This is a genomic window from Nesterenkonia sp. PF2B19 (assembly GCF_001758425.2).
Lineage (GTDB): Bacteria > Actinomycetota > Actinomycetes > Actinomycetales > Micrococcaceae > Nesterenkonia > Nesterenkonia aethiopica.
This window is the reverse complement of record NZ_MDSS02000010.1, coordinates 1-90,264: the sequence shown is the minus strand read 5'-3', so window position 1 is coordinate 90,264 and position 90,264 is coordinate 1. Positions and strand designations below refer to the sequence as shown.

Here is a 90,264-nt window from a genome sequence, read left to right as displayed (position 1 = left end):
CGCCGCCGCGCAGAAGGACTGGGCCGCCCGACCCCGCGGGAGCGGGCCGCCGTGCTGCGCCGGGCCGGACGGCTCTTCGAGGAGCACGCCGAGGAGATCCGCTCCTGGATCGTCTCCGAGACCGGCGCCATCCCGCCCAAGGGCGGGCTGGAGGCCAAGATCGCCGCTGACGAGTGCCACGAGGCGGCCGCGCTGCCCACCCACCCGCACGGTGAGGTGCTGGCCACCGACGAAGATCGCTGGTCCCAGGCGCGGCGCCGGCCCGCCCGAGTGGTCTCCGTGATCGCCCCGTTCAACTTCCCGCTGATCCTCTCCATCCGCTCCGTGGCGCCGGCGTTGGCGCTGGGCAATGCCGTGCTGCTCAAGCCCGACCCGCGCACCTCCGTCTCCGGGGGTGTGGTGTTGGCCCGCATCTTCGAGGAGGCCGGCCTGCCCGAGGGGCTGCTGCATCTGCTGCCCGGCGGCCGAGAGACCGGCGCCGCCGTCGTCGAGGCCCCGGAGGTGCGCGTGGTGGCCTTCACCGGTTCCACGGAGGCCGGCCGCAGCATCGGGGAGACCTGCGCCCGGCTGCTGAAGCGGCCGCATCTGGAACTCGGCGGCAACAACGCGATGATCGTGCTCCCCGAGGCTGACCTGGACCGGGCGGTCTCCGCGGCGGCCTTCGGCTCCTTCATGCACCAGGGACAGATCTGCATGACCACGGGGCGGCACCTCGTCCACGAGGACATCCATGACGACTACCTGGAGCGACTCGCCGCGAAGGCCGACGGCCTGCCGGTGGGTGACCCGGCCCGGGAGCAGGTGGCCCTGGGGCCGATCATCGATGAGAACCAGCTCAAGCGGGTGGACTCCATCGTCCAGGAGACCGTGCTCCACGGCGGCCGCGTGGTGGCCGGCGGCACCCATGACGGACCGTTCTACCGGCCTACGGTGCTCACCGACCTGACCGAAGAGAGCCCCGCCTGGGCGCAGGAGATCTTCGGGCCGGTGGCCCCGGTGATGCGGTTCCGCACCGAGGAGGAGGCCATCGCCCTGGCCAATGGCAGCGCCTACGGGCTCTCCGCCTCCATCCTGGGCGACGTCGGCGCGGCCATGCGGATCGCCGACCAGCTCGCCTCTGGGAAGATCCACATCAATGAGCAGACCGTCTCCGATGAGGCCTATGCCCCCTTCGGCGGCGTCGGCGACTCCGGCAACGGGAGCCGGGTAGGAGGCGCGGCCGCCAATATCGAGTCCTTCACCGAGCTGCAGTGGCTGACCCTGCGTCCGGAGATCGCCCAGTACCCGTTCTGACGCCGTCTCTCCGTCCCGACGCCGTTGGTCCCGACGCCGGCCAGGCCGCCGTCGTCGTCGGCTCCGGCGTACTCTGAGCAGGGGCAAGGAGACGTCAGGAGGCGCGGGTGAGCAGAGGCGAGCCGTCACAGGTGGGCGCATCGGGCCGCGAGGGTCCCGGGATCGGGCTGCTGGCCGCGCTGCTCGGTGCGGTCGGGATCGGCCCGGTGCTGCTCTACGGGCTCAGCGCCACCAGTGAGCTGGTGATCGCCGACCTCGGCATCACCGAAGCCCAGTTCGGACTCTTCGCCACCGTCTGCTTCGCCTGCGCCGCCGTGGGCAACGCGTCTCTGGCCCGACTCTCGGACCGGCTCTCCGACCGTGTCCTGATGAGCCTGATCTTCGTGCTCGCCGCGCTCGCCCTCGGCCTGGCCGCCGTGCCAGGAGGCTACGTCCTAGTGCTCGTGGCCGCCGGGGTCTCCGGGCTGGCCCAGTCCTTCCCCAACGGGGTCACCAACAGGATCCTGCTGCAGCGCGTGCCCGCCCGCCGGCGCATCGGCTGGGCCGGAATCAAGCAGTCCGGGGTGCAGGCCAGCCAGCTCACCGCCAGCCTCGCCTTCCCCGCCCTGGCGGTGTGGATCGGCTGGCGCGGCGCGTCCCTGCTCTCTGTACTGCTGGCCCTGGGCCTGATGGCGCTGACCTTCCGCGCCTGCGAGCCGCACCGCCGCTGAGCGGCCCCCGATCCTGGTCGCTCCAGGCCGACCTCGGCCTCCCCGGGTGCGACGCCGGAGGCCCCCGGCGCGTCACCGGCCACAGGCCGGGGACCGGAAGGGGCGCCGTCGAGATCGCGCCTGCCGAGTGCGGTGTGGGCGCTGACGCTCTTCGGCTTCCTCAACGGGCTGGGCGTCCAGGCCACCAACGTGTACCTGCCGCTGTTCGCGGTGCGGGAGCTGGAGTTCAGTCTGCTCGCTGGCGGCATGACCGCCGCGGCCGCCGGCGCGATCGGGGTGGCCGCCGCGTGGGATGGGGCCGGGTGATGTCGCCGCGGCGCTTCTGCACCGAGGCTGCTGCTCGCCCTGGCGCTGATGGCGCTCGCCGGGGCCGGGACGTTCCTGCTGGCTGGGGCGACCGGCTGGGCGGCGCTGCTGTGGCTGGCCGTGGCGCTGCACGGGGCCTCGGCGCTGGGGGTCTCCGTGGTGATCATGGGGGCGCTGCTGCGCCGCATCCCCGCGGAGAAGATGGCCTCGGCCACCGGCATCGCCACTGCAGGGATGTTCGCCGGATTCACCCTGGGCCCGCTCGTGATGGGGCTGCTGATCGGCGCCACGGAGGATTTCAAGCCGGGTGGCTGGCCGCGGCCGGGACCTATGCCGGCTGCGCAGTGCTCGCCGCCGCGCTGGTGGCCCGGGGCAGGTGACGTCCTGCTGCGTTGCCTCCGCAGCAATTGTCGCTAAACGTCGCTTCAGTGCCTGGATTCCGACCACCGCTCCGGAGCCAAGGGGTGGGGCGCCAAGGGTTCGAGTGCCGACGTGGCAGACTCGTGGTGGCGCAGCCGACGGGTGAGGCCGTCGCAGGAGCGGCATCGACGCGGTGCTGAGACAGGGAGGAGCGCATGGCAGAGTCCACGGATCGCGGATGGTTGGAGTCCAAGCTGCTCGCCGACGGCGAGGAGCCGGACCCCCGGTTCACCCTCGCCAATGAGCGCACCTTCTTGGCCTGGATCCGCACCGCCCTGGCCTTCCTGGCCGGCGGCATCGCCCTGGAGGCGTTCGCCGCCGACGTCTTCGCCGACCCCTACCGGACCATCATCTCCGTGCTCACCATCGGGGTCGGGCTGCTCATCAGCCTCGGCGCGGCGGCCCGCTGGCTGCATGTGGAGCGCAGCCTGCGCCGTCGTCGACCGCTGCCCATGCCGCTGATCATCCCGGTGCTCAGCTTCGCCTCCGGGGTGGCGATGGCGGTGGTGATCCTGCTGGTGGTCATCAGCTGATGCCGTCCACCCCGGCCGCGCTGCACGGCGACCCCGGGCTCCAGCCGGAGCGCACAGTGCTCTCCTGGGGCCGCACCATGCTGCTGTTCGCCCTCATCGGAGCGGTGTTCCTGCGCTGGATGCCGCACTACGGGCTGTGGACCCTGCTGCTGACACTGGTCTGCGCTGGTGTCGCGGCCGGCATCTACCTCACCCAGCGGGTCCGCTACCGGCGCCAGGCCCGCGGGGTCCAGCAGGAGAAGGTGGAGGCCGACGTCGTGGCGGTCCTCTGCACCACCGGTGCCGTCGTCGCCCTGGGCGTGTTGGGTCTGTTCGCGGTGCTGTGGGCCTGAACGCCCCCTGAACGTCCGGCGTCGAGTCTGGTGGCAGGCTGGATGGGGCCTGGCTTGCGTGTTGTGTCCCGTGTGCTACGTTGCCCGCTCATCCACGATCAGGAGGTGCTTGTCATGTCCAAGAAGCTGTTGACAAGCTGTGCCCTGGCCGGCGTGCTCCTCGGAGTCGCGGCCTGCGGCGATGCCCCCGAGGAGGGGGCCGACGCGGACACCACCGCCGAGGCGGAGCAGGGTGCCGAAGAGCAGGGTGCCGAGCAGGGCGCTGAAGAGCAGGGTGCCGAGGGTGAGGCCGGTGCTGAGGGCGAGATGCCCGAGCCGGACACCTCGGACATCCCCGACGTGGTCGCCGAGGTCAACGGGGAGGAGATCTCCGGGGAGGACTTCGCGGCCTTCTACGAGAGCCAGTTCCAGCAGGCCGTCATGCAGTCCCAGATGAGCGGCGAGGAGCCGGACGAGGACGCCATCAAGGAGCAGTCCCTGGAGTCCATGATCGGCAACGAGCTGCTCATCCAGGACGCGGAAGACTCCGGCTACGAGGCCAGCGAGGACGACGTCGAGGCGCTGTTGGAGGACACCGCGGAGCAGTCCGGCATGGAGTCGGTGGACGACCTCATCGCCGCCTACGAGGAGCAGGGCATGGACGAGGAGCAGCTCCGCGAGGACGCCCAGAACCAGGTGCTCATCGACCAGGTGATCGAGGACATCGACGTCGAGGAGCCCTCCGAGGAGGAGCTTCGGGACTACTACGACCAGTCCGTGGGTCAGCAGGCCCCGCCCGAGGAGGGCGCTGAGGAGGGTGCCGAGGGCGAGGCCCCCGAGACCCCGGAGTTCGAGGACGTCAAGGACGAGCTCGAGGACCAGCTGACCAGCCAGAAGCAGGGTGAGGCCGCCCAGGCCCACGTGGACGAGCTCCGCGAGGACGCCGACGTGGAGACTCACCTCTGAGTCGCTGACTCACCCCGCGTCACAGACTCACCCACATCGCCGACCCGCCTCGGGTGCGGCTGACACACATCGATCGGTCGATCCGGCGAGATCACCGGGCCTGTGAGGCTCAGATCCCGTCGGATCGACCGATCGGTGCGTCGTGGCGCGCCATGCGCCTGCGCCGGTCAGCCGGCTGGAAGGGCGAACTGCGCGACGACGGCTGCCGCCAGATACGCAGATCCCAGGGTGAGGAACCCGATGAGCACGACCTTCCAGCTCATCTTCTTCAGCCCATCGATGTCGCGGCCGAGGCTCAGCCCGAGCAGTGCGATCTGCGGAAGGCCGACCAGCAGCACGTTGAGGTCCTGGGTCATGGCCACGAGGAACTCGGAGCCGGGGAAGAACGGCGCCGAGGCCAGGGTCGCCATGCCGAGCACCCAGATGCTCGCCGGCACCCCTCGGGTGTAGCGGGCCAGCAGGAAGGCCAGCACGGAGAGCCCGGTGACCATGGTGATGCCGATGATGCCCGTCAGGTTCAGCTCGCCAGTGCCCTGCCAGTTGATCAGCAGCCCGGCGACGCCGGTGAAGATGAAGGCGGCCACCCAGGCGGCGATGGTCGTCGGCGGCGGCGGGTCCTGCGGCTTCTTCGCCCGCGCCGGGCTCTCCTCCGGGGCGGGGACAGGCTCGGCGGCGATGCTGCGCGCGTCGGCCTCCTGCTTGCCGAGGACCTTCACCCAGACCCGGTAGAACCAGCGGGCGAAGGGCAGCACCACGTAGACGCCCATGTAGAAGCCCACGATGTTGGTGACCAGGTTGGAGATCGCGGCCAGGGCCATGATCTCGCCAGCCATCTCCGGGTAGAGCACGGTCAGCGAGCCGACGCCGCCGAGCATCATGGAGGCCGAGCCGAGACCGCAGGCCAGGGCGAGGGCGCGGGGGTCGAAGATCTCCAGGCCGCCGGTGATGCCGGCGATCAGCGAGATGAAGGCCGCACCGAAGACGGTGCCGAGCAGCCAGACGCCGAACACGCCCTGGTACTCGGGTGCCCGGACGCCCCACTTGTCGATGGCGTAGGCGAGGTAGGACTCGCGGTTGGCCGACCAGGTCGCGCCGATGGCCACGCGTCCCATGCCCATGGCCACGGCCACCGGGATGCCGATGATGACGGTGCCGAAGGCGTTGCCCAGCTCCTGCAGGGCGATGGCGGGTCCGATGTCCACCAGGTCCGGCAGGGACGGGCCGATGCCGGTGCCCAGCAGGGCGAGGAAGACGACGATGCCGACCCGGATCAGCAGTTCGCTGACGGCTCGCGTGGGCCCGGTGACGGGGCGCCAGGGCTGGAGTCCGACGACGGCGCCGATCAGCACTGCCCACAGCAGCGGGAACAGCACGATGGCGGCGAGGCCGATGGTGAGCTCATAGGTGCCGATGAGGACGGCGGCCGCGGAGACGCCGACGCCGAGTCCCATGGCCCACATCCAGGAGCGGCGCGAGTGCCTCTGGTGCGGAGGGTCGACGGCGGCGGCCTCCGATGCCGCCTCGGTGTGGTGTCCGGTGGTCTGCATTCAAGCCTCCCGCGTGAATTGGTATACCAAAACCATAGGGAGCGGTGTGACGTCCGTCAATAGCTGCTGTGAGGCGTTTCACAGAGTGAGAAGGTTCTGTCGCTCAACAGCAGGCGCGGCGTCGCGACGCGGACGAGCCGGCCCGGGAGCAGGGGGAGACTCCCGGGCCGACCCGTACGGCGGCGCCGGTCCACGGCGCCGATCAGGGGAGCAGCGCCCTCTCAGGCGCGGCGTTCAGCGGATCGGGAAGCTCGGCGGCTGCAGCTCCTCCAGGCTCCGTCCGGCATGGTCGCTGACCGTGTGGGAGGCGATGTACTCGTCCAGGAACTCCTGGGCGCGCGGGAGGTAGTCGCCGTCGTCGACGGTGAGGATCTCCCGGTCCTCGACGATGGTCCGTCCTGCCACCACCACGCGGGTGATGTCCCGGCCGTCGCCGTTCATCACCAGAGTGCGCACCGGGTCCGCATGAGGGCCCACATGGGTGCCGGTCAGGTCCATCACGAAGTAGTCCGCCTGCGCGCCCGGCGCAAGCCGCCCGAGGTCCTCCCTGCCCAGGGCGCGGGCGGGGTCCAGGGTGGCCGAGCGGAACAGGTCATGCGGCTGGGCCGCCGGGCCCCGGCCGGTCAGCGTCTTGGTCATGGCCATCGCCAGATCCAGGGCGCGGACCATGTTCGGCGGGGCGGAATCGGTGCCGATCACCACCCGCACCCCGCGCTGCCGGTAGGACTCGTAGCTGTCCATCGCGGAGCCGTAGTGCCCGCTGGGGATCGGGCAGAAGATCACCGAGGTCCCGGACTCGGCCAGCAGCGCCAGGTCATCGATGCTGTCCCCGCCCGCCCCATGCTCGGGGCGGCACAGGTCCTCGGGCATGTGCAGGTGTCCCGGGAGGGTCCAGGCATGCGGAATGAACGTGCGCTCGCCCAGGAAGCCGATCTCCGCCAGATGCGGCAGCGAGCGGCGCGAGGTGCGGGCGATCATCTCCCGGTTCTCCTGGATCCCCTGGGCGGCGTGCAGACGGATCGGCACGTCCAGGTCGTCGGCCGCCTGCCGGGTGTGCCGCAGCGTCTGCTCGGTCTGCGTCTCGATGCGTGCCGGCAGCAGCGCCCCGCGGATGAGTCCGCCCGCGGCGCCGTCGTAGTCCTGGATGAACCGCACGGCGTCGTCCAGTCCGTCCAGGCCCTTCTGCTCGTCGCGGTGCAGCAGCATCTGCGTGCCGTCGGTGTAGGGCACATGGGTCCGGTAGCTGGGCCCCAAGTAGGCCCGGATGCCCAGCGCCTCCACCGCCTCGGCGGTGTCGGCCATGTCCTGGTAGTCCTCGCACCATTCCTTGTAGGTCTCGGCGGCGATCGGCATCATCGTGGTGATGCCGTTGCGGATCAGCTGGCTGATCGCGAATTCGCGCCGGAACTTCTCCTGGGACCGCGTGAAGCGCGGACCGTGATCGTGCAGATACTCCTCGGACCAGGCCAGGCCCAGCAGCCGGGAGGCGTCGGGCCAGCAGTCGAACAGGGCGTGGTCGATGTCGGCCAGTGCGTTGAGGTCGATGAAGCCGGGGGAGATGACGGCGTGGCCGGCGTCGATCTCCCGGTCGGGGGCGCCCGGCCAGTCACGGCCCACGAAGAGGATCTCGGCGTCGTCGTGGACGAGCTCGCCGTCGGGGATCAGGCAGTGGTCGCCGTCGGCGTAGCCGATGACGAACCGGGCGCGGATGCGGGTGATCATCAGCGGACACCTCCGATCAGCTCGCCGTCGGAGGCCACCAGCCGGCCGGCGGAATAGACATCACGTGCGGCAGGGCTGTCCATGACCGCCGCGGTGACCGTGTCGGCCTGCAGCAGGATGAAGTGCGCGGGAGCGCCGACGGCGAGGCCGAACTCGGCGTCGTCGAGAAGGCTCACGCCCTCGGGCCGGGCTCCGGCCATGACCATCGCCCCGCCGCGGGAGGCGATGTCCACGCAGGCCTCGACGTCGGCGTCGCGGCGGAACCCGTTGGTGAAGGCCAGCTGCCAGGTCCGGCGCAGCAGGTCGCCGTCGCCGTAGGGACTCCAGTGGTCACGCTGCCCGTCCTCGCCCAGGCCGAGCGCGACCCCGTGCTCACACAGCAGGCTCTGAGGCAGGGAGCCGATGGAGGGGGCCACCGTGGTCAGCGAGACGCCTGCCTCGGCGAGCTGCTCCACCACGCGGGCCACCTCCTTGTCCGGATTGGTGTGCAGGGCGAAGGCGTGGGAGACCGTCACCTTGCCCTGCAGGCCCAGTTCCCGGGTGCGGTGGGCGATCTCCTCCATCGAGAAGATGCCGGCGGTGCCGGACTCGTGCAGGTGGATGTCGGCGCCCGCACCGTGCTTCTCGCACAGCCCGAACACCACGTTGAGGTGGGAGACCGGGTCGCGGTCATAGAGGACGGGGTCCAGGCCGCCCACCAAGTCCGCGCCCTCGGCCAGCGCCTGGTCGAGCAGGTCGACGACGCCGGCCTCCCGCTGGATGCCGGCCTGGGGGAAGGCCACGATCTGGTGGTCGATGATGTCGGTGTACCGGGAGAGCCCCTCCTGCACGCCGTGGAACCGCTCCAGGCCGCAGTCGGAGTCCACCTGGGCGTGGGAGCGGATCCGCACTCCGCCGGAGGCGATGATCTGCGCCAGCGCGTAGGAGGCCTGGTCGGCCACGCTGCGCTCGCCGTCGCGCCATTTGCGACGGTCGTTCATGATGTAGCCGTGCAGCGTGCCGTCTGCGGTGTGGGGCAGGAAGGTCTGCCCGAGGCGGTTCGAGTCCAGGTGGGAGTGGACGTCGCCCAGGGCTGGAAGCAGGACGCGGCCGCCGCCGTCGACGATCTCCGCGCCGTCGGGGGCGGGAGTGGTCCCGGCCGGGATGATCTCCGCGATGCGGCCGTCCTGGACCGTGAGGTCGACGGCAGGTTCGTCGGGGGTGCGAGGGAAGAGTCTGACGTCGGTGAATCGGGTGGTCATCCGCTGTCTCCTGGATGGTCGGTGATGTCGGGCGTCGACGGCGTCGGTGGAGCTGACAGGGTCAGTCTCGGGCGACCTGCCGAGGGAGTGGGAGAAATCACGTCCACGTATTATGGTATACCAAACAGGAGTGGCACGATATTGAGGTGACAGGATCAGGAGGCGGGCATGAGAACTGACGCGCAACCCGGACGGGGCGCGACGGCCCTGGCCGTCCTGGCCCTGGCGCTGCTGGCCGTGTGCCTGCGTCCCGCCGCGACGTCGCTGGGCCCCGTGCTGGCCGAGGTCGAAGCTGCCTTCGCGCTGCAGGGGTGGCAGTCCGGACTGCTCACCGCGCTGCCCGGAGCCGCCTTCGTGGTCTTCGGGGCGATCTCCTTCCTGCTGCTGCGTCGGCTGGGTCTGTTCTGGTCCCTGGCCATCTGTGCGGCGGCCATCGGCACCGGGCTGGGCTTGCGGGTGCTGGTGGACAGCTGGTGGGGCTTCGCGGCGTTCACCACGCTCTCACTCGCCGGCATGGCGATGGGCAACGTGGTGCTGCCCGTCTTCGCCAAAGCGCGTTTCCCCGAACGCCAGGCCGTCTCGGTGACCGTCTTCATGGTGGGACTGGGGCTCGGCGCCTCCGTCCCAGCCTGCTCACCGCACCCCTGGCCGAGCACGTCGGCGGGTGGCGCTTGGGTCTGGGGGTGTGGGCCGGACTGCCGCTGGTCGCCCTCATCGCCTGGGCCGCCCTGCGGCGCCTGGGCGGCGTCCCGGCCGCCTCCACCCAGAACCGCGGCGCCTCCGGGGCGGTCGGCCGCATCACCGCGTCGTCCGGGGCCTGGATCCTGCTGCTCTACTTCGGGCTGCAGTCCCTCCACGCCTATACGCACTTCGGCTGGCTGGCCCGGATCTACCGCGACGCCGGCCTGGACCCTGTCGCCGCCGGCGCCATGGTCGCGATCATCGTCGCCGGAGGCATCCCGGGCGGCTTCATCGCCCCCCAGATCGTGGTGCGCCGCTGGCATGTGCGCAGCGTGCTCATCGGCTACGGCCTGATCTCCGCCGTCGGCTACACCGGTCTGCTGGTCGCCCCCACCACCACCCCATGGCTGTGGGCGATCTGCCTGGCCATCGGCGGGTTCTCCTTCCCCTCGGCGCTGGCGCTGATCACCGCCCGCACCCGGGATCCGGAGTTCACCGCGCGGGCCTCCGGCTTCATCCAGTCCGGCGGCTACGTCTTCGCCGCCCTCGGCCCTCTGGCCATCGGCGTGGTCCTGGAGCGCACCGGCACCTGGACCGTGCCGCTGGTGGGGCTCATCGTGCTGGCCCTGGCGATGGCCGTCGTCGCCTGGTGGGCCTCCTCGCCCGAGTCTCTGGATGATGAGGTGGCGCCCGACGGGCCGCCGCCGGGCGAGTCGCAGGAGGCGGCCGATGCGGAGACGGGCAGCGCGGAGACGAGCATTCCCGAGGCGGGCCCAGCAGACGCGGAGTGGAACAATGAGACCTATGGCCGAGCCAGAGAACAGAGAGTCCGAGACGACGCGCGTGGCCACCCGGCTGCGCGAGCAGATCATCGACGTGAGCGCCTGCCCGGCAGCAGGCTCGTCGAGCGTGAGCTGGCCGCCGAGCTCGGCGTGAGCCGGGTGCCCGTCCGCGAGGGTCTGCGCCTGCTGGCCGCCGAGGGTCTCATCACGCCCCGGCCCCGGACCTGGGCCATCGTGCGTGAGTTCACGGAACGTGATGTGCGCGAGCTCGAGGAGGTGCGCACCTCCCTGGACACGCTGGCCTTCACCTCGGCCGCCCGGCGCCACGACGATGCGGGACTGGCGCGCCTCGAGCGTGTCCTGGTCAACGGGGAGGCCGCGGCCCAGGCCGGCGACGCCGTCACCGCCCACCGTGCCGCAGCCGCCTTCCACTCCACCGTGGTGGAACTGGCTGACAACACCCACCTCCAAGAGCTGTGGGGCACCATCCAGAGCCGGGTCCGCTGGATGCTCAGCCAGCATGATGACCTGCTGGTGGTCACCCAGGAGCACCGCGGCCTGTTCGAGGCGCTCGCCTCCCGGAACGAGGAGCTGCTGGAGCGGCTGGTGGTCGAGCACGCCCAGACCAGCCGGGATCAGCACCGCGAACGTCAGGCCCGCCGCAGCTGAGCGGGGCGGCCTGTCTAGCGGTGAACTTGACGGGGACCGAGCTGCTAGACATAACGATCCATAGGGTCATTCATAATCAACTTATCGTTTTGTGATGTCCCATCCACTGTCATTATGAAGTGCACCACACTTCTGCACCGATGACCCGTGGAGGACAAGATGAGGACCCGCAGCGCACTCTTCGCCCCCTGGGCGGTTCTGACCATGCTGGTCGTGACGGCCTGCGGGCCGCAGGGCGGAGACGGCTCTGACTTCCCCTCCCAGAACGTGGAGCTTCTCGTCGGCTTCGCGGCGGGGGGCCACAACGACGCCACTGCTCGCAAGTTCGCCGAGGGGCTTGAGGCCGAGCTCGATGCGAACGTGCTGGTGGTCAACCGGGAAGGCGGAGGCGGCGCCATCGCCGCGACGGAGGCTGCGAATGCTGGCGCCGACGGTCACACGCTGCTCTTCGCCCCGACCGGTGCCTTCACGTCGGTGCTGCTTCAGCAGGACGTCTCCTACGGCATCGAGGACTTCCGATCCGTGGAAGCCGTCGCTGAGAACGCGTTCGTGATCGTGGTCCCCGATGACTCGCCGATCGAGAGTTTCGAGGACCTTGAAGACGTCGACGACCGGATGACGTACTCGGCCTTCGGTGAGGGCCACCAGACTCACCTGATCGGAGAGGGCATCGTCCAGGGTTACGGCCTGGACGCGGAGGTGGCGACCTTCCCAGGCGGCGCCCCTGCCTTGCCCGCGCTCGTCAATGGTGATGTCGACTGGGGCGTCCAGGACATCACCAGCGCCCTGCCACGAGTCCGGTCCGGGGAGCTTCGCATCCTGGCCATCAGCACCGACTACCTCCCCGACGCTCTCGATGAGGAGGTCCCGACACTCGGCGAGTTGGGGTTCGAAGAGCTTCAGACGGCCGGTTCCCAGGCCCTCGTGGTGCCGGCCGATACGCCCCAGGAGGTCTACGACGTGCTGGCCGCGGCGTCGACCGCTGTCGTCGAATCCGACGAGTTCGTGGAGTTCGTGGAGCAGTCCGGCGGTGCGGTCCCAGATGTGGAGGGAGAAGCCTGGTTCAGCGAGTACATGCCGACTGAGCTGGAACGGTTCCGGTCGCTGTTCGAGGATCTGGGCCTTGAGGTTCCGTGAGTCCGATGGCGATGCGGAACTCTCAGCCCGCACGGGAGCAGGAGCCCCTGCGCGAGCACCTCGATGACTTTGAGGGGACTCCTCAGCTGGATGAACCCGGACCCGTCGACTGGTGGTCGCCGGTGGTTCTGGCTGCCCTGGCCGCCGTCGTCATCATCCCCGCGGTCCAACTGGGCCTTGGCTCCATCGCCAGGCCGGGTCCGGGCCTCTGGCCCTTCCTCAACGCGATGCTGGTGGTGGCGGCCATTCCGCTGCTGCTGGCCACCCGGCACCGGTTCCATCCGCCGAATCGGTCTGAGCTGACCCGGGTCGCCCTCGTGGCCGGCCCGCTCCTGCTCTTCGTCCCCGCCTATGACTGGCTGGGCCTGATCGGGGCGGGGGCACCCGTGATGTTGATCGTGGCGCGCTTCGTGGCACGCATGAGGTGGCGGACGTCGATCCTGATCGCTGTGATCGCACCCGCCGCCGTCTACGCGCTCTTCGCCCTGGCCCTCGGGGTCAACCTCCGTCCGTTCTGATCCACCTGAGAGAAGCGACTTTTCCCATGACCGACATCCTCGCGGGGCTGGGGCACGGATTCAGCGTGGCGTTCCAGCCCGAGAATCTGCTCTTCGTCCTCATCGGCGTCACGGTGGGCACACTGATCGGCCTGATCCCGGGGCTCGGGCCGGTGGCGACCATCGCACTGCTGCTCCCTCTGACCTTCTCGCTCGACCCCGCCGGTGCCGTGATGATGCTCGCCGGGATCTACTACGGATCCATGTACGGGGGTCGGATCCCCGCTATCCTGCTGCGTCTGCCGGGTGACGCCTCTGCGGTGGTGACCACGTTCGACGGATATCCGCTGGCTCAGCAAGGCCGTGCCGGACCTGCGCTGGGGATCACGGCGATCGGTTCGTTCCTCGGGGGCACGGTGGCCATCATCGGGTTGTCCTTCCTTGCTCCGACGTTGGCCGGGGTGGCCAAGTCGGTCGGAAGCCCGGACATGTTTGTCCTGGCCGCGATGGGGTTGCTCATGATCGTGTTCCTCGGCTCGGGGTCGAAGGTCAAGGCGATCGTCTCGGCCGCGCTGGGGGTGATCGTCGCCACTGTCGGGTTGGATCCCACCACGGCTGATCCACGGCTGACCTATGGCAGTTTCGAGCTGACGGCCGGTGTCAGCATCGTCGCCGTAGCAGTGGGGCTGTTCGGGATCGGCGAGATCCTGTACAACGCACAGCAGGGCTTCTACGGCGGTCTGGCCCGATCGGCGATCGGTAGGGTCCTCCCAACGCGCGCGGACTGGCTGATGACCCGGATGGCGATCCTGCGGTCCTCGATCATCGGATTCTTCATCGGCATCATCCCAGGAGGAGGGGGCACGATCTCCGCGGTGGTGGCCTATGGGGCCGAGCGGCGGTTCTCCCGCCATCCGGAGAAGTTCGGCAAAGGTGCCATGGACGGCCTGGCTGCCACGGAGACCGCCGACAACTCCTCCTCGAACTCCTCCTTCCTCCCGCTGTTGACCCTGGGCGTGCCGCCGAATCCGGTGCTCGCCCTGATCTTCGGTGCGTTGCTGCTGCACAACATCACGCCAGGACCACAGCTCATCGATGAGTACCCGGACGTCTTCTGGGGCGTCATCGCCTCCATGTACGTCGGCAACATCCTGCTGCTGATCCTCAACCTGCCGCTGATCGGCCTCTTTGTGAGACTCCTGCGCATCCCGGGCGGAATCATGGCTCCGATCATCCTGATGGTCGCCGTGGCCGGCGTGTACTCGGTCCGGAACTCGATGTTTGACGTGCTGCTTGCGGTGATCTTCGGCATCGTCGGTTACGTGCTGCGCACTTTCAACTTCGGGCTGGGACCCTTCGTCCTGGGGTTCATCCTGGGACCGCTGCTGGAGGAGCATTTCCGGCGTTCAATGGTGCTCTCGGACGGATCGTTCATGATCTTCCTGACCCGCCCGATCCCCCTGGTGCTGATGTCGCTGCTTCTCGCGGTGATCATCTGGACCGTGGCGGACTCCCGCCGGAAGAACATGCGCCCCACCATCGACCAGTTTCGGGAGGCCGAGCGTGCGGAGGGTGTGGTTGCCGAGTCCGACTCAGGAGCCCGCCCGGGGTCAGAGGGCGAGCCAGTTGAAGAGGGTGACACGCCGCGTCATCCGGGAACCGATCCTCGACACGACGCCTGACGTCAGACCATCTGGTCCTGAAGGTGCCGCAGCGCCTCTCGCACGCGGGCAGGCAGCTCTTCGGAGGGAGCGGTGAGCGCGATGATGGGATTCGCTGGGATGTCGTCGAGGATCGGCACGTAGGACACCTTCAGGCCGTCATAGGTGATGTCCGTCTGAGGAGTCACATTCACGAACGCCCAGCCGAGTCCGTGCCCCACGAGAGACCGGACCGTCTCGAAGTTCGACGACGACCACTGGACGCGGGGCTGCAGCCCAAGGTCCATGATGATCTGGGTGACGCGTTCGACGCTCGGCGGAATGTCCACCATGATCATGGGCTCCTGGATGAGTTCGCGAAGCTGAATGCCGGGACGATCGGCGAGCGGGTGCTCCGCAGGGAGCATCACGTGATGCTGATTCGTGCCGATCCGCGTCTCGTCGAGATCCTCTGCTGACTGGCGTGCATAGGCGAACCCCAAGTCGGCCTGTCCGCTCCGCAGCATCTGATGGATCTCGGGAACGGTGGCCTCCGCGATGGTCACGTCCACCGCGGGATGCTCCGCAGCGAAATGTGACACGAGTCGAGGAAGCACGTGCGGTGACACAGTCATTGAACTGACGACGCGCAGCGTGCCGCGAATCTCGGAATGGTCGTTGCTGACAGCCTCTGATGCATCAGAGATGGCTGTGGCGGCCCGCCGGGCATGGGGCAGCAGGGCCTGGCCGGCAGGTGTGGGTTGGGCGCGACGTGCCGGAGCTCGGTTCAGCAGCTCTGCGTCCAGGCCCTTCTCCAGCTGCCGGATCGCCACAGAGATGGCCGCCTGGCTGATGTGCAGCTGCCGGGCTGCGGCGCTGATCGAGCCGTGGTCAACCACGGCGAGGAAGTACTCCAGTTGACGAAGGGTGATCTCCGGCATCGTGTCTCCTCGAGGCGTGGCGAGTTGAGCATGAACTTAATCTGCGTCGAAGTCTGCCATGACTTAAATTCGCTTTCCACTATGGGGCAGCCCGAGCAGACTGGATCCACGAGACGGGCGTGAGCAGGCGCCAAGCGGACAGTGAGGAGCGGAGACCCGTGAGCGGACTGACGAAGCAGAGTGGACACCACGTGATCACACTGGGCACGGCCGGCGGGCCGCGGTTCTGGCGGGACTCTTCGCGCACCGGCATTGCCACGGCCATCGTGGTCGACGACGGCTTCTATCTGGTGGACTGCGGCCACGGTGTCGGCCGCCAGATCGAGAGGGCAGGGCTCGAGATGAGCAGACTCAAGGGCATCTTCCTCACACACCTGCACTCGGATCACACGGTGGACCTCAACACACTGGCCCTGTTCGGGCTCTTTGAGCTCCAGGACAGGATCGGCCGACCTGTGCCGATCATAGGTCCCGGTGACCGGGGCGCCCTGCCGCCGGTGTCTCCACTGGCCGCCGTCGCGCCCAGTCCGGTGGCTCCGTACAGTCCCACCCCAGGGACTGCGGAGATGTTCATGCGGCTGATGGAGGCCGCTGCGACAGACCTCAACGACCGGGTCATCGATGCCCTCAGGCCGTCGCCGCTCGACATCTTTGCTGCGCAGGACATCGAGATCCCCAGCTCCTTGGAGTTCCACCCCAATGAGAATCCGGTGCCGGCGACGAACGGCTTCGAGATCTTCCGGGACGAGTCAGTGGTCGTCACGGCCACCCTTGTACAGCATCCGCCTGTCGCCCCGGCCTTCGCATTCCGCTTCGACACGGCCCAGGGCTCGGTGTGCGTCTCGGGGGACACGACGTACACACCGAATATGGTTCGACTGAGCCGGGACGCCGGACTGGTACTGCACGAGGCCATCGATTTCGACTTCATGGAGTCGATGTACCGGGGCAAGGACGACGAGATGTCGCGTGCATCCTTGGCGCATCACTACAAGTCCCACACCTCGGTGGCCGATGCCGTTCGCGTGGCCCGTGAGGCGGGGGCGCGGCGTCTGGCGCTGCATCACCTCGTCCCCGGCTCCGGTGCCATTGCCTGGGAGCGGGTGGCGGCTGAAGGGTACTCGGGAGAGTTCCTCGTGCCAGATGACCTGGCGGTCATCCCCTTCCAGGTCTGACGGCTGCTCTGCCCGCTGCGTCGGAGGAGACTCCCGCGTGGCAGGCTTGTGGTTGCGGACTTGGTGAGGGTTCGAGCGACGACCGAGGAGGAAAGCCGCGATGTCGATGACCACAGTGGTCCTCGTCCTGGAGCTGGTGGGCACTTTCGCCTTCGCAGTCTCCGGGGCGCTGCTGGCTGTGCGCAAGGGCTTCGATCTGGTGGGTTCGCTGCTGCTGGCGAGCCTCGCCGGACTTGGCGGCGGCGTGATCCGGGATCTGGTGCTGAACATCGGGGTCCCCAATGCCTTCGCGGCCCCGCAATACCTGGTGCCGGTGGTGCTCGCGGTCCTGGCGGTGTTCATCCGACTCATCCATGAGGACCGACTGCGGCGCACGCTGCTGGTCTTCGACGCCCTCGGGCTGTCCCTGTTCTGCGTCATGGGGGCGACGATCGCCCATGAGGCGGGGCTGAACCCGGTGGCGGTCGTTCTGCTGGGCGTCACCACCGCCGTCGGCGGAGGGGCGCTGCGCGACGTCGTCGCCAATGAGGTGCCGCAGATCTTCAACCCCCAGGGCGTCTACGCCGCCCCCGCGTTCCTGGGTGCGGGGGCGACTGGCGCTGCTGCTGGAGACCGGCCTGTTCCACGCGATCAGCGCCGTCGCCGTCGCGCTGCTGGTGTTCGGACTGCGCCTGCTGGCGCTGCGGCACCGGTGGAGGGTGCCGCTGGCGGTGCTGCGGCGGCGCCGTCGGTGAGGAGTCAGTCGGCGACTCCGCAGCAGTGCGCTGGTCATCTGCTGTCCGGAAGTGCCAGCTCCTCGACGAGGTCGGTGCGGAGGGCCTCCACCACCTGGTCGAAGAGCAGCCGACCTTTCGCCGCATCGGATCCGCTGGGGGAGGAGAGGCATCCGCTGGCCGGGGTCCGCGCTTCCACCACTGGCAGACGGTCGAAGCGCGGGAGCTGCGCCGCCGGATGGTCCGGAGCGAGGTCCAGGCGCACCTTCGAAGGGTCGATGTGGAGCATCAGTGAGGTCTCGAGGACACCGCCGTGCTCGACGTCCCAGCCCGGGAACCCGTCGGGGTAGACAGTCTCCAGCGTGGTGGCTGAGACATAGTCCCAGTACGAGAGCAGCAGCGCCGCCTGGTCCTCGCGGCGGCCTGCGCCCAGGTCCCGGAGCGCGAGGTCGACCCCCTCGTAGAGGAACTGGTAGTTCTCATAGTGTCCATTGACCAGGACGACGTGGGCCACCCCTTGCTGCAGAAAGGACCTGGCGAGGTCCCGGGTCATGGCGATCAGCGACGTGGCGTCAAGGCTGGTGGTGCCGGGCAGATGGTCCCCGCCGCCGGAGCGCTGCTGAGACTTATACCCGTAGGTGAGCGCGGGAGCGACACGCATGGCGGTCCCTTCGGCGACCCCGGCGGCGATCCTGTCCGCCAGCAGCGCGTCGGTCCCCAAGGGGAGGTGCGGGCCATGCTGCTCCAGAGCTCCGACGGGGATCAGCACCGTCGAGCCGGGCTGCGTCGCCCAGCGTCTCCAGCTGACGGCGTCCATCATCGCCAGGTGGACCTCAGCCGGCTCTGCCTGGGCGGCTCGGTGGTCAGATGTCATGGTCGGTCTCCTTGCGCCGGCTGGACGACGGGTGACGATTCCGTGGTTCCTCCGGGGTCGTCATGGTCGAGATGGTCGTCCTCCGCGCGATGCCGCGGGTCGTTGATCTCCTTCTCCATCCTGCGGACCGCCGCCGTGCGGCACCTGAGACGGCGGATGAGGTTGACGATCATCACCAGAATGACGAAGGAGAACGGGAAGGCGCCGATGATCGTGCCCGTCTGGACGGTGTCGACGACCTGGGTCCCGCCCAGGGTGAGGAGGACCACGGCCACGGTGCCGATGCTCGCGACCAGCACCACCCGGAACCAGGGTCCGGCCTTCTTCGGGGCGGAGACGAACTCTGCCAGGGCGTAGCTGCCGGCGTCGAGGCTCGTCACGTAGTAGGTGGCCACGAGGATCGTGGCGATGACGAGCAGCCCAGTGCCGAGCACCGGGATCATGTCGAGGGTGAGGAAGAGCCCGGCGGCAGAGTCCTCGGCGACGGCCTCCGAGATCGACCGGTCAGTGGTGTCGTCGTAGTGCAGACCGGCTGATCCGATGATTCCGACCCATATCATCACGATCAGGGACGGAACGAGGGTCACGCCCAGGACGAATTCGCGGATGGTGCGTCCGCGGGAGATGCGGGCGATGAAGCCCGCCACGAACGGCGAGAAGGCGATGACCCAACACCAGATGAAGACGGTCCACCAGCCGTTCCAGGTGTCCTGCCAAGAGTCCAGCGCCGCGCCGCCTTCGCCCGCTTCGGTCCAGAACGACATCGGGACGAAGTGGGTGATGAAGGAGCCGAACGTCTGGGTGAGGTTGGACAGGGTGTAGACGGTGGGCCCGAAGACGAAGACGATGACCATCAGCATGATGCTCAGGACCGAATTGGTCTCGCTGATGCGCCGCATGCCCTTGTTGACACCGAGCAGCACGGAGATCGCAGTGAGCCCGGCCAGGGTCAGAATGACCCCCATCCAGATGCCCGGGCCGCTCTCCACTCCCGTGAAGGACTGCAGGCCGGCCGAGAACTGCATCGAGGCGAATCCGAAGGAGGTCGCCAGGCCCAGCACCGTGGCGATGATGGCGAGCAGCTCCACGACCACGCCCGCGGGACGACGGGCTCGGTGCGGAAGGATGTCGACCGTGGCTTCGCGGAATGTCAGGGTCTTGCCGAGATTGTGGTGGGAGTAGGCGAGGCAGACCGCTACGACGCAGTACATGGCCCATGCTGTGACTCCCCAGTGGAAGTAGGTCCACACCACGCCTCCTTCGCTCGGCGAGGAGCCTGAGATGAGAGGTGCGTCCACGCGGAGCATGAGAGGCTGAGCGATCCCCCAGAAGATCAGGCCGATCCCCTGACCGCAGCCGAACAGCATCGAGTACCAGGCGAATCGACTGTGTTCAGGGCGTGCCTGGGGGCCGCCGAGACGGATGCGTCCGTGTCTGCTGATCGCCAGCCAGGCGCAGACGCCGACGGCGATCAGTGAGTACAGCACGAAGTGCCAGGTGAACCCGGAGGTGACGAAGGTGCGCATCCGGTCGATGAGCTCGGCGGTGCGCTCGGGGTGTCGGATCGTCAGCACGACGACGGCGGCGATCATCAGCGGCGGGAGCGTCATGATGATCATCCGATCTGTTCGGGGGATGATCTGTCCGCGGAAGCGGGGCAGAACCCTCGGTGAGGAGGCGGGGTCAGCAGGGGGCGGTGACGGGATCCGTTCTTCGTCGGACGCAGGTGACGGGTCGGACCGATCGGGGCGCATCTGAGCGGTCGTGCGGGGCGGGGGTGTGGCTGCTGGTTCTGGTGACATGCGTCCTCCGAGAGACGTCTTCAGCGACAGAGTGTGGTCGATGGAGCCAGTGGGTGTGACCCGGCGTGGCCGACGGCGAGGCAGGGCCTCATCGAGGTGTTGCGTCAGTCACAACTGAGTTGCATGAATTATGTGGGGATCTGTCCTCGCGGTCAAGGGGCCCTCTCTGTCATGGGGCGACTCAGGGGTCCGGTCACAGCGCGGTGCGCACCGTGGCTTCGAACGCGGCGACGTGGGTGCGCGCGAGGCGTTCGGCGCCGGGGGAGTCCCCGCCGAGGATGGCGGCCAGCAGGGCCTCGTGCTCGGTGATGTGTGTGGTGATGCTGGGGAGTCGGTGCAGCACCAGGCACCAGATCCGGGTGGCCAGATTGTCCAGGCGGACGAGCGTCTCCTCCAGATGGGGGTTCTCGGCGGCGCGATAGATGGTGCGGTGGATCTCCAGATCCTGGGTGATGAGCTCCCGACGGCTCGACGTCGTCTCGATCAGCCGGATGGACTCGAGTGCGCGTTCGATCTGGCTCCGTGCGGAGCCGCCTCGTCGCTCGGCGGCTTTGGCGGCCGCATGCGGTTCCAGCAGCATCCTGATCTCGGAGATCGTTGCGAGTTCGGTGACGTCGGCCGGCGTCGCGAAGGTCCCGCGGCGCGGGTAGGTCACGACCAGATGGTCCGTCTCGAGGCGCTTGAGGGCCTCGCGCAGCGGGGTGCGGCCTATCCCCAGCTCCTCCGTCAGTGCGTTCTCGCTGATCGGCGCGCCCGCAGGGATGTCGAGCAGGATGAGGCGGTCGCGAAGCTCGCGGTAGGCGCGCTCGCCCAGCGGCAGCGGCCCAGCGGCCGGGGAGGGATCGGGACGCATGGCTGTCTCGCTATCTGCGCGGGAGGGGTTGACCGGATATGACGTACCTCATATTGTAAGGCGTCAACTGATATATCAGTTGTCGACAAACAAGGCACGAGGAGGGGACATGACCGTCACGCCCATCACAGACTCCGGGGTCTCCCGGGTGCAGACCGGATCACTCGGTCACATCGATCCCGAAGTCGCCGGACATATCGACGCCGAGCTGACCCGGCAGCGCGACGGGCTGGAGATGATCGCTTCGGAGAACCACACGGCGCTCGCGGTGATGCAGGCCCAGGGGTCCGTGCTGACCAACAAATACGCCGAGGGCTACCCCGGCCGTCGCTACTACGGCGGGTGCGAGCATGTCGACGCGATCGAGACGCTGGCGATCGACCGAGCTCGTGCGCTCTTCGGCGCAGCCCATGCCAACGTGCAGCCGCACTCCGGTGCCCAGGCCAATGCTGCGGCGATGCATGCGCTGCTCAGTCCCGGGGACACGATTCTGGGGCTCGACCTCGCCCATGGGGGACACCTCACCCACGGGATGAAGCTGAACTTCTCCGGCCGCCTCTATGAGGTCGCCGCCTACGGCGTCGACCCGGAGTCCTCCATGATCGACATGGACCACGTGGCGGAGCAGGCTCGCCGACACCGTCCGCGCCTGATCATCGCGGGTTGGTCGGCCTATCCGCGGCAGCTCGACTTCGCTGCGTTCCGTCGCATCGCGGACGACGTCGGAGCTCGCCTGATGGTCGACATGGCGCATTTCGCCGGCCTCGTCGCCGCCGGCCTCCACCCCAATCCGGTGCCTTATGCCGACGTCGTCACCAGCACCACCCACAAGACGCTGGCGGGTCCGCGCGGCGGGCTGATCCTCACCGACGACGACGCGATCGCCAAGTCGGTCCGCAGCGCAGTCTTCCCCGGCCAGCAGGGCGGACCCCTCGAGCACGTCATCGCCGGAAAGGCCGTGGCCTTCGGGCTGGCCGGTCAGGAGGACTTCCGCGAGCGTCAGACGCGCACAGTCGCCGGAGCCAGATGCTCGCGGACAGGCTCTCCCAGGAGGACGTGAAGGAGGCGGGCGTCCGCGTGCTCAGCGGTGGGACCGACGTCCACCTGGTCATGGTGGATCTGCGCGACTCCCGGATCGACGGGCAGCAGGCCGAGGACCTGCTGAGCCAGGTGGGCATCACGGTGAACCGCAACGCCGTGCCGGACGATCCGCGTCCTCCGATGGTCACCTCCGGGCTGCGCATCGGGACCCCCGCTCTGGCGAGCCGCGGCTTCGGCGACGACGCCTTCGCCGAGGTCGCCGACGTCATCGCCCGTGCGCTGATCGCCGGATGCGCGGATCAGGGCGCCGAACCCGCAGAGGTGGCGACGCTGCGCGACCGGGTGGAGGCCCTGGCGGCGGAGCACCCCCTGTACCCGACACTGACACCGATGGGAGCCTGATCATGACTGAGGCGCTTCCGGAGCACCCGGACTTCCTCTGGCGGAACCCCGAGCCGAGGGACAGCTACGACGTGGTGATCGTCGGTGGAGGCGGCCATGGACTGGCCACTGCCTACTATCTGGCGACCCGGCACGGGATCACGGACATCGCCGTGCTCGAGAAGGGCTGGCTCGGCGGCGGGAACATGGCCAGGAACACCACGATCATCCGCTCCAACTATCTGTGGGATGAGTCTGCCGCGATCTACGAGCAGTCCCTGAAGCTGTGGGAGCAGCTTCCCGAGGAGCTCGACTATGACTTTCTCTTCTCGCAGCGCGGAGTGCTCAATCTGACGCACACGCTCCAGGACGTCCGGGAGGCGCGGCGCAGGGTCAATGCGAATGCGCTGAACGGGGTGGATGCCGAATTCCTGAGCCCGGCGGAGGTCAAGGAGGTGTGCCCGATCATCAACGTCGAGGACGACATCCGTTACCCCGTCATGGGCGCCACCTACCAGCCCCGGGCCGCATCGCCAAGCACGACCACGTGGCCTGGGCGCTGGCTCGCCGGTGTGACGAGCTCGGAGTGGATCTCATCCAGAACTGTGAGGTCACCGGTTTCCAGCTCGACCGAGGTCGCGTCACCGGGGTGCAGACATCACGCGGACGGATCGCCGCGGGCAAGGTCGGGCTGGCGGCGGCGGGCCACTCCTCGGTGCTGGCCGAACTGGCCGGCTTCCGTCTGCCCATCCAGTCCCACCCGCTGCAGGCGCTGGTCTCGGAACTGTTCGAGCCGGTGCACCCGACTGTGGTGATGTCCAACCACGTCCATGTCTACGTCTCCCAGGCCCATAAGGGGGAGCTCGTCCTCGGCGCCGGGGTCGACTCCTACAACGGCTACGGGCAGCGCGGAGCGTTCCACGTCATCGAAGAGCAGATGGCCGCCGCCGTCGAGCTGTTCCCGATGTTCGCCCGCGCCCACGTGCTGCGCACCTGGGGCGGCATCGTGGACACCACCTTCGACGCCTCGCCGATCATCTCCGACACCCCGGTCGATGAGCTGTACGTCAACTGCGGATGGGGGACCGGTGGGTTCAAGGGCACCCCCGCCTCCGGGCTCACGTTCGCCCACACGATCGCCACAGGGAAGGCCCACCCGCTCAATGAACCCTTCGCGCTCGACCGCTTCGAGACCGGCCAGCTCATCGACGAACACGGCGCAGCCGCCGTCGCCCACTAGGAGACCCTCTTGCTGCTGATCACCTGCCCCCACTGCGGGCCCCGAAACGAGACCGAGTTCCACTACGGCGGCCAGGCGCACGTCGCCTATCCCCGGGATCCGCACGCCCTGGACGACCGCCAGTGGGCCGAGTACCTGTTCTACCGCGACAACCCGAAGGGTGAGTTCGCCGAGCGTTGGAACCACGCCGTCGGGTGCCGGCGATGGTTCAACGCGCTGCGCGACACCGTGACGTACCGCATCCACGAGACCTGGCCCATGGGGGAGCGGGCCACGGCGGACGCCGCCCACGAGGAAGGAGGAGACCGATGACCACTGGACGACTCACCACAGACCGTGCACCGGGCCACGGCATCGACCGAGACGTGACTCTGCGCCTGCAGGTGGACGGGCATCCGCTCACCGCCTGTGCGGGGGACACGGTGGCCAGCGCCCTCGTCGGCGCGGGGCGCCTGGTGTCGGGACGATCCATCTATCGGAGTCGGCCCCGCGGCATCATGAGCGCAGGAGTGGAGGAGCCGAACGCTCTGCTCGCCGTCAGCTCCCGGAATGCGGGCCACGCTGATGAGTCTATGATTCCGGCCACGACGGTCTCGGCCGTGGACGAGCTCGAGGCCAGGTTCCTGCAGGGTCTGGGTCGACTGGACCCGAGGCCCGACGGCGCCACCTATGACCACAAGCACGTCCATGTCGACGTCTTGGTGGTGGGAGCCGGCCCAGGCGGTCTGGCCGCCGCCCGGCAGGCCGCCGTCGGCGGTGCGCGCACCATGCTGATCGACGAGCAGCCACAGCCGGGCGGGTCCCTGCTGTCCAGCCGCGACGAGAGCATCGCCGGCCGTGATGCGAGGCGCTGGGCCGATGACGTCGCCGAAGAGCTGGAGGCCCGCCAGGACGTCACCTACCTGCGCAGGGCCACCGCATTCGGCAGCTATGACTCCAACTACGTCATCGCCGTCGAGCGCCGCACCGACCATCTCCCCCCGGCATCGCGCCCGGGGGTCTCTCGGGAGCGGGTCTGGCACATCCGCGCCGGCCGCGTCGTGCTGGCCACCGGTACGCATGAGCGCCCCCTGGTCTTCGCAGACAACGACCGTCCGGGCGTCATGCTGGCTGGAGCCGTCAGAAGCTACCTCAACCGCTACGCGGCCTTGGCCGGCTCGCAGGTGGTCGTGGCCACGACCAATGACAGCGCCTATGCCCTCGTGCAGGATCTCCACGCCGCTGGTGCGCCGCCCGTGGCCGTGGTCGACTCCCGGCCGGAGCCCTCACCAGCCGCCGCAGAGGTGCTGCGGGCCACAGGCGTGCGGGGTCTTTTCGGCCAGGCCGTCATCGGGACGGCGGGCGAGGGGGCCGACGGCCGGATCAGCGCCGTCTCCGCAGCTCCGCTGGATGCGCAGGGGAACCTCGCAGGCGAGCCTGAGACCATCCCGGTGGACCTGCTGGCGGTCTCGGGCGGACACTCCCCGGTGGTCCACCTGCACAGCCAGCGGCAGGGCCGACTGCGGTGGGACGAGGAGCTGGCCGCCTTCCTCCCGGACGCTCCCGTGCCCGGGCAGCAGGTCGTCGGCTCGCTCGCCGGCACCGCCGGCCTGCAGGCCGTGCTCGAGGAAGGCGCCCGGGCCGGGCATCAGTGTGCCGTCGAGATGGGGTATGCCGCCGAGCTCGAGATCCCCCGGGCAGACGCTCGTCCCGGCGCGGACTGCACAGGCGGACCCGTATGTCCGTTGTGGCTCGTCCCGCGCGCAGACGGGGAGCCTGCCGAGTGGGACACCCACTTCGTCGACCTTCAGCGTGACCAGACCGTCGCCGATGTGCTGCGGGCGGTCGGCGCCGGACTGCGCGCGGTCGAACACGTCAAGCGCTACACCTCGATCTCCACGGCCAACGACCAGGGCAAGACCAGCGCCGTCAACGCCATCGGGGTCATCGCCGCTGTGCTGAATGACGAAGTCCCCGAGGTCGGGACCACGACCTTCCGCGCCCCCTACTCGCCGGTCTCCTTCGCGGCCTTGGCGGGCCGGCGTCGCGGAGACCTCTACGATCCGGCGCGCGTGACCGCGATCCACCCCTGGCACCTCGCCCACGGAGCACTCTTCGAGGACGTGGGCCAGTGGAAGCGTCCGTGGTACTTCCCCCGGCCCGGTGAGGACATGGACACCGCCGTCCTGCGGGAGTGTGCCGCTGTGCGCGATTCTGTGGGATTCATGGACGTCACCACGCTGGGCAAGATCGAGATCCGCGGTGTCGACGCGGGGGAGTTCCTCAACCGCATCTACACCAATGGGTTCGCCAAACTTCCGGTCGGCAAAGGACGCTACGGACTCATGTGCGGCGCTGATGGAATGATCTTCGACGACGGCGTCACACTCCGCATCGCCGAGGATCGGTACCTGATGACCACCACGACCGGCGGTGCCGCCGGGGTGCTGGACTGGTTGGAGGAGTGGCATCAGACGGAGTGGCCGGAGCTGGACGTGTCATTGACCTCGGTGACCGAGCAGTGGAGCACGATCGCCGTGGTCGGCCCTCGGTCCCGTGACGTCATCGCCAAGCTGGCGCCCGAGCTCGACGTCTCCCGCGAGGGCTTCCCCTTCATGGCGTTCCGCGAGACGGAGCTGGTCGATGGTACCCCCGCGCGGATCTGTCGGGTCTCGTTCTCCGGCGAGCTGGCCTTCGAGGTCAATGTGGACGCCTTCTACGGGCTCAACGTCTGGGAGATGGTCGCCGAGGCCGGGGCGGAGTTCGACATCACGCCGTACGGGACAGAGACGATGCACGTGCTGCGTGCGGAGAAGGGCCTGATCATCGTCGGACAGGACACCGACGGCACCGTCACCCCGGATGATGCGGGAATGGGTTGGGCGGTCTCCAAGGTCAAGGACTTCGTGGGCAAACGGTCACTCTCGCGGCCTGACACAGCCCGTTCCGACCGTCGGCAGCTCGTGGGGGTGCTGCCTGTCGACGGCGCCACCCGCCTCGAGGAAGGCGCACAGCTCGTCGCCCGCGGAACGTCGATCACGCCTGATCAGGGTCCTGTGCCGATGATCGGTCACGTGACCTCCTCCTACCTCTCGGCCGCTCTGGGCCGTCCCTTCGGGCTGGCCCTGGTGGATGACGGCAGGAATCTCATCGGCGAGATCGCGCAGGTCCCGGTGCGGGACCGCGTGGTCGACGTCGAGATCACCTCACATGTCCTCTACGACCCCGAAGGGAGCCGGCGCGATGGGTGACCACACCGTGACGATGACAGCAGAGACGGCGCGGACCGGTCCGCATCAGGGAGGTCCGCAGGGCCCGCGGCGACGTTCACCGGTGGCCCACCTCGAGGAGGCCATGCACGATGCCGGAGTCTCGGGCCGGCGGGAGGTGCGGCTCCGCGAGATCGCCTTCCCGGTGCAACTGGGGGTGCGGGTGAGGCCCGGCACGCCGTCCGCACAGGCGGTCGAGCAGCGTGTCGGGCTGACGCTCCCTCAGCATCACCGGGGCACCAGCGGCGATCTGAACGGCCTGCACGCGGTCTGGCTCGGCCCGGATGAGTTCCTCGTCATCGACGTCTCCCGGGAGCAGCTCCCCGGCGAAGCTGAGGAGCTGGCCGGCTGCCTGGAGGGACTGCCGGGCCAGCTGCTCGACCTCTCCGCCAACCGTGCGGTGCTCGAACTGGCCGGCGTCGAGGCACGTGCGGTCCTGGAGAAGGGCTGCGCGGTGGATCTCCATCCGAGGGCGTTCCCGGTCGGGAGCGGGGTCTCCACGCTGCTCGGGACCGTCCCGGTGGTCCTGGTGCGCAGCGCGGAGACCACGTGGCGGATCCTGCCGCGGGCCTCCTTCGCGGACTACACCGTCCGGTGGCTGATCGACGCATGGCGGAGTTCGCCCAGCCGGAGCTCCCGGGGGCACCGGGATTCCTCTGACGTTGGGATGACGCGCATCGGACCCTCTGCTGTGTGCGAGGGTCCGGTGTGCGTCCCTGGCGGACGCGCTCGACGGACGCGGGCGGAGGATCGAAGAACCGACGGACCTCAACAGGGGGTCTCATGGCCGACGTCAGTGCAGGTCGGCCTCCACCATCACTTCAGGAGGATGTCATGGCAGTCATGATCGGGCCTGACCGTGGATCGGCAGACCAGTCGCAGGACCATGTGCTCAGCATGGACTGTCCGGACAGACCGGGCCTGGTCCATGCTGTGAGCGGGGTGCTGCTGCGGCATGGGGGCGACATCGTGGAGCTCAGGCAGTTCGACGACCAGCACACCGGCCGATTCTTCCTCCGCGTCCAGGTCAGGCTGAGCGGACCTGGGGGCGCCGAGGTCGGCGGCGCGGGGATGCGCGAGGAGCTCGCCGAGCTGGCCGACGAGCTGGACGCCCGGTGGGAGCTCTTCCGCCACGGGGAGCCGCGGCGCGTGCTGATCATGGTGTCCCGATTCAGCCACTGCCTCAACGACCTGCTCAACCGGTCGCGGGCGGGTGAGCTGCCGATCGAGATCGCCGCCGTGGTGTCGAACCACGAGGATCATCGACAGCTCGTGGAGTGGCATGGGATCCCGTACTTCCACGTGCCGGTCACCCCCGAGACGAAGCAGGCCGCCGAGCAGGAGCTGCTGGACCTGGTAGGCCGGTTCGACGTGGAGCTGGTCGTCTTGGCGCGGTACATGCAGATCCTCTCGGATGATCTCACGAGGACGCTCTCGGGGAAGGCGATCAACATCCATCACTCTTTCCTGCCCTCCTTCAAAGGCGCCCGACCGTATCACCAGGCCTTCGACCGGGGAGTGAAGACCGTGGGCGCGACCGCCCACTATGTCAACGAGGAGCTGGACGAAGGTCCGATCATCGCCCAGCAGGTGGTCGATGTCGATCACACCTATATGCCGCAGGATCTGGTCGCCGCCGGACGAGACACCGAGTCGAAGGCGTTGTCCAACGCCGTCCGGTGGCACTGTGAGGGGCGGGTCTTCCTCAACGGGATGCGCACGGTCGTCCTGCGGTGAGGGCGCAGGACGATCGTGCGCCGCGACGCATCGCGGTCACCGGGCCCTCAGAGAGTGGTGGTGGGCCCAGGCGGCCGACCGCTGCTGTCCCGCAGCCTCCCCGGGCCCTGATCCACGTGCTGTCGCCGAAGGTCATCGACGAGCTGCTCTGCGCAGACGCTGACACGCCCATGAGGCGCAGATCGTCGACGACGGGTGAGAACTGAACACTCCCGTCTCTGCTCCGAGTCCGGCCCGATCCGGCTCTGGAGCTCCGGTTTCCCGGTCACACCACGCTGTCCCAGCACGCCTGTGCCGTCCGGGCAGACGTGACTCCCGCACAGCGCCGTCAGAACGAGGCTCACGCCCGTCGTGCGCGCCTCCCTGCCGTTCAGCGCAGCTCCTCCTGCGCCGTCTCCCGGGAGAGCAGGACCGCCACGAAGGCGATCGACGCTGCAGCCATCAGCATCCAGCCAGGGGCCAGCGCGGATCCGGTCACGGAGATCAGCAGCGTGGCCACGAATGCGGCGGTGCCGCCGAAGAAGGCGTTGGCCGAGTTGAACGAGACTGCGAAGCCGGTGTAGCGGATCCGTGTGGGGAACTGTTCGGAGAGGAAGCTCGGCAGGACGCCGTCGTTCAGTGCGAGCGTTCCGCCCATGATGACGAGGACCAGCACGCCGAGGAGGAATCCGTGCTTCAGCAGCATGAAGGCCGGTACGGCCAGTACGAACATGGCCACGGACGCCGAGAGCAGCACTTTGCGCCGGCCTACTCGGTCTGAGAGCGATCCGGTGATGAGGATGAACCCGATATAGGTGACAAGTGAGGTCGCCGTCATAGTGTTGGCCTGGGTCACTGAGAGGTCAAGCTGGGACTCCAGATAGTTGGGCATGTAGCTGAGCAGGATGTAGAAGGCGACCGCATTGAGCAGCGCGGCACCCAGGGCACGCAGCAGCAGGCGCCAGTGCTGGACGAAGAGGTCGCGCCAGGGCGCCGTGATGACGTCATCCTGCTGCTGGAGCGCCGTGAACTGCGGGGTGTCCTCCAGCCGGGTGCGGATGTAATGGCCGATCAGTCCCAGGGGTGCGGCCAGGAGGAACGGGATGCGCCACGCCCACTCATTCACCGCGTCCGATCCGAGAGCCGCGGTGAGCCCGGTGACGAAGAGCAGGCCGAAGAGCAGGCCGGCCGACGTCGAGGCCGGCACGACGGCCGCGTATCTGCCTCGCTGGCCCTTGGGTGCGTACTCGACGAGGAAGGCCGAGGCGCCGGCGTATTCCCCGGCAGCAGAGAACCCTTGCACCACACGGACCAGCAGGAGCATCAGCGGTGCGAGGATTCCGGCTGTCGGGTAGGTGGGGAGAAGTCCGATGCAGAAGGTTGCGACCGACATGACCAGGATCGACCAGGACAGGGCCGTCTTGCGGCCCCAACGGTCCCCGAGCCACCCCCAGAAGAACCCGCCGAGGGGTCGGACCAGGAACGAGACGGCGAAGACGGCCCACGCGCCCAGCAGCTGAGTCGTCGGATCGCTCTCCGGAAAGAACGCGATGGCGATGCTTCCGGCGAGGTAGCCGTAGACGGCGTAGTCGAACCATTCGACGAAGTTGCCGATGAAGGTGGCGGCGACCACTTTGCGTCGAGTGAGCGGGTCGACGGGAGTCAGTCCCGCCGTGTTCGGTGTTGGGGTGGTCTGGTGGGTGTCGGTTCGGTCGAGAGCCGGTGGCTGGGTGTGCCGGATAGGGGAGTCGGGCTGAGGGGACATGCGATACCTCCGCTCAAAGGTTGCGATGAACGCAACTCGGTTGCGTTAAGAGTATGAGCGGTGTCACATGTCGTCAACGGTTCGGCACAGTTCAGTGGGGGGGGGCGCGTGCGGGCATGCCGCGCCGAACCGGGGCGCGGATCGCAGCAGGAGGTGTGCCGAAGGGGTGTCGCGGTCAGGAGGGCTGGGGTGCGGCGCCCAGGCGCCGACTGACCCGGTCGGCAGAGTGGCGACACAGCTGCACCAGCTCCGGGATGCGCGTCTCTGGGACGCGGAAGGCGGGGGCTGCGATCATCATGGCGGCGACGACCTCCCCGCGGTGGTCCCGCACGGGGGCGGCGACTCCGGCCTCATCGGCGGACGTCTGGGCGTGGTTGACCGCGAAGCCCTGGCGGCGGACCTGGGCGAGCAGGTCGAGGTGCTGCTCCGTGGACAGGGACGGCGGGATCGTCACCCTCCCGGTGTCCAGGAGGCGCTGGGCCTCTCCCGGAGGGCGATGGGCGAGGAGCACCTGCACGCTGGCGCTCAGGCCGGTCGAGTATCGGCTGCCCAGCTCGGAGGTGTGTTTGACCTGAAGCCGGCTCGCCACCTGCTCAACCGTCACAGAGGATTCGCCGTCCCAGATGGTCAGCGCCGCGGTCTCGGCGGTCTCCGCAGCGAGATCCTGGAGCTCGTCGAGGGAGACGCGACGCACGTCCAGATTGGCCAGCAGCGGTCCGGCGACGGCGATCAGGCCCAGGCCGAGCTGGTAGCGGCGGGAGGGTTCGTCGCGCTCCACGATGCGCTCATCCTCGAGCGTGGCCAGGATGCGCGAGACGGTCGACTTGTGGAGGCCGACCTGGGAGGAGATCCCGGTGACGCTCTGCTGCGGCTCGTCGACGGTGAAGCAGCGGAGCACCTCGATGACGTTGACGATCACCGAGGGCTCACGGCCCGGCTGTCGCCTGGTCTCGCGGTCTGCCATGTCGGGGGCTCCTGTTCTCCAGCCCGTGGCCACGGTGGGGCCGACGCTCCGGCGTCGACCCCACCGTGCGATGAGGAGCCTCAGGCGAGGATGATGTTGTGCTCCGGTCCGAAGCCGAATCCGGTGATGTTCTCAGCTCCGTCCTCCTGGACGACGAGGATATCGTGTTCGCGGTATCCTCCCGCGCCGGGCTCGCCCTCGGGGATCGTGATCATGGGCTCCATGGAGACCACCATGCCTGGTTCGAGGACGGTGTCGATGTCCTCGCGCAGCTCCAGGCCGGCCTCGCGGCCGTAGTAGTGGGAGAGCACCCCGAACGAGTGGCCGTATCCGAAGGTGCGCCGGGGGAGGAGTCCGTGGCTCACGTAGATCTCGTTGAGCTCTGCCGCAATGTCCTTGCAGACCGCCCCGGGCCTGATCAGCTCGAGGCCGCGCCGATGCACCTCGACGTTGACGTTCCACAGGTGCAGGCTCGTCTCGTCCGGCTCGCCGAGGAACAGTGTGCGCTCCAGAGCGGTGTAGTAGCCCGAGGTCATGGGGAAGCAGTTCAGCGACAGGATGTCGCCGTGCTGCAGCCGGCGGGTGGTCGCCCAGTTGTGGGCGCCGTCGGTGTTGATGCCGGACTGGAACCAGACCCAGGTGTCCCGCACTTCGCGGTGGGGGAAGGTTCTGGCGATCTCGTGGGTCATCGCCTCGGTGCCGATGAGGGCGACCTCATATTCCATGATGCCCTCGCGGATGGCGGCCTTGATCGCCTCACCTCCGAGATCCGCAATGCGGGCGCCATGTCGGATGACCTCGATCTCCTCGTCCGACTTGATCATCCTCTGGCGCATGGCGGCCTGCGAGACGTCGAGGAGCTCGGCATCCGGGAAGGCGTCCTGGATGCTGCGTCGTGTCATCACCGGCAGGGAGTCGTCCTCGACGCCGATTCGTGAGGCGGGGACGCCGGCGCGGGCCACGGCCTGCTGCAGGCCGTAGTAGAAGTTGTCACGTTTCCAGTCGGTGTAGACGATGTTGTCGGCGTGGCTGGTCCGCCACGGCATGCCGGCATCGATGTTGGCGGTGACGGTGACTGAATCGTCCTGCGTGACGACCAGTGCGTAGTTGCGGCCGAAGGTGGTGTAGAGGAAGTCGGAGTAGTACTTGATGCCGTGGTAGCTGGTCAGGATCGCGGCGTCGAGGCCCTGTTCGCTCATGATGCGCCGAAGGCCCGACAGGCGGCGCTCGAACTCTTCGGCGGAGAACGTCAGCGGCTGCTTCTCGCCGTTGTGCAGCGTCTTCAGGCGCTCCAGGTCGGAGACAGTGTCAGTGGTGGTCGTCATCGGTGTGCCTCGCCGTCGTCGGGCGCCCATATGTGGAGAGCGCGGTGTCTGAATCGCTGAGTTGCATTCAACACAACTCAGTTGCGCCAATTATGGAGAGTGACGCTCGCCACGTCAAGGAGGCTGCTGAGGCGTGTGTGGCCTGGGGCGACTCGCGAGTCATGGGGGATTCTGGCTCCGCTGCAGCTCACCAGTAGTCCGCCGGCTTGGTGAGCAGCTGTCCGGCACGACCCTGCTCGTCGAGGGCCCAGCCGACGCGCTTGGGGATGTGGGTCAGCACGACGCTCTCTGCCAGCTGCAGGCTCGGCAGGGCTTCCTCGATCTGCTGTTCGATCTCGGTGATCTCCGCGGCTGATCGAAGCCACATCATGAACAGGAAGTTCGTCGTGCCTGTCGTGGAGGTGCACAGCCGCGGGGCTCCCATCTGGGCAAGCAGCGCAGCGGCTCGGGGGTGCAGCGTCGTCGGGAGGCGCGCGAACCATTGGCAGACGAGAGGGTAGCCCAGCAGTCCCTGGGCGACGTCGCAGCGCAGGGAGACTCGCCCGCTGGCCAGCACCTGGTGCAGGCGACGGCGTGCGGTGGTGGGTGCGAGGCCGGTCCGTGCGGCGACGGTCCGGGACGAGGCTCTCCCGTCCTCGGCGAGGATCCGGACGATCGGCCCGAAGGAGCGCAGGGAGCGGGGGGTCTGCGGATGGGCGGGTCGTGCCCTCAGCTGACGGATCTGGTCAGGGGAAAGGGCCCCGAGGTCCCAGTCGTCCGCACCCCTGTGCAGTGCGGTGCAGTGGAACGTCTGCCAGCGGAGCAGGCCTGGTATGGCGTCGAAGAGGGGGAATACCCGTTCTCGCAGGTCGCCGGGGTGGGGGACGATCACGGTGAGCAGCAGGTCCCGTCCGCTGGGGGACTCCTCCACCGAGTAGACCTCGGGGAGTGCGCACAGGGCTGCGGTGACGGACCTTCGGGAGGCCGGATCGCAGATGACGCTGTGGAGGGTCAGGGTCATCTCGTCCGGGGTGCCTCGTGGGTGTGCCGTGACCCAGGCGGCGCCGGACCGGCGGAGGTTCTCGAACCGTGCGGCGAGCGTCGAGGGATGGCGGGCGAGCACGGTCCCGAGATGTGTCCAGGAGGCGCGGGGGGAGACCTGGAGTGCATGGATCAATCGCAGGTCTTCCTCAGCAAGAACGGTCATATGTCCATCATCCGACGGGATCTTTGGATTTTTCTCGGAAATCTGGTGAAAGTGTCGGGCGTCACAGTCAAGGTGGAGTCGTCCGCGGAACACCCCTCGACGACGGAGGCATCTCGTCCATGACATCACCCGCCGCCTCGCCTGAGACGTCGACCGATGTGCTGGCTGTGGCGAACATGCCGCTGCTGTGGGTCAGCGCCCTCGGCGTCTTCCTGGTCATCATCGTCCAGACCGCCATCTATATGAAGGCCGCCCGGCGTGCCGGACCCGGAGTCGGCATGGATCGGCACGACCTACGGGTCTCCTTCCGGTCAGGAGCGGTCGCGGCACTGGGCCCCTCCGTAGCCGTGGTGATCGTCGCCCTCTCGCTGCTCGCGCTCTTCGGCACCCCTGGTGTCCTGGTCAGGATCGGTCTCATCGGCTCGGTGGCCTATGAGACCGGCGCAGCGTCGATCGCCGCCGGTGCCGCCGGGGCTGAGCTGGGCGGCCCCGGCTACACGCAGACGGCGTTCGCCGTCGCCTTCTTCGCCATGAGCGCCGGCGGCGCCATGTGGATGCTCGCCACCCTGCTGCTCACTCCGGTCCTGCAGCGCAGTGAGAAGCGGATCGCACGGTTGAACCCGCTGGTGCTGACCGTGGTGCCGGGAGCGGCGCTGGTCGCAGCGTTCCTCTCCCTGGGGATCGCGGAGGTCCGCATCAGCGCGGCGCATACGACCGCGTTGGTCGTCGGGGGCGCCTCCATGGGGCTCGCCGCCTATGCGGCGTCGCGTCTCTCGCTGCCCTGGATCCGGGAGTGGGGGCTGGGCCTCTCCATCCTGTCGGGCCTCGCGGCGGCATATGTCGCAGACCAGGCCGGCCTCGGACTGGGCATCAGCTGACACGGAAGGACACCCATGAGCACCTCCACCCTAGGGAATCCCCCGCGCTCGATGGCGCAGTTCACAGCGACGACGACACGTGCTGGCCGCCTCACCATGATCATCGGGCTGATGGTCTCTCTCTCCGGGCCGCTCTACCTGGTCCTCTTCGCGGACCTGGGCGTCACCGCCTCAGCCCTGCTGACGGCCTTCGCGGCCGTGGCCGGCACGTTCTTCATCATCTGGCTCGTCGAGCCGGTGACCTAATACCCGATCCTGGGCCCTGCCGCCATGTATCAGGCCTTCATGATCGGCAACATCTCCAACAAGCTCCTCCCCTCAGCTGTGGTCGCCCAGCAGAACGTGGGTGCTCAGCCTGGGACCGACCGGGGCAGCCTGGCGGCATCCATGGCGATATGCGGGGCCGCGGTGGTGCACATCGTCTCGCTGGTGATCTTCGTGGGACTGATGGGCACCTGGCTGCTGTCCATCACCCCGGAGACGGTGCTCGAGGTGGTGCGCACCTACGTCGTGCCGGCCGTCTTCGGCGCCGTCGCCGTACAGGCGATCATCACAGTGCGACGACTGCGCCCTGTGGTCATCGCCTTCGCGGTCGCGGTCCTCGTGCAGCTGGGGCTGGTGCCGCTGATGCCCGGCCTGGCATTCGTCGCCACCGGAATCTGTGTGCTCACCACGATCCTGCTGACCTGGTTCCTGCGACCGCGCGTAGCGGAGGGCCGCGCTGAGACCGCAGCGAGCGGGCAGCCCCAGGGGAAGTGACCAGTGACCGACCGGAGAGGAACCACGATGCATGCACCCGTCACGACGACGCACCCGGACGAATCCACCTCGACGACGAGCCCAGGGGGCGACTGAGACAGGACTACCGGCACCTGCACCGCCACCCCGAGCTCTCGATGCAGGAGCATCACACCGCCGAGTACCTCACCCGCGCACTGGAGGCTGCCGGTCTCGAGACCTTCCGCTGCGGCGGGACCGGGGTCGTCGGGGTGCTGCGCAACGGGGAGGGCCCCACGGTGGCCTTCCGTGCGGACACCGACGGGCTCCCGATCGAGGAGGAGACCGGGCTGCCCTACGCGAGCGGCGCGCGGGGCACGCTGCCGGACGGGACCGAGGTGCCGGTCATGCACGGGTGCGGCCATGACGTCCACACCGCGTGCCTGCTGGGGGCCGTCCGCCACCTGGTCGCCCAGCAGGACGGATGGTCAGGCACCCTGCTCGTCCTCTTCCAGCCGGGCGAGGAGACCGCCGCCGGCGCGCGGGCCATGGTCGAGGACGGCCTCTGGGAGCGGGCGCCCCGGCCCGATGTCATCCTGGGGCAGCATGTCATGCCGATTCCGGCCGGAGAGATCCGGCACATCACGGGGAACGCCATGGCGCTCGCGGACTCGTGGCGAGTGACCCTCCGCGGGCGCCAGTCCCACGGTTCACAGCCTCAGGATGCGATCGACCCCGTGGTCCTGGGTGCCCACATCGTCACGCGACTCCAGACGGTGGTCTCCCGCGAGCTCGACGCCCGGCGCTCCGCAGTGGTGACGGTGGGGACCTTCCACGCGGGGCTCAAGGAGAACATCATCCCGGAGCAGGCGGAGATCACGCTGAACATCCGCAGTCTGGACGAGCAGACCCGCCGGCGCGTCCTCACCGCGGTGCGGCGCGTCATCCTGGCCGAGGCGGAGGCGTCCGCCGCCCCGGCGCCGGTCATCGAAGAGCTCTACACATTCCCGCTGCTCACCAACGACCCCGACTGGACGGCTTCGATCGTCGAGGCCCTGGGCGCCGAGCTCGGCCCGGACCAGGTGATGGAGAGCGAGCCGCTCATGGGCTCGGAGGACTTCGGCACGCTGCCGGCCTCCGCCGGCGTCCCCGGCGTGTACTGGTACTTCGGAGGACATGATGCGCAGACCCTGGCAGGGGAGCACGTGCCGATGAACCATTCGCCGCACTTCGCCCCGGAGGAGGAGACCACCTTGGAGACGGGCGTGCGGGCCGCGGTGGCGGCGCTGTGCCGAGCCTTCAGAGCGGGGTGAGCTCGGGCGCCCTTCAGCGGAAGGCGGCCTCCCCGGTGAGGCGCTGACCGATTCCAGGTCGTTCGCGTGCCGCAACGGGGAGTGCTCGGCAGTGGCGAGCGCGGCCGCCCACCGATGGTGGCAACTTCTGGCAAGAGATTGCCCGGGGGGTCTGCGCGGGCCAAGCATAGTGCCCATGCCGACTGAGATTGCTGATCACGCGGATCGTCTGTTGCCGGCCGACCCGAGGGTGCGTGAGATCGCCAGAGACCTCCACGCCGAGGTGGAGGCCCTGCCGATCGTCTCCCCGCATGGACACGTGGACGCCGCCATGCTGGCCGACGACACTCCCTTTCCGGACCCCACAGCGCTGCTGATCAGCCCCGATCACTACGTCACCCGACTGATCCACGCCAACGGCGTGCCGCTGGAGCAGCTGCGGGTCGGCGGGAGCGCCGAGGTCTCCCCGCGGGAGGCGTGGCGCATCTTCTGCGCGCACTGGGCGGATTTCGACGGCACCGCATCCGGGTACTGGCTGCGGCAGGAGTTCACCGGGGTCTTCGGCATCGACGATTCGACCATCACCGAGGACCGTGCCGACGAGCTCTATGACGCGATCTCCGAGCGCATCGCAGCACCGGACTTTCGGCCGCGGGCGCTGTTCGACCAGTTCGGCATCGAAGTCCTGGCCACCACCGACGATCCGCTGGACGATCTGGAGGCCCACCGTCGGCTGGCTGAGGATCCCACCTTCACCGGTCGGGTCCTGCCGACGTTCCGTCCTGACCGATACCTGAAGTTCGGTCCCGAGTTCCGTCAGGTCGTCGAAGCCCTGGTGGAGACGGTCGGAGGCGGAGTCTCCGGATACGCCGGGTATCTGCGCGCCCTCCAGGCCCGTCGCGGGTACTTCATCGACCACGGGGCGGTCTCCGCCGACCACGGGGCCCACACCCCACGCACTCTGCGGATGGACAAGTCCGAGGCCGAGGCTCTGTTTGAGAAGGGCATGACCGGCACGGCCACGCTGGAGGAGGCCCGCGCCTTCGAAGCGCACATGATGTATCAGATGGCGCAGATGTCGGCCGAGGACGGACTGGTCATGACGGTCCATCCTGGTGTGCACCGCAACACCCACACACCGACTCTTGAACGCTTCGGCCCGGACACCGGACATGACATCCCCTTCGCCGTGGACTACTCGAGCGGACTGCGTCCGGTGCTTGAGGACTTCGGCACCGTGGAGGGTTTCCATCTCATTCCCTTCACCATCGATGAGTCGGTCTACTCTCGCGAGATCGCCCCTCTGGCGGGCTTCTACCCCTCGGTGTTCGTCGGTGCCCCGTGGTGGTTCCTTGACGCACCGGACGCGATGCTGCGCTTCCGTGCCGCGGTCACCGAGACCACCGGGTTCACCCGCTCCTCGGGCTTCATCGATGACACCCGTGCCTTCTGCTCGATCCCGGCTCGTCATGACGCCTCACGCAGGGTGGAGGCCTCATTCCTGGCCAGACTGGTGGCAGAGCACCGCATCACCGAAGCTCGTGCTCATCAGGCGATCGTCGAGCTGGTCGACACCTCACCCAGGAGGGCCTTCAAGCTGTGAACGACGCATCGAATACGACAGGGGACACTCTCTCTCTCCTGAACCGCACCGATCACCAGACGGCACCAGCTCCGCGCGTGCGCATCGTGCACATCGGTCTCGGCGCCTTTCACCGGGCCCATCAGGCCTGGTACACGGCACTGGCGGATCCGCGGGGGGAGTGGGGCATCGCCGCCTTCACCGGACGCACCCGGACGGCGGCAGACCACCTCACCGCCCAGGACGGCCTGTACACATTGGTCACCCGCGGCCCGCTGGGCGATGAGTTCGACGTGGTGACCTCCATCGCCGAAGCTCATGACGGGGCGGACGTGGAGGCCCTGAGCGGTCTGATCTCTCGGGCCGAGACTGCGCTGATCACGCTGACCATCACCGAGGCCGGATATCACCTCACCCCTGGGCCGGAGGGCCTCCAGCTCGACACTGCCGATGAGGTCGTCGCTGCGGACGTCGCGGCGCTGCGCACCCACCGGACCGGAGGCGCCTTCACCCTCGGAGACGCCGGTCTGACCGGAGACGGCGTCCGCAGCGCGCGCCCGCGCATCGTGGTGGGGCTGGCGGCGCGTCGCGCCGCCGGCTCAGGTCCGCTGGCCGTGGTCTCCTGCGACAACCTGCCCGGCAACGGGGCAGCGGCACGGGCGGCCGTCCTGGGGACGGCGCGGCTGGTCGACGAGGACCTCGCCGCATGGATCGCAGAGCAGATCTCGTTCGTCGACTCCTCCATCGACCGCATCACGCCGCGGACCGCTGAGGAGGATCGCGCCGCCGTCGCGGCCGCCACGGGTCGGACGGACCAGACTCCAGTGGTCACCGAGCCCTTCACCTCCTGGGTGCTCAGCGGCCGGTTCCCCGCCGGTCGACCGTGCTGGGAAGATGCCGGGGCCGTGTTCGTCGAGGACGTGGAACCCTTCGAGCGCCGCAAACTGTGGATGCTCAACGGTGCTCACTCGCTAATGGCCTACGCGGGACAGCTGCGTGGTCACTCCACCGTCTCCGAGGCTCTGGGCGACTCTGCCGTCTCCGACTGGGTCGAGGAGCTCTGGGACGCCGCCGGAGCCCATCTCCAGGACCCTGCGCTGGGCATCCCCGAGTACCGGGCCGCGTTGCGCGCCCGGTTCGAGAACCCCAGGATCGCACACCATCTGGCTCAGATCGGAGCCGACGGATCGCTCAAGCTGGCAGCCCGAGCGGTGCCGATCCTCCAGGCCGAACGGAGGGCCGGACGTCCCGGCACCGCTGCGCTGCGAGCCATCGCGGCCTGGATGGACCAGATCTGCGCACAGTTTGAGACAGGCCGGGAGCTCCACGACTCGGCTGCTGAGCGCCTCCGCGCCGTCATCGCTGAGGCCGACGACGCTGAGGCCGTCGACGACGCGCAGACTTCTGCCCTGCTCGCCGTCATCGACCCTGTGCTGGCTGAGGAGACCGAGGTCGTCACCGCGGTCCAGGGACTGCGCGGCACCTTCACCGACTGAAGTCACCCCCGGCGGAGCGCAGCTCCGCCCCACTGAGAGGACATCGTATGAAGATCACGAAGGCCGAAGTCTTCGTCACCAGTCCGTCCCGCAACTTCGTCACGCTCCGTGTGGAGACCGACGAAGGTCTGGTCGGGATCGGCGACGCCACGCTGAACGGCCGAGAGCTCGCAGTGGCCGCGTATCTGCGCGAGCACGTGACCCAGCTCCTGATCGGCCGGGACCCGCACCGGATCGAGGACACCTGGCAGTTCCTGTACCGGTCCTCCTACTGGCGCCGTGGACCGGTCACGATGGCGGCGATCGCGGCTGTCGACATGGCCCTGTGGGACATCAAGGGGAAGGCGGCCGGCATGCCCGTCTACCAGCTGCTCGGCGGCGCCTCACGGACAGGGCTGCGCGCCTACGGCCATGCCTCAGGGACCGACATCCCCGAGCTGTTCGACTCGGTCCGGGAGCACCTGGAGCTGGGCTATCGGTCCATCCGCATCCAGACCGCAGTGCCGGGGCTCAAGGCCGTCTACGGCGTGGCCGCCCAGGTGCAGAGCTCCGGGGAGCGTTACGACTACGAACCCGCCGGACGCGGCGCCTTCCCGCAGGAGGAGGACTGGGACACCCGGGCCTACCTGCGCCACCTGCCCACAGTGTTCGAAGCTGTCCGCAACGAGTTCGGCCCTGAGCTTCCGCTGCTCCATGACGGACACCACCGGATGACCCCCATCCAGGCGGCCAAGCTCGGCAAGGCATTGGAGCCCTACGATCTGTTCTGGCTGGAGGACTGCACTCCTGCGGAGAACCAGGACGCCCTGCGCCTGGTCCGTCAGCACACCACCACCCCGCTGGCCATCGGTGAGATCTTCAACACCGTCTGGGACTTCCAGGCACTGATCAGCGAGCAGCTCATCGACTACGTGCGGGCCGCCTCCACGCACTTCGGCGGCATCTCGCCGTTGAAGAAGGTGATGGACTACGCGGCGCAGTATCAGATCAAGTCCGGCTTCCACGGGCCCACCGACATCTCACCCATCGGATTCGCCGCCCAGCTGCACGTCGGGCTCGCCATCCACAACTACGGGCTGCAGGAGTACATGCCGCACTCCCCGGCGACCAACGAGGTCTTCGAGCAGTCCATGACCTTCACCGACGGCTATCTGCACCCGGGGCAGGCCCCGGGGCTCGGCGTCGAGTTCAACGTCGAGGCTGCGGAGAAGCACCCATACCAGCAGGCGTACCTGCCGTACAACCGTCTGGCTGACGGGACGGTCCACGACTGGTGAGCGCGAGCATCCCGCAGACTCCCGCGCGGCCGCCTCAGGGAGACTCCTCGCGCGTCTCCAGCGGTGGGCCGCACCGTGTGGTGGTCATGGGGGTCTCTGGCTGCGGCAAGACCACGGTGGGGGAGCTGCTCGCCGCGCAGCTCGACGGCAGGTTCCTCGACGGCGACGTCCTGCATCCCGAATCCAACATCGCGAAGATGCGTTCGGGGGTTCCCCTGGAGGACGCAGACCGCGAACCCTGGCTTCGACAGATCGGAGAGCTGCTGGCCGACGCCGCCGACGACGGCGGAGCCTGGTGATCGGCTGTTCGGCGTTGAAGCACAGCTACCGGGAGATCATCCGTGAGGCGTCGCCGGAGGTGACGTTCCTGCACCTGCATGGGAGCCGGGAGCTGCTCGCCCAGCGTCTGGAGGCGAGGCCTGGACACTTCATGCCGGCGAGCCTGCTGGACTCCCAGCTCGCCACGCTGGAGATGCTCCAGCCCGACGAATCAGGACGGATGGTCGACATCTCGACTCCGGTGGCCGCTGTGGTGGACCAGGCCCGGAGCTGGCTGACGGGCTCTGCCGCCTGAATCGTCCCTCAGGCCGACGGCGGGCGGCCCGATGCCGGCCCGCTGGAGGAGCGCTCTACGAGTTTCGTGGGCAGCAGAACGGGTTCCTCCGAGGAGATCGCCCCGTTGATGATCGCGATCAGGTTCTTCACCGCCATCTCTCCCTGGTGCTGCAAGGGGGACGCCACTGACGTCAGGGCCGGGGTGGTGAGCAGCCCGATGCGGCTGTTGTCGAAACCGATGACGCTGACATCGGTCGGCACGTCCAGACCTGTCGCCTGCAGGCGGCGGATGAAACCCACCGCCATGATGTCGTTGTAGCAGATCACGCCTGTGGTGGGAGCCTCCGCCCATGCTCTCGCGGCCTGTTCGCCTCCGGCCACAGTGGGGACGCCGGGCCCGATGCGGCGAGTGCGGATGTCCAGGTCGATCCCGGCCTCCTGGGCTCCCCGCCAGCGCATGCCGTCCGTCCATGACGCTTCAGGGCCGGCCACGTAGGCCAACGAGTCGTGCCCGTGGGCGCCGAGGTGCTCAGCGGCCCTGCGCGTCCCGCGCGCGCTGTCAGTGAGCACGCTGGGCAGGCCCCGCACCTGGCGGTTCAAGGTGATCAGCGGGCGCTGCTTGGCGATTGCGTGTATCCCGGCATCCGAGAGCCGTGGGCTGGTCAGCACCAGACCGTCGACAGCGGGCAGGAACTGCTCGGCGGCGCGGCGCTCTCTCTCGTCCGACTCCTGGGCGTCGAACAGGATCACGGTGTATCCCGCCTCCTCGGCAGCCGCCTCGGCGCCGCGGATGACGTCGTGGAACACCGGATTGGCGATGTCTGCGACCACAATGGCCAGCAAACGTGTCGGCAGGGCGGTCAGCCCGGGGGAGGGCGGGCGTCTGCCGTAGCCCAGCGCTTCGGCGGCGCGACGAACCTTGTCCGCCGTCTGGGTGCTCACGCGACCGGGCCGAGCCAGCGCCCGGGAGACCGTCGAGGGGGCGACCCCTGCACGTTCGGCGACGTCATAGATGGTCGGAGGCCTCACCCGCTTCGCATCATCCGCCATGTGCGTGAGAGTACTCAGAGCACCGGACGGCGGCAACTCAAGGAAGACCCTCAAGGTGCCGCCGTCGAGCTCGTGGCGAGTCGCCGCGGGATCTACCTGCCCTCTTCGTAGGTGAGGCCGTGGCCGAACTCGAACAGGGCGCCGTCCTCGGTGTCGGCATATCCAGGGGCGTCGCTGTTCTGATCGATGACCGCCTGACGGGTGGAGGGCAGGGCGAAAGGCAGCCTGCCCTGCGGCGCATGCTCACCGGAGAGCACATCCATCAGGGCCGTGTCGCTCATGCCGAACCCGGCGACGATCGCACCGGCATCGAGCAGGCCGCTGTCCTCGTCCAGGACGTAGGGCTGGCGGAAGTAGACGTGCAGAACGACCTTGCTGGGGTCGTCCACCTCGTCCATGACCTCCTGGATCGTCTCCAGGGACGGGACGACCTCCCAGGACTCGGCCTCTTCCATCCCGGTGAAGTCCAGGATGGAGGACTCCCACGGATATGAGCCTCCGAAGATCAGGCCGTCATCGGTGCAGTCTTCGGCGCGATAGGCCACGCACGCGTCCGCGGCTCCGTAGGGGCTCCACCCGTCGAGGCCCTCCAGGCCGTCGATGGTGATCGGGTTGGTGTGTTCCAGATCGAGGCCGAACTCCTCATCGTCGCTGACATACTCGTCAGAGACATTGCGTGCCGTTATGGAGATCAGCACGTGGTCGCTCCCTTCGGCGCTGGGGCGTTCCTGGTCCTCGTCGACGTTGCCGTCGACGACGTCGAAGCCGTACTCGGCGACCGTCTCCTCGGTGAAGTCACCCAGGATGTAGACCTCCGAATCGGTCTCCAGGGGCAGGGTGGGCTCGCCGTCGACGTCCTCGTTCTGCAGCAGAGTCAGCGACTGCCGCTGCAGGTCCAGGCCGAGCTCCCGGTTCTCCTGGGCGCCGATGGTGGCTGTGGCAGCCTCGGGGTCAGCGTAGGGGTTCTCGAAGAGCCCCATCTGGAACATCGGTGTCAGCAGCCGCTCTGCCGCCTCGTCCACCCGCTCCTCGGTGACGAGGCCGTCATCGACGAGATCAAGGATGACGTCGACCTCGTTGAACCCGGAGAGGGTGTCCGTCCCGGCGTTGATCGAGGCCGCGACCCGCTCAGGCACGGAGGCCTCCTCCAGTCCCCAGGCCCGGTCGTTGATGATGCCGGTGTCGGAGTTGACGTACCCGCCGAAGTCGAGGTTCTCGCGCAGCAGCCCGTCGATGATCTCATCGGAGAAGGCGAAGCCGGTCTCGTCGTACTGCTGTTCGTCATGGGTCACATCCATCGGGATGCCGTAGTACGGCATGATGGAGGAGACTCCTGCATCGATGGCGGCCTCGAAGGGCAGCAGGTGCTCCCCGAAGGCGTCGGTGGGGTAGACCTGTGATTTCCCGAAGGCGTAATGCGGGTCCAGCCCCAGCTCCTGAGGCCCGCCGCCCGGGAAGTGCTTCAGCGTCAGTGCCACTGCTGTGTCGGGGGACAGGGAGACGCCGTCCTGGTCGACAGGGCCCTGCAGGGTGCCGACCAGGGTCTCCATGATGTCTGCGGCCAGCGCCGCATCCTCCGTGAACGTCTCATGAGTCCGGTACCAGCGCGGCTCGGTGGCGAGGTCGGCCATGTAGCCGTACATTCCACGCAGTCCGATGGATTCCCACTCCTGACCCATGACCTGCGCGAAGTCCTCCACCACACTCATGTCGCCGGTGGTCGGCGCTTCCCCAGTGGCCTCCGCCTCAGCTCCGAGTGCCGCCGCGGCGATGCCCGCCTCCTTGGGGAACGCGCTGAAGGCTCCCGCCGATTCGTTGATCCCGGCACGGGCGTCCGGGTCGATGTGGTTGCGCGCATTGGACTTGAACAGCGCCGGGATGCCCAATCGGGTGGCTTCGCTCAGCTCCTGCACGGCGTTCGTGAACTCCGCCGCCTCCGCCGGGGTCACGCTGGTGCTCGCCCGGAAGCCGCCGTCGGGATCCCCGCATTCGGCGTCGTCCTCATGGGTGACCTCGTTGCGGAAGACGAATCGGTGCATGTGCTCGGTGTCGATGTAGTCCTCGGCATGCTCCGGCACCGCGCCGCGCTCCTCGTCCAGGCACTCTGCATTGAGCGTGTCGATGAGCATCAGGCCGGCCTTCTCCTCCAGGGTCATCCGGCCCACCAGATCCGTGACGCGCTCCGAGGTGGGCAGGCGCCAGTCCTCATAGGGATCCAGTTCACCGTTGTCGTTCAGGTCGCGGAAGCTCTCTCCGTCGACCTCGATGATCTCGGCGACCCGGGAGTCGAGCTCCGGCGGCTCTTCGGATGCGCTCTCTGTGGGAGTGGCGCAGGACGTGGCGACCAGGGTCAGGCCGAGCGGGACAGGGAGAAGACCACGACGCAGGGTGCGTCGCCGTGGCGGGTGAGACGTCGTCATTGAGTGATCCTCCATTCGGTGTGGAGTGATCAGGATCACGGCGTGCGACGCCGACCGGCAACAAGTTGCCATGAGTTGCCGCTCCCCAGGCTGCAGTGCGGAGCGAGGGGTTCAGCGCCGGGGCCAGGGATGTGTCCTGGGCCACGTAGTCTGGCAACTCGTGGCAACAACTTCCCTGCCTTTCTGCGGTCTGACGACAATGCAGGTCTGAGGCTGTTCCTGTTCTGAGCGGCCGGATCACCCCACGGCGGCGACGAGGACGTCGTGGACGCACCGATGAAGGATGGACTGATTTCGATGAACAGCACCAGAACCCCGATCATCATCTCCAGCGTGGCCACAGTGACCCTGCTGCTGAGCGCCTGCGGCGGTGAGGCGGCAGATGGTGCCGACGCCGGCCAGACGCTGCGGCTGGCGCTGAACCAGTCTGAGGATCACCCGTCGTACATCGCGCTGGAGAACTTCAACGACCATCTCGCAGAGAACACGGAGGGGTGGGAGATCGACGTCTACCCCAATGAGACGCTCGGCGCGCAGGCCGAGGCTCTGCAGCTGGTCAGCGATGGAAGCGTGGACATGGCCATCGTCTCCGGCGCCCAGCTGGAGAACCTCAACGACGACTTCATGGTGTTCAACCTGCCGCGGGTCTTCGACGACGTCGACCATCAGATGGACGTCATCCACGACCCGGAGATCACCGGCGACCTCTATGCCTCGCTCGAGGACTCCCACAGCTTCACCGTGCTCGGAGGCTTCACTCAGGGGGCCCGAAGCGTCTACACCACGGACGGGCCGATCGAGACTCCGGAGGACCTCAGCGGACAGAACCTGCGCATCCAGGAGTCCCCGATCAACATCGCCATGGCTGAGGCGCTGGGCGGGTCCGCGACGCCGATGGCCTATGGAGAGCTGTACACCGGGCTGCAGTCCGGTGTGGTGGACGCTGCCGAGAACAACGAAGTCTCCTACTACACGCAAGGACACTACGAGGTGGCGCCCTACTGGTCCTACACGAACCACTTGGTGGGTCTGGACTACCTGATCATCAACTCCGACGTCCTGGACTCGATGAGCGAGGAGGACCGTGCGACCTTCGACGAGGGCTGGGCCGCCGCCCACCAGGAGCACACCGAGCTCTGGGCCGAGGCCACCGAGGAGGCCATCGCAGGAGCCGAGGCTGGCGGCGCCGAGTTCTCAGAGGTCGATGACGAGGCCTTCGACGACGAGCTCACGGCGATGGTCGAGGAGTTCATCACCACCGACTCCCAGCAGGAGCTCCATGACGCCGCACGGGATGCGGCTGAGTGATCCTGCTGTGCTGCCCGTGCCGGTGATGGTCGGAGGTGTGACGTGGACATTCTGAAGAAGTCCTTGGACAGAGGCCTCTACTGGATCACCGTGGTGCTCTTCGCGCTGCTGGTCCTGGTGGTGGTGTGGCAGGTCTTCAGCCGGCAGGTCGCCGGGAGTCCGGCCACCTGGACTGAAGAGGGGGCTCGGCTGACGTTCGTGTGGTTGGGGCTCTTCGCCTCGGCGTTCGTCTTCGGGGAGCGTGGCCACATCGCCGTGGAGTTCCTGGCGCGGAAGCTCCCCAGCGGAGCCGAGCGACTGCTCTCCGTGCTGGTCCAGGTGGTGGTGCTCACCTTCTCTCTCGTCGTGCTGATCTGGGGAGGATGGCGGGCGTCGCAGAACGCCTGGAACCAGGAGCTGAGTGCGTTGCCGTTCACCGTGGGGCAGATGTATCTGGCGCTCCCGGTGACCGGGGTGCTGATCACCTTCTACGCGCTGTACTACATCCAGGCGCTGGTGCGTGAGGCTGAACCTCCGTATCCCGACACCAGCGACGAGGACGACCCGCAGGTCCAGGTGACGAAGTACACCGACCGCAGCACGATCCTGCCCAGTACGGATGACCCACGGAAGGGGAAGTGATGGAGCCTGCGACGCTGACCGGACTCATCCTGCTGGTCGGGATCATCATCGGCATGGCCTTCTCCGTGCCGATCGCGGTGGTCATCGGCGCCGTCTCGTTCCTCGCCGCCATCCCGCTGCTCGGGCTGCAGGAGGCCGCGCTGATCAGCGCTCAGCAGATGTTCACCGGGATCAACTCCTTCCCGCTGTTGGCCATCCCCCTGTTCGTGCTGGCCGGGGTGCTCATGAACAACGGCGGGATCGCCGGGCGACTGGTCGATGCTGCCAAGGTGGTCACCGGTCGGATGCCGGCCTCCATGGCGCAGACCAATGTCGTGGCCAACGGCCTCTTCGGCTCCGTCTCCGGCGCGGCGGTCGCCTCGGCGGCGGCGGTCGGGACGGTGATGAACCCGAGGATGACCCAGGAGGGCTACGACCGCCGCTTCAGCGCCTCAGTGAACATCGCCTCGGCCCCGGCAGGGATGCTGCTGCCGCCGTCGAACACGTTCATCGTCTATGCGCTGGTCTCCGGGACCTCCATCGCAGCACTCTTCATGGCCGGCGTGGTCCCGGGAATCCTCTGGGTGCTGGCCTGCATGGTGGTGGTGCTCGTCTACGCCCTGCGCCAGCCCGGGCGACTGCGCACCCCGGAGCGGGTGAGCTTCGTGCAGGCACTGAGGGTGCTGTGGAGGGCATTCCCCTCGCTGCTGATGATCGTGATCGTGGTCGGCGGCATCATCGCCGGATACTTCACCGCCACGGAGTCCGCGGCGATCGCTGTGGTCTACTGCTTGGTGCTCTCCGCCTTCTACCGAACCATCCGAGTGCAGGATCTGCCGCAGATCCTCGTCGACGCAGGCCGCACGACGGCCATCGTGATGCTGCTGGTGGGCGTCTCCACAGTGCTGTCCTTCGTGCTGTCCTTCGCGAGGATCCCCCCGTTGATCTCGGACCTGGTCCTCGGTCTGACCGAGAGCGAGATCGTGGTGCTGCTGCTGATGATGGCGGTGCTCATCGCGATCGGGACATTCATGGATCCCACTCCGGCGATCCTGATCTTCGTGCCGATCTTCCTGCCCATCGCCCTAGAGTTCGGCATCGACCCGGTGCACTTCGGAACTATGGTCGTGATGAACCTGTCGCTCGGTGTGATCACGCCCCCGATCGGCAACGTGCTATTCGTCGGGGCGCGGGTGGCGCGGCTCCGCATCGAGCCGGTGATCGGGAAGCTCTGGCCGTTCCTCCTGGCGATCCTGGTGGCGCTGCTGCTGGTGGTGTTCGTCCCTGAGCTCTCACTGACGGTGCCGCGGCTGAGCGGTCTCATGGACTGACGCGCCTCGGACGGCGGACGGTGTCGCTGGTCTCCCCGGGCAGAATCTCACGTCGCGCGCCGGGGTGCTTGAGGCCGAGGCGGATGCTGCCGGCAGCGCTGGTGCTGCTGCCGGTGTGGAGACTCCAGCGGTCTAGGATCTGCTGCCCGAGTGCCTCAGGGGCCCCGGCCGAGAGGCGCTGGTGGACGGTCAGGACCTCACTCTACGGACCCCCAACGGCCTGGCCGGGCATCTGCAGCAGGAGGGGTGCGGGGTGTTCCTCATGGACTGCCGGGGTCATGGGCGCGATCTCGGGAGCCCCACGGATGAGGGGCGTCTCAACGAGGCATCGCGGAGCCTGGGGGCACGCGAGGAGCAGGGCTTCCCGCCCGGGCGGCCCTGCTCCTCAGGGGCGAGTCTCCCGTGACGGATGCCGTGGCTGAGCCCTCCATCGCGGAGGCCGTCAACCTCAGATGATCAGCGGAAGGCGGCCTCCCCCGTGAGACGCTGACCGATGATCAGCGTGTGGACCTCGTCGGTGCCTCATAGGTGCGGACCGACTCCAGGTTGTTGGCGTGCCGCAGCGGGGAGTGCTCGGCGGTGATGCCGTTGCCGCCCAGGATGGTGCGGGCCTCTCGGCAGATCTCGATGGCGGTCCGGCAGTTGTTCAGCTTGCCCACGGAGATCATGTGGTTCTCCAGGGTGCCGGCGTCCTTCGCCCGGCCCAGCTGCAGGGCCAGCAGCTGGCCCTTGGTGAGTTCCAGGGCCATGTCGGTGAGCTTCTTCTGGGTCAGCTGGTAGCCGGAGAGCGGGCGGCCGAACTGCTGGCGCTCCGCCGCGTAGTCCAGGGCGGCTTCCAAGGCGTCTCGGGCCGCGCCCATGGCACCCCAAGCGATGCCGTAGCGGGCCTCCGAGAGGCAGGAGAAGGGGCCACGCAGGCCCGGGTGCTTCGGCAGGATCGCATCGGCTGGCAGCCGGACGCCGTCCAGGACGATGTCGCACTGCAGGGAGGCGCGCATGGAGAGCTTCCGTTCGATGGCCTCGGCCCGGAACCCGAGGGTGTCGGTCGGCACGATGAAGCCGCGCACCACCTCGCCCGCGTCGTCGGGGCGGGTACGGTGCTCGCCATCGACGGCGGCCTCGGACTCCCCGGCCGCGACCTTGGCCCAGATGATCGCCACATCCGCGATCGTGGCCAGGCCGATCCAGCGCTTCGCCCCGTCGAGCACCCATTCGTCACCCTCACGGCGGGCCCGGGTGGACATGCCGCCCGGGTCTGAGCCGGCGGTCGGCTCGGTCAGTCCGAAGCATCCGATGGTGTCCCCGGCGGCCATGCCGGGCAGCCACTGCTGCTTCTGCGCCTCGGAGCCGTGCTTGTGGATGGCCGACATCGCCAGCGAGCCCTGCACCGAGACCACCGTGCGGATCCCCGAGTCCCCGGCCTCCAGCTCCTGCATGGCCAGCCCGTACTCAGTGGCGCTGCGGCCCGCGCAGCCGTAGCCGCTCAGGTGCATGCCGAACAGCCCCAGCTCCGCCATCTCCCCGAACAGCTCCGTGGGCAGGACCGCCTCGTCGTACCACCGGGCGATGTGCGGACGGATCCTCCGGTCCACGAACTCCGCAACCCGGTCCCGGGTGGCGATCTCCTCGGCGGAGAGCTGGGCCTCGATGCCCATCAGGTCGGTGCGGTGGAGGGCGGGGGTGGTGGTCATCAAGACTCCTTCGTCATGAGGTGAGTGATCGGGGGTGCGTGGATCTGGGCGGCGGGTCACGCGGGGTCGACGACCCGCTCCGCCAGCATGCTCCGGGCTGCAGGTCGAATGATCTTCCCTGCGGCCGTCCGTGGCAGCGAGTCGACCAGGTGTGTCTGTCGGGGGCGTTTGTACGGAGCGAGCTCCTGACGCGCATGCTGATCGATGCCCTCCAGCAGCCGGGCCCGTTCGGGCGCGGTCATCTCCGCCGTCGGGCGACATGGCACCACCAGCGCGGCAATCTCCTGTCCGAGCCTCTCATGGGGTTGCCCCAGGACCACGGCCTCCACAACGTCCGGATGGGACGTCAGCACGTGTTCCACCTCGGCCGGATAGACGTTGAGGCCCCCGCGGATGATCATGTTCGACCGCCGATCGACCAGGTGGACGTAGCCTTCTGGGTCGATCCAGGCGAGATCCCCGGTGCGGAGCCAGTCGCCGTCGAATGCCGCGGAGGTGGCGTCGGGATCTCCGGCGTATCCGGCGAAGACCGTGGGACCGCAGATCTGGAGCTCACCCACATGCTCCGGTCCAGGAGGGAGCGGAGTTCCGTCATCGGACACGACACGCATCTGCGTGCCCCAGGACGGTGTGCCGACTGAACCGGGGCGTCGTCGTGCTCTGCTCGAGTTCACGCATACCGACGACGTCGTCTCGGAGGACCCATAGCCCTCCAGCAGGGTCGCACTGGGAATCAAGTTCTCGAAGTCCTCCAGCACGCCGGGAGGCAGTGCCGAGCCGCCGGAAGTGACGTGACGCAGGCTGGAGAGATCACGTTCTCCGACGCCTTGTCGGATCATGTCCAGGAACATGGTGGGCACCCCGGAGAAGCGGGTTACCCGGTGCTCCTCGATGAGATCCAGGGCCTCGGCCGCCTCGAAGCGGGGCTGGAGCACCAGCGTCATCCCCCAGGTCATGGCGGCGTTCATCAGTCCGGACATGCCGAAGACGTGGTGGAGGGGCAGGGAGGCCAGGACCACGTCGTCGGCCGTGGGTTGGGAACGAGAGAGCAGGGCGGTGCAGCTCATCCAGAGGTTCCAGTGGGTCAGCTGCGCGGCCTTCGCGGCTCCGGTGGTCCCGGAGGTGAAGATGACGGCGGCGACGTCCTCAGGTGATCGTGCCGTCAATGACTCGGCGCCGTCGTCAGCGCTGTGCTCGACGAGGCCCGAGAGACTCAGCACGGTGAGGTCATCGCTGCCCTCTGGCCGGCTGCCGTCCAGGGTGACGAGCGCCCGGGCGCCGCACGTACCCAGTGCGTGTCGCACCTCCCGGGCTGACGAGTACGGGGCCATCGGAGCGACGGTGAGACCGGCTCTCAGTACGGCGTAGTAGGAGACGACGAACTCGGGCGACGTCGGCAGGCTCAGTGCGACGGTGTCGCCCGGCATGAGCCCGGCATTCCGGAGACCTCCTGCGGCGCGACTGATGTGGTCCTCCAGCTCGGCGAACGTCCACGACTCTTCGGCGGAGACCACTGCCAGCCGATGGGGACGCGTCTGGGCGGTGTGTGAGACGGCCATCGCCAGATTGAACATGAGGACTCCTTACTCCGCGTCACGGGTGAGAGTTGTGGCCTTCGCATCCGCGTGACGAGCAACACGTAACCAGGGTCGGCCCCGTTTGGCAACGCGGTGACCAGGCTCCGGGCGAGGGTGCGACGCCCGTGAGGTCCCCGCGCACCACGTGGTGGCCCGGACTCTCCTGATCTGGTGCGGGACTCGGCAGGCGTTGCGTCTGTCGCTCGTGATTCATGCGAAAAGAGGAATAAAGCCCCCGTGGAGTGTTGCGGATCACACTCTGCGGGTATGAATGGAGGTACTGCTCCGACCGCGAGGCGACGTCCTCGTTCCGTCCGCAGACGATTCTCAGGTACGCCGGCCCGACAGGCTCGATGCGGCCTGAGGAGTCGGCCGGACGTCTCGCATCGCGCTCCCCACCTGGAGGTCACATGTCCCCGAGGTTGACTCGTCGCACGTTCCTGGCAGCCGCGTCCGGGACCGGGCTGGCCGCGCTGGCCGGCCTCACCGGATGCAGCCCGGCCCCTGCCCAGGCCTCCGGCCTGCCCCGGCAGCTGGTCTGGTCCACCTACGGCGTCGGCACCGGGACGTACAACGATCTCGCCGCCGTCGCCAACACTCTCACGGGGCGCATGGGGGTCCAGGTCCGCCTCATGACCTCAGATACGGGGATCGGGCGACTGGCCCCCATGATCAACGGAACGGCCCACTACGCCCGCGCCGGAGACGAGTACTACTACGGCTTCGAAGGCGACGACGAGTTCGCCTCCGAGCAGTGGGGACCGCAGCCCATCCGGCAGGTCTGGGCTCCTCCCGGCAACTACGGCGTCCTGGTGCTGGCGGACAGCGGAATCGAGACCGTCGCCGACCTCGAAGGCAAGCGGTACCCGCGCCTGGTGGCCAGCACCTCGATGAATCGCAAGCTCGAGGCGATCCTCAACTACGGTGGCCTCACCGGCGAGGACGTGGTCCCGGTGGACCTGACCTACGGAGAGCAGATCGACGCACTGCGCACCGGCCACCTCGACGCGCTCTATCAGAACGTGGTCGGCTCGAACATCGAGGAGCTGGCCTCTCAGCATGAGGTCCGTTGGCTCGACCTCGGCGGCGATGACCCGACTCGCTATGAGACCTGGGAGGAGCTGGCACCCATGGTCCGGCCCGGTGAGTTCACCGGTGCCGGGATGGACGACGGCGAGACCGCCGTCAACATGGAGTACTCCATCCCGCTGACCACTGTGGCCGAACGGCCCGCGGACGAGGTCTCCGAGTTGGTGCTCGGGATCGACGAGCACTTCGAGCATTTCCGGGATGCCACACCGGACGCGCAGAACTTCGGGCCCGACAAGGTCCTTCTGGAGCCGATGGTGGTCCCCTTCCACTCCGGGTCCGTCGAGTACTTCCGCTCCATCGGACGGTGGACGGAAGGGCACGAGGCCCGTCAGCAGGCCCTGCTGGATCGTGAGGGACTCCTGGCCGAGGCCTGGCCGGGATTCTGGGAGCGCCATGGCGACGACGACGGCGTCGCCCGCCGCTGGAAGGACTGGAAGCGGGAGAATCTGCCGAGCCTGCCCTCCATCGATTCCACCGACGACGGAGCTGACGCATGACCTCCATCAGTCCTGAGCGCCGCAGCGCAGCGACGACCCGGCGGGAGCAACCTGAGGCCCCCGGGATGCCCGCGATGTCCGAGGGGGAGGAGTCCACGGAGACGCGCCGCGTCCTCGACGCCGTCCGGAGGAACCCTCGTCTGACCCTCCCGTGGACCGTGGTCGTCACCGGGCTCACCCTGGCCGGGATCCTGCTGACCATGAATCAGGTGTTCTTCTGGAACATCGGAGGCCTGGCCGTGCTGACCAACGCCTTCCTCTATCTGCTGATCGCCTGCTTCATCCCGATCGTGTTCATCATGTGGCCGGCCCGCGGTGCACGGTCCGCCCCGACCGCGGGCGAGGACGCCGCCCCGGGCGTCCCCTGGTACGACGTGCTGGTGCTGGCGGTCTTCCTCGCGTGCTGCCTGTGGTTCGCCTACCACGGCGTGGACATCCAGGAGTATGGCTGGGAGTTCGTCGCGCCGACCACTGCCACGGTGCTCAGCTTCGTCCTGTGGGGCATCGTCTTGGAGGCCCTTCGACGGGCCGCGGGATGGATCGTGGCGGTGCTGGCCCTGGCCTTCTCGCTGTATCCGATGGTCGCCGACGTCATACCGATGGGTCTGCTGCAGGGGATCTCCTACGACCTTCCGACGATCGCGCAGATCCACGTGATGGGGGCGGAGAGCATTCTGGGCCTGCCGCTGCAGACGGCAGGGTCCATCCTGGTCGGTTTCCTGCTCTTCGGCGTCGTCCTCCAGCACACCGGCGGCGCAGGGTTCTTCCATGGCCTGTCCATGGCGTTGTTCGGCCGATACCGCGGGGGCTCGGCGAAGGTCACGGTGGCGAGCTCTGCCGCCATGGGCATGATGAGCGGCTCGGCCGTCTCCAACGTGCTCACCACCGGCCCCATGACCATCCCTGCCATGAAACGCAGCGGTTTCAGCGCCCGCATGGCCGGAGGGATCGAGGCCACGGCCTCATCGGGCGGCTCCATCACGCCGCCGATCATGGGCACGGCCGCCTTCCTCATGGTCTCCTTCGTCGGGGTTCCCTACACCGAGGTCCTCATCGCGGCCACCATCCCCGCGGTGCTCTACTTCCTGGGCATCTTCCTGCAGATCGACGGCTATGCCGCGCAGCAGGGTCTTACCGGCACGCCGCGGGAACGGCTTCCTCGGCTGGGCGCCTCGCTGCTGGCGGGATGGCCCTACCTGGGGGCGCTCGCCCTGCTGACCGTCCTGCTGTTCACCTCAGGGTCAGAGTCCCAGGTCCCGTTCTGGGTCGTGGGCGTGCTCCTGGCCATCGCTGTGGTCACCCCGGGGCTGCGCTTCGGTCCGCAGGAATGGCTCGCGATGGTGCTCGACGTCGGCCGGACCCTCGGGCAGATCATCGCGATCATCGCCGGGGTGGGGCTGTTCCTGGGTGGACTCTCCGCCACCGGAGTGGCGCTGTCGCTGTCCCGCGACCTCGTCGCCGTCGTCGGGGACAACCTGCTGCTGATCCTCATCGCCAGCGCCCTGGTGTGCTTCATCCTCGGCATGGGGCTGACGATCTCCGCGGCCTACGTCTTCCTCGCCATCGTCATGGTCCCCGCCGTCACCGCGCTGGGAGTGGATCCGATCGCGGCGCACCTGTTCGTCATCTACTGGGCCTCGGTCTCCTACATCACTCCGCCGGTCGGACTGGCCGCGTTCGCCGCCGCAGGGATCGCCCGATCCAGCCCGATGGCGACCTGCATCTCCGCGATGAAGCTCGGTGCCGTGAAGTACGTCGTGCCCTTCGGGTTCGTGCTCAATCCGGCTCTCGTGGCCCAGGCAGGGTTCGGCGATGTCGCGCTGGCGCTGCTGGCCGGCCTCGTGGCGGTCTACGCCCTTGCCTGCGCGATCGGGGGCTGGCTGGTCGGCGTCGAAGCGCATGTGAGCGTGCCGCTGCGGGTGCTGCTCGGAGCCGGCGGGTTCCTTCTCTTCCTCAGCGGGAGCATCTGGGCGTTGGTCGGCCTGGCCGTCGTCGCGGGAGTGGTGGGCGTGGCCTGGGCGGGACGCGGCCGTCAGGAGGACGACACACCCCAGGATGCGGCCGCCGAGGCCGCCGCGGAAGGAGCACGATGACACTGCAACCGACCACCGAGACCGACCCGACACGTGAAGGGGCACAATCGACGATGACCACATATGCACACGAATCCACCCGCAGGGTCGGGAGCCTGATCCTGGACGTCGACGACGGCATCGGGACGATCACTGTGGACCGTCCGGAGGTCCGCAACGCCCTGGACAGCCGTGTCCTGCAGCAGCTGGCCGATGCGGTGGAGGAGCTCCGGTGGGACGACGCCGTGCGGGTCATCGTGTTCACCGGGGCAGGGGAGAAGGCCTTCGTCGCCGGTGCCGACATCAACGAGCTCGCCCGGCGCACGCCTGAGGACGGGCTGCGTGCCACCATGCAGCGGTTCTACACCGCCGTAGAGGCCGTGGAGAAGCCCACGATCGCCGCCGTCAACGGCTATGCCTTCGGGGGCGGGCTCGAGCTGGCGCTGGCCTGCGACATCCGGATCGCCTCCACGGCCGCTCGTTTCGCCCTGCCGGAGACGGGGTTGGGCATCATCCCCGCCGCCGGCGGCACCCAGCGTCTTGCCCGGCTGATCGGTGCCGGGCGGGCCACCGAGATGATCCTGACCGGGCGCCGTCTCGACGCCGATGAGGCGCTGCAGGCGGGGCTGGTTACTGCCGTCGTGGAACCGGACGGCCTGCTCGAGGAGGCGCGACGGACCGCAGCCCAGATCATGGCCCGGGGGCCGCTCGCCGTCCAGCTCGCCACCACGATCATCCGTCACGGTCTGAACGCCGACGCCGCGACCGGCATGCTCCTTGAACGACTGGCCCAGTCGGTGCTCTACAGCACCGGAGAGCGAGCAGAGGGCACCGGCGCCTTTCTGGAGAAGCGGACGCCCGACTACAGCGCGCACCAGGTGGTGCAGCCGTCCCGACCCACTGACTCCGGAAGCCCCGCCGCATCCGATCGCGCCCCTGAAGGAGGCCAGGAATGAGCACTCACGCCCACGAGCCCTCGACGCCTCAGGGGGAGTCAGCGATCTCCACGGCCACCGTGGTGGGCGCTGGCACCATGGGCTCACAGATCGCGGCCGTGTCCGCGCTCGCCGGCTTCCGCACCCACCTGGTGGACATCAGCCAGGAGCAGCTCGACTCCGCGGGCGACCAGCTGCGCTCCCGACTGGACAGGGATGTGGAGAAGGGAAGGCAGACTCCGGAGGACGTGGCCGCAGCCTGGGGTCGCCTGAGCATGACCACCGACCGTGACGCGGTCGCGGCCGCCAGCGACATCGTCATCGAAGCCGCTGTGGAGGAGCTCGGTGTGAAACGCAGGATCTTCAGCGAGCTGGACGCCGTCTGCGGTCCTGACACCATCTTGGCCACCAACTCGTCCAACATCGTGTCGTCCCGCCTGGCGGACGCGGTGCGGCATCCGGAGCGGGTGTGCAACCTGCACTTCTTCAATCCGGCCCTGGTCATGGAGTGCGTGGAGCTGGTGCCGCACCCCGGCACCTCGGAAGCCACGCTCGAACGCGCGGCGGACTTCACCCGCGCCCTCGGCAAGACCCTGGTCACGCTGCGGAAGGAGATCCCCGGGTTCGTGGCCAATCGGCTGCTCCACGCCATCCGCCAGGAGGCGCTGAGCCTCCTGGACCAGGGCGTGGCCGACTTCCAGGACATCGACGCCGCCGCTCGGACGGCCCTGCGCCACCCCATGGGGCCCTTCGAGCTGATGGATCTGGTGGGAATCGACGTCGTGCACATGATCCGGAACGCCGAGTATGAGCAGACCGGCGACCCCGCGAGCCTGCCACACCCGGCCATCACGGAGCTGGTGGAGGCCGGACGGTACGGCAGGAAGAGCGGACAGGCTGGTACACCTACGAGTGACGGTCCGTCGTCGGGAGACGCCCCCGCGCCTCAGGTGTGTCCGTCCTGCCCCTCCTGCCCGTCCCGTGGGTCGGGGAACATGGTCTGGGCGATGTCGATGACCGCGTGCAGCGCCGGATTGTCGTCGGCCCGCCGCCAGATCATCCTCACCTCCAACGGGCGGTCCTCCGAGGTGATCGAGGAGAACACGACGCCGTCTGACGAGACGTTGTCCCGCACGGAGTCCAGACTGAGGCCGCATCCCATCTGGGCGCCGACGAGGACCACCTGCGTCCATGAGTCGGGTGCGGTCTGCACGACTCGGGGGACGAACCCGGCCGCCATCGCCAGCGAGTTCAGGCGGTTCTGCAGCGCGGCGCCGACACCACCGGGAAGGGTGATCCAGGGCTCCTCGGCGAGGTCCCGCATGTCGACCGTGGCCCGCGAGGCCAGCGGGTGGGCCGCCGGCAGGACCACCATCACCTCCTCCAGGGCGATGACTGCCGAGTCGACCTCGGCCGGCAGGAAGTCCCAGCGCCCGATGACCAGGTCCAGGGAGCCGTCCAGCACGCGCTCGAGACCCAGATGGGAGAACTGCGAGCTGTAGAGCTCCAGCATGAGCCCGGGGCGTGCCGCACGGACCTGGCGGGCGAGCTCGCCGACCTTGCGATTGATCGAGGCCCCCGCGAACCCGACGCGGACCCGGCCCGTCTCCCCGGTGAGAGCGTTGCGCACGGCCTGTTCCGCCTCCTCTGACGCTTCGACGAGCCTCCGGGCGGGTTCGAGTAGGGCGCGGCCGGCGGCGGTGAGGGCGACGTGACGGGTGCTGCGTTCGAAGAGGTCCGCTCCCAGGGAACGCTCGAGCTGCTTGATGAGGCGGCTCAGCGGGGGCTGGGCCATGCGCAGCCGGGAGGCCGCCCGTCCGAAGTGCAGCTCCTCGGCCACCGTGAGGAAGGCCTGAGCCTGGTGGACCTCCATGCGCCTCCATTGTTCGTGCTGCCCGTCCGATTATTGCCGCGCAGGTATCAGAGTTCAGAGGAATTTGTCTTGGACAAAGCCTAATCTGCGTGGTTGTGTGGTGCAAAGCACAGCGTTCACAGGAATCGGGGGAAGTGATGACACTGTCAGCCGAAGACGTCGCCGCCGGGGAGTACGGATCTCAGGACCAGGACCCGGCGTGCTGGCCGACGTCGCAGGCCACGCCCACGGGTCCACTGGCCGGCGTCGTCATCGCCGACTTCTCCCGGGTGCTGGCCGGGCCGTACTGCACCATGCTCCTGGCGGACATGGGGGCGACCGTGATCAAAGTGGAAGGCCCCGGCGGAGACGACACCCGCCAGTGGATCCCCCCGCACCGTGACGGTGTGAGCACCTACTACCTCGCGGTCAACCGCAACAAGCACTCCGTGATGCTGGATCTGAAGGATCCTGAGGATCTGCGCACCGCTCACGAGCTGCTCGATGCGGCCGACGTCTTCGTGGAGAACTTCAAGCCCGGAGGCCTCGCGAAGTTCGGCCTCGACGTCGAGTCGGTGGCGCGGCGTTGGCCCGAGATCGTCCATGTGAGCATCACCGGCTTCGGCACCAAGGGCGGGGCCACGATGCCCGGCTACGACCTGCTCGCTCAGGGCGTCTCCGGGTTCATGTCCGTGACCGGGGAGGCCGACGGTTCGCCGCAGCGTGCAGGAGTGGCGATGTTCGACGTCATCACCGGCCTCCACGCGGCAGTCGGCATCCTCGGCGCCCTGCGGGAGCGGGAGGCCTCCGGCAAAGGTCAGCATCTGGCCCTGGACCTGCTCTCCTCAGCGCTGTCCGGCCTGGTGAACCAGACCACCGGCTACGTCGCCTGCGGAAACGTGCCCCGGAGACTCGGCAACGACCACCCCAGCCTCTATCCGTACGGACCTTTCCCTGCGAAGGATCGAGACCTCATCATCTGCGTGGGCAACGACCGGCAGTTCACCCGACTGGTCACCCGCCTCGGGCTGCCGGAACTTGCTGACGACCCCCGCTTCTCCTCCATGGAGGCCCGGAACGGGCATCGGGACGAGCTCCGCCCTCTGCTCCTCGACGCGCTCGCCGGAGCCACGGCTCAGGAATGGTTCGACGCCCTGCAGGCTGAAGGCGTGCCATGCTCGCCCATCCTCGGGATCGACGAAGGGGTGGAGTTCGCCGCCTCTCTGGGCCTGGAGCCCGTGGCCGAGAGCGGCGACGGTGAGACGAGCGTGCCGACCGTCAGGCATCCTGTCACCTACAGCCGGACGCCCGCCAGCTATCCCAAGCAGCCCCCGGCCCTGGGGGAGGACCAGGACGCCGTGCTGACCTGGCTCGCCGAGCGGCGAGAGAAGAGCGGAGACTCCTCCGGCGGCGGCGCCTCGGCTGAGGGCGTGCGGTGACAGGCGTCGCACCGTTCACCTGCGCCATGCCGCTGCGATGGTCGGATCAGGACCTCAACGCGCATGTGAACAACGCCAAGGTCATCACGCTGTTCGAAGAGGCGCGCATCCAGGCCTCCTCCCAGTGGTTCCGGGGCATTCCGGAGAGGCCGCGCCTGGTGCGCTCCCTTTCCGTCGACTATGTCCACCCGCTGCACTACGGGGAAGAGACGACGGCGCGCGTGTGGATATCCCGGATCGGCACGACGTCGTTCAGCGTCCACCACGAGCTGCACCAGAAGGGGCGGGCCTGCGTCACCGGCCGTTCCGTGATGGTCTGCGTAGATCCAGAGGTCGGACGCCCGGAGCCCCTGAGCCCGGACCTCCGGGCCGCGCTCGAGGCGGCGCTGATCCCCGAGGACACTGCCGAAAGAGCAGGGCAGCTCTGATCCGGCCCGTCCTCGCTCTTCCCCGAGTCGACCGGTTCCGACCACTCCCTGCTGTCCATCCCGTACGTTCTGAGAAGGAGATGCCTTCGATGGCTGAGACCCTGAGTGCCGCTCCGGCGGCAGACACCTCTGTAGGCCAGGAGCCGACAGTTCTGGACTTCTTCGAGCTCGACGCGGATCTCAGCCAGGACGAGCGGGACCTGCGTGACCGGGTCCGGGAGTTCGGACTGCGAGAGATCGCCCCGGTGATCGATGACCACTGGGAGCGGGCAGAGTTCCCCACCTCTGTGCTGCCCGGATTGGCGGAGCTCGGCATCGTGGGCGGCTTCATCCCGGGGCACGGATGTCCGGGGCTCTCCCGGCGAGCTGCGGGGATCGTGGCGCGGGAGATGGGGCGCATCGACGGGTCCGTGAACACCTTCTTCGGGGTGCACTCGTCGCTGTGCATGGGCAGCATCTACATGCTGGGCAATGACGAACAGCACCACCGGTGGCTGCCCGCCATGGCTCGATTGGAGAAGACCGGGGCCTTCGCTCTGACCGAGCCGGCCCACGGCTCGGACTCAGTCTCGCTGGAGACGCGGGCGCGCCGAGAAGGTGACACCTGGGTGCTCGATGGGCACAAACGCTGGATCGGCAACGGACATGCCGCCGACGTCGTCGTGGTCTATGCCCGGGATGAGGCTGACGGCCAGGTCAAGGCGTTCGTGGTGGAGAGGCAGGACGACGGCGCCTGGCCTGCGGGTTATCGGCCTGAGGTCATCACCGGGAAGATCGGCAAGCGTGCCATCAACCAGGCGGACATCGTGATCGAGGCCCTCAGGGTCCCCTCGGAGAACCGTCTGGAGCACTGCGAGAGCTTCGCGGGTGTCAACCGAGTGCTGGCCGCGACGCGCGGCGGGGCGTCCTGGGAGGCGCTGGGCCACGGGATGGCCGCCTTTGACATCGCCGTCCGCTACTCCCTGGAGCGGGAGCAGTTCGGCGGGCCCATCGGCGGATACCAGCTGGTCCAGGAGAAGCTGGCCACGATGCTCTCCGACCTGGTCTCCATGCAGCTGATGTGCCTGCGAATGGCCGACCTCGCGGAGGCGGGGAGGCTGACCGGCCCTCGGGCCTCACTGGTGAAGATGACCACGTCGCGGAAGGCGCTGGAGATGTGCCGCACCGCACGGGACATCCTCGCCGGGAACGGCCTTCTGCTGGAGAACGAGATCGCGCGTCATCTCACCGACATGGAAGTGGTCTCCACGTATGAGGGGACCGACTCCATGCAGGCGCTCATCGTCGGTCGAGAGATCACGGGTCTCTCCGCCTTCACCCGTTCGCGTCGCTGATCGCAGTCGGCTCAGGGCTCCAAGCGCTTGACCAGCAGCTCCTCAGTCTCGGTGGCGGTGCCGGGGGCGCCGCCGTCGTCCACGGATGAGAACGTGGTGGTGGTGCGCACGCCGGTGGGCCGGTACCCCAGCCGCTCGTAGAGCCGCCGGCCGCCCGCGTTGTCCGCGCTCACGCGCAGCTGGAGGCTCAGCGCCTCCTCATCGTCGGCAGGCTCACCATCGTCCGCCGACTCACCCTGTGCGGCCCGCGCCAGCACCGCCTGCTCAGCCGCGTTCATCAGCGCGGTGCCGATGCCTTGCCCTCGCCAAGTCTCGACGACGTGGACGTTTCTCACCTCGGCAGGCCAGGTCCAGCACAGCTCCAGTGACCCGCTCAGCTCCTCCCCGCAGAAGGCCACCAGGCCCGTGCCGATGCCGCTGGTCTGCTGGCGCAGCAGATACGGGCCCATGCTCGCGGCGTCCGGCCGGGCGGCGAGGAAGGCGGGGAGGTCGGTCGCGCGGATCTCACGGACGGTCGGTCCTTCCAGAGGGGCTGGTGCGACCACCTGGAAGGCCCTCACCCCACCACGCGCGCCGGCGCCGACGGTTCCACATGCAGGAACCGCGGAGCGGTGAACCCCTGCTCCTGGCACACTCGGGCCGCAGCCCCGATGACCGCATCCTCGCGGTCGCGGGGCACCAGCGCGAGCACGGAACCGCCGAAGCCGCCGCCGATCAGCCGCGCGCCCAGCGCCCCGACCTCGGACACCGTCCCCACCAGGGCGTCCGCCGCCGGGAAGGAGACTTCGGCGTCGTCCCGCATCGAGGCATGCCCGGCGGTGAGGATGCGACCCACCTCGGCGGCCGCGTCGTGGGCTCCAGTTCCTCGTCAGTGAGGATCCGGTCCAGCTGCTCAGATCGCAGCATCTCCGTCAACGCATGCCGCAGGCGACGCCGGCATGCCGCCGTGCTGCGCCCCTCGAGCGCCTCTGCTTCGCTGGCCAGCTCATGGCCGCCGGTCAGCTCATCGAACCGTGCCAGCGCGACGTCGACGTCGCCAGTCTCCGGGTGCTCGGGCAGCAGATCCCGCAGCCGGTCCACACCGAGCAGGCGCATCGCCGCCTCCGAGTCGGCGCGACGATCGTCGAACTGCCCGTCACCCAGCCAGTGGGCCTGCCGGGTGTCGATCGCCAAGAAGGCGTGCTCGGCCAGCAGTCCGTCCATCGGCAGGCGCTCCACCGTGAAGTCCCGGCAGTCCAGGGACACCACATGACCGGCACGCCCCCTCAGGCTCACCGTCTGGTCCAGCCCGCCGGTGCCTGCACCGACCACCTCCACCTCGGCGCGCATGCAGGCCGCAGCCAGCCGGGCCCTCAGCTCGTCGTCCAGGGCCGCGTCCAGCGCGGTTCCACGGTTTGCCGCTCCCAGCGGGGTGGCCAGAGCGACGAACGCCAGCATCGCCGAGCACTCCAGCGCGGCCGAGGAGGACAGCCCGCCGCCGATGGGCAGGGTCGAGCAGATCAGCAGGTCCGCGCCGAAGTCCTCCGGCACCGCCAGCTCCGGGGCCTCCTCGCCCACCCGAGCCAGCGCCCACAGGGTGCCGGCCACGTACCAGGTCCATCCTGAGATCTGCCCGGGCACGATGGTGTGCACATCGGTGATCGTGGCCGGCTCGCCGGCCTCCGCGCCGTCGTCGCTCATCACCGCGCCGACGGCGGCCAGGCTGAGGGTCTGCACGCCGTCGTCGAGCTCCGGGTCCAGGGTGCGCAGCCGCAGCAGGCCGTCCTGCCGCGGGGCGGCGGCCACGTAGGTGCCATGCGCCAGAGCCATCGGCAGGCACCGGCCACCATGGAAGTCCACGTGTTCACCGTTGAGGTTCGCCCGCCCGGGGGCGAACCAGACGCCGTCCGGATCCCGGCCGAACTCCTCGGCGAACCGGGTGCGGAGCCCTGCGCTGATGCGGTGCGGCTCCCCGGGGGAGAGGCGGGCGGCGTCGTCGGAATGCATGGTTCCCTATTCTGCCTGGCGGACGGCCCGGACACGGCATCGGTGACACGAGCCAGGCTCACCGGCGACGTCCCGCCCCCGGGTGGAGGAGTGGTTGAACAGCGCACAGCTCTGAGCGAATACCGGCACGAACCCCTGGTCAAGGCCGGACAGATGTGTTGTTCTGATGCAGGACTGATCGTCGACCGAGAGGAGATCACCATGGAGACCCTGTACACGGCGGAGGCCATCGCGACCGGGGGAGGCCGCAACGGCCACACCCGTACCGACGACGGCCGCGTCGACCTCGACCTGGCCGCCCCGAAGGCCATGGGCGGATCCGGCGAGGGCGCCAACCCGGAGCAGCTCTTCGCCGCCGGCTACGCGGCCTGCTTCCACGGCGCGCTGCAGCTGGTCGCCAGCCAGGAGAACGCCGAGCTGGGCGACTCCTCCGTGGGGGCCAAGGTCGGCATCGGCAAGCTGCCCGAGGGCGGCTTCGGTCTGGAGGTCACCCTCGAGGTGGTCGTGCCGGACTTGCCCCAGGATGAGGCGCAGAAGCTGGCCGACAAGGCCCACGAGGTGTGCCCCTACTCCAACGCCACCCGCGGCAACATCGAGGTCAAGGTCGTCGTGACCGACGACTGATCGATCCGCGAGGAGAAGCGCCCGCGCTTCCGCCGCACGTGCCACGGCCCGTCTCCCTGATCAGGGAGACGGGCCGTTGTCGTCTCAGCGGCAGGCCATCGGCGCCTCTCAGCCGAGCCCCGCTTCAGCCGAACCCTGCCTCAGCCGAATCGCAGCTCGTGCCGCCCCGCCCCGAGCACGGCCGGTTCGGCCTGCGGGAACGTGGAGGAGAGGTCGACGTCGGCCTCGACCCCCTCCGGGAGCTCCACCGTCAGCACCACCGCCTGCCCCTCGCGCCGCCAGGCCACGGTGACCAGCCCGTGGGGCGTCTGCTGGGTGGTCTCCGCCCAGGTGATCTCCTCGGCGAAGACCCCGACCGGCGGCTGCGGGGCCACCCGCACCCGCGCATAGCCCGGCGCCGCTGGAGCCAGACCGCCGACCACACGGTGCATCCAGGCGGCCACCGACCCCAGCGCGTAGTGGTTGAAGCTGGTCATCTCCCCGGGGTTGATCGACCGTCCGGCAGCATGGAGTCCCAGCGCTCCCAGATGGTGGTGGCCCCCATCGTCACCGGGTACAGCCAGGACGGGCAGCCGGTCTCCAGCAGCAGCCCGTAGGCCTCCTCCGTGTGCCCGGTGCTGCTCAGCGCCTCGGTGATGTACGGGGTCCCGGCGAAGCCGGTGGACACCCGGAACTCCGCCTGGCGCACCAGCTCAGCCAGGCGCTCGCCGGCGGCGGCACGCCGTGTCCCGTCCAGCAGGTCGAAGACGATCGCCAGGGTGTAGACGGTGGTGGAGTCCGAGCGGATCCGCCCCTCGGCGTCCACATAGTGCTCCAGGAATGCGGCCTGGACCAGGTCGGCCAGCGCGCGGAAGGTGGCGGCGTCGTCGTCACGGCCCAGGATCTGTGCAGTCTCGGCGACCATGCGGGCGGTGCGCACCACACAGGCAGTGGCCACCACCGCACGGTCGGCCTTGGCGTTCCAGGGCTCGTGGGGAGAGGCATCAGGGTCCAACCAATCGCCGAACTGGAAGTCCTGATCCCACAGTCCGGTCGGCGAGAGCCGGGACTCCACGCGGCGCAGGTGTGCGGTCATCGAGTCGTACTGGACGGCCAGGACCTCGGCGTTTCCAGAGGCCTCCCACAGCGCCCACGGCACCCACACGGCGGCGTCGGACCAGATCGCCGCCGTCTCCACGGGTTGGAACTCCTCCGGCATGTCCTGGTACTTCAGGGCATCCGGCACCACATAGGGCACGAACCCGTCAGCGGCCCGCTGCTCCGCGTCCACATCCCGCAGCCAGTCGGCTAGGAAGCCGTGCACGTCGTACAGGTGCGCCGCCGCCGGGGCGAACACGGCGATGTCACCGGTCCAGCCCAGCCGCTCGTCGCGCTGCGGGCAGTCGGTGGGCACGTCCAGGAAATTCCCGCGCAGCCCCCACACCACGTTCTCGTGCAGCCGGTTCACCAGGTCATGTGAGGTGCGGAAGGTCCCGGTGCGCGGCATCTCGGAATGCACGACGACGGCGGTCAGCGCGTCTGCGGTCAGCGTGCCGGGGTAGCCGGTCACCTCGGCGTAGCGGAATCCGTGGAACGTGAACGTGGGTTCGAAGGTGTCCTGTCCGCCGGAGAGGACGAAGCGGTCGGTGGCGTCGGCGTGCCGCAGCGGACGGGTGCCCAGCTCGTCATGCTCCAGCACCTCGGCGTGACGCACGGTGATCGTCTCGCCTGGGCTCCCGGACGCGGTCATCCGGATCCAGCCCACGAGGTTCTGCCCGAAGTCGACCAGGGTCTTCCCCGACGGGGAGGTCCAGATCCGCTGCGGGGCGATCTCCTGCTGGCGGCGTACCGGCGGTCCCAGCGGCTCCACCAGCTCGGCATCGACTTCGAGGGTGCGCACCGGCACCTGCTCGGCGTCCTGTTCCCGCCGGCGTGCGTCGATGGTCTGGCCGTCGTAGAGGTCGTCGGAGAGGATCTCTGATCCGGAGGCCGTCCAGGAGGCATCCGTGCGGATCGACTGCACGTGGCCGTCGTCGTACTCCACGTCCAGCTGCATGATCAGGCCCCGGTGCTCCCCGTAGAGCCGCCGTCGCTCCTGCCAGCCGAGCTGGCCCAGGTACCAGCCGTTGCCCACGGTGGCGGTGAGCACGTGCTCGTCGTCGGCGGAGTCGGCTCGCAGCTGGTGGGTGACGTCGTAGGTCTGGTATCGCAGCCTCCATTCGTAGCTGGACCAGCCGGGGGCCAGTACGTCGTCGCTGACCGGAACGTCGTCGAGCTGGGCCTCGTAGACGCCGAGGGCGGAGGCCCGCAGTGTGGCGCGGGCGACGCCTCCGTGTCCGGTGTCCAGCGTGAAGGCACGGCGGAATCGCGGGGCGGTGTCCACGGGCCGGGCCGGGGTGATGGCCTCGGCGGTGAGCGGGGGCAGGTCGGCGGTGTGGCTGCCAGGGTCGGTGGCGAGGTGCTGCGTCATGGGGTCCTTCTCTGGGTGTCGAGTGGTCATGAGGTCGGGGAGTCAGCCGGCTGCGGGTGCGTCGTCGGGTCCTTCTCGGCCTGGAGGACCTTCGGGCGGCGCGCCACCCAGAGGAGTCCGATGAGCCCGGCCACCAGGATGACCCCGGCCAGGAACAGGAACATCAGCTCGGCGCTGCGGTCCAGGATCGCCGGGGTGACGAGCCCGACGCCGGCGGCGACGGCACGCGCGAACGCGATGGACACCCCCTGGGCGGTGCTGCGGTGTGCGGTGGGTATCAGCTCCTGGGACCAGACCTTGAACATGGGTTCGCCGGAGACGATGCCGGAGATCCCGTAGACGACGCCGAACAGCACGAGCGCCAGGATGGAGATTCCCACCACGGCGGGGACCAGGCAGGCGATGACCGCCGCGACGGTGCCGAGCAAGAAGGCGAGCATCCGGTATCGGGTGTCCACGATGCGCATCAGGAACAGAGAAGCGGCGATGCTGCAGCCCAGCCCCACCAGGCTCATCGCCGAGGCCGTGGAGACGTCGGCCCCGGCCACATTGACGTACATGTAGGTGGAGAACTGCCCGTTGGTGTTGGCCGCGATGTTGGTGATTGCGTAGAAGAGCGCGACGCCGGCCAGGGCGGGGAACCACCGCCGGGAGAACAGGTCCTTGAGGCTGGCCCGATCCACGGCGCCGGTGTCCACGTCGACCTGGCGTCGCGCCCAGAGGGGAGATTCGGGCAGGCGCATGCGCAGCACCAGCACCACGAGCGCGACCACGAGCAGATGGCCGTACATGATGCGTGCTCCGGTGGCTCCCATGCCGCCGACGATGATGCCGAAGACGTTGACCACCGGGATCGCGATCATCCACAGCACGTGGGAGAACGCCACCATCTTGCCCTCGTCGTTCTCCGGCGCAGCCTCGGCGATCATCGCCAACGACGGCGGAAGGTCGGCGCCGGAGGCGAAGCCGAGCAGAAGGATGCCCAGGTACAGCGCGCCGACGCCGGGTGCGGCCACCAGGATGAGCGCGCCCACGGCGTAGAGGACCATGGTGACGGTGAAGACGCGGCGGCGTCCGAAGCGGTCTGAGAGATTGCCGCCGATCAGGGCGCCGAGGCCGATCATGACCATCAGCAGTGCGGAGAGCTGGCCGAACTGGCCGGAGGTGATGCCGAGCTCGTCCTGGTAGAGCACCAGTGCGGTGCCGGTGGTGACGATCGCTCCGGCGTCGAGGTAGGACGCCATGCCGGCGATGCCGGCGGTCCACCACGCGCGACGACGTTCCGGCGTCATGGGGTTCAGTGACATGGGTTGCTCCTGCGGGAGTGTGGGTGACAGCCTGTGCTGCCCGGTGAGGTGCGTCACGTGGGCGTGGTCACACAGCGTAGAGGGATGTAGAACGTTTTACAAGCAGGAGATGAAACGATTCATAGGATGTGTCGGGGAGTATTTCGGTCCGCCCAGGTCAGCGCGGGGGAGCGCTGGTTCCGCGGATCACCAGGTCGGGTGAGATGACTCGATGGGCAGGTTCGGTGCGGCCGTCCAGCCGCTGCAGCAGCAGCTCCGCGGCGATCCTTCCGGTGGCGGGCCCATCCTGGTCCACCGTGCTCAGTGAGACCCTGCCGATGCCGGAGACGAAGGCGTTGTCGAAGCCCACTACGGAGAGGTGCTCCGGCACCTCGAGGCCGCGCTCCTCAGCGGCGCGCAGGGCGCCCAGCGCACTGCCGTCGGCTCCGGCGAAGATTGCTGACGGCGGGGTCGCCGCGTCCAGCGCCTGGGCGGCGGCGCGGTGGCCGCCGGGCTCCGAATAGTCCGTCTCGATCACCTGCGGGGGGAGTCCATGGCGCTCCATGGCCGCCAGGTATCCGTCCAGTCGCGGAGTCTGGGACAGCACCGACGGGCGCTCCAGCTCCCCGATCGGCGCCGTGATGTGCATGATCCGCCGGTGGCCGAGGGCGACGAGATGATCGACCACCAGGACCGCACCGAGGCGGTCGTCGGTGACCACCGAATCATAGGTCTGTGAGGGTCCATGGCGGGCGACCGTCACCAGGGGCACGCGGCGTCCGAGCTCCTCGAGCCACGAGGCTTCCATGTTCGGGGTGATGAGGACCAGGCCGTCCATCTGACGGTCCAGCAGGGCCTCTACCGCGCGCTTCTGCCGGGCGGGGTCCGTCCCTCCGGTGATGAGGACCTCTTGGAACGGGGTGGACTCCAGATGGGTGCTGATGCCGTCGATGATCTCCCACTGGAACTGCGCGGCCACGTCCAGCAGCATCACCCCCACCGTGTAGGAGCGTCCCCGCATCGCCCGGGCGCCGGTGTGGGGCCGGTACCCGAGGGCATCGACGGCGGCCTGGACCTTCGTCCGCATCTGGTCACTCACGCCGTAGGCGTCACGGAGGACCTTGGAGACTGCCGCGGTGGAGACCCCGGCCTCGGCGGCGACGTCGGCGATGGTGACGCGCCGCCGTCGTGACGTCCCTCCGGTGCGCTCCTCGCGTGACCTCCCCATGGTCATGGGAGGCTACACGACCTGCTCAGGGTGCACTCCCCGCTGGGCAGATCGAGGCCGGACAGAATCAGGCCGGCGAGATCCAGGCCAGCGCGGAGGGCGGGCCCGGCTCGGAGATGCGCCGCGGTCCGGGGTGCCGCAGGCCAGGCCTGGATGTGCCGCAGGCCAGGCCTGGACGACCGGCCGGACCGGGCGCCTGTCCTCATGAGTTCCAGGATGACGGCTCACTGTGGGAATCAGGTGAGAGAGGGAGGCGGCCGGGGCTCTTGCGGCGTCGTTCCTCTCGGCTACAGTGGAGACCCCAGATGATTCAAATCTGAATGACCCCCGTGGCTGAGTGTCGGAGGTGCCAGGATGAGCAATGTGGAGCGCGCCCCGCAGGAGCGGGTCTGTGTCAACGGCCCCCAGGTCAACGGCCCCCAGGTCAACGGCCCCCAGGTGGGCGGCCCCCAGGTGGGCGGCACCGGGGGACTGCGCGACGGCGTCGCCGTGGCTGACTCCGGCGTCGAGATCCTTGAGCCGCGGGAGGTGCCGCTCGGAGGGCCGCGGGCCATGACTGTCCGCCGAACCCTGCCACAGCGTGCGCGCTCCCTGGTGGGGGCCTGGTGCTTCCTGGACTTCTACGGTCCTGACGACGTCTCCGCGTCCACGCCGATGCGGGTGCCCCGCCATCCGCACACCGGACTGGCCACCGTCTCCTGGCTGTTCTCCGGCCGCATCGACCACCTGGACTCCGCCGGACATTGGGCCACCGTCCGTCCCGGTGAGCTGGCCCTGATGAACGCAGGGAGCGGCATCAGCCACTCCGAGTACTCCACCGAGGACACCACTGTGCTGCATGGCGCGCAGCTGTGGTTCGCGTTCCCGCAGGACCACCGGTTCTCGGAGCCCTCACTGGCGGCGTACCGTCCTGAGACCGTCACCGGCCGGGGTTGGGAGGCGAAGGTCTTCCTCGGCGAGCTGCTCGGCAGCCGTTCGCCGGTGCCCACGCCTCTGCCGCTGACCGGCGCCGAGCTGCGCCTGGAACCCGGTGCGAGCCTGGAGCTCACGATCCCCGCAGATCACGAACACGGCCTGCTCCCGGTGTCCGGCCGGGTGCGCGTCGACGGCGCGGACGTTCCCGCCGACCATCTGGCCGTGGCCGACGTCGGACGCACCGCTCTGCGGATCGACGCCGGTGAGGAGCCCGTGGCGGCATTGCTGCTGGGCGGCCTGCCCTTGGGAGAGCGGATCGTGATGTGGTGGAACTTCGTGGGTCGCAGCCACGAGGACATCGCCGCCTACCGGGCCGCCTACCAGTCGGAGATGGGCTTCGAGCCTCCTCCTGCGGGTTCCCCGCTGCACCGGCACCTGCCGGAGGGTGAGCCGCTCGGAGCGCCGCTGTCCGGGGAGCTGCGGGACGCGCTCGCCGGGGAGACCTACGACGACGGCCGCCCCTTCCCGCAGTTCGGCGACTTCCCGCGGCACACCGAGCCGCCCCTGCCTGCCCCGGCTCTGCCGACCACTCGGATGAAGCCGCGGGGATGAGCCGACCCTCCGGCGTTGACCCCGGAGCGTTGGTCGGAATCCACGCACTGACGCGAGGTTAGCGATACGATCTCCGGGGTCAACGTGGGGCGGACGCCAGCGCCCGCGAGATCAGGACAGAATCTGTCCTCATCGCTCCATAGCGTGGGTGCATGATCACCACAGCGCCCCGGCCGGATGCCCCCGCGTCCGAGAGTCTGGAACCTCCGCCCCATCGGCAGGCTCGGGCCGCACGCCGCGAAGCCCGACGCCGTCGTCGGGTTCTCTCCCGCGAGGTCCGACTCCTCCGTGCTCGCGAGCTGGCCCTGCAGCGGCTTGAGGTCGAGCGTGCGGGTCATCGGTGGAGGATCGGAGGCTCCGGGGACTTCCGCTGGATCTGAGCTGGAGCTGAGGCGGCATGGACCGGGGCTGATCCGGATCCCCGCCAGGGGTAGGCCTTCCCGTCACCTCCTCCCGCCCGCAGGGACTGTCGTGCCAGACTGGCATCGTCGTCGACGGGAAGGGAGCACAGATGGTGCGGATCGGATACATCGTGGGCAGCTTCGCGGAGGACTCCGTGAACCGGAAGCTCGCCGAGGTCTTGGTGGACCAGGCCCCGGAGCGGGCAGAGCTCACCGAGATCGACATCCGCCCCCTGCCGCTCTATGACCGGCACCTCGACGACGACTTCCCGGCCGAGATGACCGTATTCAAGGAGCAGGCCTCCGCCTGCGATGGGCTGCTGCTGGTCAGTCCGGAGCACAACCAGAGCTTCCCCGCTCCGGTGAAGAACGCGATCGACATCCTCACCCGACCCCCGCGGCAGGGCGTGCTGCGCGGTAAGCCGATGGGCATCGCCGGTGCCTCGCCCAGCAGGTTCGGGACCATCAACTCGCAGACTCAGCTGCGCAGCTTCCTGCCGCTGCTCGGGGTCAAGCTCATGGGCACCCCGCTGATGGCCGTGCAGGTCACCGAGGACACCTTCGGCGACGCCGGCCCAGACGAGCAGCTCGCCACGCGCGCCGCCAAGTACATGGAGGCGCTCACCACCTGGGTGGAGCAGCACTCCTGAGCTCTCCCGGGAAGTCCGCGCCACGATGACTCCGCGGTTTAGGCCCTTCTGAGGGCTCCCAGCGCCGGATAAGGGCCCAAACCGCGGAGGCAACTCGGTCCGCGGAGGGAGCTCAGCGGCTGTGCGCCAGCAGCCCGCAGGCTTGGGCCGCGGTCTGCGTGATCAGCTCGGGCGCGCGCTCCAGCAGCTCCTGAAGCTCCGCGGCCCCGGGCGCGATGGAGAATGCCCCGGTCAGCCCCGCCTCCCGACATTCGGCGGCGGTCAGCTTCACGGTGCCGGCGATGACGACGACGGCGGCACCCGCCGGCGCGTTGCGGCGCACCGCCTCCACGACCTTCCCACCCAGTGACTGGGAGTCCAGGGAGCCTTCGCCGGTCAGCACGATGTCGGCTTCGGCCAGTGACTCGGCCAGACCCACGGCCTCGCCCACCATCTGCGAACCCGGCACCACCTCGGCCCCGAGCAGGCTCACCAGCCCCACAGGGATGCCGCCGGCCGCCCCGAAGCCCGCGGCCTGCCGGTAATCCTCGGCCTCAGCGCCCGTGTGGGCGGCGAGCACGCCGGCCAGGTGGGAGAGCCCGGCGTCGAGCGCGGCGACGTCGTCCTCATCCGCGCCCTTCTGCGGACCGAAGACCGCGGCGGCCCCGCGCTCACCGGTCAACGGATTGTCCACGTCCACGGCGATCCGCCACCGCACGTCGGAGGCGCGGGGATGCAGCCCGGAGACGTCCACGGCAGCGATCTCGGCCAGCCCCTGCCCGCCGGGCGCCACCGGGGCGCCTGCGTCGTCCAGGAACTCCACGCCCAGGGCGCGCAGCAGCCCGGTGCCGCCGTCGTGCTGGCCGAGCCACCGATGCACAGCAGGATCTCCTCCACGCGGGTGCCGCCGGGGGCGGAGTCCAGCAGGTGCCGCGCGATCAGCCCGACCCCGTAGGTGTCAGCCCGGCGCGGCTGCAGCGGCACATCGCTGACCTGCGGGAGGCCATTGCCCTGGGCCGCCTCCAGCACTGCGGTCCGACCGTCTGCCGAGCGGCCCACCAGGGCCGTGGCGGGACGCCCGATGGCGTCGAGGACCTCCAGCTGTTCAGCCTCCTGCCCCCAGACCGCCAGCAGCGCATCCAGGGTGCCTTCGCCACCGTCGGCGAAGGGAAGCTCGGTGATCCGCGCCTGCGGGAACACCTCCCGAGCGCCGGCGGGCCAGCGCGGCGGCAGCCTCGGCGGCGGTGGCGGAGCCCTTGAACGAGTCAGGGACGCAGGCGATGCGCGGGCCGGTGTCGCGGGGCGAGGCAGCGCTGGAGTGCGGGTCGGGGGTGATGTGGCTCATGCGCACGACTCTACGACGCCTCGACCACGGCCCGGCGCATCAGATGATCGGCCAGCACCTGCTCATCCGGGGTGAAGCCCAGGCCAGGCTCCTCGCTCAGGGTGATCGTCGGACCGGCGCCGTGCAGGCGATGCAGCCGCTGCGGCCACTGCAGGAACGGCACCTCCAGCTGGACGTCCTGGCCCAGGGCGGCGATCAGCTCCGCCGAGGCGTTCAGTGCCGGACCGTAGTAGAAGCAGTGTGGGACGACGGCGACACCGGTCTCCCGCCCGGCGGCGAACACCTCCTGCATCGCGGAGATCCCGCCGATCTTGCCCACACTCGGCTGGGCGTAGGACACTGCACCGGCGCGAATCTGCTCGACCATGCCGTGGACCCCGGAGGCGTTCTCCCCGGCAGAGATCCGGCCGTGGGCGGCATTGAGCCTGGTCAGGGCGCCGGTGTCGTCGGGCGGGAACACCGGCTCCTCCAGCCAGAGCAGATCGGCCTCGGCGAAGTCCTCGAGCGCCTGGGCGGCGCCGGCCTCGTCCCACCGGCAGTTCACATCCGTCATCAGGGCAGCCTCCGGGCCGGCCTGGGTCCGGGCGGCGATGACGGCTGGGGCCGTCGACTCGTGCAGCTTGAACGAGCGGTATCCCGCCTGCTGGGCGCGCCCGATGTGGTGCGCGACCTCCACCGGGTCCTCCCCGTAGTGGACCAGGGAGGCGTAGCAGTCGATGGTGTCCCGGGCCTGGGGGTCCAGCAGGCGGCGCAGCGGGACCCCGGTGCGCTGCGCGGTGAGGTCCCACAGCGCGGTGTCCACTGCAGAGAGCGCATAGTGGACCGGCCCGGTCCGCCCGAACGCATGGAACGCGTATTCCGCTTCGTGGTGGACGGCCTGCGGATCGGCGGCGCGTCCCAGGTGGAACGGTCCGACGATCTCCTCCAGGGCTGCCCACGTGGCCGGGTTGCTCCGATGTCCGAACGCCTCGCCCCAGCCCACGTGGCCGTCGGAGTCGGTGACCTTCACCATCAGTGCCTCCATGCGGGTGAAGGTCTGGGAGGAGGCGTTGTACTCGTCGACGGACTCCTCGCCCGTGACGCGGCGCGCCGCGGAGAACGGCAGGGCGGTGAGCAGCATCTCGAGGCGGGCGACGGTGGGCTGGCTGAGGCTCATGGCTCTCCTGGGCGGATTCGGCGGGGGATCGGCGGGGGATCGGCGGGGCGAGCGGGCACCGGCCTCGCAGCGGCCAGCGGCGGCGGAGCCGCGCGACGACGGCGTCTTTGAGCCTAGTGCCGCAGGGTGATGCCGTCCACGGTGGGTGCTGCATGGATTGATGCCGGAAAGGCATTATAAAAATCGATTCAATCCCTCCTGCCCGGTATTGCGCGGATGTGCGCGTGTTCACCTGGGCCGCGCTGCCCGCCGGGACCCGATCCGCGCGGGTCAGGGCCAGAGTACGGACTCCGGTGTGCTTGACCTCACAATGTGGCCTCACTTACCGTTGACGGAACGTACCTGGAAAGCGATTTCCCAAAGTTTCGAGGAGGCAGCCATGCTGTCCCAGTCGCAGAGCAGCGACCCCGCCGCGGAGCACCGCCGCACGGCGGGGCGGGAGGTGACGCCATGAGTGTCGTCGCCGAACTCCAGCAGCTCAAGAAGGCCCCTCAGGGGCAGCGCAAACGGAGGCACAAGGACAACAAGGCAGGGCATCTGTTCCTGCTGCCGTGGACCATCGGTCTGTTCGGCATCACCCTCTTCCCGATGGCCGCCTCGCTGTACCTGGCGTTCACGAACTACAACCTGCTCCAGCCGCCCGAGTGGATCGGCATGGACAACATCACCCGGATGATGGGCGATGACCGCCTGCACAACGCCATCCAGGTGACCTTCACCTACGTGTTCGTCGGAGTGCCCATCCAGTTGGCGGTGTCGCTGGCCATCGCGATGCTGCTGGACCGCGGCATGCGCGGGCTGGCGTTCTACCGCTCGGTGTTCTACCTGCCCTCCATGCTCGGCTCCTCGGTGGCCATCGCCGTGCTGTGGCGCCAGATCTTCGGCCACTCGGGTCTGATCAACCAGCTGCTGGGCATGGTCGGCATCGAAGGTCAGGGTTGGGTGTCCAGCCCGGACACCGCGTTGGGCACGCTGATCATCCTCCACGTGTGGACCTTCGGCGCCCCGATGGTGATCTTCCTGGCCGGCCTGCGGCAGATCCCGGACATGTACTACGAGGCCGCCTCGATCGACGGTGCGGGCAGGATCAAACAGTTCTTCACCATCACGATCCCGCTGCTGACCCCGATCATCTTCTTCAACCTCGTGCTGCAGCTGATCGGTGCCTTCCAGAACTTCACCCAGGCGTTCATCGTCTCGGGCGGATCCGGAGGCCCGGCTGACTCCACGCTGTTCTACACGCTCTACCTCTACCAGCAGGGCTTCGGCCGGTTCGACATGGGCTACGCCTCGGCGATGGCCTGGCTGCTGGTGCTGATCATCGCGGCGATCACCGCCATCAACTTCTGGCTCTCCAAGTATTGGGTGCACTACGATGACTGATTCTCCTCAGACCACCACCAGCGGCACGTCCACGATGAGCCGTACCGACGCCACCAAGTCTGACGCCACCGCCGCCCTGGCCGGGGCGAGCTCCATCGCCTCGGAGGACCGAGCCCCGATGAAGTCCGTCTCTCCGGCCCAGCGCGCGGTCAAGGCCACCGTCAAGCACATCGTCATGATCGCCGCCTCGCTGGCGATGATCTACCCGCTGCTGTGGATGCTGGTCTCCTCCCTGCGCCCCAACGAAGCGATCTTCCGCGAGCCGGGCATCCTGCTCACCACGCTGGAGTTCAACAACTACGTGCAGGGCTGGAATGCGCTGAGCCACCCGTTCAGCCACTTCCTGTGGAACTCGGCGATCGTCGTGTTCGCCTCCATCCTGGCCAACCTCATCGCCTGCTCGATGGCGGCCTACGCCTTCGCCCGGTTGGACTTCAAGTTCAAGATCCCGATGTTCGCGGCGATGCTGCTGACCATCATGCTGCCGGTGCACGTGGTGATCATCCCGCAGTACATCCTCTTCTCGAACCTCGGCTGGGTGAACACGTTCCTGCCGCTGATCGTGCCGAAGATCCTCGCCACGGACTCCTTCTTCATCTTCCTGATGGTGCAGTTCATCCGCGGCATCCCGAAGGACCTGGACGAGGCGGCCCGGATCGACGGCGCCGGCCACATCCGGATCTTCTTCCAGGTGATCCTGCCGCTGATGGTCCCGGCCCTGGCGACCACCACCATCTTCACCTTCATGTGGACGTGGAACGACTTCTTCAGCCAGCTGATCTTCCTGACTTCACCGGACATGTACACCGTGCCGCTGGCGCTGCGGGCCTTCATCGACTCCACCGGCGAGTCGAACTGGGGCGGCATGTTCGCCATGTCGATCATCTCGATCCTGCCGCTGTTCCTGATCTTCCTGTTCGGTCAGCGGTTCCTCATCAAGGGCATGGCCACCACCGGCATCAAGTGATCCGCCCGACCGTGCGACGGTCGTCCGCCGCTGCCTGCGGCGGGCGGCCGTCGTCGGCGTCTGCGGGGTGGATGCCCACGCGGCACATGTGCCATCCACGGAAGGCATGGGCGGATCGCTTCTCATTCCCCGCCGACACGGCAAGACTGCTGGGGAGGACCTCCCCGGACGCACACCACCTGTACACCGCATGAAGGAGCTGGCTCACCCGTGAGCACTGAGAACGCCCGCACCCGCTACGTGATCATCGGCATGGGCAGCCGGTGCAGGATGTACACCGACGCGATCGCCGGCCCCCACGCCGACGTCGCCGAGCTCGTCGCCCTGGCCGACACCAACCCCGGCCGCGTCGAGTACCACCGCAGCCGCATCCGCGAGGAGCACGGCGCCGACGTCGCCACCTTCGACCCTGCCGCGCTGACCTCCGTCATCCAGGAGCAGCGCATCGACCGGGTCATCATCACCAGCCCGGACTTCACCCACGCCGACTACATCGTGGAGTCCCTGCAGGCCGGGGCCGACGTCGTCGTGGAGAAGCCGCTGACGGTGGACGCCGAGTCAAGCGCCCGGATCGCGCGCACCGTGGAGGCCACCGGGCGCGAGGTCATCGTGACCTTCAACTACCGGTACTCCCCGCGCAACACCGCGCTGAAGGCCGCGATCCTCGAAGGCCGGATCGGGCAGGTGACCTCCATCGACTTCACCTGGGTGCTGGACACCGTCCACGGTGCGGACTACTTCCGTCGCTGGCACCGGGTCAAGGAGAACTCCGGCGGACTGCTGATCCACAAGGCCAGCCACCACTTCGACCTGGTCAACTGGTGGCTCGCCGACGTCCCGGAGCGCATCTATGCCTCCGGCGGGCTGAAGTTCTACGGGGCGAAGAACGCCGCCGCCCGCGGCATCGCCCCCGCCGAGCGCGGCACCCGCGAGGGCTCGTCAGCCGACCCCTTCGCCCTGGACCTGCGCACCGACGAGACCCTGCAGAAGCTCTACCTGGACAACGAACACCACGACGGCTACATCCGTGACCAGGACGTCTTCGGCGAGGGCATCACCATCGAGGACAACCTCGCGCTGATCGTGGACTACACCCGCGGCGCGGTGCTGAACTACTCGCTCAACGCCCACGCCCCCTGGGAGGGGTACCGGGTGGCGGTCAACGGCACCGAGGGCCGGCTGGAGCTCGACGTCGTGGAGCGGGCCGCTGTGCTGCCCGCCTCCGGCGGCTCCCCGGTGGATCCCTCGGTGGCCGACGACGGCCGGTCCGGGGCGGTGCGCTCCAAGGGTGAGCGCCTGGTGCTGCAGCGCCACTGGGGCGAGGCCGAGGAGCTCGAGATCGTCCAGGGCGAAGGGGCCCACGGCGGCGGCGACCGGCTGCTGCTGGCCGACATCTTCAACGGTCCCGGCGAGGACCCGTACGCCCGCCCCGCCGGTCTGGTGGACGGCATCCAGGCCATCGCCGTCGGCGTCTGCGGCAACCGCTCCCTGCAGACGCGCGGCCCCGTGACGGTGGCCGAGGTGGAGCTGGGGCTGGCCTCCGGGGATGCCTCGGGGACCGCCTCCGGGGCCGATGCCACGGACTCGCGCGCCGACGCCGCCGTCGCGCACTGAGCAGGGACTGAACAGGGGACCGAGGAGGACAGCCATGGCAGAACGCATCATCGTCACGGGCGGTTCCGGACGGCTGGGCCGCAGCGTGGTGGCCGGGTTCGCCGAGACCGCGCATGAGGTCATCAGCGTGGACCGGGATCTGCCCCCAGAGCCCGTGGCCGGGGTCGAGCACCGCAGCATCGACCTGCTCGACGCCGAGGCCACCCAGGCCCTGTTCGCGGAGCTCGCCCCGACGGCGGTGGTCTCCCTGGCCGCGATCGCGGTGCCATTCAGCGCCCCGGAGGACGTGATCCTGAAGACCAACGCCGGCATCGCCCACAACGTGACCGCCGCCGCAGTGGCGGCCGGTGCCACGAAGGTGGTCATCGCCTCCAGCCCCTCGATCATGGGCTACGGGTCGCCGGCCGGCTGGGTGCCGCCGCGGCTGCCCCTGGACGAGGAGGTGCCGCCTCAGCCGTGGCACGCCTACGGGCTGAGCAAGCACGTGGCCGAGCAGGTGGCCGCGATGTTCGCCCAGCAGACCGATGAGGTCACGTTCGTCTCCTTCCGGCCGTGCTACGTCATCGCTCCGGAGGAGTGGGCGGGCGCGCCCACCCAGCAGGGGCACACGCTCACCGAACGCCTGGACGACCCGGCGCTGTCCGCCGTCGCGCTGTTCAACTACGTGGATGCCCGGGACGTCACCGACTTCCTGCTGACGCTGCTGGCCAAGATCGACCAGGTGGAGAACGGCTCGGTGTTCTTCGTCGGAGCCAAGGACGCGCTGGCCCGCCGGCCCCTGGCTGAGCTCATCCCGGAGCATTTCCCGGACCTGGCGCATCTGGCCGGGGACCTCACCGGGGACGCCCCGGCGTTCTCCCTCGAGAAGGCCCGCCGTGTGCTCGGCTGGGAGCCGACGCGCTCCTGGCGCACCGAGCTGGTCAGTGAGCAGGGCAGTGAGCAGGGCAGTGAGCAGGGCAGCGCTCCCGTGACGTGAGGGCGTCCGTCCTCGTCCAGTTCGTCTGCCCCCTGGCGTGCGTCCGTCCCCGTGGTGTTCCCCTATGTCCTGAGACATCACACCGTGGTGTTCCCCTGGGACGAACGAAGCCGAGGGGGACGGACCGGCGGGCAGTCGCGCGACGGAATTCATCAGGCGTTGAAAAATGAGAGATCGAGTCCTGCCCTGAAATTCATCGCATGATGAAATACAGGGAGGGATCGTCATGGGGCGCATCCTGGAGAAGCTCCTGGCGGCGGTGGTGCGCCGGCCGAAGTCCGCGCTCACCGTCCTGCTGCTGGTGACTTTCGGCTTCGTCGCCGCCGCGTCGCTCAATGACGTCGAGGTCGACATCACCCAGCTCGGGCGCGAGGACTCTGCCACGGTGCAGACCATGGCCCGCGTGCAGCAGGAGTTCGACGACCCCTCCGCCGTCGTGCAGGTCATCGTGGACGCCGGCCCCGGCGGGGACATTCTGACCTCAGAGGGGCTGGCCGCGGTCAGTGAGGTGCAGCGGCACGTGGCCGATGCACTGGGGGAGGATCTGCGGGAGCCCGCCGACGGAGGGCCGAGCCTGCTCTCGCTGCCGGTGCTTCTCGGGCTCGATGAGCGGACTCCGACGGAGGACGACGCCCAGGACGCGAGGGAGCGACTCCGCGCCGTCGCAGCTCAGCCGCAGGCCGCCGCCCTGATCTCGGGGGACTATGACGCCGACGCCGGCAGCACGCGGGCCACGGTCATCGTCGCGTTCCTCCGGGAGGGCCTCAGCGAGCAGGATCGCACGCAGGCCGCGCTGCGGGTCCAGGAAGCCGTGGCCGAGACTCCAGATCAGCAGATCATCGTCTACAGCCAGGGGCTGTTCGTGGAGGGCATGCTCGACGCTGTCCGCGGCGAGGCGCCCGTGCTGTTCCTGGTGGCACTTTTGGCGGTCCTGGTCCTGCTGGCGGTGACGTTCCGGTCGGCTCTGGTCGTCGGAGTCGGTCTGATCGGTCTGGCGATGACGGTGGTCTGGACCTTCGGGCTGGCCGGCCTTCTCGGACCTCAGGGGCTGGGCTGGATCGGGCCGCTCTCTCAGTTGGCGATCATCGTCCCCATCCTGCTGGTCGGGCTCGGCATCGACTTCGCGGTGCACCTCATGGCCCGCTTCCGTGAGCTCTCCGCGCAGGGGGCTGCACCCTCCCCGGCCGCCTCCGGGGCGGTCCGCGCGGTCGGCCCTGCCCTGGCCATCGCCGCGGTCACCACCGGCGTGGGATTCGGCGCGACGGCGACCGCGCCACTTCCCCTGCTGGCCACCTTCGGAGTCCAGGTGGCCCTGGGGATCCTCTGCGCCTTCCTGGTGATGATCATCCTGGTCCCCGCGACCCAGGCTCTCTGGGGACGGCGCCTCGCCGCGGCGTCTGCCAGGCGCCGCCGGCGGGACTCGGGCGCCCAGCCCACAGGGCGCGAGAGCGCGCGGCCGTCCTCGGGCGTCCTGAACCGCGCGGCGGTCCGCACCGCTGATCGGAGGCCGCTGGCCGGTCTCGTCGTGGCATTGATGCTCATCGGCCTGGCCGTCCTGGCCTCCTTCCGCCTGGACACCCAGTTCGACAGGAGTGACTTCCTCCCTGAGGGGTCCGACATCGAGGCGACCCTGGCGCACCAGGAGGAGCTCTTCGGGTCCCAGATCACCGAGGCGACCTTCGTCCTCATCGACCCGCCGGACACCCGTGCCGATCTCGGGTCGGCGCTCGACAGGGCCAGCCAGCAGGTGGCCGAGGTCGAGGGTGTGCGGGTCTCGGGCGGAGAGGCGCAGATCATGGCGCGTCAGGCCGCCGAGTCGGACACTCTGCTCTGGCAGATCCGGACCACCGCCGGCGACGGCGGAGCGGAGCAGCTGGCCGAGGACCTGGCTGCCGCGCTGGACCCCGTCACGCAGCAGGGGGCAGAGGTGTCGATCTCCAGCGAGCCGATGGTGGTCGCCGAGATGAACCGGGATCTCGCCGAGTTTCAGGTGAGGTCCATCCTGCTGACGCTGAGCATCGTGACCGTGCTGCTCATGGCCACCTACCGGCTGTGGCGTCGTCGAGCCGTGCTCGGGGTGATCGCCATGATCCCTGCGGTGACGAGCGCAGCAGGGGTGATCGCCATGATGTGGGTGCTGGGCATCGACCTCAACGTGCTCAGCGCGACGCTGACGGCCATGGCGATCGGGATCGGCGTCCCCTACGGCGTCCACGTGGTGAACCGCTTCCTCCAGGAGCTGCCCATGAGCGCTCCCGAGGGAGCGGTCTCCTCCACCGTGGGGACCACCGGGGCAGCGCTGACCGGATCCGCCGTCACCACCTTGGGGGCGCTCCTGGTCCTCTCCTGGTCTGCCCTGGTGCCGATCCAGACCCTTGGTAGGCTCGGTGCCGTCGCGATCGTCGTCGCGCTGGTCGCCGGCGTCTTCGTCACTCCGGGGGCGCTCGTGCTGTGGGCCCGCCGAGCGGGCGGAGGGGAGTCCTGATGGACGCTGACGCCGACCCTGACCCTCAGCCCGGTGAGTCGGCCCGCTACGGCAAGGGGCGCCGTGCCGGCCGGCCCGACACGAAGGGTCAGATCCTCGCGGCCGCCCGTGAGAGCTTCGCCGAGGCCGGCTACGAGAAGGCGTCCCTGCGCGGCATCGCTGCCCGCGCCGGAGTGGACCCCGCCCTGGTGCATCACTATTTCGGCACCAAGGAGAAGCTGTTCGCCGCCGCGGTGGACGTGCCCTTCGATCCGCAGGGCGTCGCCGCCGCGGTGCAGGAAGCTCCGCTGGAGCTGCGCGGCCGTCGGCTGGTCCACGTCTTCCTCGGCGTCTGGGATGATCCGGTGCGCCGCGCACCGCTGCTGGCCCTGCTGCGCGCCGCCATGTCCCAGGACTCCGCCTCTGCCCTGCTGCGCGGCTTCGGACGGCGCGTCATGGTGGCCCGGATCGCCCAGGGCATGACCGGGGAAGATCGTGAGCTGCGGGCTGAGGCCGCCGTGGCTCAGCTCTTCGGACTGGTGATCGCCCGCCACGTGCTGCGCATCGAGCCGATGGCCTCCGCATCCGTCCAGGAGCTGGAGGACCTCGTCGGCCCGGTGATCCAGCAGTACTTCGACTGAGGACGACGGCGACCCCGGCAGGTGCCGGGGCCGCCGTGTCGTGCCGTGCGGCGGTCAGCGCGCTGTGTCGCTCACCGGGGCGTGGATCACCGGCGCGTGGCTCACCGGGGCGTGGATCACCGGCGCGTGGCCCACCGGGGCGTGGATCACCGCCACGGGCGCCACGTGTCGTCACCGGTCAGATACGCCTCCCGGGTGTGCTCGGCGGCCTCTTCCTCGGTGAGCTGCGGCCGACCCTCCCAGGTCTCGCCGTCGGGCACAGCGCCCGGACCGGTGTTGCCGTACTCGGCCAGCAGGCTGTCCTCCCATGAGTGGCCGCCCATGTCCGCCCAGGCGGGCGTGGCGATATGGGCCCCCAGCTCGGAATCGCGCACGATCATCGACGGCTCCACGTCCGGGTTGCTGCTGGGGTGCCACGGCCGCCCCAGGTGCACGGTGCCCTCGGCCGCGTCCGAGGTGAAGGTGCTGTCCAGGATCAGGAAGCCCGGAGCGCCGGTGTGGGTGGCCGGTGCGCCCACATAGCCGTTGGTGTGCTCCTCACCGCGGTCCAGCGAGTGGATGTGGGAGTTCTCGACGACGGCGGTGGCCCCGCCGAAGAGGAAGTCCACATCGCCCTCCAGGTACGAGTCCCGCATGTAGACCCGTGCGCCCTCGTCCCGTGACGGCGTGTCCGCGAGGAACGTGTCCTGATTCCCCAGCAGGCGCACATCGTCGAGGACCACCCGATCAGCGGCCGTGCGCAGCGCCACTGCCTGGCTGGGGCCGTGCTCCTCCTCGTCATAGGCGTTCTCGATCGTCAGGCTCTGCAGGGTGACGTCCTCGGCGAGCACAGCCACCGTGGGGGAGCCGGTGAGGCCGAAGGTCCCGCCGTAGAACTTCTCCTGTCCGGCGGCCAGGTCGTAGGAGATCACGACGTCCTCCGGATCACCGGTGGCGCCGCGGACGGTGATGCCCTCCATGCCGGGCCAGAGACGGACGACCTCCTCATAGACGCCCGGCTCGATGACGATGTCCACGGGACGATCAGCCCGCCAGGCGGCACCGACGGCCGCGGTCACGGATTCGTAGTCCCTGCTGCCGTCCAGGGCCACGGTCACGGTCCGGCCGACCTTCTCCGGGGCGCCGAGCGGACCGGCGTCGGCGGTCACCAGACGGCGGACGTCGTCCACCGGGTCGGCGGTGTAGTCGTAATGCTCGGAGGGTTCGAAGGTCGGCCCAGTGTCATCCCGGCGTCCCCGCACGTCGGTGAAGCTGTTCCCCCGCAGCTCCACCTGGGACTCCGGGTCCTTGGCGACCACAGGGTCCTCGCCATGGGCGTAGACGCTGTTCTCGATGACCAGCTGCGCGGCCCCGCGGGACATGGTGCCGTACTGGCCGAAGCCCTCCACGAGGTTGTTGTAGAGGTGGCCGGCGGCGACGTTGTCGATGCTCGCATTGCGCTGGTACGAGTTGGAGAACCAGTTGTGATGCATGGTCAGCGTGGTCTCGACATTGTCCGTCCAGCCCACCCCGATGGCCTTGTTGTGGTCCCGGAAGATGTTCCAGGACAGCGTCATCGCGGTGGAGTCCTTGCGCAGGTCGGCCTCGCCGTCTCCGATCCGGGTGAAGTCGATGTGGTCGAGCCAGACATGCGAGGAGGTGTCGACACGGACGCCGTCGTGGTCGTTCTCCTTGCCGTCCCAGTCGCCGGGGACGTAGGAGTCGCGGATGCGCAGATTGCGGATGATCACGTTCTGCACCTCATCCAGGAAGAATCCGCCGCCGACGAGCGCGGCGCGGGAGTTCAGCCCCACGATCGTCTTGTCGCCGGCCACCCGGATCATCTCTCCGAGCTCCTCGACCTCGACGGCTCCCTTGATGAAGATGGTCACCGGCTCCTCCTGGCCGGCCCAGTGGGCGAGCTCCTCGGCGTCCTCGACGGTGACGGTCGGGCCGCCGGTGCCTCCGGTGGTCCCCTGGGGGAGGTCGTCGGTGGGGGTGGCGGCGAATCCGGTCGGCGTGGGGGACCACACGGGGCCCGCCTCGGTGGTGGTGTCGGGGGCCTTGATGCGGTCCAGCACCTCCTCGCCGGCGGCGACCGGGTCGGTGGGGTCGGTCCACTCCGGGGTCAGGGTCGCTCCGGCGTGCTCGTCGACGGCGTCGGCGGCGCGTGCGGCGGTCTGGACCACCCCGTGGGGGCCGGACTCACCGTCGATCTCGTCGCTCAGGGGAGCGTCCGGATGCTTCTGGAGGTAGGCGTCCAGCACGTTGACGGGCTCGCCGTCGACGAGGGTGCCCTCCTCGACGATTCCGTCGCCTCCCCAGGCGTGGATGATGTCAGCCGCGGTGACGCCGTCGCCCAGTTCGAAGGCGTTGTTCCGGGCCGTGATGCTCGACTCCACGCCGACGCCCCAGGAGTACAGATACGGGGCGGACTCGGCGACTCGGTAGAGGTTGTTGTAGACGTGGACCTGTCCGTAGCGGACGCGCGGGGCGCGCTGCACGAGGTCGGTGAACTCGTTGTGGTGCATGGTCACGCGCAGCGTGCCGCGGTCGGAGGTGCGGTCATCGCCGTTGCCGAACAGCAGCGCCTTGTCATGGCCGTCGAACCGGCTCCAGGAGACCGTCACCAGGTCGGAGGCGCGGACGATGTCCAGCATGCCGTCGTGGCGGTGCACCTGCTGGCCGAACACCTCGGGCTGGGCCGCGTGGTCGGTCTCGCCGCCGTCGAGCGTCATGTGGTCCAGCCAGACGTGCGTGGCTCCGGAGAGCGTCACGTTGTCCCACTCGACGTCCCACTCGTTCCCCTTCCACTGGGGGAAACAGTCATAGGGGTCAGAGATCCGCAGGTTCCGCACGATGACGTTGTCCACCTCGGCGAGCTCCACCTGGAACCCGGTGAGTGTGGCGCCCTCAGCGCCGATCAGCGTGGTGTTGGAGCCAGGCTTCAGCCGGATCTGCTCGCCCTGGGCTCGGTGGGAGGCACGGCGGGCCTCCTCGAGAGGTCCCTCGGCGGCGCCGTCCCACTGCTCCGGGTCGAAGGCCTCCAGATAGTCCTCCCAGGAGTAGCCGTCGCGCTGATAGTCCTCGCAGGTCATCAGGGAGCCGTCATCGGCCTCATCGGCGTGGATGTCCTCGGTGACGCGCACGATCTTCGGTTCATCCCCGGCGACGGCGTCGACGAGTTCGGCGCGGCTGGTGACTTCGACGATCTCCTCGGCCTCCGTCCCGCCGGTGGTGCCGCCGTCGGCGGACGCCCAGCCGTCGCCCGGAGAAAGGGTCTCCCGGGCGAGCTGGTCCTCCGCGGACAGGGTGGTGGAGGCGGTGGAGGTGGTGGAGGTGGTGGTCGCCGGAGGCGTCACCGACAGCGGCGCCGGTGCCGACGGCGTCGCCTGTGCTGGCGTGAGGCCGGAGCCTGCCAGCAGGGAAGCGGCCAGCAGCGTCGAGACGGCGGACCGTCGGGCGCGCCGTCGGAGGTGTCTGCTGGTGGGTGGACGAGTCTGCGGGTCGGGGACGGTGAGGGGCATCGCTGGCCTTTCGCGTCGAGGGATCCATGCCGGGTCCGACCGGACGGGCAGGGACGCCATCCGGTGAGAAACCGGTTTCTCGACGGTAGATCGCCGGCCTGAGGAGGTCCAGGACCGATGGGGCATCATGTGATGCACATCACGTCATGACGCAGATGCTGTCCACCGTGTTCCCCGCTGACGACGACGGCGGCCCCGGCAGATGCCGGAGCCGCCGTCGTGGCCGCTGACGCTGGGTCTGACGCTGGGCGTCAGTCCGCGTAGGTGTTGGCGATGTAGACGTCGCAGGTGGCGTTGTGGGAGACCGAGTTGGCCACGCTGCCGAGCACGCGACGCACCCCGCGCATGCGCTGGTTGCCGACGACGATGACGTCGGCGTCGATCTTCTCCGCATAGCTGATCAGGGCGTCGGCCGGCTTGCCGTGCACGGAGCGGGGCAGGATCTCCACGCCCGGGGCCTTGAGCGACTCGGAGACCTTCTCGGCGATGTAGCGGGCGTTGTCAGCGTCTGAGACGACCCACTGGTCCGACCCGCTGTTGACGACCTCGGTGCGGTCGTCGGCGTAGGCCGAGACGACGTGCAGCGGGGCGTTCAGCCTGGTGGCGAGTTCACGGGCCTTCTCCGCGGCCTTGCGGGCCGTGGGGCTTCCGTCGACGCGACGATGATCGGACCTGGCATGGTGTGCTCCTTTGTGGACTGCGCGATGTGACGTGTTCAGCCTAATCGAGGATGCGTGGTTCCGGGAGTGGGGTGGCGCGCCGCACAGCTCCGCGCCCGTGCGTCTCATGCCCGCCGCGCATGAGGTGACACGAGAGCGGCATCATCGGATCGCCGTTCAGCTGTTGAAGTGGCATGGGTCACAGAGTACTGTGGCGCCATCCCTTCACGAGAAACCGGTTTCTCGCCGGAGTGACGCGGGACCGTCACGAGCGACAAGGAGAGTTCCATGGACATGGCACGACGCACTCTGGCCCGGTCGGCGCTGAGTCGCCGCACGCTGCTCGGCCTCGGGCTCGGCGGGGCCGCCGCGATCTCCCTGGCGGGCTGCGACCGCTTCGGGGGCGGCAGCGCCTCCGCCGGCGGGAGCTCCGAGTCGTTGAATGTGATCTGGTGGGGAGACGCCACCCGCGCGGAGCAGACCGAGGCCATGCTGGACGTCTACCGGGAACGTCACCCGGAGCTGAGCATCACCACCGACTACGCCGACTCGGGGCCCTATCAGGACCGCATGGCGACCCGCTTCGCCGCCGGAGACATCCCGGACCTGATGAACCAGCGGCGCGACGGACTCCGCGAGTACGCCGATCGGGGCGCCCTGCTGAACCTCAGCGAACACACCGACGTGCTGGACCTGAGCGGCGTCCCGGACACCTATCCGCTAGGACGAGTAGGGGATGACCTCTACGGCATCCCCGCCGGGCTGAACGCCGTGGGGTTCATCATCGACACGGACCGGGCCCAGCACTACGGCGCCGAGGTGCCGGACCATCTCACCTGGTCCTGGGAGGACCTCTGGGACTTCAGCCGGGAGATCACCGACGCCGCGGCCGCCGCCGGCGACGAGGTCTACGGGGTGGACCTCTCCTTCGCCACCGTGCAGAACCTGGTGGTCTGGGTGCGCCAGACCGGCGAGGAGCTCTACACCGAGGACGGCTTGTTCGGCGCCAGCGAGGAGACCCTGGCCGCCTGGTTCGAGATGTCGGTGGAGCAGCGTGAACGCGGCGGCCTGCCCCCGGCCGGATTCATCGACATCACCGGGAACTCGGCCGCCGAGTCCGCCATCGCCTCCGGCCTCGTGGCCGGCCAGGTCATCCCCACCAACAATCTCGAGGTCTTCGGCGACGTCGTCGAGGGTCCGCTGCAGCTCTGTCGCTTCCCCGGAGAGGTGCAGGGCGCCCGCCGCGGGATGTCCATCGACACCGCCATGTACTGGTCCATCGGGGCGGAGGCTCCCAACGTCGAGGGCGCCCTGGACCTGCTGAACTTCATGATCAACGACGCCGAGGGCAACGCCGCCGTCGGGGTCACCCGAGGTCTGCCCTCCAGCGAAGCGGTGGCCCAGGAGATCTCCGACAGCCTCAGCGAAGCCGACCAGGAGTCCATGCAGTACATCCTCGACCTCGCCGAGGAGGACCTGCCGGAGTCCCGGCCCGACCCCGCCGGCGGCTCCGCCGTGCAGGACAAGCTCACCGAGGTCGACGAGGAGGTCCAGTTCGGGCGCATGACTCCGGAGCAGGCCGCCCAGCGGCTGCGGGAGACCGCCGACGGCGCCATGGGACTGGCCTGAGGGCCGCCGGGCGGAGCGAGAGGAGCCATGAGATGGCGATGACCACCACCCAGGCGCCGGAGGCCCGGCCCGAGGGGCCCTCGGGCTCCCCGGGGCCTGCCGCGACACCGTCGACGGCGCCGCGCCGCCGTCGGCGGAGAGGAGGGCGAGGCCAGGTCCAGTGGGCGGGATACCTCTTCCTGGCGCCCTGGTTCCTGGGGATGCTGTTCACGATCGTCCCGTTCGGGGCCTCGCTGTACCTGGGATTCACCGACTACGACCTGCTCACCCCTCCGGAGTGGGTCGGCTTCGCCAACTTCATCGAACTGTTCCGGGACCCGCGGTGGGGCAGTCACTGATCGTCACCTTCACCTACACGTTCGTCTCCGTGCCGCTCTCGCTGATCGCCGCACTGGGGGTCGCGCTCGCGCTGAACAAGGGCATCCGGGGGCTGCCGCTGTACCGGGCCGTCTACTACCTGCCGTCCCTGCTGGGCGGCAGCGTGGCGATCGTGATGCTCTGGCGGCAGATCTTCGGCACCCGCGGCATCGTCAACACCTTCCTGGGCTGGTTCGGCATCGAAGGCCCCGCCTGGGTGTCCGACCCCAGCACCGCGCTGAGCGTGCTGATCATCCTCAACGTGTGGACCTTCGGCGCACCCATGGTCATCTTCCTCGCTTCGCTGCGGCAGGTGCCGACCATGTACTACGAGGCCGCCTCCGTGGACGGCGCCTCCCGGTGGAGGCAGTTCCGCTCCATCACGCTGCCGCTGATCAGCCCGATCATCTTCTTCAACCTGGTGCTCTCCACGATCGGCACGCTGCAGACCTTCACCCAGGGCTACGTGCTCTCCAACGGTTCAGGCGGGCCCGCGGGCTCCACCCTCTTCTACAACCTGAACCTCTACATCGAGGGGTTCAGCCGGTTCAACATGGGCTACGCCTCGGCGATGGCCTGGCTGCTGCTGGTGATCATCGCGGCGTTCACCGCGCTGAACTTCATCGCGCAGAAGTACTGGGTCTACTACGAGAACTGAGAGAAGGCAGACCGACCATGGCGATTCCCACCAGCCCTGTGGCGCCCGCCCCCGCGCCCACCATGAGGCCGCGGCGCGGCACCGGAGGACGACGACGTCGGCACCGGGACTCCGGCGAGGCGGAGATCAGCGGCGTCGACGCCCAGGACACCGCACGCAGCCGGTTCCTGCGCCACGTGATCCTCTGCGGTGTGGCGCTGGTGATGATGTACCCGCTGCTGTGGATGCTCTCCAGCTCCGTGAAGCCGGACGCCAACATCTTCACCGAGCAGGGTCTGTGGCCCTCCGAGTGGCGGTTCGAGAACTACACGGAGGGGTGGAACTCCCTGCAGCACCCGTTCGGCCACTATCTGGTGAACTCCGCGATCGTGGTGAGCCTGAGCATCGTGGGCACCGTGGTCAGCTCGGCGCTCGCGGCCTACGCGTTCGCCCGTCTGGAGTTCCCCGGCCGCAAGCTGTTCTTCGGCCTGGCCCTGGTGACCCTGATGCTGCCGGGGCATGTGCTGCTGATCCCGCAGTACATCATCTTCTCCGAGCTCGGTTGGCTGAACACCTACCTGCCGCTGGTCGTGCCGAACTTCCTGGCCTCCAACGCGTTCTTCATCTTCCTGATGGTCCAGTTCATGCGGGCCCTGCCCCGGGAGCTCGACGACGCCGCCCGGATCGACGGCTGCGGTCCCTTCCGGATCTTCTTCCAGATCATCGCCCCGCTGTGCATCCCGGCCTTCGCGACGACGGCGATCTTCACCTTCATCAGCACCTGGAACGAGTTCTTCTCTCCGCTGATCTACATCACCAACCCCGACCTGTACACGGTGCCGTTGGCGCTGCGACAGTTCATGGATGCTGAAGGTCAGTCGTCATGGGGCCCCATGTTCGCCATGTCAGTGGTGTCCTTGCTTCCCATCGTGGCCTTCTTCATCATGGGTCAGAGGTACCTGGTCAAGGGCATCGCCACCACCGGCCTGAAGTGAGCAGCACCCCCTGAGCGAGAGGAACCGGATGGCCACGCCGTCAGCCCGTCCCGACGAGGCGCCAGGCGCGTTCACCAGCGTCTCCGCCGGTGAGGACTGGGAGCACGGCCTGCCGGTGGGCACCGGCAGGGTGGGCGCCCTCATCCACGGGGACCCCCGGGAGCACCGCGTGGACCTCACCCATGAGTGGTTCTTCCTACCCGCGAACCCCCACATGCCGGCGCCCGACCTGCAGGCCCGGCTTCCCGCCATGCGCCAGGCGCTGCTCGAGGGCGACGCCGATTCCGCGGGAGATCTGCTCGCCGAGGCGGCCGAGGAGCACAGCCCCGGCGGCGCCCTGATCTGGACGGATCCCTTCGTGCCCGCCGCCCGACTGGTGATCACCGATCCGGAGGCGGACCCGGTGCCGGGCAGCCGGCGGCGTGATGTGGACCTGCGCACCGGCGTCGTCGAGATCAGCTGGCAGGACGCCCGGCGGGGGCGCCAGACCCTCCGAGCGGAGCCGCGCCATGGAGACGAGACCATTCACCTCTCGCTCAGCTCCGAGGCCCCGGCCGAGTTCGTCCTGCGCCTGAGCTCCGGGGCTGACGATGCCGGGGCTGATGATGCTGGCACGGTCGACCCGGCCTCCCGCGTGCGGGCCACGGCGGCTCTCGACGGCGAGCACGCCGGCCGCGCGCGCGCGCGACGACGACGCGCAGAG

General features: G+C 68.8%; 73 protein-coding genes and 7 pseudogenes. 53 read left to right on the top strand and 27 right to left on the bottom strand.

Going from position 1 to position 90,264, the window contains the following annotated elements; translation table 11 throughout:
* From BCY76_RS05015 to BCY76_RS04995, 7 genes are all read left to right on the top strand, one after another.
* On the top strand, window positions 1-1,293 hold a 1,293-nt coding region (locus tag BCY76_RS05015; RefSeq protein WP_139827622.1), incomplete at its 5' end, for a benzaldehyde dehydrogenase.
* 107 nt (window positions 1,294-1,400) lie between these two features.
* Complete coding sequence (locus tag BCY76_RS18930; protein ID WP_237089973.1) at window positions 1,401-2,003, top strand: MFS transporter; 603 nt, start codon at window positions 1,401-1,403, stop codon at window positions 2,001-2,003.
* Between the two features lie 132 nt (window positions 2,004-2,135).
* Window positions 2,136-2,309 (top strand): hypothetical protein, encoded by a 174-nt coding sequence (locus BCY76_RS18925; protein WP_237089972.1) that lies wholly within the window; start codon window positions 2,136-2,138, stop codon window positions 2,307-2,309.
* Window positions 2,310-2,357: 48 nt separating this feature from the next.
* Window positions 2,358-2,726 (top strand): hypothetical protein, encoded by a 369-nt coding sequence (locus tag BCY76_RS18920; RefSeq protein ID WP_070161350.1) that lies wholly within the window; start codon window positions 2,358-2,360, stop codon window positions 2,724-2,726.
* 158 nt (window positions 2,727-2,884) lie between these two features.
* A complete protein-coding gene (locus tag BCY76_RS05005; protein ID WP_085437264.1) occupies window positions 2,885-3,262 on the top strand; it encodes a YidH family protein in 378 nt (125 codons plus the stop codon).
* Entirely contained in the window at window positions 3,262-3,594 is a 333-nt protein-coding gene (locus BCY76_RS05000; protein ID WP_070161348.1) for a DUF202 domain-containing protein, read from the top strand. The genes BCY76_RS05005 and BCY76_RS05000 overlap by 1 nt, the downstream gene beginning before the upstream one ends.
* Before the next feature lie 114 nt (window positions 3,595-3,708).
* The gene (locus BCY76_RS04995; RefSeq protein ID WP_070161346.1) at window positions 3,709-4,539 is read left to right on the top strand and encodes a SurA N-terminal domain-containing protein; all 831 of its coding nucleotides are present in this window, start codon (window positions 3,709-3,711) and stop codon (window positions 4,537-4,539) included.
* Window positions 4,540-4,706: 167 nt separating this feature from the next.
* Here BCY76_RS04995 and BCY76_RS04990 read toward each other — a convergent pair whose 3' ends face one another.
* The 3 genes from BCY76_RS04990 to BCY76_RS04980 all read right to left on the bottom strand — a co-directional run bounded on the left by BCY76_RS04990 (window position 4,707) and on the right by BCY76_RS04980 (window position 9,049).
* Complete coding sequence (locus BCY76_RS04990) at window positions 4,707-6,086, bottom strand: DUF3100 domain-containing protein (protein ID WP_237089971.1); 1,380 nt, start codon at window positions 6,084-6,086, stop codon at window positions 4,707-4,709.
* A 234-nt stretch (window positions 6,087-6,320) separates the two neighbouring features.
* Entirely contained in the window at window positions 6,321-7,808 is a 1,488-nt protein-coding gene (locus BCY76_RS04985) for a chlorohydrolase family protein (RefSeq protein WP_070161344.1), read from the bottom strand.
* Window positions 7,808-9,049, bottom strand: coding sequence for an amidohydrolase family protein (locus tag BCY76_RS04980; RefSeq protein WP_070161342.1), 1,242 nt, complete (start codon window positions 9,047-9,049; stop codon window positions 7,808-7,810). Before BCY76_RS04980 ends, BCY76_RS04985 begins: the two co-directional genes overlap by 1 nt.
* A gap of 683 nt (window positions 9,050-9,732) precedes the next feature.
* Between BCY76_RS04980 and BCY76_RS18915 the strand changes: the two genes are divergently transcribed.
* From BCY76_RS18915 to BCY76_RS04960, 4 genes are all read left to right on the top strand, one after another.
* Entirely contained in the window at window positions 9,733-11,181 is a 1,449-nt protein-coding gene (locus BCY76_RS18915) for an FCD domain-containing protein (protein WP_237089970.1), read from the top strand.
* 159 nt (window positions 11,182-11,340) lie between these two features.
* Window positions 11,341-12,318 carry a tripartite tricarboxylate transporter substrate binding protein gene (locus tag BCY76_RS04970; protein ID WP_139827621.1) on the top strand — a complete coding sequence of 326 codons (978 nt, stop codon included), beginning with the start codon at window positions 11,341-11,343 and terminating at the stop codon, window positions 12,316-12,318.
* 11 nt (window positions 12,319-12,329) lie between these two features.
* Complete coding sequence (locus tag BCY76_RS04965; RefSeq protein ID WP_170922591.1) at window positions 12,330-12,836, top strand: tripartite tricarboxylate transporter TctB family protein; 507 nt, start codon at window positions 12,330-12,332, stop codon at window positions 12,834-12,836.
* Window positions 12,837-12,862: 26 nt separating this feature from the next.
* Window positions 12,863-14,497, top strand: coding sequence for a tripartite tricarboxylate transporter permease (locus BCY76_RS04960; RefSeq protein ID WP_085437262.1), 1,635 nt, complete (start codon window positions 12,863-12,865; stop codon window positions 14,495-14,497).
* Window positions 14,498-14,499: 2 nt separating this feature from the next.
* Here the strand turns inward: BCY76_RS04960 and BCY76_RS04955 are convergent, their stop codons facing one another.
* Window positions 14,500-15,396, bottom strand: a complete 897-nt coding sequence (locus BCY76_RS04955) for a LysR family transcriptional regulator (RefSeq protein WP_070161325.1) — start codon at window positions 15,394-15,396, stop codon at window positions 14,500-14,502.
* A gap of 158 nt (window positions 15,397-15,554) precedes the next feature.
* On the opposite strand from BCY76_RS04955, the gene BCY76_RS04950 reads away from it, so the two are divergent.
* The 3 genes and pseudogenes from BCY76_RS04950 (at window position 15,555) to BCY76_RS20280 (ending at window position 17,305) form a co-directional block, all read left to right on the top strand.
* Window positions 15,555-16,571, top strand: a complete 1,017-nt coding sequence (locus BCY76_RS04950) for an MBL fold metallo-hydrolase (RefSeq protein WP_237089969.1) — start codon at window positions 15,555-15,557, stop codon at window positions 16,569-16,571.
* A gap of 100 nt (window positions 16,572-16,671) precedes the next feature.
* A pseudogene (locus BCY76_RS04945) lies at window positions 16,672-17,106 on the top strand (trimeric intracellular cation channel family protein); the annotation flags it as partial.
* 46 nt (window positions 17,107-17,152) lie between these two features.
* Window positions 17,153-17,305: a hypothetical protein gene (locus tag BCY76_RS20280; protein ID WP_336581990.1), complete on the top strand. Its 153-nt coding sequence runs from the start codon at window positions 17,153-17,155 to the stop codon at window positions 17,303-17,305.
* A gap of 34 nt (window positions 17,306-17,339) precedes the next feature.
* Here the strand turns inward: BCY76_RS20280 and BCY76_RS04940 are convergent, their stop codons facing one another.
* From BCY76_RS04940 to BCY76_RS04930, 3 genes are all read right to left on the bottom strand, one after another.
* Window positions 17,340-18,158: a creatininase gene (locus BCY76_RS04940; RefSeq protein WP_083277653.1), complete on the bottom strand. Its 819-nt coding sequence runs from the start codon at window positions 18,156-18,158 to the stop codon at window positions 17,340-17,342.
* Complete coding sequence (locus tag BCY76_RS04935) at window positions 18,155-19,768, bottom strand: BCCT family transporter (protein WP_139827620.1); 1,614 nt, start codon at window positions 19,766-19,768, stop codon at window positions 18,155-18,157. Before BCY76_RS04935 ends, BCY76_RS04940 begins: the two co-directional genes overlap by 4 nt.
* A gap of 385 nt (window positions 19,769-20,153) precedes the next feature.
* Window positions 20,154-20,813 carry a GntR family transcriptional regulator gene (locus tag BCY76_RS04930; protein ID WP_070161323.1) on the bottom strand — a complete coding sequence of 220 codons (660 nt, stop codon included), beginning with the start codon at window positions 20,811-20,813 and terminating at the stop codon, window positions 20,154-20,156.
* A gap of 109 nt (window positions 20,814-20,922) precedes the next feature.
* On the opposite strand from BCY76_RS04930, the pseudogene glyA reads away from it, so the two are divergent.
* The 6 genes and pseudogenes from glyA (at window position 20,923) to purU (ending at window position 28,460) form a co-directional block, all read left to right on the top strand.
* Window positions 20,923-22,256, top strand: a pseudogene (gene glyA / locus BCY76_RS04925) (serine hydroxymethyltransferase).
* 2 nt (window positions 22,257-22,258) lie between these two features.
* Window positions 22,259-23,475: pseudogene (locus tag BCY76_RS04920) on the top strand (sarcosine oxidase subunit beta family protein).
* Between the two features lie 9 nt (window positions 23,476-23,484).
* Window positions 23,485-23,787 carry a sarcosine oxidase subunit delta gene (locus BCY76_RS04915; RefSeq protein ID WP_070161321.1) on the top strand — a complete coding sequence of 101 codons (303 nt, stop codon included), beginning with the start codon at window positions 23,485-23,487 and terminating at the stop codon, window positions 23,785-23,787.
* On the top strand, window positions 23,784-26,705 hold the full coding sequence (locus tag BCY76_RS04910; RefSeq protein ID WP_070161320.1) for a sarcosine oxidase subunit alpha family protein: 2,922 nt from the start codon (window positions 23,784-23,786) through the stop codon (window positions 26,703-26,705). Before BCY76_RS04915 ends, BCY76_RS04910 begins: the two co-directional genes overlap by 4 nt.
* Entirely contained in the window at window positions 26,698-27,570 is an 873-nt protein-coding gene (locus BCY76_RS04905) for a sarcosine oxidase subunit gamma (RefSeq protein ID WP_083277651.1), read from the top strand. The genes BCY76_RS04910 and BCY76_RS04905 overlap by 8 nt, the downstream gene beginning before the upstream one ends.
* Complete coding sequence (gene purU / locus BCY76_RS04900) at window positions 27,567-28,460, top strand: formyltetrahydrofolate deformylase (protein WP_139827626.1); 894 nt, start codon at window positions 27,567-27,569, stop codon at window positions 28,458-28,460. The genes BCY76_RS04905 and purU overlap by 4 nt, the downstream gene beginning before the upstream one ends.
* Before the next feature lie 370 nt (window positions 28,461-28,830).
* Here the strand turns inward: purU and BCY76_RS04895 are convergent, their stop codons facing one another.
* From BCY76_RS04895 to BCY76_RS04880, 4 genes are all read right to left on the bottom strand, one after another.
* Window positions 28,831-30,072 carry an MFS transporter gene (locus BCY76_RS04895; RefSeq protein WP_070161366.1) on the bottom strand — a complete coding sequence of 414 codons (1,242 nt, stop codon included), beginning with the start codon at window positions 30,070-30,072 and terminating at the stop codon, window positions 28,831-28,833.
* A 307-nt stretch (window positions 30,073-30,379) separates the two neighbouring features.
* The gene (locus BCY76_RS04890) at window positions 30,380-31,168 is read right to left on the bottom strand and encodes an IclR family transcriptional regulator (protein WP_070161316.1); all 789 of its coding nucleotides are present in this window, start codon (window positions 31,166-31,168) and stop codon (window positions 30,380-30,382) included.
* 80 nt (window positions 31,169-31,248) lie between these two features.
* The gene (locus BCY76_RS04885; RefSeq protein WP_070161314.1) at window positions 31,249-32,493 is read right to left on the bottom strand and encodes a M24 family metallopeptidase; all 1,245 of its coding nucleotides are present in this window, start codon (window positions 32,491-32,493) and stop codon (window positions 31,249-31,251) included.
* 187 nt (window positions 32,494-32,680) lie between these two features.
* Window positions 32,681-33,679 carry an Lrp/AsnC family transcriptional regulator gene (locus BCY76_RS04880; RefSeq protein WP_070161313.1) on the bottom strand — a complete coding sequence of 333 codons (999 nt, stop codon included), beginning with the start codon at window positions 33,677-33,679 and terminating at the stop codon, window positions 32,681-32,683.
* 119 nt (window positions 33,680-33,798) lie between these two features.
* Between BCY76_RS04880 and BCY76_RS04875 the strand changes: the two genes are divergently transcribed.
* The 9 genes from BCY76_RS04875 to BCY76_RS20265 all read left to right on the top strand — a co-directional run bounded on the left by BCY76_RS04875 (window position 33,799) and on the right by BCY76_RS20265 (window position 41,495).
* Window positions 33,799-34,557, top strand: a complete 759-nt coding sequence (locus tag BCY76_RS04875; RefSeq protein WP_070161311.1) for a DUF5058 family protein — start codon at window positions 33,799-33,801, stop codon at window positions 34,555-34,557.
* Window positions 34,558-34,572: 15 nt separating this feature from the next.
* A complete protein-coding gene (locus tag BCY76_RS20275; RefSeq protein WP_336581973.1) occupies window positions 34,573-34,803 on the top strand; it encodes a hypothetical protein in 231 nt (76 codons plus the stop codon).
* Between the two features lie 24 nt (window positions 34,804-34,827).
* Entirely contained in the window at window positions 34,828-35,316 is a 489-nt protein-coding gene (locus BCY76_RS04870) for a hypothetical protein (RefSeq protein ID WP_336581971.1), read from the top strand.
* A 62-nt stretch (window positions 35,317-35,378) separates the two neighbouring features.
* Window positions 35,379-36,587, top strand: coding sequence for an amidohydrolase (locus tag BCY76_RS04865; RefSeq protein ID WP_070161364.1), 1,209 nt, complete (start codon window positions 35,379-35,381; stop codon window positions 36,585-36,587).
* Between the two features lie 175 nt (window positions 36,588-36,762).
* A complete protein-coding gene (gene uxaC, locus BCY76_RS04860; RefSeq protein WP_070161309.1) occupies window positions 36,763-38,169 on the top strand; it encodes a glucuronate isomerase in 1,407 nt (468 codons plus the stop codon).
* A gap of 77 nt (window positions 38,170-38,246) precedes the next feature.
* A complete protein-coding gene (locus tag BCY76_RS04855) occupies window positions 38,247-39,644 on the top strand; it encodes a mannitol dehydrogenase family protein (RefSeq protein WP_237089966.1) in 1,398 nt (465 codons plus the stop codon).
* Between the two features lie 47 nt (window positions 39,645-39,691).
* Complete coding sequence (manD, locus tag BCY76_RS04850; RefSeq protein ID WP_070161305.1) at window positions 39,692-40,921, top strand: D-mannonate dehydratase ManD; 1,230 nt, start codon at window positions 39,692-39,694, stop codon at window positions 40,919-40,921.
* Window positions 40,918-41,220: a gluconokinase gene (locus tag BCY76_RS20270; protein WP_336581963.1), complete on the top strand. Its 303-nt coding sequence runs from the start codon at window positions 40,918-40,920 to the stop codon at window positions 41,218-41,220. Before manD ends, BCY76_RS20270 begins: the two co-directional genes overlap by 4 nt.
* On the top strand, window positions 41,217-41,495 hold the full coding sequence (locus BCY76_RS20265; protein WP_336581961.1) for a gluconokinase: 279 nt from the start codon (window positions 41,217-41,219) through the stop codon (window positions 41,493-41,495). The genes BCY76_RS20270 and BCY76_RS20265 overlap by 4 nt, the downstream gene beginning before the upstream one ends.
* 8 nt (window positions 41,496-41,503) lie before the next feature.
* On the opposite strand, the gene BCY76_RS04840 is transcribed toward BCY76_RS20265, so the two are convergent.
* Complete coding sequence (locus tag BCY76_RS04840; RefSeq protein WP_070161303.1) at window positions 41,504-42,526, bottom strand: LacI family DNA-binding transcriptional regulator; 1,023 nt, start codon at window positions 42,524-42,526, stop codon at window positions 41,504-41,506.
* A 92-nt stretch (window positions 42,527-42,618) separates the two neighbouring features.
* Window positions 42,619-44,946 (bottom strand): glycoside hydrolase family 3 protein, encoded by a 2,328-nt coding sequence (locus tag BCY76_RS04835; protein WP_085437256.1) that lies wholly within the window; start codon window positions 44,944-44,946, stop codon window positions 42,619-42,621.
* 297 nt (window positions 44,947-45,243) lie between these two features.
* Between BCY76_RS04835 and BCY76_RS04830 the strand changes: the two genes are divergently transcribed.
* The 3 genes from BCY76_RS04830 to BCY76_RS04820 are packed head-to-tail and all read left to right on the top strand — an operon-like array spanning window position 45,244 to window position 48,185.
* Window positions 45,244-46,254, top strand: coding sequence for a TRAP transporter substrate-binding protein (locus tag BCY76_RS04830; RefSeq protein WP_070161362.1), 1,011 nt, complete (start codon window positions 45,244-45,246; stop codon window positions 46,252-46,254).
* Between the two features lie 42 nt (window positions 46,255-46,296).
* Window positions 46,297-46,875, top strand: coding sequence for a TRAP transporter small permease (locus BCY76_RS04825; RefSeq protein WP_070161301.1), 579 nt, complete (start codon window positions 46,297-46,299; stop codon window positions 46,873-46,875).
* Window positions 46,875-48,185, top strand: a complete 1,311-nt coding sequence (locus BCY76_RS04820) for a TRAP transporter large permease (RefSeq protein ID WP_201791077.1) — start codon at window positions 46,875-46,877, stop codon at window positions 48,183-48,185. Before BCY76_RS04825 ends, BCY76_RS04820 begins: the two co-directional genes overlap by 1 nt.
* A 456-nt stretch (window positions 48,186-48,641) precedes the next feature.
* On the opposite strand, the pseudogene BCY76_RS04815 reads toward BCY76_RS04820, so the two are convergent.
* A pseudogene (locus BCY76_RS04815) lies at window positions 48,642-49,876 on the bottom strand (acyl-CoA dehydrogenase family protein).
* 56 nt (window positions 49,877-49,932) lie between these two features.
* Window positions 49,933-51,450 (bottom strand): class I adenylate-forming enzyme family protein, encoded by a 1,518-nt coding sequence (locus tag BCY76_RS04810; RefSeq protein WP_085437254.1) that lies wholly within the window; start codon window positions 51,448-51,450, stop codon window positions 49,933-49,935.
* Window positions 51,451-51,863: 413 nt separating this feature from the next.
* Between BCY76_RS04810 and BCY76_RS04805 the strand changes: the two genes are divergently transcribed.
* The 4 genes and pseudogenes from BCY76_RS04805 to BCY76_RS04790 all read left to right on the top strand — a co-directional run.
* Window positions 51,864-53,042, top strand: coding sequence for a TAXI family TRAP transporter solute-binding subunit (locus tag BCY76_RS04805; protein WP_070161295.1), 1,179 nt, complete (start codon window positions 51,864-51,866; stop codon window positions 53,040-53,042).
* Window positions 53,039-55,135 (top strand): TRAP transporter fused permease subunit, encoded by a 2,097-nt coding sequence (locus BCY76_RS04800; RefSeq protein ID WP_083277648.1) that lies wholly within the window; start codon window positions 53,039-53,041, stop codon window positions 55,133-55,135. The genes BCY76_RS04805 and BCY76_RS04800 overlap by 4 nt, the downstream gene beginning before the upstream one ends.
* Before the next feature lie 53 nt (window positions 55,136-55,188).
* A complete protein-coding gene (locus tag BCY76_RS04795) occupies window positions 55,189-56,070 on the top strand; it encodes an enoyl-CoA hydratase/isomerase family protein (protein ID WP_083277654.1) in 882 nt (293 codons plus the stop codon).
* Window positions 56,067-56,885: pseudogene (locus BCY76_RS04790) on the top strand (3-hydroxyacyl-CoA dehydrogenase family protein); the annotation flags it as partial. The gene BCY76_RS04795 and the pseudogene BCY76_RS04790, both read left to right, overlap by 4 nt.
* 110 nt (window positions 56,886-56,995) lie before the next feature.
* On the opposite strand, the gene BCY76_RS04785 reads toward BCY76_RS04790, so the two are convergent.
* Window positions 56,996-57,922 carry a LysR family transcriptional regulator gene (locus BCY76_RS04785; RefSeq protein WP_070161293.1) on the bottom strand — a complete coding sequence of 309 codons (927 nt, stop codon included), beginning with the start codon at window positions 57,920-57,922 and terminating at the stop codon, window positions 56,996-56,998.
* Window positions 57,923-58,059: 137 nt separating this feature from the next.
* Here BCY76_RS04785 and BCY76_RS04780 point away from each other — a divergent pair, with 137 nt between their 5' ends.
* The 3 genes from BCY76_RS04780 (at window position 58,060) to BCY76_RS04770 (ending at window position 61,102) form a co-directional block, all read left to right on the top strand.
* Window positions 58,060-59,340, top strand: a complete 1,281-nt coding sequence (locus tag BCY76_RS04780) for a CaiB/BaiF CoA transferase family protein (RefSeq protein ID WP_083277646.1) — start codon at window positions 58,060-58,062, stop codon at window positions 59,338-59,340.
* 26 nt (window positions 59,341-59,366) lie between these two features.
* Complete coding sequence (locus tag BCY76_RS04775) at window positions 59,367-59,768, top strand: acyl-CoA thioesterase (protein WP_070161356.1); 402 nt, start codon at window positions 59,367-59,369, stop codon at window positions 59,766-59,768.
* Window positions 59,769-59,857: 89 nt separating this feature from the next.
* Window positions 59,858-61,102: an acyl-CoA dehydrogenase family protein gene (locus tag BCY76_RS04770; protein WP_070161292.1), complete on the top strand. Its 1,245-nt coding sequence runs from the start codon at window positions 59,858-59,860 to the stop codon at window positions 61,100-61,102.
* A gap of 11 nt (window positions 61,103-61,113) precedes the next feature.
* Here BCY76_RS04770 and BCY76_RS04765 read toward each other — a convergent pair whose 3' ends face one another.
* Genes BCY76_RS04765 through BCY76_RS04755 form a run of 3 tightly spaced genes read right to left on the bottom strand, consistent with a single transcriptional unit; the run spans window position 61,114 to window position 63,088 of the window.
* On the bottom strand, window positions 61,114-61,662 hold the full coding sequence (locus tag BCY76_RS04765) for a GNAT family N-acetyltransferase (protein WP_070161290.1): 549 nt from the start codon (window positions 61,660-61,662) through the stop codon (window positions 61,114-61,116).
* Window positions 61,659-61,904: a hypothetical protein gene (locus BCY76_RS18910; protein WP_083277645.1), complete on the bottom strand. Its 246-nt coding sequence runs from the start codon at window positions 61,902-61,904 to the stop codon at window positions 61,659-61,661. The genes BCY76_RS04765 and BCY76_RS18910 overlap by 4 nt, the downstream gene beginning before the upstream one ends.
* Window positions 61,817-63,088 (bottom strand): galactokinase, encoded by a 1,272-nt coding sequence (locus tag BCY76_RS04755; RefSeq protein WP_085437252.1) that lies wholly within the window; start codon window positions 63,086-63,088, stop codon window positions 61,817-61,819. The genes BCY76_RS18910 and BCY76_RS04755 overlap by 88 nt, the downstream gene beginning before the upstream one ends.
* Window positions 63,089-63,289: 201 nt before the next feature.
* Between BCY76_RS04755 and BCY76_RS04750 the strand changes: the two genes are divergently transcribed.
* Window positions 63,290-63,712 carry an organic hydroperoxide resistance protein gene (locus BCY76_RS04750; protein WP_070161354.1) on the top strand — a complete coding sequence of 141 codons (423 nt, stop codon included), beginning with the start codon at window positions 63,290-63,292 and terminating at the stop codon, window positions 63,710-63,712.
* A 140-nt stretch (window positions 63,713-63,852) separates the two neighbouring features.
* Here BCY76_RS04750 and BCY76_RS20260 read toward each other — a convergent pair whose 3' ends face one another.
* The 4 genes from BCY76_RS20260 to BCY76_RS04735 all read right to left on the bottom strand — a co-directional run bounded on the left by BCY76_RS20260 (window position 63,853) and on the right by BCY76_RS04735 (window position 68,675).
* Entirely contained in the window at window positions 63,853-64,188 is a 336-nt protein-coding gene (locus BCY76_RS20260; RefSeq protein WP_336581951.1) for an alpha-L-rhamnosidase C-terminal domain-containing protein, read from the bottom strand.
* The gene (locus tag BCY76_RS04745) at window positions 64,185-66,161 is read right to left on the bottom strand and encodes a family 78 glycoside hydrolase catalytic domain (protein ID WP_336581950.1); all 1,977 of its coding nucleotides are present in this window, start codon (window positions 66,159-66,161) and stop codon (window positions 64,185-64,187) included. The genes BCY76_RS20260 and BCY76_RS04745 overlap by 4 nt, the downstream gene beginning before the upstream one ends.
* Window positions 66,162-66,187: 26 nt before the next feature.
* Window positions 66,188-67,468, bottom strand: coding sequence for an MFS transporter (locus BCY76_RS04740; protein WP_070161287.1), 1,281 nt, complete (start codon window positions 67,466-67,468; stop codon window positions 66,188-66,190).
* Between the two features lie 157 nt (window positions 67,469-67,625).
* Complete coding sequence (locus tag BCY76_RS04735; RefSeq protein ID WP_201791076.1) at window positions 67,626-68,675, bottom strand: LacI family DNA-binding transcriptional regulator; 1,050 nt, start codon at window positions 68,673-68,675, stop codon at window positions 67,626-67,628.
* A 354-nt stretch (window positions 68,676-69,029) separates the two neighbouring features.
* Here BCY76_RS04735 and BCY76_RS04730 point away from each other — a divergent pair, with 354 nt between their 5' ends.
* From BCY76_RS04730 to BCY76_RS04725, 3 genes are all read left to right on the top strand, one after another.
* On the top strand, window positions 69,030-70,202 hold the full coding sequence (locus BCY76_RS04730) for a pirin family protein (protein WP_070161285.1): 1,173 nt from the start codon (window positions 69,030-69,032) through the stop codon (window positions 70,200-70,202).
* Between the two features lie 152 nt (window positions 70,203-70,354).
* Window positions 70,355-70,582 (top strand): hypothetical protein, encoded by a 228-nt coding sequence (locus BCY76_RS17420; RefSeq protein ID WP_139827617.1) that lies wholly within the window; start codon window positions 70,355-70,357, stop codon window positions 70,580-70,582.
* A 131-nt stretch (window positions 70,583-70,713) separates the two neighbouring features.
* Window positions 70,714-71,253 carry an NADPH-dependent FMN reductase gene (locus tag BCY76_RS04725; protein WP_083277643.1) on the top strand — a complete coding sequence of 180 codons (540 nt, stop codon included), beginning with the start codon at window positions 70,714-70,716 and terminating at the stop codon, window positions 71,251-71,253.
* Between the two features lie 112 nt (window positions 71,254-71,365).
* Here the strand turns inward: BCY76_RS04725 and BCY76_RS04720 are convergent.
* Together BCY76_RS04720 and BCY76_RS04715 are read right to left on the bottom strand one after the other, a co-directional pair.
* Window positions 71,366-72,432, bottom strand: a pseudogene (locus BCY76_RS04720) (glycerate kinase).
* A gap of 155 nt (window positions 72,433-72,587) precedes the next feature.
* Entirely contained in the window at window positions 72,588-73,733 is a 1,146-nt protein-coding gene (locus tag BCY76_RS04715) for a mandelate racemase/muconate lactonizing enzyme family protein (protein WP_139827616.1), read from the bottom strand.
* 450 nt (window positions 73,734-74,183) lie between these two features.
* On the opposite strand from BCY76_RS04715, the gene BCY76_RS04710 reads away from it, so the two are divergent.
* From BCY76_RS04710 to BCY76_RS04685, 6 genes are all read left to right on the top strand, one after another.
* Entirely contained in the window at window positions 74,184-75,116 is a 933-nt protein-coding gene (locus tag BCY76_RS04710) for a carbohydrate ABC transporter permease (RefSeq protein WP_070162302.1), read from the top strand.
* 34 nt (window positions 75,117-75,150) lie between these two features.
* Window positions 75,151-76,083 (top strand): carbohydrate ABC transporter permease, encoded by a 933-nt coding sequence (locus BCY76_RS04705; RefSeq protein ID WP_083277774.1) that lies wholly within the window; start codon window positions 75,151-75,153, stop codon window positions 76,081-76,083.
* A gap of 210 nt (window positions 76,084-76,293) precedes the next feature.
* On the top strand, window positions 76,294-77,697 hold the full coding sequence (locus BCY76_RS04700; protein ID WP_083277773.1) for a Gfo/Idh/MocA family protein: 1,404 nt from the start codon (window positions 76,294-76,296) through the stop codon (window positions 77,695-77,697).
* 34 nt (window positions 77,698-77,731) lie between these two features.
* On the top strand, window positions 77,732-78,673 hold the full coding sequence (locus tag BCY76_RS04695; RefSeq protein WP_070162300.1) for an NAD-dependent epimerase/dehydratase family protein: 942 nt from the start codon (window positions 77,732-77,734) through the stop codon (window positions 78,671-78,673).
* Between the two features lie 226 nt (window positions 78,674-78,899).
* Window positions 78,900-81,158, top strand: coding sequence for an efflux RND transporter permease subunit (locus tag BCY76_RS04690; protein WP_085437248.1), 2,259 nt, complete (start codon window positions 78,900-78,902; stop codon window positions 81,156-81,158).
* Window positions 81,158-81,778: a TetR/AcrR family transcriptional regulator gene (locus BCY76_RS04685; RefSeq protein WP_070162294.1), complete on the top strand. Its 621-nt coding sequence runs from the start codon at window positions 81,158-81,160 to the stop codon at window positions 81,776-81,778. Before BCY76_RS04690 ends, BCY76_RS04685 begins: the two co-directional genes overlap by 1 nt.
* A gap of 146 nt (window positions 81,779-81,924) precedes the next feature.
* Here BCY76_RS04685 and BCY76_RS17415 read toward each other — a convergent pair whose 3' ends face one another.
* Together BCY76_RS17415 and BCY76_RS04670 are read right to left on the bottom strand one after the other, a co-directional pair.
* A complete protein-coding gene (locus tag BCY76_RS17415) occupies window positions 81,925-85,284 on the bottom strand; it encodes a pectinesterase family protein (protein WP_139827615.1) in 3,360 nt (1,119 codons plus the stop codon).
* Between the two features lie 251 nt (window positions 85,285-85,535).
* A complete protein-coding gene (locus tag BCY76_RS04670) occupies window positions 85,536-86,072 on the bottom strand; it encodes a universal stress protein (protein WP_336581944.1) in 537 nt (178 codons plus the stop codon).
* Between the two features lie 159 nt (window positions 86,073-86,231).
* Here BCY76_RS04670 and BCY76_RS04665 point away from each other — a divergent pair, with 159 nt between their 5' ends.
* From BCY76_RS04665 to BCY76_RS04650, 4 genes and pseudogenes are all read left to right on the top strand, one after another.
* Entirely contained in the window at window positions 86,232-87,572 is a 1,341-nt protein-coding gene (locus BCY76_RS04665) for an ABC transporter substrate-binding protein (RefSeq protein WP_085437246.1), read from the top strand.
* 38 nt (window positions 87,573-87,610) lie between these two features.
* Window positions 87,611-88,587: pseudogene (locus tag BCY76_RS04660) on the top strand (carbohydrate ABC transporter permease).
* Between the two features lie 17 nt (window positions 88,588-88,604).
* Entirely contained in the window at window positions 88,605-89,561 is a 957-nt protein-coding gene (locus tag BCY76_RS04655) for a carbohydrate ABC transporter permease (protein ID WP_083277770.1), read from the top strand.
* A 28-nt stretch (window positions 89,562-89,589) separates the two neighbouring features.
* Window positions 89,590-90,264, top strand: a 675-nt coding sequence (locus tag BCY76_RS04650; protein WP_170922590.1) for a glycoside hydrolase N-terminal domain-containing protein, incomplete at its 3' end; no start/stop codon positions are given.

Coding starts and splice junctions, on each gene's coding strand:
- BCY76_RS18920 (WP_070161350.1), top strand. CDS start 2,358: ATGGCGCTCGCCGGGGCCGGGACGTTCCTGCTGGCTGGGGCGACCGGC.
- BCY76_RS05005 (WP_085437264.1), top strand. CDS start 2,885: ATGGCAGAGTCCACGGATCGCGGATGGTTGGAGTCCAAGCTGCTCGCC.
- BCY76_RS05000 (WP_070161348.1), top strand. CDS start 3,262: ATGCCGTCCACCCCGGCCGCGCTGCACGGCGACCCCGGGCTCCAGCCG.
- BCY76_RS04995 (WP_070161346.1), top strand. CDS start 3,709: ATGTCCAAGAAGCTGTTGACAAGCTGTGCCCTGGCCGGCGTGCTCCTC.
- BCY76_RS04990 (WP_237089971.1), bottom strand. CDS start 6,086: ATGCAGACCACCGGACACCACACCGAGGCGGCATCGGAGGCCGCCGCC.
- BCY76_RS04985 (WP_070161344.1), bottom strand. CDS start 7,808: ATGATCACCCGCATCCGCGCCCGGTTCGTCATCGGCTACGCCGACGGC.
- BCY76_RS04980 (WP_070161342.1), bottom strand. CDS start 9,049: ATGACCACCCGATTCACCGACGTCAGACTCTTCCCTCGCACCCCCGAC.
- BCY76_RS04970 (WP_139827621.1), top strand. CDS start 11,341: ATGAGGACCCGCAGCGCACTCTTCGCCCCCTGGGCGGTTCTGACCATG.
- BCY76_RS04965 (WP_170922591.1), top strand. CDS start 12,330: ATGCGGAACTCTCAGCCCGCACGGGAGCAGGAGCCCCTGCGCGAGCAC.
- BCY76_RS04960 (WP_085437262.1), top strand. CDS start 12,863: ATGACCGACATCCTCGCGGGGCTGGGGCACGGATTCAGCGTGGCGTTC.
- BCY76_RS04955 (WP_070161325.1), bottom strand. CDS start 15,396: ATGCCGGAGATCACCCTTCGTCAACTGGAGTACTTCCTCGCCGTGGTT.
- BCY76_RS04940 (WP_083277653.1), bottom strand. CDS start 18,158: ATGACATCTGACCACCGAGCCGCCCAGGCAGAGCCGGCTGAGGTCCAC.
- BCY76_RS04935 (WP_139827620.1), bottom strand. CDS start 19,768: ATGACGCTCCCGCCGCTGATGATCGCCGCCGTCGTCGTGCTGACGATC.
- BCY76_RS04930 (WP_070161323.1), bottom strand. CDS start 20,813: ATGCGTCCCGATCCCTCCCCGGCCGCTGGGCCGCTGCCGCTGGGCGAG.
- BCY76_RS04910 (WP_070161320.1), top strand. CDS start 23,784: ATGACCACTGGACGACTCACCACAGACCGTGCACCGGGCCACGGCATC.
- BCY76_RS04905 (WP_083277651.1), top strand. CDS start 26,698: ATGGGTGACCACACCGTGACGATGACAGCAGAGACGGCGCGGACCGGT.
- purU (WP_139827626.1), top strand. CDS start 27,567: ATGATCGGGCCTGACCGTGGATCGGCAGACCAGTCGCAGGACCATGTG.
- BCY76_RS04890 (WP_070161316.1), bottom strand. CDS start 31,168: ATGGCAGACCGCGAGACCAGGCGACAGCCGGGCCGTGAGCCCTCGGTG.
- BCY76_RS04885 (WP_070161314.1), bottom strand. CDS start 32,493: ATGACGACCACCACTGACACTGTCTCCGACCTGGAGCGCCTGAAGACG.
- BCY76_RS04880 (WP_070161313.1), bottom strand. CDS start 33,679: ATGACCGTTCTTGCTGAGGAAGACCTGCGATTGATCCATGCACTCCAG.
- BCY76_RS04875 (WP_070161311.1), top strand. CDS start 33,799: ATGACATCACCCGCCGCCTCGCCTGAGACGTCGACCGATGTGCTGGCT.
- BCY76_RS20275 (WP_336581973.1), top strand. CDS start 34,573: ATGAGCACCTCCACCCTAGGGAATCCCCCGCGCTCGATGGCGCAGTTC.
- BCY76_RS04870 (WP_336581971.1), top strand. CDS start 34,828: ATGTATCAGGCCTTCATGATCGGCAACATCTCCAACAAGCTCCTCCCC.
- uxaC (WP_070161309.1), top strand. CDS start 36,763: ATGCCGACTGAGATTGCTGATCACGCGGATCGTCTGTTGCCGGCCGAC.
- manD (WP_070161305.1), top strand. CDS start 39,692: ATGAAGATCACGAAGGCCGAAGTCTTCGTCACCAGTCCGTCCCGCAAC.
- BCY76_RS04840 (WP_070161303.1), bottom strand. CDS start 42,526: ATGGCGGATGATGCGAAGCGGGTGAGGCCTCCGACCATCTATGACGTC.
- BCY76_RS04835 (WP_085437256.1), bottom strand. CDS start 44,946: ATGACGACGTCTCACCCGCCACGGCGACGCACCCTGCGTCGTGGTCTT.
- BCY76_RS04830 (WP_070161362.1), top strand. CDS start 45,244: ATGAACAGCACCAGAACCCCGATCATCATCTCCAGCGTGGCCACAGTG.
- BCY76_RS04820 (WP_201791077.1), top strand. CDS start 46,875: ATGGAGCCTGCGACGCTGACCGGACTCATCCTGCTGGTCGGGATCATC.
- BCY76_RS04810 (WP_085437254.1), bottom strand. CDS start 51,450: ATGTTCAATCTGGCGATGGCCGTCTCACACACCGCCCAGACGCGTCCC.
- BCY76_RS04805 (WP_070161295.1), top strand. CDS start 51,864: ATGTCCCCGAGGTTGACTCGTCGCACGTTCCTGGCAGCCGCGTCCGGG.
- BCY76_RS04800 (WP_083277648.1), top strand. CDS start 53,039: ATGACCTCCATCAGTCCTGAGCGCCGCAGCGCAGCGACGACCCGGCGG.
- BCY76_RS04795 (WP_083277654.1), top strand. CDS start 55,189: ATGACCACATATGCACACGAATCCACCCGCAGGGTCGGGAGCCTGATC.
- BCY76_RS04785 (WP_070161293.1), bottom strand. CDS start 57,922: ATGGAGGTCCACCAGGCTCAGGCCTTCCTCACGGTGGCCGAGGAGCTG.
- BCY76_RS04780 (WP_083277646.1), top strand. CDS start 58,060: ATGACACTGTCAGCCGAAGACGTCGCCGCCGGGGAGTACGGATCTCAG.
- BCY76_RS04775 (WP_070161356.1), top strand. CDS start 59,367: ATGCCGCTGCGATGGTCGGATCAGGACCTCAACGCGCATGTGAACAAC.
- BCY76_RS04770 (WP_070161292.1), top strand. CDS start 59,858: ATGGCTGAGACCCTGAGTGCCGCTCCGGCGGCAGACACCTCTGTAGGC.
- BCY76_RS18910 (WP_083277645.1), bottom strand. CDS start 61,904: ATGCGGGACGACGCCGAAGTCTCCTTCCCGGCGGCGGACGCCCTGGTG.
- BCY76_RS04755 (WP_085437252.1), bottom strand. CDS start 63,088: ATGCATTCCGACGACGCCGCCCGCCTCTCCCCCGGGGAGCCGCACCGC.
- BCY76_RS04750 (WP_070161354.1), top strand. CDS start 63,290: ATGGAGACCCTGTACACGGCGGAGGCCATCGCGACCGGGGGAGGCCGC.
- BCY76_RS20260 (WP_336581951.1), bottom strand. CDS start 64,188: ATGACCAGCTTCAACCACTACGCGCTGGGGTCGGTGGCCGCCTGGATG.
- BCY76_RS04745 (WP_336581950.1), bottom strand. CDS start 66,161: ATGACGCAGCACCTCGCCACCGACCCTGGCAGCCACACCGCCGACCTG.
- BCY76_RS04740 (WP_070161287.1), bottom strand. CDS start 67,468: ATGTCACTGAACCCCATGACGCCGGAACGTCGTCGCGCGTGGTGGACC.
- BCY76_RS04735 (WP_201791076.1), bottom strand. CDS start 68,675: ATGGGGAGGTCACGCGAGGAGCGCACCGGAGGGACGTCACGACGGCGG.
- BCY76_RS04730 (WP_070161285.1), top strand. CDS start 69,030: ATGAGCAATGTGGAGCGCGCCCCGCAGGAGCGGGTCTGTGTCAACGGC.
- BCY76_RS17420 (WP_139827617.1), top strand. CDS start 70,355: ATGATCACCACAGCGCCCCGGCCGGATGCCCCCGCGTCCGAGAGTCTG.
- BCY76_RS04725 (WP_083277643.1), top strand. CDS start 70,714: ATGGTGCGGATCGGATACATCGTGGGCAGCTTCGCGGAGGACTCCGTG.
- BCY76_RS04715 (WP_139827616.1), bottom strand. CDS start 73,733: ATGAGCCTCAGCCAGCCCACCGTCGCCCGCCTCGAGATGCTGCTCACC.
- BCY76_RS04710 (WP_070162302.1), top strand. CDS start 74,184: ATGAGTGTCGTCGCCGAACTCCAGCAGCTCAAGAAGGCCCCTCAGGGG.
- BCY76_RS04705 (WP_083277774.1), top strand. CDS start 75,151: ATGAGCCGTACCGACGCCACCAAGTCTGACGCCACCGCCGCCCTGGCC.
- BCY76_RS04695 (WP_070162300.1), top strand. CDS start 77,732: ATGGCAGAACGCATCATCGTCACGGGCGGTTCCGGACGGCTGGGCCGC.
- BCY76_RS04690 (WP_085437248.1), top strand. CDS start 78,900: ATGGGGCGCATCCTGGAGAAGCTCCTGGCGGCGGTGGTGCGCCGGCCG.
- BCY76_RS04685 (WP_070162294.1), top strand. CDS start 81,158: ATGGACGCTGACGCCGACCCTGACCCTCAGCCCGGTGAGTCGGCCCGC.
- BCY76_RS17415 (WP_139827615.1), bottom strand. CDS start 85,284: ATGCCCCTCACCGTCCCCGACCCGCAGACTCGTCCACCCACCAGCAGA.
- BCY76_RS04670 (WP_336581944.1), bottom strand. CDS start 86,072: ATGAGACGCACGGGCGCGGAGCTGTGCGGCGCGCCACCCCACTCCCGG.
- BCY76_RS04665 (WP_085437246.1), top strand. CDS start 86,232: ATGGACATGGCACGACGCACTCTGGCCCGGTCGGCGCTGAGTCGCCGC.
- BCY76_RS04655 (WP_083277770.1), top strand. CDS start 88,605: ATGGCGATTCCCACCAGCCCTGTGGCGCCCGCCCCCGCGCCCACCATG.